General features: G+C 63.0%; 95 protein-coding genes, 3 tRNA genes, 2 rRNA genes, 3 pseudogenes and 1 riboswitch (2 of these 104 running past the window's edge). Of the genes and pseudogenes, 42 read left to right on the top strand and 61 right to left on the bottom strand.

Going from position 1 to position 110,182, the window contains the following annotated elements:
• Positions 1–1,174, top strand: partial view of a phosphatase PAP2 family protein gene (locus EHW12_RS15415; RefSeq protein WP_007729871.1) — the 3' portion only. 245 nt of this gene lie to the left of the window's left edge; only the last 1,174 of its 1,419 coding nucleotides appear in the window; the start codon falls outside the window, past its left edge; its stop codon occupies positions 1,172–1,174.
• Between the two features lie 37 nt (positions 1,175–1,211).
• Here the strand turns inward: EHW12_RS15415 and prcA are convergent, their stop codons facing one another.
• From prcA to dop, 4 genes are all read right to left on the bottom strand, one after another.
• Positions 1,212–1,979 carry a proteasome subunit alpha gene (prcA, locus tag EHW12_RS15420; RefSeq protein WP_003945006.1) on the bottom strand — a complete coding sequence of 256 codons (768 nt, stop codon included), beginning with the start codon at positions 1,977–1,979 and terminating at the stop codon, positions 1,212–1,214.
• Entirely contained in the window at positions 1,976–2,854 is an 879-nt protein-coding gene (gene prcB / locus EHW12_RS15425; protein WP_054187394.1) for a proteasome subunit beta, read from the bottom strand. The genes prcA and prcB overlap by 4 nt, the downstream gene beginning before the upstream one ends.
• Positions 2,851–3,045, bottom strand: coding sequence for a ubiquitin-like protein Pup (locus EHW12_RS15430; RefSeq protein ID WP_003944925.1), 195 nt, complete (start codon positions 3,043–3,045; stop codon positions 2,851–2,853). The genes prcB and EHW12_RS15430 overlap by 4 nt, the downstream gene beginning before the upstream one ends.
• Positions 3,046–3,193: 148 nt before the next feature.
• Positions 3,194–4,693: a depupylase/deamidase Dop gene (dop, locus tag EHW12_RS15435; protein WP_003944852.1), complete on the bottom strand. Its 1,500-nt coding sequence runs from the start codon at positions 4,691–4,693 to the stop codon at positions 3,194–3,196.
• A 58-nt stretch (positions 4,694–4,751) separates the two neighbouring features.
• Between dop and EHW12_RS15440 the strand changes: the two genes are divergently transcribed.
• The gene (locus tag EHW12_RS15440; protein ID WP_007729886.1) at positions 4,752–5,309 is read left to right on the top strand and encodes an NUDIX domain-containing protein; all 558 of its coding nucleotides are present in this window, start codon (positions 4,752–4,754) and stop codon (positions 5,307–5,309) included.
• Positions 5,310–5,360: 51 nt separating this feature from the next.
• On the opposite strand, the gene EHW12_RS15445 is transcribed toward EHW12_RS15440, so the two are convergent.
• Both EHW12_RS15445 and arc read right to left on the bottom strand, forming a co-directional pair.
• Complete coding sequence (locus tag EHW12_RS15445) at positions 5,361–6,038, bottom strand: TIGR00266 family protein (protein ID WP_003944961.1); 678 nt, start codon at positions 6,036–6,038, stop codon at positions 5,361–5,363.
• Positions 6,039–6,156: 118 nt separating this feature from the next.
• Positions 6,157–7,932 (bottom strand): proteasome ATPase, encoded by a 1,776-nt coding sequence (arc, locus tag EHW12_RS15450; RefSeq protein ID WP_003944870.1) that lies wholly within the window; start codon positions 7,930–7,932, stop codon positions 6,157–6,159.
• 195 nt (positions 7,933–8,127) lie between these two features.
• On the opposite strand from arc, the gene EHW12_RS15455 reads away from it, so the two are divergent.
• The gene (locus tag EHW12_RS15455; RefSeq protein ID WP_003944789.1) at positions 8,128–8,652 is read left to right on the top strand and encodes a hypothetical protein; all 525 of its coding nucleotides are present in this window, start codon (positions 8,128–8,130) and stop codon (positions 8,650–8,652) included.
• 64 nt (positions 8,653–8,716) lie between these two features.
• On the opposite strand, the gene EHW12_RS15460 is transcribed toward EHW12_RS15455, so the two are convergent.
• On the bottom strand, positions 8,717–9,640 hold the full coding sequence (locus EHW12_RS15460) for a tRNA (adenine-N1)-methyltransferase (RefSeq protein WP_007729892.1): 924 nt from the start codon (positions 9,638–9,640) through the stop codon (positions 8,717–8,719).
• Between EHW12_RS15460 and EHW12_RS15465 the strand changes: the two genes are divergently transcribed.
• Positions 9,608–10,669, top strand: coding sequence for a RecB family exonuclease (locus EHW12_RS15465; protein WP_003944992.1), 1,062 nt, complete (start codon positions 9,608–9,610; stop codon positions 10,667–10,669). The genes EHW12_RS15460 and EHW12_RS15465 overlap by 33 nt on opposite strands.
• A 1-nt stretch (position 10,670) precedes the next feature.
• Complete coding sequence (locus tag EHW12_RS15470; protein ID WP_003944950.1) at positions 10,671–11,480, top strand: thioesterase family protein; 810 nt, start codon at positions 10,671–10,673, stop codon at positions 11,478–11,480.
• A gap of 46 nt (positions 11,481–11,526) precedes the next feature.
• On the opposite strand, the gene hisG is transcribed toward EHW12_RS15470, so the two are convergent.
• From hisG to metH, 6 genes are all read right to left on the bottom strand, one after another.
• Positions 11,527–12,378 (bottom strand): ATP phosphoribosyltransferase, encoded by an 852-nt coding sequence (gene hisG, locus EHW12_RS15475; protein WP_003944905.1) that lies wholly within the window; start codon positions 12,376–12,378, stop codon positions 11,527–11,529.
• Between the two features lie 97 nt (positions 12,379–12,475).
• Complete coding sequence (locus EHW12_RS15480) at positions 12,476–12,739, bottom strand: phosphoribosyl-ATP diphosphatase (RefSeq protein ID WP_003944933.1); 264 nt, start codon at positions 12,737–12,739, stop codon at positions 12,476–12,478.
• Positions 12,740–12,798: 59 nt separating this feature from the next.
• Entirely contained in the window at positions 12,799–13,713 is a 915-nt protein-coding gene (locus EHW12_RS15485; protein ID WP_007729895.1) for a pseudouridine synthase, read from the bottom strand.
• Between the two features lie 3 nt (positions 13,714–13,716).
• The gene (locus tag EHW12_RS15490; RefSeq protein ID WP_125051094.1) at positions 13,717–14,577 is read right to left on the bottom strand and encodes a rhodanese-related sulfurtransferase; all 861 of its coding nucleotides are present in this window, start codon (positions 14,575–14,577) and stop codon (positions 13,717–13,719) included.
• Positions 14,578–14,589: 12 nt separating this feature from the next.
• Positions 14,590–15,288: an HAD family phosphatase gene (locus EHW12_RS15495; protein ID WP_007729900.1), complete on the bottom strand. Its 699-nt coding sequence runs from the start codon at positions 15,286–15,288 to the stop codon at positions 14,590–14,592.
• On the bottom strand, positions 15,281–18,850 hold the full coding sequence (gene metH / locus EHW12_RS15500; RefSeq protein WP_125051096.1) for a methionine synthase: 3,570 nt from the start codon (positions 18,848–18,850) through the stop codon (positions 15,281–15,283). The genes EHW12_RS15495 and metH overlap by 8 nt, the downstream gene beginning before the upstream one ends.
• 168 nt (positions 18,851–19,018) lie before the next feature.
• Between metH and EHW12_RS15505 the strand changes: the two genes are divergently transcribed.
• The 6 genes from EHW12_RS15505 to EHW12_RS15535 all read left to right on the top strand — a co-directional run bounded on the left by EHW12_RS15505 (position 19,019) and on the right by EHW12_RS15535 (position 29,412).
• Positions 19,019–19,873: a PAC2 family protein gene (locus EHW12_RS15505; protein WP_223257810.1), complete on the top strand. Its 855-nt coding sequence runs from the start codon at positions 19,019–19,021 to the stop codon at positions 19,871–19,873.
• 41 nt (positions 19,874–19,914) lie between these two features.
• Positions 19,915–21,030 carry an MFS transporter gene (locus EHW12_RS15510; protein WP_164490617.1) on the top strand — a complete coding sequence of 372 codons (1,116 nt, stop codon included), beginning with the start codon at positions 19,915–19,917 and terminating at the stop codon, positions 21,028–21,030.
• A gap of 146 nt (positions 21,031–21,176) precedes the next feature.
• The gene (locus EHW12_RS15520) at positions 21,177–22,262 is read left to right on the top strand and encodes a hypothetical protein (RefSeq protein WP_125051098.1); all 1,086 of its coding nucleotides are present in this window, start codon (positions 21,177–21,179) and stop codon (positions 22,260–22,262) included.
• 33 nt (positions 22,263–22,295) lie between these two features.
• A complete protein-coding gene (locus tag EHW12_RS15525) occupies positions 22,296–23,801 on the top strand; it encodes a TIGR02677 family protein (protein WP_019748531.1) in 1,506 nt (501 codons plus the stop codon).
• Positions 23,798–25,240 carry a TIGR02678 family protein gene (locus EHW12_RS15530; RefSeq protein WP_125051100.1) on the top strand — a complete coding sequence of 481 codons (1,443 nt, stop codon included), beginning with the start codon at positions 23,798–23,800 and terminating at the stop codon, positions 25,238–25,240. The genes EHW12_RS15525 and EHW12_RS15530 overlap by 4 nt, the downstream gene beginning before the upstream one ends.
• Complete coding sequence (locus tag EHW12_RS15535) at positions 25,237–29,412, top strand: TIGR02680 family protein (RefSeq protein ID WP_125051102.1); 4,176 nt, start codon at positions 25,237–25,239, stop codon at positions 29,410–29,412. Before EHW12_RS15530 ends, EHW12_RS15535 begins: the two co-directional genes overlap by 4 nt.
• 57 nt (positions 29,413–29,469) lie before the next feature.
• Here the strand turns inward: EHW12_RS15535 and mshC are convergent, their stop codons facing one another.
• Both mshC and EHW12_RS15545 read right to left on the bottom strand, forming a co-directional pair.
• Positions 29,470–30,711, bottom strand: a complete 1,242-nt coding sequence (gene mshC / locus EHW12_RS15540) for a cysteine--1-D-myo-inosityl 2-amino-2-deoxy-alpha-D-glucopyranoside ligase (protein WP_047270508.1) — start codon at positions 30,709–30,711, stop codon at positions 29,470–29,472.
• A 10-nt stretch (positions 30,712–30,721) separates the two neighbouring features.
• Positions 30,722–32,857, bottom strand: a complete 2,136-nt coding sequence (locus EHW12_RS15545; protein WP_125051104.1) for an MMPL family transporter — start codon at positions 32,855–32,857, stop codon at positions 30,722–30,724.
• Positions 32,858–32,939: 82 nt separating this feature from the next.
• Between EHW12_RS15545 and EHW12_RS15550 the strand changes: the two genes are divergently transcribed.
• On the top strand, positions 32,940–33,398 hold the full coding sequence (locus tag EHW12_RS15550; RefSeq protein ID WP_042450996.1) for a MarR family transcriptional regulator: 459 nt from the start codon (positions 32,940–32,942) through the stop codon (positions 33,396–33,398).
• Here the strand turns inward: EHW12_RS15550 and EHW12_RS15555 are convergent.
• The 4 genes from EHW12_RS15555 to EHW12_RS15570 are packed head-to-tail and all read right to left on the bottom strand — an operon-like array spanning position 33,395 to position 36,460.
• Positions 33,395–34,201, bottom strand: coding sequence for an SCO1664 family protein (locus EHW12_RS15555; protein WP_125051106.1), 807 nt, complete (start codon positions 34,199–34,201; stop codon positions 33,395–33,397). The genes EHW12_RS15550 and EHW12_RS15555 overlap by 4 nt on opposite strands.
• 4 nt (positions 34,202–34,205) lie before the next feature.
• The gene (locus EHW12_RS15560; RefSeq protein WP_003946200.1) at positions 34,206–34,805 is read right to left on the bottom strand and encodes a DUF3090 domain-containing protein; all 600 of its coding nucleotides are present in this window, start codon (positions 34,803–34,805) and stop codon (positions 34,206–34,208) included.
• Positions 34,806–34,860: 55 nt separating this feature from the next.
• A complete protein-coding gene (locus tag EHW12_RS15565) occupies positions 34,861–35,556 on the bottom strand; it encodes a histidine phosphatase family protein (RefSeq protein WP_003946173.1) in 696 nt (231 codons plus the stop codon).
• Positions 35,557–35,614: 58 nt separating this feature from the next.
• On the bottom strand, positions 35,615–36,460 hold the full coding sequence (locus EHW12_RS15570) for an undecaprenyl-diphosphate phosphatase (protein ID WP_030537531.1): 846 nt from the start codon (positions 36,458–36,460) through the stop codon (positions 35,615–35,617).
• A gap of 228 nt (positions 36,461–36,688) precedes the next feature.
• Here EHW12_RS15570 and EHW12_RS15575 point away from each other — a divergent pair, with 228 nt between their 5' ends.
• From EHW12_RS15575 to EHW12_RS15595, 5 genes are all read left to right on the top strand, one after another.
• Positions 36,689–37,624, top strand: a complete 936-nt coding sequence (locus EHW12_RS15575; protein ID WP_003946175.1) for an aldo/keto reductase — start codon at positions 36,689–36,691, stop codon at positions 37,622–37,624.
• 92 nt (positions 37,625–37,716) lie between these two features.
• On the top strand, positions 37,717–38,403 hold the full coding sequence (locus tag EHW12_RS15580) for a biliverdin-producing heme oxygenase (protein ID WP_003946162.1): 687 nt from the start codon (positions 37,717–37,719) through the stop codon (positions 38,401–38,403).
• Complete coding sequence (locus EHW12_RS15585) at positions 38,400–39,407, top strand: ABC transporter substrate-binding protein (protein ID WP_125051108.1); 1,008 nt, start codon at positions 38,400–38,402, stop codon at positions 39,405–39,407. The genes EHW12_RS15580 and EHW12_RS15585 overlap by 4 nt, the downstream gene beginning before the upstream one ends.
• Before the next feature lie 63 nt (positions 39,408–39,470).
• Positions 39,471–40,565 carry an iron ABC transporter permease gene (locus EHW12_RS15590; protein WP_125052610.1) on the top strand — a complete coding sequence of 365 codons (1,095 nt, stop codon included), beginning with the start codon at positions 39,471–39,473 and terminating at the stop codon, positions 40,563–40,565.
• The gene (locus tag EHW12_RS15595) at positions 40,562–41,425 is read left to right on the top strand and encodes a heme ABC transporter ATP-binding protein (RefSeq protein WP_125051110.1); all 864 of its coding nucleotides are present in this window, start codon (positions 40,562–40,564) and stop codon (positions 41,423–41,425) included. Before EHW12_RS15590 ends, EHW12_RS15595 begins: the two co-directional genes overlap by 4 nt.
• Here EHW12_RS15595 and EHW12_RS15600 read toward each other — a convergent pair.
• The gene (locus EHW12_RS15600) at positions 41,406–41,828 is read right to left on the bottom strand and encodes a hypothetical protein (RefSeq protein ID WP_007733387.1); all 423 of its coding nucleotides are present in this window, start codon (positions 41,826–41,828) and stop codon (positions 41,406–41,408) included. The genes EHW12_RS15595 and EHW12_RS15600 overlap by 20 nt on opposite strands.
• Positions 41,829–42,011: 183 nt before the next feature.
• Between EHW12_RS15600 and EHW12_RS15605 the strand changes: the two genes are divergently transcribed.
• The 3 genes from EHW12_RS15605 to EHW12_RS15615 all read left to right on the top strand — a co-directional run bounded on the left by EHW12_RS15605 (position 42,012) and on the right by EHW12_RS15615 (position 44,431).
• The gene (locus EHW12_RS15605) at positions 42,012–43,037 is read left to right on the top strand and encodes a hypothetical protein (protein WP_125051112.1); all 1,026 of its coding nucleotides are present in this window, start codon (positions 42,012–42,014) and stop codon (positions 43,035–43,037) included.
• A complete protein-coding gene (locus tag EHW12_RS15610; protein ID WP_003946171.1) occupies positions 43,037–43,285 on the top strand; it encodes a DUF5703 family protein in 249 nt (82 codons plus the stop codon). The genes EHW12_RS15605 and EHW12_RS15610 overlap by 1 nt, the downstream gene beginning before the upstream one ends.
• A 75-nt stretch (positions 43,286–43,360) precedes the next feature.
• Positions 43,361–44,431: a quinone-dependent dihydroorotate dehydrogenase gene (locus EHW12_RS15615; protein WP_125051114.1), complete on the top strand. Its 1,071-nt coding sequence runs from the start codon at positions 43,361–43,363 to the stop codon at positions 44,429–44,431.
• A 58-nt stretch (positions 44,432–44,489) separates the two neighbouring features.
• Here EHW12_RS15615 and EHW12_RS15620 read toward each other — a convergent pair whose 3' ends face one another.
• Together EHW12_RS15620 and EHW12_RS15625 are read right to left on the bottom strand one after the other, a co-directional pair.
• Positions 44,490–45,026, bottom strand: a complete 537-nt coding sequence (locus EHW12_RS15620; protein WP_019748548.1) for a YbhB/YbcL family Raf kinase inhibitor-like protein — start codon at positions 45,024–45,026, stop codon at positions 44,490–44,492.
• A gap of 65 nt (positions 45,027–45,091) precedes the next feature.
• Positions 45,092–46,444 carry a M20/M25/M40 family metallo-hydrolase gene (locus tag EHW12_RS15625; RefSeq protein ID WP_003946170.1) on the bottom strand — a complete coding sequence of 451 codons (1,353 nt, stop codon included), beginning with the start codon at positions 46,442–46,444 and terminating at the stop codon, positions 45,092–45,094.
• A gap of 118 nt (positions 46,445–46,562) precedes the next feature.
• Between EHW12_RS15625 and EHW12_RS15630 the strand changes: the two genes are divergently transcribed.
• The 8 genes from EHW12_RS15630 (at position 46,563) to EHW12_RS15665 (ending at position 55,768) form a co-directional block, all read left to right on the top strand.
• A tRNA-Leu gene (locus tag EHW12_RS15630) sits at positions 46,563–46,648 on the top strand.
• A 162-nt stretch (positions 46,649–46,810) separates the two neighbouring features.
• Positions 46,811–46,895: transfer RNA gene (locus EHW12_RS15635), tRNA-Leu, on the top strand.
• Positions 46,896–47,003: 108 nt separating this feature from the next.
• Positions 47,004–48,545, top strand: coding sequence for an SDR family NAD(P)-dependent oxidoreductase (locus tag EHW12_RS15640; RefSeq protein ID WP_003946151.1), 1,542 nt, complete (start codon positions 47,004–47,006; stop codon positions 48,543–48,545).
• A 158-nt stretch (positions 48,546–48,703) separates the two neighbouring features.
• Complete coding sequence (locus tag EHW12_RS15645; protein WP_003946198.1) at positions 48,704–49,135, top strand: universal stress protein; 432 nt, start codon at positions 48,704–48,706, stop codon at positions 49,133–49,135.
• Between the two features lie 44 nt (positions 49,136–49,179).
• Entirely contained in the window at positions 49,180–50,430 is a 1,251-nt protein-coding gene (locus tag EHW12_RS15650) for a saccharopine dehydrogenase NADP-binding domain-containing protein (protein ID WP_042924714.1), read from the top strand.
• A 152-nt stretch (positions 50,431–50,582) separates the two neighbouring features.
• The gene (locus EHW12_RS15655; protein WP_125051115.1) at positions 50,583–52,766 is read left to right on the top strand and encodes a malate synthase G; all 2,184 of its coding nucleotides are present in this window, start codon (positions 50,583–50,585) and stop codon (positions 52,764–52,766) included.
• A 159-nt stretch (positions 52,767–52,925) separates the two neighbouring features.
• Entirely contained in the window at positions 52,926–54,620 is a 1,695-nt protein-coding gene (locus EHW12_RS15660) for a VWA domain-containing protein (protein ID WP_125051117.1), read from the top strand.
• Positions 54,620–55,768, top strand: coding sequence for a metallophosphoesterase (locus tag EHW12_RS15665; RefSeq protein WP_054187381.1), 1,149 nt, complete (start codon positions 54,620–54,622; stop codon positions 55,766–55,768). The genes EHW12_RS15660 and EHW12_RS15665 overlap by 1 nt, the downstream gene beginning before the upstream one ends.
• A gap of 22 nt (positions 55,769–55,790) precedes the next feature.
• Here EHW12_RS15665 and gcvP read toward each other — a convergent pair whose 3' ends face one another.
• The 11 genes from gcvP to EHW12_RS15720 all read right to left on the bottom strand — a co-directional run bounded on the left by gcvP (position 55,791) and on the right by EHW12_RS15720 (position 65,735).
• Positions 55,791–58,649, bottom strand: coding sequence for an aminomethyl-transferring glycine dehydrogenase (gene gcvP, locus EHW12_RS15670; RefSeq protein ID WP_125051119.1), 2,859 nt, complete (start codon positions 58,647–58,649; stop codon positions 55,791–55,793).
• A gap of 53 nt (positions 58,650–58,702) precedes the next feature.
• A riboswitch (glycine riboswitch) is annotated at positions 58,703–58,831 on the bottom strand.
• A gap of 220 nt (positions 58,832–59,051) precedes the next feature.
• The gene (locus EHW12_RS15675; RefSeq protein WP_021344354.1) at positions 59,052–59,606 is read right to left on the bottom strand and encodes a MerR family transcriptional regulator; all 555 of its coding nucleotides are present in this window, start codon (positions 59,604–59,606) and stop codon (positions 59,052–59,054) included.
• A gap of 332 nt (positions 59,607–59,938) precedes the next feature.
• Positions 59,939–60,412, bottom strand: a complete 474-nt coding sequence (locus EHW12_RS15680) for a bifunctional nuclease family protein (RefSeq protein WP_003946194.1) — start codon at positions 60,410–60,412, stop codon at positions 59,939–59,941.
• Between the two features lie 93 nt (positions 60,413–60,505).
• Positions 60,506–61,243, bottom strand: coding sequence for a MerR family transcriptional regulator (locus EHW12_RS15685; RefSeq protein WP_003946161.1), 738 nt, complete (start codon positions 61,241–61,243; stop codon positions 60,506–60,508).
• Complete coding sequence (gene garA / locus EHW12_RS15690; RefSeq protein WP_003946166.1) at positions 61,243–61,737, bottom strand: glycogen accumulation regulator GarA; 495 nt, start codon at positions 61,735–61,737, stop codon at positions 61,243–61,245. Before garA ends, EHW12_RS15685 begins: the two co-directional genes overlap by 1 nt.
• Positions 61,738–61,948: 211 nt before the next feature.
• Positions 61,949–62,353: a glycine cleavage system protein GcvH gene (gcvH, locus tag EHW12_RS15695; protein WP_003946160.1), complete on the bottom strand. Its 405-nt coding sequence runs from the start codon at positions 62,351–62,353 to the stop codon at positions 61,949–61,951.
• A gap of 45 nt (positions 62,354–62,398) precedes the next feature.
• Positions 62,399–63,181 carry a DUF881 domain-containing protein gene (locus EHW12_RS15700; protein ID WP_047270499.1) on the bottom strand — a complete coding sequence of 261 codons (783 nt, stop codon included), beginning with the start codon at positions 63,179–63,181 and terminating at the stop codon, positions 62,399–62,401.
• A gap of 3 nt (positions 63,182–63,184) precedes the next feature.
• Positions 63,185–63,535 carry a DUF1290 domain-containing protein gene (locus EHW12_RS15705; RefSeq protein WP_003946178.1) on the bottom strand — a complete coding sequence of 117 codons (351 nt, stop codon included), beginning with the start codon at positions 63,533–63,535 and terminating at the stop codon, positions 63,185–63,187.
• A gap of 13 nt (positions 63,536–63,548) precedes the next feature.
• Entirely contained in the window at positions 63,549–64,415 is an 867-nt protein-coding gene (locus tag EHW12_RS15710; RefSeq protein ID WP_003946177.1) for a DUF881 domain-containing protein, read from the bottom strand.
• Complete coding sequence (locus EHW12_RS15715) at positions 64,412–65,011, bottom strand: CDP-alcohol phosphatidyltransferase family protein (RefSeq protein WP_030537518.1); 600 nt, start codon at positions 65,009–65,011, stop codon at positions 64,412–64,414. Before EHW12_RS15715 ends, EHW12_RS15710 begins: the two co-directional genes overlap by 4 nt.
• 109 nt (positions 65,012–65,120) lie before the next feature.
• Positions 65,121–65,735, bottom strand: coding sequence for a CoA pyrophosphatase (locus tag EHW12_RS15720; RefSeq protein ID WP_003946186.1), 615 nt, complete (start codon positions 65,733–65,735; stop codon positions 65,121–65,123).
• A 139-nt stretch (positions 65,736–65,874) separates the two neighbouring features.
• Between EHW12_RS15720 and EHW12_RS15725 the strand changes: the two are divergent.
• Together EHW12_RS15725 and EHW12_RS15730 are read left to right on the top strand one after the other, a co-directional pair.
• Positions 65,875–68,009 (top strand): annotated as a pseudogene (locus tag EHW12_RS15725) (DUF2156 domain-containing protein).
• A 4-nt stretch (positions 68,010–68,013) separates the two neighbouring features.
• Positions 68,014–70,280, top strand: a pseudogene (locus EHW12_RS15730) (DUF2254 family protein).
• Here the strand turns inward: EHW12_RS15730 and EHW12_RS15735 are convergent.
• From EHW12_RS15735 to EHW12_RS15755, 5 genes and pseudogenes are all read right to left on the bottom strand, one after another.
• A complete protein-coding gene (locus tag EHW12_RS15735; RefSeq protein WP_042451019.1) occupies positions 70,242–71,531 on the bottom strand; it encodes an alpha/beta hydrolase-fold protein in 1,290 nt (429 codons plus the stop codon). The pseudogene EHW12_RS15730 and the gene EHW12_RS15735 overlap by 39 nt on opposite strands.
• A 65-nt stretch (positions 71,532–71,596) precedes the next feature.
• Entirely contained in the window at positions 71,597–74,080 is a 2,484-nt protein-coding gene (gene pepN / locus EHW12_RS15740) for an aminopeptidase N (protein ID WP_125051121.1), read from the bottom strand.
• 48 nt (positions 74,081–74,128) lie between these two features.
• Positions 74,129–74,928 (bottom strand): annotated as a pseudogene (gene thiD, locus EHW12_RS15745) (bifunctional hydroxymethylpyrimidine kinase/phosphomethylpyrimidine kinase).
• A 93-nt stretch (positions 74,929–75,021) separates the two neighbouring features.
• Complete coding sequence (locus EHW12_RS15750; RefSeq protein WP_231783390.1) at positions 75,022–75,636, bottom strand: class F sortase; 615 nt, start codon at positions 75,634–75,636, stop codon at positions 75,022–75,024.
• On the bottom strand, positions 75,633–76,364 hold the full coding sequence (locus EHW12_RS15755) for a hypothetical protein (RefSeq protein WP_070161072.1): 732 nt from the start codon (positions 76,362–76,364) through the stop codon (positions 75,633–75,635). Before EHW12_RS15755 ends, EHW12_RS15750 begins: the two co-directional genes overlap by 4 nt.
• Before the next feature lie 343 nt (positions 76,365–76,707).
• Here EHW12_RS15755 and EHW12_RS15760 point away from each other — a divergent pair, with 343 nt between their 5' ends.
• Together EHW12_RS15760 and EHW12_RS15765 are read left to right on the top strand one after the other, a co-directional pair.
• Positions 76,708–77,151, top strand: coding sequence for a hypothetical protein (locus EHW12_RS15760; protein ID WP_030537512.1), 444 nt, complete (start codon positions 76,708–76,710; stop codon positions 77,149–77,151).
• 21 nt (positions 77,152–77,172) lie between these two features.
• Positions 77,173–77,994, top strand: a complete 822-nt coding sequence (locus EHW12_RS15765; RefSeq protein WP_031331541.1) for a class II glutamine amidotransferase — start codon at positions 77,173–77,175, stop codon at positions 77,992–77,994.
• Between the two features lie 85 nt (positions 77,995–78,079).
• Here EHW12_RS15765 and EHW12_RS15770 read toward each other — a convergent pair whose 3' ends face one another.
• Positions 78,080–78,637: a QsdR family transcriptional regulator gene (locus EHW12_RS15770; protein WP_021333511.1), complete on the bottom strand. Its 558-nt coding sequence runs from the start codon at positions 78,635–78,637 to the stop codon at positions 78,080–78,082.
• 275 nt (positions 78,638–78,912) lie between these two features.
• Here EHW12_RS15770 and EHW12_RS15775 point away from each other — a divergent pair, with 275 nt between their 5' ends.
• The 6 genes from EHW12_RS15775 to EHW12_RS15800 all read left to right on the top strand — a co-directional run bounded on the left by EHW12_RS15775 (position 78,913) and on the right by EHW12_RS15800 (position 85,023).
• Positions 78,913–79,824, top strand: a complete 912-nt coding sequence (locus EHW12_RS15775) for an ABC transporter ATP-binding protein (RefSeq protein WP_241198977.1) — start codon at positions 78,913–78,915, stop codon at positions 79,822–79,824.
• Entirely contained in the window at positions 79,824–80,798 is a 975-nt protein-coding gene (locus EHW12_RS15780; protein ID WP_164490579.1) for an ABC transporter ATP-binding protein, read from the top strand. Before EHW12_RS15775 ends, EHW12_RS15780 begins: the two co-directional genes overlap by 1 nt.
• Before the next feature lie 130 nt (positions 80,799–80,928).
• A complete protein-coding gene (locus tag EHW12_RS15785) occupies positions 80,929–82,461 on the top strand; it encodes an ABC transporter substrate-binding protein (RefSeq protein ID WP_064074346.1) in 1,533 nt (510 codons plus the stop codon).
• Between the two features lie 80 nt (positions 82,462–82,541).
• Positions 82,542–83,504: an ABC transporter permease gene (locus EHW12_RS15790; RefSeq protein ID WP_158510646.1), complete on the top strand. Its 963-nt coding sequence runs from the start codon at positions 82,542–82,544 to the stop codon at positions 83,502–83,504.
• Positions 83,501–84,361, top strand: coding sequence for an ABC transporter permease (locus EHW12_RS15795; RefSeq protein WP_020969703.1), 861 nt, complete (start codon positions 83,501–83,503; stop codon positions 84,359–84,361). Before EHW12_RS15790 ends, EHW12_RS15795 begins: the two co-directional genes overlap by 4 nt.
• Before the next feature lie 65 nt (positions 84,362–84,426).
• Positions 84,427–85,023 carry a hypothetical protein gene (locus EHW12_RS15800; RefSeq protein WP_206434744.1) on the top strand — a complete coding sequence of 199 codons (597 nt, stop codon included), beginning with the start codon at positions 84,427–84,429 and terminating at the stop codon, positions 85,021–85,023.
• A gap of 11 nt (positions 85,024–85,034) precedes the next feature.
• Here the strand turns inward: EHW12_RS15800 and EHW12_RS15805 are convergent, their stop codons facing one another.
• The gene (locus EHW12_RS15805; protein WP_075832375.1) at positions 85,035–86,318 is read right to left on the bottom strand and encodes an IS256 family transposase; all 1,284 of its coding nucleotides are present in this window, start codon (positions 86,316–86,318) and stop codon (positions 85,035–85,037) included.
• A gap of 30 nt (positions 86,319–86,348) precedes the next feature.
• On the opposite strand from EHW12_RS15805, the gene EHW12_RS15810 reads away from it, so the two are divergent.
• The 3 genes from EHW12_RS15810 to EHW12_RS15820 all read left to right on the top strand — a co-directional run bounded on the left by EHW12_RS15810 (position 86,349) and on the right by EHW12_RS15820 (position 87,921).
• A complete protein-coding gene (locus tag EHW12_RS15810) occupies positions 86,349–86,687 on the top strand; it encodes a hypothetical protein (RefSeq protein WP_206434745.1) in 339 nt (112 codons plus the stop codon).
• A 350-nt stretch (positions 86,688–87,037) separates the two neighbouring features.
• The gene (locus EHW12_RS15815; RefSeq protein ID WP_125051127.1) at positions 87,038–87,544 is read left to right on the top strand and encodes a hypothetical protein; all 507 of its coding nucleotides are present in this window, start codon (positions 87,038–87,040) and stop codon (positions 87,542–87,544) included.
• 35 nt (positions 87,545–87,579) lie between these two features.
• Complete coding sequence (locus EHW12_RS15820; RefSeq protein WP_021333519.1) at positions 87,580–87,921, top strand: hypothetical protein; 342 nt, start codon at positions 87,580–87,582, stop codon at positions 87,919–87,921.
• Here EHW12_RS15820 and EHW12_RS15825 read toward each other — a convergent pair whose 3' ends face one another.
• On the bottom strand, positions 87,922–88,377 hold the full coding sequence (locus EHW12_RS15825) for a hypothetical protein (protein WP_063316363.1): 456 nt from the start codon (positions 88,375–88,377) through the stop codon (positions 87,922–87,924).
• Between the two features lie 338 nt (positions 88,378–88,715).
• On the opposite strand from EHW12_RS15825, the gene EHW12_RS15830 reads away from it, so the two are divergent.
• Positions 88,716–89,141, top strand: coding sequence for a hypothetical protein (locus tag EHW12_RS15830; protein ID WP_063316362.1), 426 nt, complete (start codon positions 88,716–88,718; stop codon positions 89,139–89,141).
• Between the two features lie 270 nt (positions 89,142–89,411).
• On the opposite strand, the gene EHW12_RS15840 is transcribed toward EHW12_RS15830, so the two are convergent.
• From EHW12_RS15840 to EHW12_RS15935, 20 genes are all read right to left on the bottom strand, one after another.
• Positions 89,412–89,485: transfer RNA gene (locus EHW12_RS15840), tRNA-Pro, on the bottom strand.
• A 102-nt stretch (positions 89,486–89,587) separates the two neighbouring features.
• Positions 89,588–91,015, bottom strand: coding sequence for a ribosome biogenesis GTPase Der (gene der, locus EHW12_RS15845; RefSeq protein ID WP_003946199.1), 1,428 nt, complete (start codon positions 91,013–91,015; stop codon positions 89,588–89,590).
• Positions 91,012–91,692, bottom strand: coding sequence for a (d)CMP kinase (gene cmk, locus EHW12_RS15850; protein ID WP_172827088.1), 681 nt, complete (start codon positions 91,690–91,692; stop codon positions 91,012–91,014). The genes der and cmk overlap by 4 nt, the downstream gene beginning before the upstream one ends.
• A gap of 11 nt (positions 91,693–91,703) precedes the next feature.
• Positions 91,704–93,101 carry a pseudouridine synthase gene (locus tag EHW12_RS15855; RefSeq protein WP_125051129.1) on the bottom strand — a complete coding sequence of 466 codons (1,398 nt, stop codon included), beginning with the start codon at positions 93,099–93,101 and terminating at the stop codon, positions 91,704–91,706.
• Positions 93,102–93,178: 77 nt separating this feature from the next.
• Positions 93,179–93,862 carry an SMC-Scp complex subunit ScpB gene (scpB, locus tag EHW12_RS15860; RefSeq protein WP_037127047.1) on the bottom strand — a complete coding sequence of 228 codons (684 nt, stop codon included), beginning with the start codon at positions 93,860–93,862 and terminating at the stop codon, positions 93,179–93,181.
• Positions 93,863–93,903: 41 nt separating this feature from the next.
• Positions 93,904–94,725, bottom strand: coding sequence for a segregation/condensation protein A (locus tag EHW12_RS15865; RefSeq protein WP_241199175.1), 822 nt, complete (start codon positions 94,723–94,725; stop codon positions 93,904–93,906).
• 50 nt (positions 94,726–94,775) lie between these two features.
• The gene (locus tag EHW12_RS15870) at positions 94,776–95,789 is read right to left on the bottom strand and encodes a ParA family protein (protein WP_125051133.1); all 1,014 of its coding nucleotides are present in this window, start codon (positions 95,787–95,789) and stop codon (positions 94,776–94,778) included.
• A gap of 143 nt (positions 95,790–95,932) precedes the next feature.
• Complete coding sequence (gene xerD / locus EHW12_RS15875) at positions 95,933–96,856, bottom strand: site-specific tyrosine recombinase XerD (RefSeq protein ID WP_125051135.1); 924 nt, start codon at positions 96,854–96,856, stop codon at positions 95,933–95,935.
• Position 96,857: 1 nt separating this feature from the next.
• Positions 96,858–97,490: an NUDIX hydrolase gene (locus tag EHW12_RS15880; RefSeq protein WP_047270484.1), complete on the bottom strand. Its 633-nt coding sequence runs from the start codon at positions 97,488–97,490 to the stop codon at positions 96,858–96,860.
• A 6-nt stretch (positions 97,491–97,496) separates the two neighbouring features.
• Complete coding sequence (locus EHW12_RS15885) at positions 97,497–99,257, bottom strand: CTP synthase (RefSeq protein WP_003946139.1); 1,761 nt, start codon at positions 99,255–99,257, stop codon at positions 97,497–97,499.
• Positions 99,258–99,413: 156 nt separating this feature from the next.
• On the bottom strand, positions 99,414–100,367 hold the full coding sequence (locus EHW12_RS15890; RefSeq protein WP_007731900.1) for a copper transporter: 954 nt from the start codon (positions 100,365–100,367) through the stop codon (positions 99,414–99,416).
• Positions 100,364–101,548 (bottom strand): putative cytokinetic ring protein SteA, encoded by a 1,185-nt coding sequence (gene steA / locus EHW12_RS15895; protein WP_007731902.1) that lies wholly within the window; start codon positions 101,546–101,548, stop codon positions 100,364–100,366. The genes EHW12_RS15890 and steA overlap by 4 nt, the downstream gene beginning before the upstream one ends.
• 86 nt (positions 101,549–101,634) lie before the next feature.
• Entirely contained in the window at positions 101,635–103,413 is a 1,779-nt protein-coding gene (recN, locus tag EHW12_RS15900; protein WP_042446202.1) for a DNA repair protein RecN, read from the bottom strand.
• Between the two features lie 2 nt (positions 103,414–103,415).
• Positions 103,416–104,363 carry an NAD kinase gene (locus EHW12_RS15905; protein WP_003946132.1) on the bottom strand — a complete coding sequence of 316 codons (948 nt, stop codon included), beginning with the start codon at positions 104,361–104,363 and terminating at the stop codon, positions 103,416–103,418.
• On the bottom strand, positions 104,360–105,199 hold the full coding sequence (locus tag EHW12_RS15910; protein ID WP_003946142.1) for a TlyA family RNA methyltransferase: 840 nt from the start codon (positions 105,197–105,199) through the stop codon (positions 104,360–104,362). Before EHW12_RS15910 ends, EHW12_RS15905 begins: the two co-directional genes overlap by 4 nt.
• A gap of 1 nt (position 105,200) precedes the next feature.
• Positions 105,201–105,443 (bottom strand): hypothetical protein, encoded by a 243-nt coding sequence (locus EHW12_RS15915; RefSeq protein ID WP_003946140.1) that lies wholly within the window; start codon positions 105,441–105,443, stop codon positions 105,201–105,203.
• A gap of 76 nt (positions 105,444–105,519) precedes the next feature.
• Positions 105,520–106,503, bottom strand: a complete 984-nt coding sequence (locus EHW12_RS15920) for an HAD-IIA family hydrolase (protein WP_030537495.1) — start codon at positions 106,501–106,503, stop codon at positions 105,520–105,522.
• Positions 106,500–107,441, bottom strand: a complete 942-nt coding sequence (locus tag EHW12_RS15925; protein WP_073513327.1) for a hypothetical protein — start codon at positions 107,439–107,441, stop codon at positions 106,500–106,502. The genes EHW12_RS15920 and EHW12_RS15925 overlap by 4 nt, the downstream gene beginning before the upstream one ends.
• Positions 107,442–107,502: 61 nt before the next feature.
• Positions 107,503–107,619: ribosomal RNA gene (gene rrf, locus EHW12_RS15930) — 5S ribosomal RNA — on the bottom strand.
• A 151-nt stretch (positions 107,620–107,770) separates the two neighbouring features.
• Positions 107,771–110,182 (bottom strand): 23S ribosomal RNA (locus tag EHW12_RS15935); it runs 720 nt beyond the window's last position.

Consider the following 110,182-nt stretch of genomic DNA (forward strand, 5'->3'; position numbering starts at 1 on the left):
GAAGCGAGGCGTCGACATTCCGACGTCGTCCTCGTTCCCCTCCGGACATTCGTCTTCGGCCGCGGCATTCACCGCGGCAGTGGCCATGGAGTCCCCGGTTGCTGGAGCTGCTCTGGCACCACTGGCCGCAGCAGTGGCGTACTCACGCGTTCACAACGGAGTCCACTGGCCGTCCGACGTCTTCGCAGGCCTCGCGGTCGGCGGTGCTATCGCTGCCGGCACACGTCGTTGGTGGGCGGTGCGGGACGAAGAGCCCGCCGAACTCGGACCCGAGTGCGTGGTTCCCGCGCTCCCGCGCGGAGAAGGCTTGTTGGTCTTCACCAATCCTGGTTCAGGCTCCGAGGACGACGGGATCGTGGAATCGATTCGAGAACTACTACCGGAAGCGATCGTCTACGAGTTCGACGCGGACATCGACTTCGACATGCAGATCGATGCCAAGATCCCCGAGCTCTCGCCGAAAGCGTTGGGTGTATGCGGCGGCGACGGAACAGTGGTCACGGTCGCGACCGCGGCGACAAAGCATGAGCTACCACTTGCGGTTTTTCCCGGCGGAACATTGAACCATTTCGCCCGCGACGTCGGGGCGGTGAATGTCGAGGAGACCGCACAGGCAGTCGAGTCCGGTCAGGCGGCATTCGTCGACCACGCGGTGGTGCGCACGGATTCCGGAGTGACTGCACGGTTTCTCAACACAGCCAGCCTCGGTGGATACCCGGATGCTGTGCGCCTGAGGGAAAAATGGGAACCGCGTTTCGGTAAGTGGCCGGCCGCAGGAGCCGCGATGATCCGGGTTCTCGCAGCGGCGGAGCCGATGACGGTGACCATCGACGGGAAGCGGACCACAATCTGGATGCTGTTCGTCGGAAACGGGCGATACTCCCCCGCCGATCAGGTGCCGATGTCGCGTCCGGAGATGAACCGTGGACTACTCGACGTCCGCTATCTGCGCGCGGACAAGAAATTCTCGCGCTCACGTCTGCTGTTTGCGGCTGCCACAGGAACATTGGGCAGCTCGCGGGTCTACGTTCGCGAACTCGTCTCGTCGATGTCGGTCCGAGTCGCCGATTCACCGGTAGCCATCGCCACCGACGGTGAAGTGGTGGCAGACGCGCGCCGGTTCGATTTCGACACCGAACCGGGCGCGGTGGCCGTCTACCGAGTCACTCAGTAACTCCAGACCTGCAGTAACTCCCAGACCTACGGAGTATCTACGAGGGTGCGTCGCCGTTTGCCGGCGGCGCATCCTCGACTGCTGCCGGAGCTGGAAGCATCTCTTCCAAAACCGTTCCAGCGATCCGTTTGAACGCACGGCGTGGACGATTGCTGTCGAGTACGGCAACCTCGAGTGCACTCACATCGAGAGTTCGTGGTTCCGCCTCAGTGGTTCCGGCCGGTGCCGGGCCGCCCTTTTGGAGCGCCCCGACTGCAATCCGCACTGCGGATTCGAGGTCGAGGTCTCGCTGGTACGACTCGCGCATCGCCGTCACGATCGGTTCGGTCGTGCCGCCCATGACCACGAATTCCTGCTCGTCCGCGATGGATCCGTCGTACGTGATCCGGTAGAGCTGAGCCGGCGTACTGCTTCCGAAGCGACCGATCTCGGCAACACAGATCTCGACCTCGTACGGCTTGGGCTGCTCGGTGAAGATCGTTCCCAGGGTTTGTGCGTACGCATTGGCGAGCGAACGCCCGGTGACGTCCCGACGGTCGTACGAGTACCCACGCATGTCTGCGTGGACGATGCCCGCGCGGCGCAGATTCTCGAACTCGTTGTACTTGCCCACTGCCGCGAATCCGAGACGGTCGTACAGTTCGCTGACCTTGTGCAGAGCACGCGACGGGTTCTCGGCGACAAAGAGCACTCCGTCGCGGTAGGTGAGAACGACGACGCTGCGCCCGCGGGCAATTCCCTTGCGCGCCAATTCCGAACGATCGCGCATGATCTGTTCGGCTGATGCGTAGTACGGCATCGTCATAGCGCAGACTCCCCTTCCGGACTCGCGGTCGCCGTGCGAGCCGCGACGATCTCCCTGGCGATCTCGGCAGCCCTGGTGGGCGACAACTCCACAGCGCCGGCCGAGGTGATGGTGACCGCCGTCGGATAGATCCCTCGTGTCAGATCAGGACCACCGGTAGCCGAATCGTCATCTGCCGCGTCGTAGAGCGCCTCGACGGCGAACCGAAGCGCGGTGTCCTCGTCGATTCCCGGTGAATACAGCTTCTTGAGCGCCGATTTCGCGAACAGGGAGCCGGATCCGACTGCGTGATAGCCCGCGCGCTCCTCGTATCGCCCACCGACGACGTCGTAGGAGACGATGCGACCGGCGGTGGACGGATCGACCGCGTCCAGGTCGTAACCCACGAGCAGTGGCACAACCGCCAAACCTTGCATCGCTGCTCCGAGATTTCCTCGAACCATCGACGAAAGTCGATTGGCCTTGCCGTCGAACGTGAGTGGGACGCCTTCGATCTTCTCGTAATGTTCGAGCTCGACCGCGAAGAGCCGGACCAGTTCGATTGCGATCCCGGCCGTACCGGCAATACCCGCAGCCGAGTAGTCGTCCGTGACGTACACCTTCTGCACGTCACGGCTGGCGATGAGATTGCCCATCGTCGCTCGGCGATCACCCGCGAGCAGAACACCACCCGCATAGCTGATCGCGACGATGGTGGTGCCGTGCGGAGCTACGTCTCCCCCGCCCATGACAACACCTCCTGTGTCGGCGAAGCGGTTCTGCGGAAGATGCTCCGGTGCATGCACCCGAAGGTATTCCGAGAATGACGACAGATTCGAGCCGAAGCTCAACCGTGTGTCCCCGTCTGTGATCCGGGGCGCGCGATCCACCGTCACTGGCCGCCCTTCTGGACGTAGGCACGGACGAAGTCCTCGGCGTTCTCTTCCAACACGTCGTCGATCTCGTCGAGCAGGTCGTCGGTTTCTGCAGCGAGCTTCTCGCGACGTTCCTGGCCGGCACTGCCGTCGCCACCAGTGGTTTCGTCGTCTTCGCCGCCACCGGCACGCTGCGTCTGTTCTTGAGCCATCGCCGTCGACCTCCTTGTGTGAAGGGAGCTCTCGCGAGCATCCTGTTCGGCCCAGCAGAGTCGGTAACTGATCCCGCTCGGACCTTCACCCTACCGAGCGGCACCGTCAGGTGTGGAGAGACGCGACGGCGAGCCGCATCGGCTGATTTCAGTGAGTGAGCTGATCAACCAGTTCCGCGGCGCTGTCCACGGAGTCGAGCAACGCTCCGACGTGCGCTTTGGTACCTCGAAGCGGCTCGAGGGTGGGGATACGGATCAACGATTCACCGCCGAGATCGAAGATGACCGAATCCCAGCTCGCGGCCGCGATATCGGCCCCGAATCGGCGTAGGCACTCGCCCCGGAAGTATGCGCGAGTGTCGGTGGGAGGGTTCGTGACCGCGTCGAGAACCTGCTGTTCGGTGACAAGCCGCTCCATGGAGCCGCGAGCAACCAGGCGGTTGTACAGGCCCTTGTCGAGTCGCACGTCGGAGTACTGCAGATCCACCAGATGCAATCGCGGCGCCGACCACGCGAGTCCCTCACGATTGCGGAACCCTTCGAGCAGACGCAGTTTGGCCGGCCAGTCGAGGATGTTCGCGCACTCCATGGGATCGCGCTCGAGGAGATCGAGAACCATCGCCCACTTGGCGACGATATCGTCCGCTCGCGGATCACGATCGGTCTCACGGTCGAGGAACTTCGAGACACGTTCGAGGTAAATGCGTTGCAGCGCAAGCCCTGTCAGTTCACGTCCGTCGGCCAGCGCAACGGTCTTGCGCAGAGTGGGGTCGTGACTGATGTGGTGGACGGCCGTGACCGGACGCGCCAGTTGCAGATCGGTGAGGTCGACACCTGCCTCGATCAGGTCGAGTACCAGCGCCGTTGTTCCAACCTTGAGGTACGTCGACATCTCCGCGAGGTTCGCGTCACCGATGATGACGTGCAGGCGGCGATACTTGTCCGCATCCGCGTGCGGTTCGTCGCGGGTGTTGATGATTCCGCGCTTGAGAGTGGTCTCGAGGCCTACTTCGACCTCGATGTAGTCGGATCGCTGCGAAAGCTGGAATCCGGCCTCGTCGCCGGACTGACCGAGACCCACACGACCGGAACCGCAGATCACCTGCCGGGACGCGAAAAACGGCGTCAATCCGGTCACGATCGAGGCGAACGGGGTCTCACGTGAGCAGAGGTAGTTCTCGTGCGTGCCGTACGAGGCACCCTTGCCGTCGACGTTGTTCTTGTACAGCTGCAGCCGTGGCGCACCCGGCACGCTGGATGCGTGCCGCGCAGCCGCTTCCATGACGCGTTCGCCGGCCTTGTCCCAGATCACGGCGTCGAGCGGGTCGGCGACCTCGGGCGCCGAATACTCCGGATGGGCGTGATCGACGTACAACCGTGCCCCGTTGGTGAGAATCATGTTCGCGGCGCCGATCTCGTCCGCGTCGATCACCGGCGCGGGACCGCTCATTCGCCCCAGATCGAAGCCTCGGGCATCTCGCAGCGGAGATTCGACCTCGTAATCCCAGCGTGTGCGCTTGGCCCGAGGCACGCCCGCTGCGGCGGCGTAGGCAAGCACCGCCTGGGTTGAAGTGAGAATCGGATTCGCCGACGGCTCACTGGGTGAAGATATTCCGTATTCGACCTCGACACCGATGATCCGCTGCATGACACAAGAGCCTATGTGATTGCGGCGCGGCACCCACAGGCGTGGCACAGTTGGAGGAATGCACCAACCTCTCACCGCAGACCTGAATCCCGCGGACGAGGTAGTCGCCGTGTACGACCGGACGGGTAATCCGATCGGCCGAGCACCACGTTCCGTCGTCTACTCGGGTGGGCTCTGGCACGCGAGTGCGGGCGTCCTGGTTCGTACCGGGGACGGCTCCCGCATATACGTCCATCGCCGAACCGACACGAAAGCGGTGTTCGGGGGCTATCACGACTGTCTTGCCGGAGGTGTCGTCGATCCAGGTGAGACGCCGCAGGAAACTGCGATCCGTGAAGTCGGTGAAGAACTCGGAATCTTCGGAACGGCAGACCAGCCACTCCGACTGACGGAGATCGCTCGAAAATCCTGGGACGGCGAGTGGAACAACTCTCCGTTGCGCTGTCACCTGTTTGCGTTCGAACTCAGATACGACGGGCCGATGGCACATCAGCCCAGCGAGATCGCCGAAGGTTGGTGGTGGACGCCGAAAGAACTCGGCGCCCACCTGCAGGACCCGTCGTGGCCGTTCGTTCCGGACTCACGCGCGCTGCTGGCCGACTATTGCTGGAGCTGAACACCGCTGGGACTGAACACCGCTGGGACTGAACACTGGTGGGACCTGTGATCAGCCCGGGGTGATCGCCGAGAGCCAAGCAGCGAACGCGCTGGGGTTGCGGGTCTGCGCGAGAACGCGTCCTGGGCCGGTGAAGTCGAAGACAAATCCTTCACCGGACTTCATCGACTGAATGGTGCGCCCCTGAACGGCGCGCCGCATGTTGAAATTCATGCCGAGGTCGTAGGCGACCACGTGACCGGTATCGATCGTGACTGTCTCGCCTGGCTGCAAGTCGATGACGTCGATCGCGCCGTAGACGGCCAGCACTACTTCACCGTCGCCACTTGCCCGCAGGCCGAAGCCTCCCTCACCGCCGAAGAGGTTGGACATGCCGCCCCACTTGGACTCGACCGTCACACCGTAGGAGTTGGCCAACCAGGTTCCACGGTTGAGGAAGAACGGGCGATCAGAGGTGATGGTCAGCGGGATCAGATCTCCGGGAAGCACACCAGTCACGTCGACCCAACCACCTTGCGGCGGAGCGGTATACGTCGTGACGAAAAATGATTCGCCGCTCAGCATCGACCGCTTGAGTCCCTGCAGGACGCCGCCCTGCGCCTTCGCTTCGAGAACTACGCCGGCAGAATGCGCGAGCATCGCCCCGCTCTCCACGCGCAGCGGTTCGCCGGGCGCGAGGTAGCAGCGAGCGACAGTGGACGACGGATTGTGTCGAAGATGTATCTGCACGGCGGGACTCTAAACCAGCGCGACCGACCGGTCCAATCGCAACGAAGTCAACGGCAGCGACGCAGAGATCGGGCCGACAACTCTCGCGGAGTGGCCGGCCCGATCGATCTTCGTTTCGCTACAGGTACTGGCCCGTGTTCGACTCTGTGTCGATCGCGCGGCTGGCACTGGCGTTCTTGCCGGTGACGAGAGTGCGGATGTAGACGATCCGCTCACCCTTCTTGCCCGAAATACGTGCCCAGTCATCAGGATTGGTGGTGTTGGGCAGATCCTCGTTCTCGGCGAACTCGTCGACGATGGAATCGAAGAGGTGCTGCACACGCAAGCCCGGAGCACCGGTGTCGAGTACCGACTTGATCGCGTACTTCTTGGCGCGGTCGACGATGTTCTGGATCATCGCACCCGAGTTGAAGTCCTTGAAGAACAGAACTTCCTTGTCGCCGTTGGCGTAGGTGACCTCGAGAAAACGATTCTCTTCGCTCTCCGCGTACATGCGATCGACGACGCGAACGATCATCGCCTTCAAGCAGGCGGTGCGATCGCCACCGAACTCGGCGAGGTCGTCCGCATTGATCGGCAGACCGTCCACCAGGTACTTCGAGAAGATGTCCTGAGCGGATTCCGCGTCGGGGCGCTCGATCTTGATCTTCACATCCAGTCGGCCGGGACGCAGGATGGCCGGGTCGATCATGTCCTCACGGTTGGACGCGCCGATGACGATGACGTTCTCGAGCCCTTCCACGCCGTCGATCTCGCTGAGCAGCTGCGGAACAACCGTTGTCTCGACGTCGGAGGAGACTCCCGAACCACGGGTACGGAAGATCGAGTCCATCTCGTCGAAGAAGACGATCACCGGAGTGCCCTCGGACGCCTTCTCACGAGCACGCTGGAAGATCATCCGAATGTGACGCTCGGTTTCGCCGACGAACTTGTTCAGAAGTTCCGGGCCCTTGATGTTCAGGAAGTAGGACTTGGCGTCCTTGCTGTCCTGACCGCGGGCTTCTGCGATCTTCTTGGCCAACGAGTTGGCGACGGCCTTGGCGATGAGCGTCTTGCCGCAACCAGGCGGACCGTAGAGCAGTACACCCTTCGGCGGCCTCAGCGAGTACTCGTGGAACAGATCCTTGTGGAGGAACGGGAGTTCGACGGCATCACGGATCTGCTCGATCTGACGCCCGAGACCACCGATGTCGTCGTAGTGAACGTCCGGAACTTCCTCGAGAACCAGATCTTCGACCTCGGCCTTCGGGATGCGCTCGAAGGCGTACCCGGCCTTGGTGTCGACGAGCAACGAGTCGCCCGGACGCAGTTTCCTGGTCGGAGAATCGGCGTCGTACGCGATGATGTCGGCTTCGGGGTCGGCGAAGACGGCTGCCAACGGCGCTGCGAGCCAGACGATGCGCTCTTCGTCGGCATGACCGACCACCAGTGCGCGCAAGCCGTCGTCGAGTACCTCACGGAGCGTGCTGATCTCACCGACCTGCTCGTAGGTGCCGGCCTCGACGATGGTGAGTGCCTCGTTGAGGCGAACCGTCTGCCCGAGGGCGAGGGTGTCCGTGTCGATGTTCGGTGAGCACGTCAACCGCATCTTGCGACCCGACGTGAACACGTCGACGGTCTTGTCCTCGTGTACCGAGAGAAGGACTCCGTAACCGCTCGGCGGTTGACCGAGTCTGTCGACTTCTTCACGAAGCGCGATGAGCTGCTGACGGGCCTCTTTGAGGGTGTCCATCAACTTGCTGTTTCGGATGGACAACGAGTCCACCTTCGACTCCAGCTCACGCACCTGCTCCGGCGATTGTGCAAGTTGTCGGCGCAATACTTGTGCTTCCACTCGTAGCGCGTGGAGTTCTTCTGCTGCCGCAACCGAATCCGGGTTCTCTGTCGAGCTCATGTGCGTCTCCTCCCAGTGCGATCCATCAACGCTACCGGCATAAGGCCCCAACTGTCGCCAGACACGGTGCGCGAGTGCGAATTCACACCTGCGCGCGGACCGTGCCGACTGGTCTCGAGCCAGAATTTGGTCATGTTAGCCTTGCCTACAAGATGGAGACAGCGCCTGTCTCTCTTTACAACGAAAGGTAACGCTGTGATCATCCGCAAGACTCTCATCAGCGCTTGTGCTGTCGCTGCCGTCCTGACCATGGGTGCATGCAGCTCGGACGACAACAAGGATTCGACGGCTGCAAGTTCGACTTCCGCCGCCGCCTCGAGCACCACAGCCAAGGCCTCGGCTTCCGCCACGACGTCAGCTGCCGCTGCCGCAGCGGCTCCGACGGCCGAGGAGCTCAACGCTTCGCTCGTCGCTCTCATCGATCCGGCCAAGCCGATCGAGGAGAAGACCGCTCTGGTGGTCGACGGAACCAAGCGTCAGGCCAACATCGAGACGATGAGTGCTGCACTGGGCGGTAACCCGGCCTACGCGATCACGTTCAACGTGGACAACGTCAAGGTCGACGGTCAGACCGCAACTGCAGACGTCGCCGTCGTCAGCCCGCACGGCGCCGCCCCGGCCACCCCGTGGACCTGGGAGCTCGAAGACGGCTCCTGGAAGCTGTCCGACACCTCGGCTTGCGTGCTCCTGGAAATGGGCCGCGCGTCCTGCACCGCATAATTTCCAGCTACGACAAGAGCGGCGATCCGGATACCGGATCGCCGCTCTTGTTGTTTTCGTGTGACTACTTGGCCGCGGTGTTCGAGCCCTTGCCCGCACGCCGCTGCGGCTTCGGGGTGACAGTTCCTTCGGCGAGACGACGAGCGCTCACGAGGAACGCGGTGTGGCCTTGCATCCGATGTTCGGGGCGCACCGCCAATCCGACGACGTGCCAACCGCGCACGATCGATTCCCACGAGCGTGGCTCGGTCCAGCATTCCTGCTCGCGCATCGCCTCGACGACCTTCGAGAGCTGAGTAACGGTCGCGACGTAGACGATCAACACGCCGCCCGGCACGAGTGCCTTCGAGACGGCGGGCAGGACGTCCCACGGGGCCAGCATGTCGAGGACGACGCGATCGACCTTGCCTCCGTGCGCTTCCGGATCGAACTCGGCGAGATCGGCGATGGTCAGTTCCCAGTTCGGCGGACGTTCCCCGAAGAAGGTCTCGACGTTGCGAACCGCATGTTCGGCATGATCGTCGCGGACCTCGTAGGAGATGACCTTGCCCTCGGGTCCGACGGCACGCAGCAGCGAACATGTCAGTGCGCCGGAGCCGGCTCCGGCCTCGAGCACGCGTGCTCCTGGGAACACGTCGCCTTCGTGGACGATCTGAGCTGCGTCCTTCGGGTAGATGACCTGGGCACCGCGCGGCATGGACAGCACGTAGTCCACCAGCAGGGGGCGCAGTGCGAGATAGGGCGTGCCGTTGACCGACTTGACGACGCTGCCCTCGTCGGCACCGATCAGATCGTTGTGAACGATTCCGCCCTTGTGGGTGTGGTATTCGCGGTTCGCCTCGAGAACGATCGTGTAGTGGCGTCCCTTGCCGTCGGTCAGCTGTACTCGGTCGCCGACGCGGAACGGGCCTGACGGCCGCTTGCCCGGCGCAGTGAGATCAGCTTCTGGAAGCTCTTGTTCGGGAATCTCGGCGACAGCGGACTGCACAACCTCATCCACTTCGGTCGTGCCTTCTTCTGGTTGCAGCTCGTTCGCCATGCGCAGATGATCCCTGTTCGCTTGTTTCCGGTGTCCTCGCCACCGGCTCCGACGGAGTTGTCGGACCAACCGCATAGCCTGCCAGGTGTGAGCTCTGTCGAATTGCCAACCCCCACTCCAACGGGTGCAACATCACACGAGCGCCCGCGTAGTCGGCCGGCGCTCTCTCCGTCTCGGGCGGGTGACTACAAACAATGCCCCCTGCTCTATCGCTTCCGAGCAGTCGACAGAATTCCGGAAACGCCAACCAGAGCCCAGGTCAGAGGCACCGTCGTACACGCGGCACTGGAAGCACTGTTTGCACTCCCGACCGGTCACCGGGTTCCGGATCGCGCAGCCGAACTCGTCCGTCCCGCGTGGGAACGTGTCAGTGCCGAGTCTCCCGAGGCCGCTGACCTTGTTCCGGAGGGCGAGCTGGATTCGTTCCTCGACGAAGTCGGCAAGCTCGTCGCGACGTACTACACGCTCGAAGATCCCACTCGATTCGATGCCGAGGCGTGCGAGGTCTACGTCGAGACCGAATTGGAGAACGGCGTTCGACTCCGCGGCTTCGTCGACCGGATAGACGTTGCACCGACGGGTGAGGTGCGGGTGGTCGACTACAAGACCGGAAAAGCGCCTCGCGAGTTCACCGAATCCAAGGCGCTCTTCCAGATGAAGTTCTACGCGCTCGTACTGCTGCGCACTCGCGGAATCGTTCCCGCACAACTGCGCCTGATCTATCTGGCCTCCGGCTCGATTCTCACGTACGCCCCGGATCACGACGAGCTCATCCGATTCGAGCGAACCCTCTCCGCCATCTGGAAAGCGATCCTCGCAGCAGGTGCGACCGGAGACTTCAGACCCAAGCCTGGCAAACTGTGCGACTGGTGCGATCACAAGTCACTGTGCCCCTCGTTCGGCGGAACACCTCCGCCCTATCCAGGTTGGCCGGACCTGCTGAGCACCGAACCTGTTGCCGCAAAGGAGAATTCATAACATGACGGACAGTTCGTACTACCGCTACCTCGGAACGACGGAGGAAGGGCACGAGCGGTTCGCGAGCACGCAGGCAACTGTCAGCATCTGGGGCCCGACACTGCAGCACGGCGCTCCCCCGTCGGCGCTGTTGGTACGAGCCCTCGAGCGGTGCGGTGCGCGCGACGAAACCCGTCTGACGCGCGTCGTCGTCGAGATTCTCGGACCGATTCCGATTGCCGACCTCGAAGTCCGGTCCTGGATCGAACGACCCGGTCGCCGAATCGAATTGATCGTCGCCGAACTGTGGGCAACCACCGCCGACGGATCTGCACGCGCGGTTGCGCGCGGTACGGCGTGGCGGATGGAGACGGTGGATACCGGCGACGTCGTCCACGTAGTCGATCCCCCGCTCGAACCCCGCGACAGCGGCACCCCGGGCGTTCTCGAGGGTCTGTGGAGCGTCGGCTATCTCAAGACCCTCGACTGGTCCTGGATTGCTCCGATCGGGTGCGTGGGAACCGGGAAGGTATGGGCGCGCCCCAAGCCAGAGCTGGTCGAGGGTGAGAAGATGTCTGCTCTCGAGCGTTTGTTCGCGGTGGCCGACATCTCAAACGGGGTCGGCGCCAAGCTCGACCCGGAGCACTGGACGTTCCTCAACACAGATCTCACGGTGCATATCTTCCGTGTGCCCGAGGGAGAGTGGGTCGGTGTCGCCGCCGAAACCACAACGGGTCCGGACGGCGTCGGCATGTGTGCGGGCGTGCTCTACGACGAGCAGGGTGCCGTGGGCCGTATCGCCCAGACTTTGCAGATTCGCGCCCGTTCCTGATTTCCAGGAACGGGCGCGAATGCGCGTAAATCTATTCAGGCAGTGATCAGAAAGCGCGTACCGAGCGGATGTTCGACGCGAGGATGGCCTTGGCACCGAGTTCGGCCAAGGCATCCATCACCTGGTTGTGTCCCTTGATCGGGACCATCGCGCGAACCGCGACCCAGTCGGGATCGGCCAACGGCGAGAGGGTCGGCGATTCCATACCCGGAGTCATCTTGATGGCGTCGTCGAGGATGGTGCGCGGGCAGTCGTAGTCGATCATCAGATTCTGCTGCGCGAAGACAATTCCGCGTACGCGTTCGATGAGCTGGTTGCGTGCGGGATCGTCCTGCGGAGCGCCGGTGCGCTCGATCAGGACACCTTCGGAATCGCAGAGCGATTCACCGAAAGCCACGAGGTTGTGTTGGCGGAGAGTACGGCCCGACCCGACCACGTCGGCGATCGCGTCGGCGACGCCGAGCTGAATCGAGATTTCCACTGCTCCGTCGAGACGGATGACGGTGGCGTCGAGTCCGCGATCTGTGAGGTCCTTACGGACCAGGTTCGGGTACGACGTTGCAATGCGCAGGCCGGACAGATCCTCGACGGCCCAGTCCTTGCCGGCCGGTGCTGCGTAACGGAACGACGAACGGCCGAAGCCCAGTGACAGACGCTCGGATACGGGAGCACCCGAGTCGCCGGCGAGATCACGACCGGTGATGCCGAGATCCAGCTCACCGGAGCCGACGTAGATCGCAATGTCCTTGGGGCGCAAGAAGAAAAACTCGACCTGATTGGCCGGATCGAGGACTGTCAGATCACGGGAATCGGTGCGTCGACGGTAACCGGCCTCGCTGAGAATTTCGGCGGCGGACTCGGACAGTGAGCCTTTGTTGGGAACTGCTACGCGCAGCATGGTGGATGTCCTTTCGGAAGGTGTGGGTGACGTGAGACGACATGAATCGGAAGCCCTGGACGAGCGAGACGGAGTACATCTCGCTGGTCAGCTCCGATCACAGATGTCGGTACACGTCCTCGAGGGTCAGTCCGCGACCGACCATCAACACCTGCGTCCAGTACAGCAGCTGGGAAATTTCCTCGGCTAGCTGCTCATCGCTCTGGTATTCCGCAGCGATCCACACTTCACCGGCTTCCTCGATGACCTTTTTGCCCTGAGCATGCACACCGGCGTCGAGGGCGGCGACAGTGCCGGACCCCTCGGGGCGAGTAGCAGCGCGCTCGGTCAATTCGGCGAACAAGGATTCGAAGGTCTTCACGGGTAGCTATTCTTTCACGAGGACGGAAGCGGTTTTCACACGCCCACGAACAGCGGTGTTCACAGGCCTGCGTCGAGGCTGCGCGAACTCACGAACCTGCGGGTCTGCCCGGTGATCGGATCCGGGTACTCCAACGCTCGCGCCAACAATCGCAACGGAGTCGAGAAGTCACCGGGCACTGCGGGCAGATACTCCGGATAGTAGTTGTCACCGACGATCGGGACGCCCAGCGAGTTGAGGTGCAGCCGAAGCTGATGGGTCCGGCCGGTCCGTGGGAGCAACCTGTATCGCCCGAGCGTCCGGCCGGCCGAGTCGGTGATCACCTCGATCAGTTCGATCGAGGTCTCACTGTTCGGCTCGCCCGCGATTTCGGTAGCCGTCATCTCGCCGTGAACTTTGTTGATGCGGCTGCGCACCGTGCGAGGGAAAGTCAGTTCCGGATCGAAGCCCGCAATCGCCTCGTACTCCTTGACGATCCGCTGCTCGGCAAAAAGTTCCTGGTACGGCCGTCGTAGGTCCGGTGTCACGGTGAACACGATGACACCCGCCGTCATCCGGTCGAGGCGGTGAACTGGCGCAAGATCCGGAAGGTCCAGGTCACGACGCAGGCGCACGACTGCGCTTTCGACGATGTGCGCTCCCCGTGGAATGGTCGCCAGGAAGTGCGGTTTGTCGATCACGAGAATCGAGTCGTCGCGGTACAAGATCTCGATCTCGTGCGGAACCGGAATCTCGGGGGCCGGCTCGCGGTAGAAGTACACGAACCGGGTCGGCTGATAGGGCGTTCGGCTCGTGATCTTCCGCCCGTGCTCGTCGACGACGTCCCCGGCGCTGACGAGGTCCGCCCACAGGTCCCGCTCCCCGGGATGCTCGCCGACCAGGTGCTCGAGGACGGTCCGCGCCGACGACTCCGCCGGCATCCGCAGCCGGTCAGGTCCGAGACCGTTTCGGATCGGCAACGGAGCCTTGGGCACAGCTCAGTCCTGCTCGAGGTCTGGTGAACAACTCTCGCAGAGCAATTCGAGGGTTCGGCCGTCGCCGTCGATCCGGTTGCGGTACCGCGGGGTCGGAGTACCACAATCGACACACACGCCGAGTGTCTTGGCTTCGGATGAAAACTCGATGTTCATCCGCTTGTCGAACACGTACAGGGAACCGTCCCAGAGGCCGCGGTCGCCGAAAGTCTCGCCGTAACGGACGATTCCGCCGTCCAACTGATAGACCTCGTCGAAGCCACGTGAGCGCATCAGCGAAGACAACACCTCACAGCGCACTCCGCCGGTGCAGTACGTGACCACGGCTTTGCCCTTGAGATGGTCGTATTTGCCACTGTCGAGTTCGTTGACGAAATCCCGAGTGGTGGCGACGTCCGGAACTATCGCATCTCGGAAACGGCCGATCTCGGCTTCGAAGGCATTGCGCCCGTCGAAGAACACGACGTCGTCACCGCGAGTGTCGACGAGTTCGTGTAGTTCCTTGGGCACCAGGTGAACTCCTCCGCCGACCACACCGTTCTCGTCGACTTTCAGCTCGTCGGGGGCACCGAACGTCACGATCTCCGAGCGTGCCTTGACACTCAGACGAGGGAAATCGTTCCCGAGGCCGTCCGACCACTTGATGTCAGCGGTACGGAAGGGTTCGTAACCACGCGTACCACGGACATATCGCTTGACATCCTCGATGTCTCCGCCGACCGTCGCGTTGATCCCGTGCGGCGAGACGATGATCCGGCCCGTCAGGTTGTTGGACTCGGCCAGGCTGTGCTGCCACAGCTTGATCGATTCCGGGTCCGCCAACGGCGTGAACTGGTAGAAGAGAACAATTTTCGGAATAGCCACAGCAAATCCAGCCTAACGTGCCGCGCTCGAGTGAACGTCGTGAAGATCGTGAATGGACAAGTCCAACAGGGACTCTCGAAACACGCGTCCAGGGCCGGCGGGGACGTCGACCTCACACGGAACGACGAGCACCGCGCAACCCGCAGCGCTGGCCGACGCCGTGCCGGTCGGCGAGTCCTCGATCGCGAGGCACTGCGCCGGCTCGAGTCCGAGCAGATGCGCGCCGCGCAGGTACGGATCCGCTGCCGGTTTCCCGTTGGGGACCTCGTCGCCACACACCGAATGGTCGAAGAACTCACGGCCGAGCATGCCGAGTGCCCGATCGACCAGAACTCGCTCGGTGTTGGTGACCAGTGCAGAACGCAGACCACCGTCACGCACGGTCGACAGTGCGTCGCGAGCACCCGGCCGCCAGGTCACGCCGTCCTCGAAAAGATCGCCGACGCGGGTGTACATCCAGTCCTTCGCCTCGGCGATGGCATCGGGATGCTTCTCCAGGCCGAGAGCGTCGAACACCGTCGCAAGGGCGAAGGGGCTCGACGCACCGATGACGGCAACGCGTGTCGCTTCCGTCATCGGTCCGCCCAGGCGTAGGGACAGCTCACGAAGCGCGATGTCCCACAGCTTCTCCGAATCGAGCAGGGTGCCGTCCATGTCCCACAGGACACCACCGAGCGTTGATTCGGATACTTCGGTCAACAACTCAGACATTGAAATACTTTGCTTCCGGGTGGTGCAGGACAAAAGCGTCCGTGGACTGCTCGGGATGCAGCTGCAGCTCCTCGGACAATTCGACGCCGATTCGTTCGGGTTCGAGCAACGCAACCAACTTGGCTCGATCCTCGAGATCCGGGCACGCGCCGTATCCGAACGAATAACGAGCGCCGCGGTACTCGAGATCGAAGTAACCGGCAACCTCGGTGGGATCCTGCTCCGCGACGGTGTGACCCTCGGGAAGCACTAGCTCTTCACGGACGCGTCGATGCCAGTACTCGGCCAGAGACTCCGTGAGCTGGACACCGATTCCGTGAACCTCGAGGTAATCGCGGTACGAGTTCGATGCGAACAACTCGTTGGCGAAGTCCGCGATCGGCTGACCCATCGTCACCAACTGGAACGGAAGAACGTCGACCTGCCCGGCGGCCTCGGCGTCCTTGCGCGAGCGAACGAAGTCCGCGATGCACAGGAAGCGGTCGCGGTGCTGGCGCGGGTAGGTGAACCGGAACCTTTCGGGTGCATCCGGTTTCGGCTCGGTGAGCACGATGACGTCGTCGCCCTCCGAGATCGCCGGGAAGTACCCGTACACGACCGCGGCATGCGCGAGGATGCCCTCGGACGTCAACCGATCGAGCCAGTACCGAAGTCGCGGACGGCCTTCCGACTCGACCAGTTCCTCGTACGTCGGACCGTCGCCCTTGCGCTGACCGCGAAGGCCCCACTGGCCGAGGAAAAGAGCGCGCTCGTCGAGCAGCCCCGAGTACTCGGACAGCGAGATTCCCTTGACGATGCGCGAGCCCCAGAAGGGAGGTGTCGGCACCGCGATGTCGGTTGCGACATCGGAACGCTCCGGCAGGACCACGGGAACCGCTGCAGCCTTACGCTTTTCGGCGATGCGCTTGGAACGCTCGTGACGTGCCTTACGCTCGGCAGCCTTCTCGCGAGCAGCGATGGCCTCCGGGCTGTCCGGCGCCGGGCCGCCACCACGCTTGGTCGTCATGATCTGGTCCATCAAGTTCAGACCCTCGAAGGCGTCGCGGGCATAGCTGACGTCGCCCTCGTACACCTCCTGCAGGTCGTTCTCGACGTAGGAGCGCGTGAGCGCCGCACCACCGAGCAGAACCGGGAACTTCTCGGCGACTCCGCGTGCGTTGAGTTCCTGGAGGTTTTCCTTCATCACGACAGTGGACTTCACGAGCAGTCCGGACATGCCGATCACGTCGGCTTTCTTGTCCAACGCGACGTCGAGGATGGTCGCGATCGGCTGCTTGATACCGATGTTGACGACCTCGTAGCCGTTGTTGCTCAAGATGATGTCGACCAGGTTCTTGCCGATGTCGTGAACGTCGCCCTTGACGGTCGCGATCACGATGCGACCCTTGCCGTCCTCGTCGCTCGCTTCCATGTGCGGTTCGAGGAATGCCACGGCAGCCTTCATGACCTCGGCCGACTGCAACACGAACGGCAACTGCATCTGTCCGGAGCCGAACAGCTCGCCGACGGTCTTCATGCCCGAGAGCAAGGTCTCGTTGATGATGGCCAGCGGAGGCTTGATCGTCATCGCCTCGGTGAGGTCGTCGTCAAGGCCGTTGCGCTCGCCGTCGACGATGCGGCGTTCGAGCCGGTCGAACAACGGAAGTCCCGCCAGTTCCTGCGCACGGGACTCGCGCGCCGACGCAGCCGAGACACCCTCGAACAGAGCCATCAGCTTCTGCAGCGGGTCGTACCCCTCGCTACGACGGTCGTAGACGAGGTCGAGTGCGGTTTCACGCTGCTCGTCAGGAATTCGGGCCATCGGCAGAATCTTGGACGCATGAACGATCGCCGTGTCCAGACCTGCCTCGGTGCACTCGTGCAGGAACACCGAGTTGAGGACCTGCCGTGCGGCCGGGTTCAAACCGAACGAGATGTTCGAGATACCCAGGGTGAAGTGGAGTTCCGGGTACGCAGCCTTGAGCTGACGGATGGCTTCGATGGTCTCGATGCCGTCGCGTCGCACCTCTTCCTGACCGGTGGAGATGGGGAAGGTCAAGGCGTCGACGATGATGTCGGACTCGGCGAGTCCCCAGTTTCCCTTGATGTCCTCGATCAGACGCTTGGCGATGGCGACCTTCGTCTCGGCGGTGCGAGCCTGGCCCTCTTCGTCGATGGTCAGGGCGACGACCGCCGCGCCGTGCTCCTTGACCAGAGTCATGATCTTGTGGAAACGCGATTCGGGGCCGGCGCCGTCTTCGTAGTTGACGGAGTTGACGGCGCAGCGGCCACCGAGGTGCTCGAGGCCGGCTTGCAGCACGGCAGGCTCGGTGGAGTCGAGCATGATCGGCAGCGTCGAGGACGTCGCCAGGCGGCTGGCAAGTTCCGACATGTCGGCGGCACCGTCGCGGCCCACGTAGTCGACGTTGAGGTCGAGCATGTGTGCGCCGTCGCGGGTCTGGTCCTTGGCGATGTCCAGGCACTTCTGGTAGTCCGCGGAGAGCATCGCCTCGCGGAAAGCCTTGGAGCCGTTGGAGTTCGTGCGTTCGCCGATCATCAGGATGCTGGCGTCCTGCTCGAACGGCACCGCCGAGTACAGCGAAGAGGTGCTCGGCTCGTGGATCGGCGTGCGCTGGGCCTTCTCGACCTGACGAACCGCGTCGGCGACCGCGCTGATGTGCTCGGGCGTCGTACCGCAGCAGCCACCGACGAGGCCGAGTCCGAACTCGGAGACGAAACCACTGAGGGCTTCGGCCAATTCGTCGGCAGTCAGCGGATACTCGGCACCCTTGGGGCCGAGCTGCGGCAGGCCGGCATTGGGCATGACCGACACCGGCAGCGTGGAGTACTTGGACAGATGACGGAGATGTTCACTCATCTCGGCCGGCCCGGTGGCACAGTTCAGACCGATCATGTCGATACCGAGTGGCTCGAGTGCCGTCAGCGCCGCACCGATCTCACTGCCCAGGAGCATCGTTCCGGTTGTCTCGACCGTCACGTGCGTGATGATCGGCAACCGCAGTCCGAGTTGCTCCATCGCACGCTGGCTGCCGAGGATTGCGGCTTTCACCTGAAGCAGGTCCTGGCAGGTTTCGACGAGGATGGCGTCGGCGCCACCGTCGATCATGCCGAGCGCAGCTTCGGTGTACGCGTCACGCAGGACTGCGTACGGTGCGTGTCCCAGGCTGGGGAGCTTGGTTCCCGGTCCCATCGAGCCGAGTACGAATCGGGCCATGCCGTCGCGGCCTGGTCCCATCTCGTCCGCTACTTCACGGGCGAGAGCAGTGCCTTTTTCCGCGAGTTCGCGGATCCGGTGAGAGATGTCGTAGTCGGCGAGGTTGGGCAGGTTGCAACCGAAGGTGTTGGTCTCGACGGCATCGGCACCAGCGGCGAAGTACGCACGGTGGATGTCTTTGAGCACGTCGGGACGGGTGTCGTTGAGGATCTCATTGCACCCCTCGAGGCCGAGGAAGTCGTCCAGGGTGAGGTCCGCGGCCTGCAACATGGTGCCCATCGCTCCGTCGCCGATGACAACGCGCTGTTTCAGCGCATCAAGCAGGGCAGAGTTAAATGGGGCAGACATGCCGTCCAGAGTAGTGGGCGCACCGACAAGCTCTGGCCGTAGGCTGGGTGGGTGAGTCCAAGTGAGTTCCCCGTCACTCCCGACGGCCCGGTCGATTTCGATGATTCCGCGGCCTTCGAGAGCCCTGACGGCTTTGCCGTCGACAGCAGCGACCGCCTCGAGGGCGACATCCCTGTCCTACGTGATCCCATCCTCGTTGCAGCTTTCGAGGGCTGGAACGACGCCGGTGACGCAGCCAGCGGTGCGGTCGAACATCTCGAGCTGATCTGGGATGCCCAGCCGCTCGCCGAACTCGATTCAGAGGACTACTACGACTATCAGGTCAACCGCCCCACAGTCCGGCAGGTCGACGGTGTCACTCGCGAAATCGTTTGGCCGGCAACACGTTTGTCGGTCTGTTCGCCTCCTGGCAGCGAGAGCGACATCGTCCTGCTTCGCGGGATCGAGCCCAACATGCGGTGGCGCAGTTTCTGCGAGGATCTGCTCGAGCTGATCGACCAACTGAACGTCAAGACGGTCGTCATCCTCGGCGCCCTGCTCGCCGATACTCCGCACACCCGACCGGTCCCGGTGACGGGCACGGCCTACAGCAGTGAATCCGCCGCCCGATTCAACCTGGAACAGACGCGGTACGAAGGCCCGACGGGCATCACCGGGGTTCTTCAGGACGAGTGCGTTCGTGCTGGTGTACCCGCTATTTCGTTCTGGGCGGCGGTTCCGCACTACGTCTCGCAGCCACCCAACCCGAAGGCCACAGTGGCCCTCCTTCAACGAGTCGAGGATGTTCTCGACATCGAGGTCCCACTCGGGGAGCTCCCGGCTCAGTCGGAGGATTGGGAGGAAGCGGTCAACGAAATGACCGCGGACGACGAGGAAATCGGCGAATACGTGCGCACCCTGGAAGAACGGGGAGACGCCGAAACCGACATCAGCGAAGCAATCTCCAAGATCGACGGCGACGCCATCGCCGCGGAATTCGAGCGCTACCTCAGACGGCGAGGCCCCGGCAGCTTCGGACTGTGAGCAAGAACACTCCAGAAGAAGGCGGAAGTACACAGCGCCCACTGCGCCTCCGGCTTCAGCTGATCGCGCTGTACGCCGGCGGGTTCCTCGGCCCGTTCGGCGGCGGCGTGGTTGCTTCGATCCTTCCCGAGATCGGTGACGATCTAGGGGTCGGTCCGTCGGCGGCCGCCTCTTCCCTCACCGCGTACCTGCTCCCCTTCGCCGCTCTGATGTTGGTGTCGGGGACACTCGGGACGCGGTGGGGCAAGGTTCGGACGGTGCGCATCGCTTACGGCGTCTACGTCCTCGCGTCGTTGGCATGCTTCCTCGCCCCGACACTCGAGATCTTCCTTGCCGCCCGGGTACTGCAGGGCTCCGCGAACGCATTCACCACGCCGCTACTGCTTGCCTCGTTGGCGGCCGCAACACCGCAGGCACGGCTGGGTCGAGCCCTCGGAGCCTTCGGCGCTTTCCAGGCCGCAGGGCAGTCGTCGGCTCCGTTGATCGGCGGACTGGCGGCCGAATTCGACTGGCGTCTGGCCTTTCTCGTCATCGCAGTGGTCGCGGGCATTCTGGGAGCCGTCGGACTTCCGAAGTCCGAAGCACCGGCAGCGACCACTCCCGCCCGTCTCCGCGATGCATTACGCCCCGAAGTGCTCCGCATCGGTATCGCTGCATTGCTCGGCTGGGGCGCCCTCGGTGGACTGAGCTTCCTGCTCGCCTTCCGCTTCGAAGACGAGTTCGGGCTGTCCCCCACCGTCCGCGGCCTACTGCTCACCGTCTTCGGCGTGGCCGGCATCCTCTCGGCCCGGCGCATCGGAATCCTCATCGATCGCATCGGCGCACGCTCCTCCGTGATGATCGGCGCCCTGGGCGGAGCAGTTCTGGTCTCCGTAGTCGGCCTTGCCGGCTTGGTGCCGGTGATCGCGATCGCATGGTTTGTCGCAGGCGTCGCGAGCCAGTTCGTGCTGGTCGGCGTCAACGCGGCGGTCCTCGGATCCGCGGGGCCGAACCGTGGCGGCGCCGTGTCCGTCGTCCAAGCGATGCGCTTCGGCGGCGCCGCTCTTGCTCCCCTGGCCCTGACACCGATTTACGACTCTTCGCCTGCCGCGAGCTTCCTGATCCCCGCACTACTGCTCGCCGTCGTCGCTCCCCTGATCATGCCGAAGCAACGCTGATCGGTCTCGGCAATTTCGAATTTGAAGTTGTGTAGGTAGTGAGTTTCTCGGCGAAAGCGACCACCGTTGTCGCGAGGCTGTCAGGGCGAACATTATTCGGAAAATCTTGTGTTTCCGTCGTCGACAGATATTGATACCATTGGAACATGAGCGATTCTGAGTCGGAACCGGAACGGCCGATCGACATTTTTCGGCGATCGGTTGCCGTCATCGAAGAAAATTTGCCTCCTACCTGGTCTTTGTCGACACAGCGCTCCCCCGACCTGTCCGAGGCGCCACTCCGACTCGACCTCCGCTCCCCTGACGGCTCGGTGGCCAAATTCGGCGTGTACGCCGCTCACGGTGTCCTGAGCAGCGACGTTCCCGGTATCGCCGATCGCTTCCCCACCGGTCAATCGGGCTTCGTGTGCGCAAAATATCTGTCCGAGCCGGTTCGCCGGCAGCTCGATTCCCACGCGATCTCGTACGCAGACGCCACGGGCAACGTGTCGTTGACCGCTGATCGACCCGCCGTCTGGGTGCGTGGACGCGGAGCCGACGCCGATCCGTGGCGGGGGCCCGGACGTCCTTCCGGACAGCTGACGGGCGATCCGTCAGCTCGCGTCGTGCGTGCGCTTGCCGATTTCGCGGCGCCACTGGCGATCACTGCCTTGGTGCGCCTGGCCGGTGCGTCGACGGGAGCAACCTATCGGGTGGTTCAGACACTGTCGGATCGTGAACTGGTGACCAGGCTCCCCCGCGGTGGGATCGGTGACGTCCGCTGGCCGAAGATGCTTCGTGAATGGGCGGCTGAGGCCGGGGCCAAAGCGCCGACGCCTCACGGCTTTCACGCGCCGGACGGGTTGGAAGCACTCTTCGATCAACTGCGTCAGCTCAGCGGTCACATCTACGCCGGTACCGCCTCGGTGGCCGCCGCACCCTTTGCTCGGTACGCGCCCACTCGACGTGCCCACTTCCATGCCGACAACGTCGATCAGTTCGCCGACGCTCTCGGACTACGGCGGGTGGAATCCGGCGGTGACGTGTGGATCACCGCTCCCCTCTCACCGTCTGCCTTCGACCGATTGCTCACCCGCGACGGCATCCGCATCGTCGCCCCCAGCCAAGCGCTCGCCGATCTGCTGGTCGGCCCGGACTCCGACGAGGCGGCGGCCGAGCACCTGCTCACATGGATGATCGAGAACGAATCGCAGTGGCGACGCGCCGCATCCCCTGCTACGGATCGCCCGTAGGAAAAAGAGGGGGCGTCTCTCGCCTACCCTGTCATGGTGGAAGAAACGAGTGCGCCCGATTACGCCGCGTACGCCGACACCAATCGACTGAAGCTGTTTTCGTTCACGATCGCGGAAAAACGGGCCGAGTACCTCTGGGTACTTCGTGCCTTCGACCATGCTCGCGCCAACTACACCGTCCTGCTGCATGCCGGAGCCGTCGCGCAAATCCTCGAGAAGATCGGTGGATCGGATCCGGCGGCCGATCTGTCGGCAGCAGAGGTCACTCCCCTGTTGGATCAGCTCCACGTGTGGGAGATCCTCGAGCGCAGCTACGACGGCACCCGCGCGGCCACGCTGGCCGAGTACCGCAATCGCCACTTCGTCTACCAGTTCGGTCAGGCCGGATACCAGGTCTATCGATCGGTCGAAGACGTTCTCGCCGCACGCCTGGACTCGGCGTCGCTCTCGCGTCTCGCTCTGCCGGACCTGCTCGCAGACATGTCCGAACTCGCCGAGGCCAACCGAAGCTCCGACGGCGATCTGATCTTCCGCAAGCTCAAGCGCCTCGACTCGACACTCTCCGACATGGCTGATCGAGCCGCGCACTTCTATCTGACCCTCGGGGACCTCGTACGGACCACGGAGATCACTCCGCAGGCTTTCCTCACGCACAAGGACGCTCTGCTCACGCACATGCGGGAGTTCAGCTCCGATCTGGCTCGCTACGCCCCCAAGCTCAAGGAAGCGATCGAGCACGTCGAATCCACCGGGGTCGATCGCATGATCCGCCTCGCCGCCGCCAGTGACGAACGGGTGTTCGTCCCGATCACCGAACGCGAAGACGACTGGGCTGCGCGTTGGCGAGGATTGACCGCCTGGTTCGTCTCCGCGGAATCGGGGATCAGCGAGTCCGAGCGTCTACGTGAGGGCACGATGAGCGCGATCGCCGCGGTTCTGGCGCTCCTTCGCCGCGTCACGGAAACCCGTCGCGGCGGCGTCAGCCGTGAGAGCCAGCTCCGGCACCTCGCCGGCTGGTTCGCCGCCACGCCGTCCGAAGACGCAGCTCATGCTCTGTTCCAGGCAGTGTTCGACCTCGGTCGTCCACGCCATCTCTCGATGGTGCATCCGGACGCCGACATCATTTCGCACTCACGCTCGTGGTGGGAGGCACCGCCGGTCGAGATCGCGCGAACACTCGCCGAAACCGGCCGCCCGCCCTCACCCGGCTTGCCGAGCAAAGTCGCCCGCAACGACGGCAGCATCCGCCGCCTGCGCGAAGAGCAGTTGGCGGCGCAACGTACGCGCAGCGCCGCGGCGCAATCACTCGCGTCGAACGGCGTCTATCAGCGTGAACTCAACGAGCAGGAGACCGAAGTTTTGCTGAGTCTGCTCAATGCAGCACTGACCGCGCGCGTTCCGGTGGTGGGACGCGTCAAGAGCTCCACCGGTAGCGAGAACGGGGTGAAGCTGACACTCAGTCCCTCGGACGGTTCGACCACCATCAAGACCGCCCGCGGGCGTATGCATCTCGACGGCATCGAGGTCAGTGTTCGATGAGAGCTCGCGAGATCACGCCCCTTGCCCTCGATTCGTATCAACGCGCGGCGCGAGTGATCCTGTCCAACCACCTGATCACCTCGACGTACCCGGATCGAATTGCGTTGCCGCTCTTGCGCCGTTGGGCCACCGAGCTGCGTGACGACCTACTCGAACTGTTCGGCTACCGCCTCGAGGTGACGGAGACCACCGCGCGCCTGTTCACGGTGTCGGATCGACTCAACCCGTCGGCACCGGCCAGAACTGCCTCCGAGCGAACCTTCGATCGCACGCGCTACGCCTACCTGGCGTTGTGCCTGGCCGCATTGGGCCGCGCCGGAAACCAGATCACGTTGTCGGAGTTGGCCGATCACGTCGCGGCCGACGCCGCGCAGGTCGACGGCGTCGAACTCTCCACCGATCGTGCGTCCGACCGCGACGCCTTCGTCGACGCAGTGGGCTGGCTCGGAGTCAGAGGCGCCATCGCCCTCGCCGACGGTGACGCAAACGGCTGGGCGTCCAATCCCGAAGCGGGAGAAGCACTCTACGACATCGACCGTTCCGTCGTCGTGGCCCTGTTCCGTCCGCCGCGCGCCCTGCAGCACCTGCACTCCATCCGAGGGCTGCTGGCGGCGGAGACCTCGAGCGCCTCCGAGGACGACGGAATTCCCTTGGACGCGAAAGAGATCGGACGCCGAGTACGTCGGGCACTCGTCGAGCGCCCGGTCGTACTGGCCGGTGAACTCGATCAGCACGAATTGATCGCGTTGGCGCAGCCCAAGACCGCGTCGGAAGTCGAACTACTGACGGGGTTGGTGGCCGAGCGCCGCGCCGAGGGAATCGCGATGATCGATCCCACCGGCCGACTCTCCGACGTCCGCTTCCCGAGCACCGGAACGATCGCTCAGGTGGCACTTCTCCTGGCCGGCGAGATTGCCGACCGCGTACTCGACGTCGACGCTCCTGAACTGCCGAAACTTCCGATCCCGCACGTGTCGGACGATCACCTGATCGAACAACTCGATGCCGCCATCCCCGAGGCCGGGATCTTCGAGGACCTCGCCGACGAGGACGACGACTTCGTGCTGCCCGCCGGCGAACCGGCCGAGCCACCGCCACCCGTCACGTACCCGAAAATCGACGACGACTGGCTCGCTGACAAGGTCACCGAGTTGGTGGACCAGTTCGGGCGAACTTTCGCGGCGCAGTGGCAGGCCGATCACAACGGGCTACGCAAGCAGGCGCTCGGGTTGCTGCAACGTCTGCGCCTGACGCATGCGGTCGACGGCGGCGTACTGGTGTTGCCCGTCCTTGCCCGGTACCGCGACGTCGTGGTCTCCGTGCGCGAACGCGATCCTCAGATCGACTTCGCGGTGGACAACTCCGCACCGGATCCGGTCGACGAATTCGGCCCCGAACCTTCCCCCAACGGCGAACTATCAGAGGTAGAGAACGTATGAGCAACGCCCGCTTCCGACCTACTCGGGCTGGAATCATCAACCTCTGGGATTACCGAGACCAAGAGTTCTCGTTCGCCGACGGTCGACTGGTTCTGCGGGGACCCAACGGATCCGGCAAGACCAAGGCCCTCGAGGTCCTGTTCCCGTTCGTCTTCGACGGCCGCATCGAACCGCGGCGCCTCAACCCGTTCGCCGGTGAAGAGCGCACGATGAAGTCCAACCTGCTCTACCGGGGCCAGGACAGCGCGCACTCCTACGTGTGGATGGAGTTCTGCCGCGGCTCCCTCGAAGATCCCGAGTCGGTGACCGTGGGCATCGGCATGCGCGCAACCCGCACCAACGACAAGGTCACCCGCTGGTACTTCGTCGCCGACGGCCGCGTCGGGGTCGACTTCTCGCTGATCGGCAACGACGATCGCCCCCTGACCAAGAAGCAGCTTGCCGAACAACTCGGCAGCGATGCCATCACCGACCGTCCCCTCGACTACCGCACAGCCATCGACGCGCGGATGTTCGGTCTCGGTGTGCAGCGATACGACCAGCTGATCAACCTCATTCTCACGCTTCGCCGCCCCCAGCTCGCGAAGAACCTCGACCCGAAGGGCCTTTCGCAGGCACTCACCGACGGTCTCCGTCCACTCGACGATCAGTTGGTCCTCGAAGCTGCGCGTTCGTTCAGCGACATGGAGGAAGTCGGCCGCGCGCTCGAGGGGCTCGCGGCCGCCGATCAGGCAGCCCAGAGTTTCATCGGGGTCTACACCAAGTACCTGCGTCAGCAGTCTCGCGGTGAGATCGAACAGGTCAGCACCCGTCTCGCAGCGGTCACCAGAGGTGTTGCCGCCATGGACGAGTCGTCGCTCGCCCAGACCCGCAGCCGTGAGGCGCGGGCAGCAGCCGAGGAGCGCTTCAACCAGGCCGAGCAGGCACTCGAGAACGCGCGCGCCAATGTCGAAGCACTGCAACGCTCGAGCGCGTACGAAGGCAAACAGCAACTCGACGACCTCGCCCAGGCCGTCGCGACGCTCAAGCTCTCGACCGAGCAGCAGGCAGACAAGTCCCGGAAAGCGCAGGCCGCACTCGCTCAACGCGGCGACGAAGCCGACAAGGCTGCATCGTCGGTCAAGCGTGCGGCCGAAGCACTCTCGCGCGCCGAGGACGAACTTCAGGCAGCAGCCGAGGACGCCGGCATCGTCTGGACTCCCCTGCCCGACGGCTCACGCAGTGACCAGATCACGGCAGCCGTCCGTGGCCATGCCGAGGAGCGTGACGGTGACGTACGCGTCGTCCGCACCGCACTGGCGACCGTCGAGAAGGCGGCGACCGAACGAACCCGGGCCGAAAACAGCTCTCGCCGTGGACAAGAGCTGCTCGAAGCGTCCAAGGCCGCGGTACTCGAGGGCGAAGCTGCCGTGGAACTCGCACGCAGTCAGTGCGCCAGCGGGCTGCGCGCGTGGTGGACCGATCACTCCTCCCTGTTTTCGGCTGTCGGCGCCGACACGTCGCTGTTCGAAGCTCTCGACGCGGCGCTCGCCGAGGTCGGCGACGAAGACGCTCCGGCGCTGTCCGCAGTTCTCGCCGAGCACACCGAGGCCGGCACCGAGACGCTGCGCGAGCGTCGACGTGAGGCCGAAGCTGAAATATCTGCATCACACGCCTCCATCGCGGCTCTCAAATCCGAGCGCAAGGCCGTCTCCGCGGAACACGACGACGCTCCGCCTGCCTTCCACGCACGCTCCGACAACCGCAGTGAACTGGGTGGTGCACCGCTGTGGCAGTTGGTGCGCTTCGCCGATTCCGTCGAACCAGACGTGGCCACGGGAATCGAATCCGCACTCCAGGCGGCAAATCTGCTCGACGGCTGGGTCTGCCCGGACGAGAAGATTCCCGAGCACGTCAGCGAGCAGTTCCTGACGGCTCTGACCGTCAAGCAGCGTCCGAAGGGACGAACGCTGGCCGACGTCCTCGAGGTCGAAGGCAATGCCGACGTACCCGACGCTCGGGTACAGGACATTCTCGCGTCGATCAGTCTCGTCGAGGCGCCGGGCGACTCCGACGCAAGCGTCGCGATCGGCGTCGACGGCCGCTTCTGGCAGGGCGTCGCGCGTGGCCGGCACGTCAAGGCCGACGCCGAGTACATCGGCACCACAGCACGGGCGCGTCGACGCGAGGCTCGGATCACCGAGATCGACGCGGCTCTGGAAGAACTTGCCGCGGCAGTCGATACGGCCAAGGCACTGGTGGCGCAGACCAACGAGCAACTGAGCCGGATCAACTCTGCGGCAAAGGAATTGCCGAAGACAGGTTCGATCCTGCGCGCACTCAAGACGGTCACCGAATCCGCCGGCGCACTCCGTACTCGCTCGGAGGCCACGGAAACGGCACAACGCGAACTCGATGCGGCGATCGCTGATCTCGCGGCGAAGGAAAAGCAACTCCGAGCGACGGCGTCGCAGCACCGGACGCCGCATATCGGCCGTGAACTCGACTCCCTCGCGGCGGCGATCCGTCATTTCGAGAAGCAGGGCGAACTGGCGCTGCGCTGCCGGCGGGAGCATGCCAAGGAAGTCGAACTCGAACGCGAGTCTCGCGACCGTCTCGACGAATCACGCGCCAATGCGGAGGAATTCGCCGAGGAAGCCGCCATCGCCGAGGAGAGTCTGCTCCAGCAGGTGCAGCGTCTCGAGACGCTGCGCGACACCCTCGGTGCCAGCGCCGAGCAGATCGACCTGGACCTGGCAAAAGCCCGCGCGAAGATCGAAGAATGCAAGGTCGAACAGCGTGCGGCGCGAAAGGCGTACGACGCCGCCGTCCTCCAGATCGGCACGGCGGAGGGTGCGTACAACACCGCCGTGGAGACCTTGCGTCACACCCTGACCGAAACCCGCAGTGATGCAGAGCGACTCGCACCCTATGCTCGCCCCGACTTGCTGGAATTGTTGGGCGTCAAGGATCACCTGAGCTGGCCGGCCAGTTCAGCGGCGTGGATGAGCCCCGATCAGTTGGTCTACCGCATCCAGAACGAAGATCGCAGCGAGGACGCAGCCCACCCGCCTGTCCTCCCCGAAGACGTCGACAGGTTGTACCGAGCGCTCGAGGCTGCGACCTCGGCAGTCCGAGTCACCGACGGCGCCCGCAAGGCAACCCGCACGGCACTGACCTCGGCGCTGCAGGACTTCGACGCGCAACTCGCCGCCGCCGGACAGGACTACCGTCTGCAGTGGGATGCACCGGATGGGCTGACCGTCGTACGAGTCCAGGACGATCAGGGCTATTCGTCGATCGGCGAGTTCGCAACGCGGATCCACGACGCTCGCGGCGATCAGGAGCAGTTGCTCACCGAATCCGAGCGTCGCATTCTCGAAGATGCCCTGTTGACGGGATTGGCTCAGCAGATCCACGAGCGCACGGTCGACGCACGCGAGTTGATCGCACAGATGGGCACCGAGATGCGTGAGCGTCGGATGTCCTCAGGCAATACCATCGGCGTTCACTGGGTGCTCGCCGACAACCTCGACGACAGCTCTCGGGCGATCTCCAAGCTGCTGGATCGAGACGCGTCGGCCCTCGGCGTCGATGAACTGGCAACTCTGCGAGCACATTTCGCGACGCAGATCCGTACCGCCCGCGCGGCGCACCCCGAACGTTCGTACCCGGAGATTCTGTCCTCGGCGCTCGACTACCGTCAATGGCGCGTGTTCTCGTTCACCCTCATCAGCGGTGAGGGCAAGGAAGACCGTCTTACCGTCGCGCGGCACAGCGCGCTGTCCGGTGGCGAGCAGTCCGTCTCGCTGCACCTTCCTTTGTTCGCCGCGGCGCACGTCATGTTGGACTCGGCCGACCCGCACGCCCCGCGTCTGCTGGCACTCGACGAGGCCTTCGCCGGTGTCGACGACAACGGTCGCAGCGAGCTTCTCGGCTTGAGCGTTCAGTTCGACCTGGACCTCTTCATGACCGGCTACGACCTGTGGATCACATACGCAGACGTCCCCGGCTGTGCGCACTACGACCTCGCGCACTCCACGGCCGAGCAGGCTGTCAGCGCCGCGCTGCTGGTCTGGTCGAACGGTGAGCTGCTTGCCGAGCACGACGGAACGGATCTGGCGAGGGCATTGGGCTCGCCGCTACGGCGCCGGGTGCCGACACCCGCCGAAGGTGCGTTGGACTACGCCTAGAAACTGCTGTGCGCCTTTATTAACCGCGGGCGGTTAATAAAGGCGCACAGCAGGGGTTCAGCGAAGCGAAATACCCAGTAGGGCGTCGACGGCATCGGCGAAATCGCCGGGTGCCTGCGTGTCGGATCCGCCGCCCTCGATGGCGCGGCGGGCCCAACCGTCGAGCGCGTCGAGCGCCTTCGGAGTGTCGAGATCGTCGGCCAGGTGCTGACGCAAACGCGCAACAGTGTCAGTGGCTGACGGCGCAGAACCGAGAGCCGCGGCCTCGCGCCACACCTTCAGCCGCGACTGAGCATCCGCGAGGACCTGATCGGTCCACGCGCGATCCTGGCGGTAGTGGCCGGACAGAAGTCCGAGACGGATTGCCGCTGGGTCCACCCCCTCGCCGCGCAGCTTGGAGACGAAGACCAGGTTTCCGCGACTCTTCGACATCTTCTCGCCGTCGAGACCGATCATGCCGGTGTGCACATAGTGCCGCGCGAATCGGCGGTCACCCGTTGCCGATTCGGCATGCGCGGCCGAGAACTCGTGGTGCGGGAAGATCAGATCGCTGCCACCGCCCTGGACGTCGAAGCCGGAGCCGATGCGGTTGAGTGCAATGGCCGCGCATTCGATGTGCCAGCCGGGGCGACCCGGCCCGAAGGGTGAGGGCCACGAGGGCTCGCCCGGACGCTCCGCACGCCAGACAAGTGCGTCGAGCGGATTGCGCTTTCCGACGCGATCGGGATCTCCGCCGCGTTCGGCAAAGAACTTCTCCATCGTCGCGCGGTCGTAGCCCGACTCGTAGCCGAACTGCTCGGTCGCGTCGGCACGGAAGTAGACGTCGGGGAACTCCGCGTCGTCGACGATGTACGCGGCGCCGGACGCCACGAACTTCTCCACCAACTCGACTACTTCGTTCACCGATTCGACGGCGCCGATGTAGTCCTTCGGCGGAAGCACACGCAGCGCTTCCATGTCCTCGCGGAAGAGTGCCGTCTCACGCATGCCGAGGACGATCCAGTCCTCGCCGTCGCGATTGGCTCGCTCGAACAGCGGGTCGTCCACGTCGGTCACGTTCTGGACGTAGTGGACATCGTGTCCGGCGTCGCGCCAGATGCGGTTCACGAGGTCGAACGTGAGGTACGTGGCCGCGTGGCCGAGGTGGGTGGCGTCGTACGGGGTGATGCCGCAGACGTACATCGTCGCCTTCTCGCCCGGGGTGACGGGGCGAACCTGACGGTCGGCTGTGTCGTACAGCCGCAACGGCGGCCCCTGACCGGGAACGGACGGGAGTGCGGTATCGGACCAAGACTGCATGCTGCCGAGCCTAGTGGAGACTGCTCTGAGGCTGGGAAGGTGCTGGCTGATCCTGCTCTGGTTCGGGCGTCGACGCGAGCTTGCTCGGCCACCAGATCTTCTGACCGATGTCGTAGGTCAAGGCCGGGACCAGCAAGGATCGGACGATCAGAGCGTCGAGCAGGACACCGAACGCCACGATGAACGCGATCTGGGCGAGGAACAACAGCGGGATCACCGCCAACGCCGAGAAGGTTGCTGCCAGAACAACTCCGGCAGATGTGATCACCCCGCCGGTCACCGTGAGTCCCCGCAGAGCGCCCGCCCTGGTGCCGATCTTCAGCGCTTCCTCACGCACCCTCGTCATGAGGAAGATGTTGTAGTCGATTCCCAGAGCCACGAGGAACACGAACGCAAAGAGCGGGACCACCGGATCCGCGCCGGGGAAACCGAAGATGTGGTCGAACACCAGCGACGAAATGCCCAGTGTCGCAGCAAACGAGAGCACAACGGTGCCCATGAGAAGCAGCGGTGCGAGAAGCGAACGCAGCAAGAGCGAGAGAATCACGAACACCACGATGATCACCACGGGAATGATGAGTGTCCGGTCCCGTGTCGAGGTGGTCTTCGTGTCGAGGTCGGTCGCAGTGACGCCACCGACCAATGCGTCGGCGCCCTCCACTGAGTGAACTGCATCACGCAGTCGCACGATGGTGTCTTCGGCCTCGAGCGAGTCGGCAGCGTCAGTCAACGTCGCCTGCAGGGAGACTCGCCCGTCGACAACCAGAGGCGCTCCCCCGTTCTGCACGACGCTTACGTCGCTGACACCCTCCACGCGACTGACTGCCGCAACGGCATCCACTTGGTCTGCATTCGCGATGACCACGGCCGGTGAACCCGAACCCGCGTCGAAGTGCTCGCCGAGAATCTCCTGGCCTGCAACCGAATCGACATCGAGCAAGAAGATGTCGGACGACGAGACACCGCTGGCTTTGAACTGCGGCATCATCATCGCGAAGATAACCAGCACCAGCGTCGACGCCACCCAGAAGCGGCGCGGATGCCTACCGATTCGAGCAGCGAGCCCGGCCCAGAACCGGTGATCGTTCGCCTCGTCGTGGTGCTCGCGGTCGGCATCGAACTTCGGCTTGGTCGGCCAGTACGCCGTCCTCCCGAACAGAACCAGGACAGCAGGTAGGAAGGTCATCGATGCGAGGAAGGACGCGGCGATACCGATGGCGGCCACCGGACCGAGTCCGCGGTTCGAGTTCAGGTCGGAGAGCAACAGGCACAGAACGCCCGCGATGACCGTTCCTGCAGACGCTGCGACAGGTTCGAGCGTCGCGCGCCACGCAGTGCGCATTGCTGCGTACTTGTCCTTCTCGATCCGCAATTCTTCCCGGTAGCGAGAGACCAGCAGTAGCGCGTAGTCGGTGGCGGCACCGAACACGAGGATGAACAGGATGCCCTGGCTCTGACCGTTCAGTGCGATGACGTCCGCGTCCGCGAGCAGATACACGAGCAAGCTCGACAATCCGAGTGCGAAGATCGCCGAGAAGATCACCACGAACGGCAGGATCGGGCTTCGGTAGACGATGATCAGGATCACGATCACGACGGATCCGGCTACCAACAACAGCAATCCGTCGATACCGGCGAATGCTGCCGACAGATCCGCAACCTGCCCAGCGGGGCCGGTGACCTTGACTGTCAGTCCGTCAGGGCTCGACTCCAGCGCCGCGCGCAGCGCTTTCACGCTGTCCTTGACTTCGAGGGTGCTGTCGACCGGCAGGAACATCTGGAGTGCCTGGCCGTCGGCCGACGGGATCGGCGGCGATGAGGCGTCGCCGAATCCTTCGGTACCGACAAACGAATCGACGGTCTGGGAAAGGAAGGTGGAGTCGGCGGGCTCGAGGCCACCCGGTCGTTCCGCCACGATGATGGCCGGCACGAAGCGCGTGTCCGTGAAGCTCTCCTGAAGCTTTGCCACCTCGGTCGCTTCGGCCGACGCGGGCAGGAACGACGTGTTGTCGTTCTGCTGCACCGTGCTGAGCTTTCCGGCGAACGGACCGCCGAATCCTCCGATTGCCAGCCAGCCGATCACGAGGAGAGCTGGCACAATCCATCGAAGGCGACGAACAGGACGATTTTGTACTGGTGTGCTCACTGGGTCTCCAGGGATCGGCAGCAGAGGACTTGCCGACTATTTTGTTCAGCATGCTGAGTAATTGCAAACGGAAGGCAGAAAAATGAGCAGCGACGGCCTGGACGACTGGCCCACCGGCCGGCTGTTGTCCACCGCTGCACGCCTGGTGGAGCACTCGTGGGAGAAGGTCTTGCGGTCTCAGGACATGACGCACGCGGGCCTGATCGTGCTCCACTCGATCGCCGGTGGGGCGGCGTCTCAACGCGACATCGCGAAGAACGCCCGCGTCACCGATCAGACGATGAGCCGCACGATCGACCGTCTCGAACGAGCGGGTTACGTCACTCGTGACACCGATCCGAGGGACGAGCGTCGGCGCGTGATCGCGATAACCGACGCCGGAAGACTGACGTACGAGCGACTACTGACGCTCGAGAAGGAAGATGCGGCGTTGACCGTCGGCGTCGGGGATGTCGCCGCGCTGCGCGAACAACTACTGCGATTGGTTCGCTCACCCGGATTGACGGCAACTCGCGAACAGCAGGAAACGTCTCGCGACTAGAAGGCCGGCCAGGGAATCGTTCGATGGCCGTTCGGCTCAGGCATCACCGCGGACTCGGCGAACTGCATCGCCCGCACCGCCAAGGCCACGATTTCCTCTTCGGTGATCAGTTCGGACAACTCGTCGCCGAGATCCCCGTCGAGAGTTGTCGCGAATTCGGCGACGTCGGCGATCAAAGCACCGGGTACGGGCTGCCCGGCCCACCCCCACAACACGGTCCGCAGCTTGTTCTCCGAGTGAAGACAGATTCCGTGATCAACGCCGTACACCGAGCCGTCGACGCCCTCGAGGGCGTGACCACCTTTACGGTCGGCATTGTTGATGAGGACGTCCAGAACGGCCATTCGCTGCAGCCGTGGATCGTCCGCATGGATCAGAGAGACTGGTTCACCCTCCGAGTCGAAGGCCTGCAGGACCTCGAACCACCCCGGCGGAACTTTGCCGGGACTGCACAGGTCCACCATCTCGAGTCCACCAGATCCATCCGCGCGGCGATCGACGGTGTCGATCCATCGCTGCACCATGCCTGGACCGAAAGGGCCGTCCCGCAACACTGTTCGCGGAATCACTCCCCAACCCAGCGCCTCGGACACGCGGTACGACGCGACCTCACGCCCCGCCAGAGTGCCGTCCGGGAAATCCCACAGTGGGCGTTCACCCCGGACCGGCTTGTAGACCACGCGGGTGGACTTCTCCCCCAGAGTTGACTCACATACCAGCGTGGCGTTGCTCGCCGTGGTGATCTGACCGATCAGAGTCAGATCACCCTCGAGCAGCACGTCCGGCACACCAGGTTCGGACACGACGTCAGACCTCGTCGTCGTCTGCGTCGTCGATCGCGAAACCGAAGGACTCGCCGCGTCGGTACCCATTGGTGCGGATGCAGACGTGCCCCTCGGGCGCCAACGGTTCACCACACAGCGGGCACGGCGCGCGTCCCGCCGCGATGACGCGTTCGGACCGCAGCGAAAACTCGCGCGCTTGCTCCGGAGTCAGGAACACACGGACCGCGTCCGGACCGTCGTCGGCGTCGTCGAGGACAACCGATTCGTCGAACTCCGTCTCGCTGACGGCAAGCAGCTCCACGACGACCGCGCCGGCATCGGCGTCCCAACCGAGCCCCATCGTGCCGACCCGGAACTCCGCGTCGAGCGGTGTGACCAGCGGGCTGAGGTCGGAGACGTCGTCGGCTTGTGGCGGAACCTCGGTTCCGAAGCGTCGATGTACCTCTTCGAGGAGTAAGCCCATGCGATCGGCGAGGACCTGAACCTGCTGCTTCTCGAGCAGCACACTCACCACCCGTGATTCGTGCACGGCCTGGAGATAGAAAGACCTGTCACCGGGTTCGCCCACCGTTCCTGCGACAAATCGGTCAGGAGTGCGAAATACGTGAATCGCGCGCGACATTGCACCTCCTCGAGTTCGAGCAGAACATCACTGAATACCCATTATCCGTCACAGCTCACGCACCGACCTCTCCGCCGGGGACGGACTCCTGCGCGGGAGCCGAACCGTTGGTCGCGGCCTTCGCCGCACCGATCGCGGCGAGCACGTCTCCGGTGTCGTTGACGCGAAGAACGAACGGCAGTGTCGCCGTGTAGCGAATCACACTGACCGAGGCGGGCTCGGCGACGATGCGCTGGAACGAATCGAGATGCATCGCAAACGCGTCGGCGAGAACCGATTTGATGACGTCACCGTGCGTGCACGCAATCCAGACGACGTCCTTGCCGTGTTCTTCGGCCAGCCGTGCGTCGTGCTCTCGGATCGCGGCAACGGCTCGCGCCTGTACCTGGGCCAGCCCTTCACCGCCGGGAAACACTGCACCGGAAGCGTGGCGCTGCACCACTTTCCAGAGCGGTTCTTCCAAGAGTTCCTTGAGCGGGCGACCCGTCCAGTCGCCGTAATCGACCTCGATGAGGCGATCCTCGACCACCGGCGTCAGACCACGGTCGACGGCAATGGGGCCGACCGTCTGCTCACACCGCAACAGCGGCGAGCGGACGATCTCCGCGATGTCCAGACCGACCAGCCGATCGACGACGCCTTCGGCCTGTTTCCGGCCGTGGTCGTCGAGTTCCACACCCGGCGTTCGACCGGCCAGGGTATGGGCAGTGTTGGACGTCGACCGCCCGTGCCGCAGTAGGACAACTGTCATTCCACAACCCTAATGGGGCGGTGGCCGCACGGACGGGTGGTCGACGTCGAAACGGGCCCTATGTCGCGGACACGACCCCTGTGGCCAGCAACGCAAGGACGACTACGCCGAGAGCGATTCTGTATCCGACGAACCAGTACATGGAGTGATCGACAACAAATCGAAGCAGCCAGGCGATCGCTGCGTAACCGACCGCGAAGGCGATGACGGTTGCCACCAGCAACTGCGGACCGCTCGCGTTCAGACCCTCACCAGCCGGCTCGAAGGCATCCGGGAGGCTGAACAAACCGGAGGCGAGAACTGCCGGAATCGCCAACAGGAACGAGTAACGGGCTGCGGCCTCACGGGTGAGTCCGAGGAAAAGGCCGGCACTGATCGTGCCACCCGAACGTGAGACACCCGGGATGAGCGCGAGCGCCTGAGCCGAACCCATGATGATGCCGTCGCGTGCTGTGAGCGATTCGATCGGGCGCGTCTTGCGTCCGTAGTACTCGGCAGCAGCGATGACGAGCGCGAACACGATCAACATCGTGGCAATCAGCCACAGATTGCGTGCGCCGGTACGGATCTGGTCTTTGAAGAAGAACCCGAGGATGCCGACCGGGATGGTGCCGATGATGACGTACCAGCCCATCCGGTAATCGAGATCGCCCCGGTGCTCGGCATTGAACACACCTCGGAACCAGGCAGTGATGATCCTCACGATGTCGCGTGCGAAGTAGATCAGGACCGCCAACTCGGTGCCGAGCTGCGTCACGGCGGTGAACGACGCGCCGGCGTCACTGCCGAAGAATATCTCCGACACGATTCGCAAATGTCCGGAAGACGAGATGGGCAGGAACTCGGTCAAGCCCTGCACGAGGCCCAGGATCACGGCCTGGAGCCAGGTCATCGCTTCGCCCATCACTCACCGATCCCGGCTGATTCGAATGGGGTTACTGCACACAGGTTTCGTGTGTCGGGTTCACGTTTCACCGGCGCCACGCTACCGGGGCCCACGGCGCCGCGCCGCGCCCGGCACGTCCGTGTCCGAATACCCCGACTCGAGGCGAGCGCCTACTAGTCTGCACGTGGTGAGATCTCTCGGGTGCCGCACTTGCGCACACGAGTCGGGCGCGAGATGCAGGCGGTTATGAAGCACAGATCTGTCGGAACGAGCGGACTTCGGGTCTCGCGACTTGGGCTCGGCACACTGACATGGGGACGCGACACGGACGGCGACGAGGCTGCTGCACAGCTACTTGCGTTCGCCGAGGCCGGCGGAACCCTGGTCGACACCTCGCCCGCCTACGGCGCCGGTGCGGCGCAACGGATCCTCGCCGAGTTGCTCGACGACGTCGTTCCACGTGACGAACTCATCATCAGCTCGAGCGCCGGCATCGACCCCACACCGATCGGCACCGACCGCGTCGACTGCTCGCGGCGCGGATTGCTCCGCCAGCTCGACGCGACTCTTCGTGAACTCGGAACCGACTTCCTCGACATGTGGCAGGTCGCAACCTGGGATCCGCTCACGCCCGTCGACGAGGTTGCAGCAACCCTCGACTACGCCGTCTCGAGCGGCAAGGTGCGGTACGTCGGAGTTCGCGGCTACCTCGGCTGGCAGCTCGCGACGGCCGTAGGAGCCGGTGGCGCAACAACACTCGCCGCGACGCAGGCCGAGTACTCGTTGCTCGCACGCGGCGTCGAGGAAGAATTGTTCGCAGCGGCGGCCCATCACGGCGTCGGAGTGTTCGCCGCAGTACCCCTCGCGGGCGGTGTGCTGACCGGCAAGTACCGCGACGGCATTCCCGTCGATTCCCGCGGCGCCGACGAAGCACATTCGCAGGATGTGCAGAGCTATCTGACCGATTCCTCGATCCGGGTGGTCGACGCAGTCGTTACCGCTGCCGACGGTCTGGGTACTTCCCCACTGGCGGTGGCACTGGCCTGGGCGCGCGATCGCGCCGGAGTGGCCAGCGCCGTCGTCGGCACGCGTGATCTCGCCCAGTTGACAGGAGTACTGGCAACCGAAGAATTGGAACTTCCGAAAGCGATTGCCGCGGCTCTCGACGATGTGAGCGCTTGATCTGTCCCGCTGATCGAAATACCGGAGGTATCGTGTTGGCGAGGGCAGGCTAACCTAGTAGGCAACGCTTGACTACAGCCTCAGGAGAATCAATGACCACGCTCGACGTAGACAGCCTTTCCGCAGACGCAGGCCCAGCCTTCTCCGAACGAATCAAGACCGAGACGGACGCAGCACACCGCGAGACGGAGCAGTCGCGATTCGTAGGCGCACTACTCGGCGGTGAGCTGACCACGGCTGGCTACGCCGCACTTCTGGGACAGACGTACCTCGTCTACACGAGCCTCGAAGAGGCCGGCCGCACACACGCCGACAACGAGTTGGTCGCCCCGTTCCTGTCCGAGGATCTGTTGCGCGTGGCTTCACTCGAAGCCGATCTCGAGTTCCTCGGCGGACCGAACTGGCGCGACGAACTCGTGGCCCTGCCGGCAACCGAGCGTTACATCGCCCGCCTGAAGGAGGTGGCGTTCGATTGGCCTGCCGGCTTCGTCGCACATCACTACCTTCGGTACATGGGCGATCTCTCGGGCGGACAGATCATCCGCCGGATGCTCGAACGCGCCTACGGATTCGAGACCGACGGACTTCGCTTCTACATCTTCGAAGGCATCCCCAAGCCGAAGCCTTTCAAGGACGACTACCGCTCGAATCTGGATGCACTGCAGATTCCTGCCGAGGAACAGCAGCGTTTCATCGACGAGGTGAATCTGGCATACCGCCTCAACGGCGACCTGTTCGCCGACCTCGAAGGCGACATCGAGAGCTACCTCGTCAAATGATGAAGCGCTTGGCCGCGGCGACTCTGGTCGCAGCAGCCGGTTTCGGTCTGGTGGCTTGCGGTCCCAGCGACAATTCCACGACATCTCAGGGCGCCAGGACCGCGGTACTCGAAGATTCCAGCCCGGTTCCCGTGTCCGACAACCCGACCGCGACACTGCCCGTGACGGTGAAGAGCTTCGACGGCGTCGACGTGACCATCACCGACAACAGCCGGATCGTTGCGGCCGACCGCTACGGGACGCTCGCGACGACGACGGTGGCGCTCGGCCTCGGTGACAATCTCGTCGGCCGCGACACCGCAGCCAAGTTCCCCGCAGTCGCGGACGTGCCGGTTGTCACGGTCGGCGGCCAATCGCTCAATACCGAGGCAATTCTCGACCTCAATCCCACCGTTGTTCTCACCGACACGAGTATCGGGCCCAAGAGCGTCCAGGATCAGTTGCGCGCCGCCGGTGTTCCCGTCGTCTTCTTCGATCCGACCCGAACACTCGAGGGTGTGCCAGGACAACTCCAGGCCGTCGCCGACGCGCTCGGCGTACCCGCCCAGGGCGCAGCGCTGGTCGATCGGACCGAATCGGAAATCGCTGGAGCTCGCGATCTGGTCCCCACCGAGGGCGATCCACTGAAAATCGCATTCCTCTACATGCGCGGATCGGCCATCACCATGATCGGCGGTGAAGGGTCCGGAGCAGATTCCTTGATCGAGGCACTCGGCGCCACCGATGCAGGAACCGCCTCGGGCATCACACAACAGTTCGTGCCCATCACCAGCGAAGCGCTCATCGCCGCAGCGCCTGACGCCCTGCTGATGATGACGGACGGATTGGCATCGATCGGCGGAATCGACGGCCTCGAAAAGGTCCCTGGCATCGCTCAGACGCCGGCTGGAAAGAACAAACGAGTAGTCGACATGGCGGACGGAGTACTGCTCAGCTTCGGGCCGAACACCGGACGCGTCATGGCGGCACTCGCCGAAGCGATCTACGAGCCCGGTGGATCGTGAGCAAAGATTCGTGAGTGCTGATTCGTGAGTACAGAGACAGGTAGTTCCGAAGCAGGTAAGACTGTGTCGGCCGAGGATTCACACGAAGTCGGGGGCGCCGACAAGTCGGCGTCTGGCCCCGCGTCGCGGTCGCGGGTGAGTGCGGTTCTGGTCAGTTTGACTCTCGCCCTCGTGATCGTCGCGGTGCTGTCGGCGTGCATCGGTCAAGTTCCGACGTCGCCTCTCGAGGTTTTGGGCAGCATCCTGCATCGCATCGGGCTCGACCTCGGTCCGATGCCCGCCCATCCCAGCGGTGAAGTGACTTTGTGGGAGGTTCGATTCCCCCGCGTCGTGCTCGCCATCTGTGTCGGCGCGGCGCTGGGATGTTCCGGTGCGCTCCTGCAGGGTGTGTTCTCCAATCCGCTCGCAGAACCCGGAGTGATCGGAGTGTCTGCGGGCGCGGCAGTTGGCGCGAGTGCTGTCATCGTCGTCGGGGGAACGTTCGTGGCCGGCTGGGCCGTTGCTGCGGCTGCGTTCGTCGCCGGGCTGGTCACCACCGCGGCGGTCTACCTGCTGGCTCGGCACGAAGGCCGAACCGAAGTGGTGACGTTGGTGCTGACGGGCGTCGCGATCAACGCGTTCGCCGGCGGGCTCATCGCGTTCTTCACCTTCGTCGCCAGCCCGTCCGCTCGCGATCAGATCGTGTTCTGGCAACTCGGCTCACTCAACGGCGCTTCCTGGAACGCAGTCCTGATCGTGGCGCCGATGACCGTCGTCGGGATCGCCGCGACCATGATGATCGCCCCACGTCTGGACCTGCTGGCGCTCGGTGAACACGCGGCCCGTCATCTGGGCGTCAACGTCGAACGGCTTCGCCAGTTCGCGGTACTGATCGTCGCTCTCCTGGTCTCGGCGAGTGTTGCCTTCACCGGCATCATCCTCTTCGTCGGTCTGGTCGTTCCGCACCTGATGCGCATTCTCGTCGGACCTGGCCACCGCGCGCTGATTCCGGCGAGCGCCCTCGCCGGCGCACTGGTTCTGCTTGTCGCAGATCTCGGCTCGCGGTCGCTGATCGACAACGCAGACCTGCCCCTCGGAATGCTGACCGCTCTGGTGGGCGGCCCCTTCTTCTTCTGGCTTCTCCGACGCACGCGCGCGCAACAGGGCGGGTGGGCATGAGCAGCCTCGTAAGAAACTGGCGCGAACTGTTCGGCCGCGTCACCCCCGAACCGGAAAGCCCTGGCGTCGGTGATGTCACCCTCGAGGCGCGCGACATCACCGTTGAACGCGGTGGTCGGCAGATTCTGGAAGGCGTGTCCATCGAAGTCCGGGCAGGCGAGCTAGTCGTTCTCGTCGGACCGAACGGCGCCGGTAAGTCGACTCTTCTTGCGGCGTTGGCCGGTGATCAGCCCGTCATCGCTGGGCGGGTGGACGTTGACGGCACCGACCTCAATCAGTGGTCGCCGATCGACATGGCGCGCCGACGCGCGGTGCTCCCCCAGAAACACACCATCGGATTTTCGTTCAGCGCTCGCCAGGTGGTTCGTATGGGACGTGCGCCATGGACCGGAACTCGCCGAGAAGACCGCGACGGCGCTGCTATCACCGCGGCGATGAAGACCTGCGATGTCGAGGGGTTCGCCAATCGGCCGTTCGCCGTGCTGTCCGGCGGCGAGCAGGCGCGGGTCGCGCTGGCCCGGGTACTGGCACAGGAAACGTCGACCATCCTGCTGGACGAGCCGACTGCAGCACTCGATCTCGGACACCAGGAAGCGGTGATGTCCGTGGCGCGCGCTCGCGCTGCGGACGGCGATGCCGTCGTCGTCGTTTTGCACGACCTCGCGTTGGCAGCGGCGTACGCGGATCGGATCGTCGTGCTCGAAAACGGCCGCATCGCCGCTGACGGTCCCCCGGAATCGGTGTTGCACGAAGAGCTTCTGACCCGCGTCTACGGTTATCCGGTCGAGGTGTTCCCGCATCCGACAACCGGAGCGACCCTGGTCATCCCGCGCCGAGAATTCACCGAACAGAATCGATGATCGATCCCAGCCTGTTAAGGACGGCTCTCACCGTCGGCAGGCTGCGACCGTCGCCCTCACGAACTCCGTCACCGGGACCGGGCTGTGACCAATCAGCCTCCGTGGACAGAACTGCGTCGCGGACCACACCGGCGATGCTTCGCTCGTCGGTCAGATCGATGTCGGTCACCGATCGCTCCGCGGTGGCGACAACGTCTGCAGGGGTCGGCACACTGTGCTCGCAGTATTCGCCGTATACCTCGACGAACAGCATGCTCTTTCGTACGCGGAACGCGAAAGTTCGACCGTCGGACCTGCCGAAACCGTGTGCGTGAGCGCCGACGGTGAGGTCCTCGATCTCGAAGCCCGGCCGCGCCGGTTCGGGCGACTGCGCGCCGGAATCGGTGGGTTCTGTGGGAATCACAATGATCTCCTCGGTGATTGCAGCGTCAACCGCAACCGCTGTTCGTACGGTATCGCGTCAGGGGTGTGAGCGGAATGGTCGGTAGTTCCTCGACGCGATGAACGGCGCCCGACTGCGATCAGGGATGATCGATGACAGTCGCACTGCGTGAAGAACAGATGACAAGAAAAAGAGGAACTACACATGGCTCGCCTAGGGATCCGCACCACTGCAGCAGCAATGGGGGCGGCGGTTCTGCTGGTCACAGGATGTTCTTCCGGAGATGGCGGAGACGACCTCATCACGATCGATCCCGCAACGGCAGCGGTCTCACCGGCCACCACCAGTACCCCGGACGGCGTGGTTCACCCGTATTCAGGTCTGATCGATTCCATCACATTCGATCCGATCACGCGCAGCGCTGTAGTGGTTGCCAACGACCCCCGTTCGGTGCTGGTCGTTCCTACGGACAGTTTGGCCGGCGCCGACCCCGCCTCCGCAGGTCGTCCGATAGCTCTGGATTCAGACGTACGCGACGTTTCGATCGGCTCTGACGGTAGCGCTCTTCTGTCGATGGATCGCCAGGTAGTGAAGCTGAATCTGACTTCGGGCGAACAGATGTCCATCCCGGTCGACGGGCAGGCGAATTCAGCGGTCGAACTCAACGACGGCCGCATCGCGATCGGCACGGACAATGGTTCAGTTCACATCGTCGACCCGAAGACCGATCAGTCACAGACGGTTTCGGGATTCGCATCCGTCGACGAACTCGCGGTCACCGGCGACAACCTGAGCGCCCTCGATCACCGTCAGACCTCGCTGACGGCGATCAATCTCGAAGACGGCAAACTCGGCGTCGCTCTTCGCGCCGGTGAGGGCGCAACTCATCTGGCCACCGATCGCTTCGGACGCATCCTTGTCACCGACACCACCGGGAACGAACTGCTCGTCTTCACTGCCGATCCGCTCCTGATGCACCAGCGCTACCCCGTCGGCGAGTCGCCATACGCCGTCGCCTACGACGAGGCCGCGGATCGGGTGTGGGTGACACTGACCGCGACCAATGAAGTGGTCGGCTTCGATCTGTCGTCCGGCATCCCCGTGGAGACCGGACGGTTCAAGACGGTGCGACAGCCGAATTCGTTGGCCGTAGACTCTTCCAACGGCAATCTGATCGTCGGATCGGCAACCGGTGACGGGCTGCAGGTCATCCCGTCACGGGAGAACTGATGGAAAAGCGTACGCGCGGGATCCCCGCGCAGTGGGAGACGTCGGACGACAAGTTCGACTACGTGCCGCTCCGGCTACCGCCGAACGTTTCGCGGGTCACGGCGTCGATGCGTCTGGCGATCTCCGCCGAGTTCGGCGGATGGGAACTCTCCCGAGTCCGTCTCTACCCCGACGGCAGTCGTCGCGTGCTCCTCAAGCGAAAGAAGACGCCGCTGCACGTGACCGATCCGGACGGCATTCAGCACTGATCGTCCAACAGACGACCAGGGCCCGCCGCTGTCGAAACCGCTGACAAAATCACACCATCGAAGAGCTGGAGAATCGTGTACCAACTGCTGCTGAGCCTGATGTTCCGGGTCCCACCGGAACGCATCCACCACATTGCCTTCACCGCGATGAAACTGGTGACACGGTTCGCTCCCCTTCGCTGGCTGGTCGCAAAAGTCCTTGTCGTCGACGACCCGGTTCTGCGGAGTCAGGCATTCGGTCTGACGTTCCCGGCACCTCTCGGCCTCGCCGCAGGATTCGACAAGGACGCCACCGGCGTCGACGCCTGGGGCCCGTTGGGATTCGGTTTCGCCGAGGTCGGAACAGTGACGGCCCAGGCTCAGCCCGGTAACCCCGCGCCGCGTCTCTTCCGTCTTCCGGCCGACCGCGCTCTGATCAACCGGATGGGCTTCAACAACCACGGCGCTGGTCACGCGGCGAATTTCCTGCGACAGCGCCGCGTCACGGTGCCGGTCGGTGCCAACATCGGCAAGACCAAGATCGTCGAAGCCGCCGACGCCGCTGCCGACTACACCGCCAGCGCGCAGCTTCTGGGTCCGCTGGCCGACTTCATGGTCGTGAATGTCAGCTCGCCGAACACACCCGGACTCCGTGATCTGCAGGCCGTCGAATCACTGCGCCCGATCCTGCAGGCCGTGCTCGACACCGTCAGCGTGCCGGTACTGGTGAAGATCGCGCCCGACCTCTCGGACGAGGACGTCGACGCGGTCGCCGATCTGGCAATCGAACTCGGACTTGCCGGAATCGTCGCGACCAACACCACGATCCGTCGCGACGGTTTGAAGACCCCGGACGCCGAGGTAGCTGCACTCGGCGCAGGCGGGCTGTCCGGTGCACCGGTCGCCGAGCGCTCACTCGAAGTACTTCGGCGCCTGTACGCCCGAGTGGGCGACAAGATGACCATCATCTCGGTCGGCGGTATCGAGACGGCCGATCAGGCGTGGGAACGGATCCTCGCCGGCGCGACACTGGTGCAGGGATACACCGGCTTCATCTACGGCGGACCGTTCTGGGCTCGCAGCATCCACAAGGGGATAGCCAAGCGGGTCCGCGCAGCGGGTTTCTCGTCGATCGCCCAGGCTGTGGGAGCTGAGAACCCTCGCTAGAGAGTGCTGTGCGCCTTTATTAACCGCCCGCGGTTAATAAAGGCGCACAGCAAAGTGACTATTCGACCTCGAACGTCCCGGTCAGCGTTGCACGCGCAATCGCGTGATGGAACACGTTGAAACCGAGGAACGCCGGCGACGAATCAGGGGTGACTCCGTCGAGCGTCTCCACGTCGAGGGCATGCACCGCGACGATGTAGCGATGCGGACCGTGCCCGGGAGGCGGGCCTGCACCGATGAAACCGAACCCACCACCGTCGTGGCGGAGGGTGACGGTTCCGGCGGGCAGGACATCGCTGTCCGCCGCGCCGGCACCGGCGGGGAGCTCGGTGACGGAAGCGGGGATGTTCGCCACGGCCCAGTGCCAGAACCCCGACGCAGTCGGTGCGTCCGGATCGAACACCGTCACGACGAAGCTCTTCGTCTCGGCCGGAAAGCCGGACCACGAGAGCTGCGGTGAGATGTCTTCGCCACCGGGGACACCGAAGGCTCCACTGGCCTGAGCAAGCTTCAGCGGCCGGCCCGCAGTGATGTCGTCACTGGTCAGCTCGAAACTCGGCAACTTCGGCAATGGTTCGTACGGATCGTGCGCCATGCGAATCCTTTCTGTGACAAGAGAGCTCGATGTGCGTAGAGCTCACGGATCTATCTACGTGCTCGTCAGGAATTGAGCAGGAAATGTTCCAGAACACGTGTCCCGAACAGTAGTGCGTCCACCGGAACTCGCTCGTCGACGCCGTGGAACAGCGCGCTGAAATCCAGCTCGGGCGGCAACTGCAACGGCGCGAAGCCGAAGCAGCGAATGCCCAGTTTCGCGAATGCCTTCGCGTCGGTTCCGCCGGAGAGCATGTACGGAACTGTGCGAGCCTCCGGATCGTGGGCGAGGATCGCCTCGTTCATGGCGTCTACGAGGTGGCCGTCGAACGTTGTTTCGTACGAATCCAGCTTGGTGATCCACTCGCGGGTCACGTCGGGACCGATCAGTTGGTCCACCGTGCGCTCGAATTCGGCCTGCCGTCCCGGCAGCACGCGGCAGTCGAAGACCGCCTCGGCAGTCTGCGGAATGACGTTCGCCTTGTATCCGGCCTTGAGCATCGTCGGGTTCGCCGTGTCACGGAACGTCGCCCCGATGATGTTGGCGATCGTCCCCAACTTCGCGAGAGTCCCGTCGATGTCGGGTGATCCCGGATCGAAGTCCAATCCGGTCTCTTCGCCGACGGCGGTCAGGAACTCCGCGACCGAATCCGAGATCACGATCGGGAACTGGTGGGCAGCAAGCCTCGAGACCGCGCCGGCGAGTGTCGCGACCGCGTTGTCGTCGTGGAGGAAGGAGCCGTGTCCGGCGCGTCCCTTGGCAGTCAGACGCATCCAACCGAGGCCCTTTTCCGCAGTCTCCACGAGGTAGAGCCGGCGGTCGGTTCCGTCAGGCCGCGGAACCGTCAGCGAGAAACCGCCGACCTCACCCACGGCCTCGGTCACTCCCTCGAACAGATCCGGGCGGTGCTCGACCAGCCACTGGCATCCGTACTTTCCGCCAGCTTCCTCGTCCGCCACGAAGGCGAACACCAGATCACGCGGCGGTACGACGCCTTCCGCCTTGAACTGTCTGGCGAGGGCCAGGATCATCCCGACCATGTCCTTCATGTCCACGGCGCCGCGCCCCCAGACGTAACCGTCCTGGACGGTGCCGGCAAAGGGATGGACGCTCCAGTCGGCGGGCTCGGCCGGAACTACGTCGAGGTGACCGTGAAGCATCAACGCACCACGACCAGACTCGGCTCCCTTCAAACGAGCAAAGACATTTCCTCGGCCGGGTGCTCCGGACTCGACGTATTCCGTCTCGTAACCGACTTCTTGAAGCTGCGCGGCAACCCACTCCGCGCACGCACGCTCGCCTTTGGTGGTTTCGAGTTCTCCCGTGTTCGAGGTGTCGAAGCGGATGAGGGAACTGACCAGTTCGACTACTTCTGCTTCGGCTCTGCTCGGATTCGGATTATTCGGGGTTGTGGTCATTCCACTTTCCTACCATCGAATCAAACGACGCGGGCGACCGGAATGCCCCGCAACCTGGCGATTTGGGGCAGCTCACCTAATCGGATACTCTTTCCCAGCACCGAGAAATCGGGGCCGAGTCCGAGTGGCGGAATGGCAGACGCGCTAGCTTGAGGTGCTAGTGTCCTATTAACGGACGTGGGGGTTCAAGTCCCCCCTCGGACACTCGAATACAGCAGAAAGACCCCAGCCTGATCAGGTTGGGGTCTTTTTGCTGTGCGCCTTTATTAACCCCCGGCGGTTAATAAAGGCGCACAGCAGTGGGGCGATTTGGGACCTGGGGATGGCATCGGATACTCTTTCCCAGCACCGAGAAATCGGGGCCGAGTCCGAGTGGCGGAATGGCAGACGCGCTAGCTTGAGGTGCTAGTGTCCTATTAACGGACGTGGGGGTTCAAGTCCCCCTCGGACACTCTGTGTTGAGACAGACAGGAAAAGCTCCGGTTCATGGAACCGGAGCTTTTCTCGTAATTGGCGAAGTTCCCGCACCAGGGAACAGTCCGCGCGAGCGGCGATCGAGATGGAACAGAAGTTCGAAGTGGATACAGACACCAAGAAGTCGGATGCACTGCAGGCAGATTCGCTGGAAACAGCCGATTCAGAATCTGCTCGAGCCGAACTCACCGGACTCGACCCCGCAGAACTCGAAATCTGCCTGAAGGTCCTTTCCGAAGCCGCCGAACTCGACGACGAGCATCCCGATTCGATCACCATGCAGCGCGCTGTCGGCCATCTGTTCAAGCGACTCAAGAAGAAGCGTCGCCTCGCCTCGCGCGCAGCCGTCAACGAAGCCGACCGCCAAGTGGTCGCTGCGACTGCCACCGGTTCACCCGATCGCATCGACGACGAGACCGCAGGCATTCCGATCAAGTCGAACACCGCCGGCGCCTCCGCCGGCACGCTCATCAAGGCGCGGCCGTGCTACATCTGCAAGCAGCGCTACACCGCAGTCGACGCCTTCTACCACCAACTGTGCCCCGAATGCGCTGCCACCAGCCGCAGCAAACGTGATGCCAGCACTGATCTCACCGGCCGACGCGCACTTCTGACCGGCGGCCGCGCGAAGATCGGCATGTACATCGCGCTGCGCCTGCTGCGTGACGGCGCACATCTGACCATCACGACACGATTCCCCAACGACGCGATCCGCCGATTCAAAGCGATGGAAGACAGCAACGACTGGATTCACCGTCTGCGCATCGTCGGCATCGACCTCCGCGACCCCGCCCAAGTTGTTGCACTCGCGGATTCCGTTGCCGCACAGGGTCCGCTCGACATCCTCATCAACAACGCCGCGCAAACCGTCCGACGCTCCCCCGGTGCTTACGGCGCCTTGGTCGACGCCGAGTCCGGTGCGCTTCCCGCCGGTGAACTGCCTGATGTCCTGACCTTCGGCAAGACGAGCGACGCTCACCCCGCTGCTCTGGCCGGATCGCTGTCGGACGTCGCAAGCATCACCTCCGGAAATCTGTCCGCCGACGCGGTCAGTTCACTCGCCCTCGTCGCCAAGTCGGCGTCACCCGATCGCATCGAGCAGGGCATCGCCATCGACGCGGGCGGGCTGCTGCCCGACCTCGCGCACACCAACAGCTGGGTTCAGACCGTCGAAGAGGTCGATCCGATCGAGCTTCTCGAAGTCCAGCTCTGCAACTCGGTCGCGCCCTTCATCCTCGTTTCACGCTTGCGCCCGTCGATGGCCGCGGCAGCTGCGCGACGCAAGTACGTCGTGAATGTCTCCGCCATGGAAGGCCAGTTCAGCCGCGCATACAAGGGCCCTGGCCACCCGCACACCAACATGGCCAAGGCAGCACTGAACATGCTGACCCGCACCAGCTCCAAGGAAATGCTCGACGACGGCATCCTCATGACCGCCGTCGACACCGGTTGGATCACCGACGAACGCCCGCACTTCACCAAGATGCGGTTGGCCGACGAAGGTTTTCACGCACCACTCGACCTCGTCGACGGTGCCGCCCGCGTCTACGACCCCATCGTTCAGGGTGAACTGGGCGTCGACCTGCACGGCTGCTTCCTCAAGGACTACAAACCCTCGCCGTGGTGATGGGCGGCACCGCCGCGGTGGTGACAGGCAGCACCTAGCCGCCCCGATGTGGCGATCTCGTCACCCCCGAACCCCCGTGTCGAGTAGCTCATTTCAGGTAGAGCACAGCATTGCAGGCGATAATGGAGTGCGTACCTGCTCACCGACTCGGAGGAACCATGACGATCGCCGTCGTACACAAGGACAGCCCGGAAGGCCGCGCCGCAATCGTGGCCGCCGCACGGGAATCCGTGGGTCGAAGCGAGGAACTGCTGGTTCTGCACGTCCTGGACGACGTCAACATCGGAGGCACGGTCAACCTCGGAGACACCGAGGACGATCGGGCCGCTCTTCGCGGCGAGATCCAGTCAGCGCTCGACGCCGGTGGATTCTCGGAGACGAAGTGGGATCTGCGCACCACCGAGCACGACGGCGATCCGGTTACCGCGCTCGTCGACCTGGTCCACGACGCGGGTGTCGATCTCCTGATCGTTGGAACACGCCGGATGTCCCCCATCGGCAAGTTCCTCCTCGAACGCCCGCTGCAGCGTCTCCTACTCGAAGTGGAGGCTCCGATCCTCGTCGTCAAGGAACCCCTCCCCGCCGAGTGACCTCGGTCACATCACTTTCGGGTGCTCGTTTGTAGGCTGGCTCCATGACTGGAACCTCGCCCGCCCGAGAACTCGACATCATCGTCTACGGAGCGAGCGGCTTCGTCGGTAAGCTACTCGCCGACTACCTCGTCAAACATGCTCCCGAAGGCACGAAGATCGGCCTCGGTGGCCGTTCCCTCGAGAAGTTGGCAGCCACTCGCGCCGATCTGGGTACCGCCGCTGCCGATCTCCCCCTGATCATCGCCGACGCCGACGACGCCACCGCACTGAAGGCACTCGCCCAGCGAACCCGGGTCGTCGCCACCACGGTCGGCCCGTATGCCAAGTACGGCCACGCCCTTGTTCACGAATGCGCCTCCGCCGGAACTCATTACGTCGACCTCACCGGCGAGGTGCTGTTCCACCGCGAGAGCATCGACGACAACCATGAGCTGGCGGTCTCGACCGGTGCCAAGATCGTCCATTCCTGCGGATTCGATTCCATCCCTTCCGATCTCGGAGTTCACGTCCTGCACGAGAAGGTCGCCGCCGACGGCGCCGGCGAGCTCACCGACACCACCCTGGTGGTCACGGCCCTGCGCGGCGGCGTGAGCGGTGGCACCATCGATTCGCTTCGCAACCAAATCGACGTGTCGAAAGACGATGCGCGCCTGCGGAAACTTGCTGCCTCGCCGTACTCGCTGAGCCCCGATCGTGATCGGGAGCCCGAACTCGGACGCCAGAGCGACGTGAGCGTGGTCGACGGCAAGAAGATCGATCCGTCGTTGAAGGGGTGGAAAGCGCCGTTCGTGATGGCGTCGTACAACACACGAGTCGTCCGTCGCAGCAATGCGCTCCGAGAGTGGGCGTACGGCAAGAAGTTCAAGTACAGCGAGGTGATGAGCGTCGGCTCATCGGTGGTGTCACCGGTGATTGCGGGCGGCGTGGCGGTCGGCCTCGGCGCGCTGGTCGCCGGACTCGCTCTACCTCCGACACGTTTCCTTCTCGACAAGGTATTGCCGGCTCCCGGTGAAGGTCCGAGCGAGAGCACCCAAAAGAAGGGCCACTTCACGCTCGACGTGTTCACCACGACCACGACCGGCGCCCGATACACATCACGAGTGAAGGCGAAGGGCGACCCGGGATACAGCGCGACGGCGGTAATGCTCGGCGAATCTGCGTTGTCGTTGGCGAAGGACCAAAAGGCTCTTCCCCCGGCCACCGGCGTTTTGACTCCAGCGACAGCGCTCGGCGACGTCCTGGTCGAGCGTCTACGCGCGGCTGGTTTCGAGATTTCCGCGCGCAAACTCTAGACAGAACGAATTTCACTTGATCGTTTCAGCTCTTCGCGCCCGATTATCGCAGCTCAGGGCGCGGACAGCGGTGGGAATACTCCCAGGTAACATTGATGTTGGTTCATGGCATCCATATGTGATGCTCCGCTTTCGGAAAAGTGAGGCTATTCATGACTGAGCGCGTTCAGGTCGGCAGTCTTCAGGTTGCCAAGGTTCTCTACGACTTCGTGGTCGAGGAGGCTCTTCCCGGCACCGGTGTAGACGCCGAAACGTTCTGGGCCGGCGCCGACAAGGTCATCACCGAGCTCGCACCGAAGAACCGCGACTTGCTTGCCAAGCGTGACGATCTGCAGGCTCAGATCGATCAGTGGCATCGCGATCACGCCGGCGCTCCCATCGACGCCGCCGCGTACAAGGCGTTCCTGCAGGAAATCGGCTACCTCCTGCCGACGCCTGCCGAGTTCTCGGTCACCACCGCGAACGTCGACACCGAGATCACCTCGACGGCCGGCCCGCAGTTGGTCGTGCCGATCCTCAACGCGCGCTTCGCTCTCAACGCGTCCAACGCCCGCTGGGGTTCGTTGTACGACGCGCTGTACGGCACCAACGCCATCTCCGAGGAGAACGGCGCCGAGAAGGGTTCCGGCTACAACAAGGTCCGCGGCGACAAGGTCATCGCCTGGGCGCGTGAATTCCTCGATGCGGCAGCACCTCTCGCGTCGGGATCGCATGCAGATTCAACCAAGTACGTTGTCGACGGCAGTGAACTGAAGATCACGTTGGCAGACGGTACGGTCACCACGCTCGCCCAGCCGGAGAAGTTCGTCGGCTACCTCGGCGAGAAGGACGCACCGACGAGCATCCTGCTGCTCAACAACGGATTGCACGCCGAGATCCAGATCGACGCCTCGTCCCCGATCGGCAGCACCGACGCCGCCGGCGTCAAGGACGTCGTTCTCGAATCCGCCGTCACCACGATCATGGACTTCGAGGACTCTGTCGCCGCTGTCGACGCCGACGACAAGGTTGTCGGCTACCGAAACTGGTTGGGTCTCAACCGTGGTGACCTGTCCGAGGAGATCAAGAAGGGCGCCAAGTCCTTCACCCGCACGCTCAACGGCGACCGTAAGTACACCGCAGTCGACGGCAGCGAACTCAGCCTGCACGGTCGTTCGCTCCTGTTCGTCCGCAACGTCGGTCACCTCATGACCAACCCCGCGATCCTCGACGCCGACGGCAACGAGGTCCCCGAGGGCATCCTCGACGCCTTGATCACCAGTGCCTGTGCAGTGCACGGCCTCTCGATCAGTGACGCCAACGGACCGCTCGACAACAGCCGCACCGGCTCGATCTACATCGTCAAGCCCAAGCAGCACGGTCCCGAGGAAGTTGCCTTCACCACCGAACTGTTCGGCCGTGTCGAGCAGGTCCTCGGGCTTCCCGAGAACACGCTCAAGGTCGGCATCATGGACGAGGAGCGTCGCACGACAGTCAACCTCGCTGCCTGCATCAAGGAAGCCGTCGACCGCGTCGTGTTCATCAACACCGGCTTCCTCGACCGCACCGGCGACGAGATCCACACCTCCATGGAAGCCGGCGCGATGGTCCGCAAGGCCGAGATGAAGAAGCAGAAGTGGATCGGTGCGTACGAGGACTGGAACGTCGACACCGGTCTGGCCTGCGGTCTGCAGGGCAAGGCTCAGATCGGCAAGGGCATGTGGGCCATGACCGAGTTGATGGCAGACATGCTCGAGCAGAAGATCGGTCACCCCAAGGCCGGCGCCAACACCGCATGGGTACCTTCGCCGACCGGCGCAACGCTGCACGCGACGCACTACCACCGCGTCGACGTATTCGCAGTTCAGGACAGCCTGAAGGGCAAGCCTCGCGCGAGCGTCGACGACATCCTGACCATCCCGCTCGCTCCCAGCACCGACTGGACCGACGCGGAGAAGAAGGAAGAGCTCGACAACAACTGCCAGTCCATCCTCGGCTACGTGGTCCGTTGGATCGACGCGGGCGTCGGCTGCTCCAAGGTTCCCGACATCCACGATGTCGCGCTCATGGAGGATCGCGCCACGCTGCGCATCTCGAGCCAGCTGCTCGCCAACTGGCTGCGTCACGGCATCGTCAGCGAGGGCGACGTTGTCAGTGCACTCGAGCGCATGGCCCCGGTTGTCGACCGTCAGAACGAGGGCGACGCCGAGTACCGCAACATGGCACCTGATTTCGATTCCAACATCGCGTTCCAGGCTGCCAAGGAACTCATCCTCGAAGGCGCGAAGCAGCCCAGCGGATACACGGAGCCGATCCTGCATCGCCGCCGCCGCGAGTACAAGGCCGCCAACGCCTGATTTCACCTTCTTCGAACTCGAAGCTGAACCCGAACAGCCTCGGCACCGCTCCCGGTGTCGAGGCTGTTCGCGTAGGCCCCGAAGTTTCGTCACTAGACTGGCCGAGGACACAGTCCGTTCAACAGACATTCTTCGAGTGACCAAGGTAGGGCAAGGTACGTGGGCGAACATCGCGGCGGGTCAGGCGCCAGAGGTATCAGTAAGGGGCCGATTCTCGTCGTCGTGCTGATCGTCTTGATCGTGGCAGCCTTCTTCGGATGGAAGGCCCTCAGCAACCGGATCGACGATCAGGGACAGCAGGCAGCCGGTACGTGCGTCGAGGGCAACAAGACACTCGACGTCACCGCGGATCCGTCCATAGCCCCACAGGTCGAGGAACTGGCGAAGCGGTACACCCAGACCTCGCCGGTGGTGCGTGATCACTGCATCGCCGTCGTGGTGCACGGTGCGCCGTCCGCGTCGGTCTCGACGGCACTCGAAGCCGGTCCGGCGGCCCCCTGGGATGACGCAGCATTGGGACCACGTCCCTCCCTGTGGATCCCGGCGAGTTCGTTCGAACTCGCGCCACTGTCGGGCAAGGCCGTGATCAACGGTGATCCTCGCTCGCTCGCGAGTTCCCCGATCGTTCTGGCAGCCGGTCCCGAGACCGCGGCAGCATTGGCCGGCGCAGCATCGAGTTGGAAGTCTTTGCCTTCCGATCTGACGGTCGCCCTGCCGGTCGGAAGTACCGAAACCTCGATGGCTGCACAGGCGATCGCTGCCGACGTCGCCGATGCGGGTGCCGGACCGGTCACGACGGATCAGGCGAAGTCCGCTCAGGTCAACGCTGCGCTCAGTGCACGGGCGTTGCAGTTCCAATCCTTGCCGACTCCCCCCTCGTCCACCGCCGAAGCCCTCGGAGCACTGAGCGCCGGAACACCGGATTCGGTGAAAGCCGTTCCGGCCACGGAACAGTCGATAGCGCAGAGCGCGAACGCGGCGATGACGACGTACTCCCCCGCCGGCGCAACGCCAGTCGCGGACTATCCGGCGGTCATCGTCTCGGGCAGCGGGATCGACGAAACCGCGTCGCGCGCAGCGGCACAGTTTGCCGATTTCATGCGTGAGCCGAATCAGTCACAGTTGTTCGTCGGCGCCGGTTTCCGGGTCGAGGGCCAAGACCTTCCCGATCTCGGGGCGGTGTCCCCGGCCAAGATCTCGTCCACTTTGAAACCGGCTTCGGCGGAGACCGCAGCGGCGCTCGGTGACATAGTCGCCAACCCGGTCTCGCCGCGTAGTGCCACCATCCTGATGGACACGTCGGCGTCGATGGGTACCGACGACGGTGGCACTACCCGCTTGGCGAACATTGCCTCGGCGGTGAATACCCAATTGGGTCGCAGCCCTGACGCTTCGGACATCGGCCTACGCGAGTTCAGCACGGGCACCGACGGAAAACCGTCCGAGCGCATCCTGGTTCCGGGCGGTTCACTGTCCGAGCCGAATCGGCGTGCCACGATCACCGATTTCCTCAACGGGCTTCGGGCCGGCGGAAAGACCTCCAAATACCCGGCGCTTGCCAGCTCCTACAAAGCCGCCGTGGACGGTTTCGACGCGGGGCGAGTCAACTCGGTGCTGCTGATCACCTCGAGTACGCCTGACGAATCCACCACGACGCGAGCCGAACTGCTCAGCGCGATCGCCGCTGCGGGCAATCCGTCGCGTCCGGTACAGGTCGACGTGATCGTCGTCGGTGCGGGCGACGACGTCTCCACACTCCAAGACGTCTCGGATCGGACGGGCGGAACATTGGTTCGGGTCGATTCGACGTCCGACCCCGCTCTCGCGGCCGCAGTGACCAAGATGCTGTCCTGATGGGGCGCGTCGCGGTTTTTGCAGTCCTTCTCGCCCTTCTGACCTGGTTCCTGCATCGCCGACTCGTTCGCGCCACCGGCATCCCGAGGCGATGGGCTCGTCTCGCCGACACTGCGCTTGTCGTCTTGGCGGTCTCGACGCTCATCGGGGTCGGCAGCGGCGAAGTCTTTCCGACATCGTGGGCGCGACCGATCGGATTTGTCGGATGGGTCTGGCTGGCTTCGTGGCTGTATCTGATTCCCGGACTGCTCGTGATCGGCCTGTTCGCCGGGATCGGTCGACTACGTGCACGCCACACGGATACCACGACCGAAGTCGACCCAGCCAAGCGTCGTACGTTGCAGTTGGCTACGGCAGCAGTCACTCTCGCGGCGATCGGCACCGCCGGCTACGGCGTCTACGAGGCGTCGGGCCCCAAGATTTCCCGCGTCCGCGTGCCGCTCGCTCGCCTACCTGAGGGCTTCAACGGATACCGGATCGCCTTGATCACCGACCTGCACGTGGGACCGGCCCGCGGGGTCGACTTCACCCGCAAGGTGGTCGATATCGTGAACTCGCAGAATGTCGATCTGATCGCGATCGGCGGCGACCTCGTGGACGGAACCGTCGCGAAAGTTGCTCCCGATCTTGCTCCGCTCGCCGATCTTCGGGCGCCCGACGGAATCTTCGGAGTCAGCGGAAACCACGAGTTCTACGCCGACGACGGCGGCAAATGGCTCGACGTGTGGGAGACATTGGGGATCACCACACTTCGCAACAGCCGCACCTCGATCCAGCATGGCGGCGATACCATCGACATCGTGGGCATCCACGACTACACGTCGCCGGCCCCGTACGAGCCGAACCTGACTGCCGCGCTCGCAGGTCGCGATCCGAATACTTTCGCCTTGCTTCTCGCGCACGAACCGCGTCAAGCGATCGAGGCATCCGAGATGGGTATCGATCTGCAACTGTCCGGGCACACTCACGGCGGTCAGATGTGGCCGCTGCGGTATCTCGTTCCGCTGCAGCAGCCTTCGGTGCAAGGCTTGGACAGGGTCGGAAACACAGTGCTGTACACGACGCGTGGCGCCGGGGCTTGGGGTCCGCCGGTACGCGTCGGCGCCCCGCCGGAGATCACTGTTCTCGAACTCGTACACGAGAGGTGATGATCTCCGGCGGGCACACGCCTTAGTTGCCTGCGAACGCTTCGATCGGCGGGCAGGAGCAGACCAGGTTGCGGTCGCCATGTGCACCGTCGATACGACGCACGGACGGCCACACCTTCGGGCGAGCCTTGCCACGCGGGAAGACGGCGATCTCACGCGAGTACGGGTGATCCCACTGCGCTGCAATGCTTCCCGCAGTGTGGGGGGCACCGCGTAGCGGGTTGTCCTCCACCGTCCACTCGCCCGCTCCGACGCGATCGATTTCGCCGCGAATGGCGATCATCGCCTCGCAGAACTCGTCGATCTCTTCGAGGTTCTCGCTCTCGGTGGGCTCGACCATCAGCGTGCCGACCACGGGGAAGCTCATGGTCGGAGCATGGAAACCGTAGTCGGCCAGACGCTTTGCGACGTCGTCGACGGTGACGCCGGTGTCCTTGGTCAACCCCCGGAGGTCGAGGATGCACTCGTGCGCGACCATGCCGTTCTCGCCGGTGTAGAGAACCGGGAAGTACTCGTCGAGTCGACGCGCGATGTAGTTGGCCGACGCGATGGCGGTCAGGCTGGCGCGGCGCAGGCCCGCAGCACCCATCATCCGGATGTAGGTCCAGGTGATGGGCAGAATGGACGCACTGCCGTACGGCGCTGCCGAGATCGTTCCTCCACCACCGAGTTCGGGGGCCATCGGGTGTCCGGGTAAAAACGGCGTCAAGTGTGAGCGCACACCGATCGGGCCGACGCCGGGTCCGCCGCCGCCGTGCGGGATGCAGAAGGTCTTGTGCAGATTCAGGTGGCTGACGTCGCCGCCGAATCGGCCCGGACGGGCAAGGCCGACAAGCGCATTGAGGTTGGCGCCGTCGACGTACACCTGGCCACCGGCGTCGTGTACCGCTGCGCAGATGTCGGCGATCTCGTGCTCGTAGACACCGTGCGTTGAAGGGTAGGTGATCATGATCGCGGCGAGACGCTCGGCGTGATCGGCGATCTTCGCGCGCAGATCGTCGACGTCGACGTCACCGTTGGGACGGCAGGCGACAACCTCGACGCGCATCCCGGCCATGACGGCAGAAGCCGCATTGGTGCCGTGAGCACTCGACGGAATGAGGCAGGTGTCGCGGTGGTCGTCGCCCCGGCTGAGGTGGTAGTTGCGGATCGCGAGCAGGCCCGCGTATTCCCCCTGGCTGCCGGCGTTGGGTTGCAGGCTGACGTTGTCGTAGCCGGTGACCGCGACCAGCCAGTCTTCGAGATCCTTGATGATCTTCAGCAGACCGGGCGCATCCGATGTCGGCGCGAACGGATGGATCGCGTTGAACGCGGGCCAGGTGATGGATTCCATCTCGGCGGTCGCATTGAGCTTCATGGTGCACGAACCCAGCGGGATCATGCTGCGATCGAGGGCGATGTCCTTGTCGGACAGCGCGCGCAGGTAGCGAAGCATTGCCGTTTCCGTACGGTAACGGGTGAAGGCTTCGTGCTGCAGGTAGTCGGAGGTGCGCTCCTGAGCAGCCGGAACCGAATTGCCCTCGGCTTCGATGGCGACAACAGCATCCTCGATCCCGAACGCGTCGAGCACGGCAAGGACGTGGTCGGCGGTCGTGGCCTCGTCGCAGGAGATACCGACATGATCGGCGTCGACCAGACGCAGGTTGATCCCGGATTCCTTGGCCGCAGCGACGACGTCGGCCGCCTTGCCCGGAACCTGAGCGAGCACGGTGTCGAAGAACGAATCGTGGACAACGGTCACGCCGCCTTCGCGCAGGCCGTTTGCCAACGCGTGTGCGCGGGCAGCGACGCGCAACGCAATCGCCTTGAGTCCCTCGGCGCCGTGGTAGCTCGCGTACATCGCAGCGAGGATGGCGAGGAGCACCTGAGCGGTACAGATGTTGGACGTCGCCTTCTCGCGGCGAATGTGCTGCTCACGTGTCTGCAGCGCCAGGCGGTATGCCTTGTCTCCGTCGGCGTCGATGGAGACGCCGACCAAGCGGCCGGGCAGCTGACGCGCATGCTTGGAGTGCACGGCCAGGTAACCGGCGTGCGGTCCGCCGTACCCCATGGGGACACCGAAACGCTGGGTGGTTCCGAAGCACGCATCCGCGCCGAGCTCACCGGGTGAGGTGATGAGCGTCATCGCGAGGAGGTCTGCGCCGACGGCAACCAGTGCGCCGCGCTCGTGAGCTTCCGCGATGATCGAGGTGTAATCGACGACTCGTCCCGAGGCACCTGGGATCTGGGCGATGACGCCGAAGAAGTCACCTTCCGGAAGACCAGCGGTGAGGTCCGCAGAGACGATCTCGATGCCGAGCGGCTCGGCGCGAGTCTCGATGACGGCGAGGGTCTGCGGGTAGAGATCGGCGTCGACGACAAATCGTGGGGACTTGCTGCGGTTCGCGCGGCGCAGGAGCGTCATGGCTTCGGCAGCGGCGGTGGCCTCGTCGAGCATCGACGAGTTTGCCAGTTCCATGCCGGAGAGATCGGCGACCATGGTCTGGAAGTTGAGGAGGGCTTCGAGACGGCCCTGGCTGATCTCCGGCTGATACGGGGTGTACGCGGTGTACCAGGCCGGGTTCTCGATGATGTTGCGCAACAACACCGGCGGCGTCAACGTGTCGAAGTAGCCGAGGCCGATCATCGACGTCGCGACGGTGTTCTGGGCTGCGAGTGCAGTCAGTTCGGCAAGTGCCTCGTGCTCTCCGACCGGAAGCGGCAGAGCGTCGAGTCCGGCAGCGATGCCGTTCGGGGCAGCGTCGAGGATGACGGAGGGAACGGCCTTGGTTGCCAGTTCGTCGAGTGAATCGACCCCGACGAGTTCGAGGATGCGCGTGAGTTCCGCGGCGTTCGGACCGACATGGCGGTCGGCAAATATACGGCTTGCAGCGTCGATCACGACAACTCCCAGACAGATCGGAGGATCAGGACACACACCGAACTGCGGTGTGTTCCTCCCCCTCTGTCGCATGCTCGATTCCCGAGCGCCTGAGAGATTCGGTAGTGATCCGCCGAAGGCGGAAGCCACAGCCTTTCCCCGTCGGCGGGTGGGTTGTCCCACCGCTTTCCAGAGGCGTCGGAGCCCGTACGGTCCTTGGTGCCTGAGAGATTGACGGGGAGGTATTGCTCCTTCGGCGCCCTGATCCCGCTCACGACTGACCTTTGAGACAAAGACTGAAACAAAGACAAGTTCGGTGAATCGGTATCCGAGGCTCTCCCGTACGCCGGCGACGCAGGCCCAGTCTAGTTGACCGAAACGCCTACCTGCACCGTGGCATCCTCCAAAGAGATGTGACGTACGTTATCCGGTTTTGCGGCTGGCGCGATTCTTGCGTCGCGAAGCCAACTCGTCTTCCGGGTTGGGATCACTTTCGCCGCCGTCGGCCCGCTCGGCGGGGAAGTCGGCGATCGTTCCGGTGAGTTCACGCATCGCGCCACTGACTGCGATGCCGAATACGCCCTGCCCACCCTGGAGGAGGTCGACGACCTCTTCGGGGGACGTGCATTCGTACACGGTGGTGCCGTCGGAGAACAGAGTGATGTTGGCAAGATCGCGGACGCCACGCTTACGGAGGTGATCGACGGCAACGCGGATGTTCTGCAGTGAGATGCCGGTATCGAGCAGACGCTTCACGATCTTCAGAACGAGAATGTCCTTGAAGGAGTACAGACGTTGGCTTCCGGATCCGGCAGCGCCACGGATCGACGGAACAACCAACGACGTCCGTGCCCAGTAGTCGAGTTGGCGGTACGTGATCCCGGCGATCTGGCAGGCACTGGGTACTCGATATCCGACGAGGTCGTCGGGGATGGAATCGTCCGGGAACAGGCCCGGCTGCAGCTCTTCGGAAGACATTTCTGCAGTCGCGGCACTACCGGCTATGCCCGTCCCGCGCTCATTCGACTGTTCTTCCACTGCCGTCTCCCTCTCGCTTCGCCATCATGCAACCAACCTGTGCTATCAGCAGTCACGAGAATCCCGTGCCGACCGAACTTTCAGATGTGAATCCAAGGCAGGTAATTCCATGAGTGGACTTACCCAGAGTACGCCTCGATCGACAAGGCGAGAAGATCTCCACCGCACGCAACGGTAAGTCCAGGAGGGTGCATGGTCAACGCAACACGCCGACCGAGACTCAACCTCTACTTGAGAGTTGAAGACTAAAGTCCGCAACCAGTCAATTCAGGCTAACCATCAGTGGCTTTGAAATCGTCCGGCGAGATGGTGTCGAGGAATTCCTTGAACTTCTCGACCTCGTCTTCGCGCTCGTCGGGAATGACCAGACCGGCCTCGGCGAGAACAGCCTCCGACGCGAAGATCGGAACGCCGATGCGCAGGGCCAATGCAATCGAGTCCGACGGACGTGCCGAGACAGTGGTCTGCTCGTCGAAGACGAGATCCGCGTAGAAAGTGCCCTCTTGCAGGTCCACGATCCGAACTTCCTTGAGGCTCCGACCGAAAGATTCGATCAAGATCTTGATCAGGTCGTGAGTCAGCGGCCGCGCCGGCTCGACTCCCTGTTGTTCGAGAACAATCGCGGTAGCTTCGGTTTGCCCGATCCAGATCGGCAGGTACCGATCGCCGTCGGACTCTCGCAGCAACAGGACCGGCTGATTCTGAGGCTGCTCGACACGAACTCCGATCACACGCATTTCGCCCATCGAGCTTGCCTCCAACCTGACGTGATCCAGCCGACCGACTCCGATGCGGTCGTACTGAAATTCTATTCGAGTGTGCCCCGCTGATCGAGGAACTCAGCGATCGAGACTTCCCCGAACTGCCGATTTGACCAGACACGTGTGCAAAGTCAGTGACAGAGCGGCCAGCTCCCGCACCATTTCCTCGGCACGATCACGTGCTCCGGCGTCACGACCCTTGGCAACCGGTCCGGCGATCTGAGTCACCAGCCCCGCTTCGCGATCAGCAGCCAACTTGAACGCCCGCAGATGGCGAACCTCCAAGCCGTACTCGGACATCGCCTTAGCGGTGCGCGCCAACGTCACGGCATCCTCGTCGAAGAATCCCGCCGCGCCGGGAACGACCAAACCGGTGCGGATCAGATCGGTCAGAAACCGATCGTCGATGTCAGCGCGCGCGAGAAGATCCTGACGACCGACTCGAACTTCGCGATCGACCCGGAACGCCTCGGGTGAGACATCGCCCGTAGCGATCGACAGGACGCGAGCACGACGAGGCGCAGGAACTTCTGCACTCACCGTCGCTGCGCCACTGTCGATCGCTTCGAGTTGTTCTTTGATCACTTTGAGCGGCAGGTACTGATCGCGTTGAGCGGTCAGCACGAAGCGAAGACGCTCGCAGTCCTCGACAGAGAATCTGCGGTATCCCGACGGTGTCCGTTGCGGGCTGATCAAGCCCTCGGACTCGAGGAAACGGATCTTCGAAATCGTCACGTCGGGAAAATCTGGACGCAACCGATCCAGCACGGAACCAATCGACATTCCGGGCTGGCTCTGCTGCCGCACTGCCGTCATTAGCTACCCGCACCTGCTGACGACTCGCCGACCTGCGAACCGCCGGCACGAGGGCCGGTGAGGAACACCAGACGGAACTTGCCGATCTGAACCTCGTCACCATTCGCGAGAACTGCCGAATCGACAGGCTCACGGTTGACGTAGGTGCCGTTGAGGCTTCCGACGTCGACGACGTGGAAATCTGCATCTTCCTGACGGAACTCGGCGTGACGACGGCTGACGGTCACGTCGTCCAGGAAGATGTCGCTGTCCGGGTGCCGACCTGCCGACGTCGTCGGCTGATCGAGCAAGAAGCGGGATCCTGCATTCGGTCCCCGCTTGACCACCAGAAGTGCGGCTCCGGCGGGAAGGCCTTCCACGCCCGAAACCGGCTGCTCGGCGGCCGGTGCTGCAGAGGAGGTGTTGTCGAGCTCATTGAGGAAGTCCGCGCGGAAAACCGAAGTGGTCTCCGCCGGCGACTCCCCATAGCCCGCGTCGTTACCGTTCTCGCTCACTGTTTCTCCTCCTGGGTCAATCATCCAGATCATGAATCACTGGACTACGCAGTGCACTTTCTTCACGAGCATCTTTCACAGTCACGTTCGATACGGCCCTGCGCCCCGACTCGGCACATGCGTACCTAACGACCGTACCCTGCGCAGACCGCCGTGCGCAGCGAGACAGGCCGCGACACAACACGAGTTGGCCGGTCCACGCGCAGGTTTTCTACTCGGACGTGAGTCCCTTGTATGCCTCCGCGTCCAGAGTTGCCGCGAGTGCGGCGTCGAGTGTGGCCTCGTCGGCAACCTCGAGTTCGACCAACCAACCCGTGTCGTACGGGTCGGTGTTGACGAGGTCGGGCTGTCCGTCCAATTCACCGTTCGCTGCAAGAACTTTCGCAGTGAACGGAGCAAAGATGTCGGAGACGCTCTTGGTCGACTCGACCTCACCGAGCGATTCACCGGCGGTCACGTCTTCGTCGACAGCGGGAAGCTGGACGAACACGACGTCACCGAGCTGCGACTGAGCAAAGTCGGTGATACCGACTCGAACTGAGGTCGGGCCGGTTCGCTTCACCCACTCGTGCTCCGCGGTGTAGCGCAGATCGGTAGGTGTATCGAGCTCACTCACAGTGGCTTCCTTTCACAGGCCGTCCGAAAGTCGGACGCAAAAAGATCAATTTCCGGGTTGAGCGTATTGGCGCGGATTCAATTGTCGCAAGACGGAGATCGTGACCTGCTGCGATTGCTCGACGGACGACGTTCCGCCATTGCGTGCGACATTGTCGAAGACGCCTCCGGGAATGTTCAACGCTGCCGCCAATGTCGGCGGATCTCCGATCGCGGTCACAGTGTACGGCTGCTCGATCCGGGTTCCGTCCAATTCGATCTCGCCGCCGCGCCCACTCACCCACGAGTTCACGCCGATACGAATGGGTTCGCCGTTCGCACCTGCGATCGAGATGGCTTCGGCACCGGCAGCACGCAGTTCCTGGATGAGATCGAGAATCACTTCCGATCCGACGCCGCCCGCCGGATCTGTCAGGGTCATCGTCACACCCGGTCCAGTGGCCGGAGCGGTCCCCACTTGAATGGAGAGTGAGGTCAGCCGCGCCCGCGCCTCGTCCAGCGCTGCTCCCGTGTTGCCACCGGCTTCCAAAGTGGCAAGCGATTCCTGAAGATTCGCGACTTCCTGCCTCAGCGCGGCTTCGCGCCGATTCAAATTGTCGAGAACCACCAGGAGGTCGGCAGGGCGCGCGGCGTCGAGTGAATCTCCGGCCACTGTGCTGCGTACCTGTGTGGCAATCGCAACGCCGAGCACGCTCAACAGCACAGCAGCGAGGATTGCGAAGACGACGTTGGTGCGGTGTTTGGACGGTGAACGCAACTCGTGACGACCTTCACCCGCAGTGGTGACGGGAGGTTCTTCTTCCGGTTCGGTCGTGGAATGTTCCGCCATGACTCACGCTCCGAACAGTCGGCGTCGCAATGCCGCTGCGTTGCCGAAGATCCGGATACCCAACACGACGACGATCGCCGTCGAGAGTTGAGTACCGACACCCAACTGATCACCGAGCCAGACGATCAACGACGCGACAAGCACGTTGAAGACGAAGGAAACCACGAACACCTTCGCGTCGAAGATTTCGTCCAGATACGCGCGTAGTCCACCGAAGACGGCGTCGAGCGCCGCAACGACAGCGATCGGAAGATAGGGCTGGATCACGTCGGGCACCTGCGGGCTGAAAACTACGCCCAGGACGATGCCGACGACCAGTGCTGCGAGTCCGTACAGGGCGGAACCGGCCTTCATCGAACTCCTTCTGTCACTTGGGTTCTGTGGGTTCTGTTGCCACTCGGACGGCGCGAGGCGCCGCAGGCGGCAGAGTCAACGAATCGTCTTCGGCCACCGCGAAACCGACTCCGTACAGTTGCGAGACGCTAGACATTCTCACGTAGGCGTCGCTGACGACGAATTTCCGCTGCAGTGCTCGCGTGTCTCCGATCGCCTCGACGAGGTACGGGGAGAAAACAGGTTGGTTGTCGACGAGCATCGCGCCGCCCGCCTGACGAATGGTCACCGTCGGCCCGATTCGCACGCCGCCGACGGCGATCGCCTCCGCTCCCCCAGCCCACAGGGCGTTTACGACGGTCTGCAGATCGCGATCGAGGACAACTGTCTTACCGCCGACACTCCGTTGCGACGCATCCGAGAGGTTCGGGCGTCCGGCCGGGTCCGTCAACGTCACCACCAGTCCCTCCCCGTGAACAGCTTCGGCTCCTGCGCCGGATTCGACCGCTCGCAGTTGGTCGAGGACGGCGCTGCCGCGTGCATCGCCTTCGAGCGCCACGCCGCGCGCTGCGTCGACGGCGCCGCCGAGTGAATCGCGGGACGCGGCCAGTGAATCGATTCGATCCTCCGCATCACGGACCTTCGCCACCAACTCGCTTCGAACCTCTTCGGTGCCGGTCACCTGCTTCGTCGCCTGAACAGCCGAGACCGTGACGATGAACCCGATCAACAGTGCGCCGAGGGCCAGCCACGGCCCCGTCTTCGAGGATCTGTTCTTGGTGTGCTCGTGCTGGCGTTCGAATGCAGTTGCCTCGTAGCCCGGGTCGAGATGTTCGGTCATGAGTGACCGAAGCAGCGACGGTACCGGGTTACGACGGACGTCCTCCCCGGTCGACTTCATCGGGGCACGACCTCGTGGGTTCGCGCAACGTCAACGGCCTTGAGCACGTAGATCGCGGCAGTCCACACGTACAGGACGGTTCCCCAGATCAGGAAAGCGAAACCGAAGGCATGGGTGAACGGTCCGATGGCCCAGTCTCCGTGCCCGGCAAGAATCAACGGCAGCGCGAACATCAGTAGGAAGGTCGCAGCCTTGCCGAGATAAACCACCTCGGGCGGTGGCAGGCCACGCCTGCGGTAGATCGGCAGCGTCAACGCAAGCAGAAGATCACGGCCGATGAGTATCGCTGCGACCCACCAGGGAATGAAATCGCGGGCGACGAAGGTGACCAGTGTCGTCACGACGTACAGACGATCGACCAGCGGGTCGAGAAGCGCTCCCAGACGCGAGGTCTGTCCGAGCACTCTGGCCAGCTTGCCGTCGAGCCAGTCGGTGAACCCGCTGAGCATCAGCAGCGCCAATGCCCAGCCGTCCGAGTGCGTGACGAGCAGCAGGTAGGCGAACAGTGGCAGAGCGAGTAGACGCACGATACTGAGCACGTTGGGAACAGTGAGAATCCGATCCGTGGGGATCGGTTCTTGTTCGCCAGAGTTCACTGCACACACCTCGCGTCGTTCGATTGCCGTGCGGCCAGCTTTCCACAGCACGACGGACTATTCGCCGAGGCGCCGTAGCCTGAACTGTCCCGAGCGTGTCGAGCTGCCCCTATCTCCAGGCGAACACCGGCTGCTCGAGCTTGTCGATGCGCGTGTGCCGTCCGTTCAGCACTTCGCGGAACTGATAGATGACGGCTCCGGTCGGCGCATGGATCAGGCTCGTTCGGAACGGCCATTGGATCACCGGGTTCGGTGACTCCTCGATGGTGACGAAGCGCGAGTCCACGTCGAGCTCCTCCGACGTGACGGCATACACCTGGGCCACCTCGTCGGGATTGGGTACCAGTCCCCCGATGTCCTCGCCCGACCACATGACGAACGGCCGGATCACGAATCCCGAACGAGTGACGTAGTCGTCGAGCCGGCCGATGATCTTCGACTCGGGAACGTCGACACCCAGCTCCTCGGAAAGTTCCCGAACCGCTGCCTGTTCGGACGACTCGCCCGGGTCGACGCTTCCGCCCGGCAACGCGAATTGACCGGGGTGGGCGCGCATCTTGCTCGGCCGCTTCGTCACCGGGAACACTGGTGTTCCGTCCGCAGTCCGCATGACGACGATGACCACCGACGCCGAGCGCCTTCCGTCCAATTCGACCGACCGAGGTTCGAAAGCGGCAAGTGAGGCGACCACGTGGTCCCGATTCAGTAAATCTCCGTTCACCATGGCTCGACAGTAGCGCCACGAGACTGAGACCCTCAGCCAGTCTGGTCCATTTTGGCCGCTTCGCCTGATTATCGGTCTGTATTCCTGTCATGCTGAACAGGCAGAATCCACCGTGCGGCATGGCGAGAAGAGAACCTCGATGGCTGAGCAGTCCCAGACCCCCACCCCGCAGACCGACCAGAGCGCGCCGGGCGCGTCGAATCGGGCCTCTCGCTTTGCCTCCGACACGCTGAGCGTCCTGCGGCGTGTGCCGTTCACCGCGAGCGTCGTGCTCACCATCACCGTCGTCGGGATCGCGACCGGCGCCCTGTGGAATCACGTCCGTACCTACTCGTGGTTCAACGACATCGCCTACGGAGTTCCTGCCTTGCAGGAAGGCAAGTGGTGGACTCTCGTCACGGGGTGGTTCTTCGGATTGACGCCGGGTCAGTATGTTTCGATCATCGTCGTTTTTGCCTTCGCGGTCGGCTGGTGCGAATGGCGCCTGGGAACCAAGAACGCGGCCATCGTCACGATCAGCGGTCAGTTGGCGGGCGAACTCGGTGCATCGCTCCTCCTCTGGGCGGGCAGCCACACCGACTGGGATTGGGCTCGCAACCTCGCCACCCACCGCGACGTCGGCGTGACCACCGCAATCATCGCCGCACTCGCCGCGACCACAGCAACACTCCGCTCGCCCTGGCGAATGCGAGTCCGCGCCATTCTGTGTGCGTACATTGCGATCGCGTTCCTCTTCGAAGGCCGCCTCGCCGACGTGCAGCACCTCATCGCGGTCGCGATATTCCTGCCGGTGGGCGAGAAGTTCTTCGGCGACGGAGAGCGCGGGTTCATCCCCCGAACGCGACGCGAGATCCGCCTGCTCGGATTCATCGGCCTGCTCCTGATCGGCGTGGTCGAGATCGCCGTCTGGCTGTTCCCCGGAAGCGGACCGTTCGGGCCGACGGAAGCCGAAACCGGTTCGGGCTGGACGGCATTGATCGACGTGGTCATGGTTGCCCTGATCGCGGACCAGTTGCGACGAGGTCGCCGCTGGGCCTGGTGGGTTGCCGTGGTGTTCGGTTCACTGACGGTCTTGGCCACCGCCCTCGTCCTCGTCTCGGTCATCTTCTTCGACTACGAGAGCGCCGGCGCCGTCACGTTCGGTACCGCGCTGCTCTGGCTTCTCGAACTCATCTTGTTGATCAAGGGCCGCCACGCTTTTCACGTACCGATGCGGCGCAAGATTCGAGGCGGGCCGTTGTCCGGGAACGATCCGCGCGCCGCCGCTCGGGAACTGCTCAAACGACACGGCGGCGGAACCATGTCGTGGATGACGACGTGGGACGGCAACAGTTACTACTTCGGCGAGTCGGGTGAGAGCGTCGTTGCATTCCAACGGCATGTCGGTGTCGTCGTGGTCCTGGCGGATCCGATAGCGAACCCCGACCGACTTGCCGCAGCGGTCGACGAATTCACGACGATGTCCGAAGCCAACGGCCTCACTCCCTGCTTGTTCTCCGTGGGGAAGGAGACAGCCGACGCCGCCACCCGGCGTGGCTGGCGCACCGTTCAGGTCGCCGAAGACACGATCGTCGACCTACCAGAACTGCAGTTCACCGGTAAATCCTGGCAGGACATCCGCTCGGCGCTCAACAAGGCCAAGAAGGACGACATCACCTTCCGGATGACAACATTGGCCGACGAGCCGTTCTCCGTATTGGCTCAGGTGCGCGCCATCTCCGAGGAATGGGTGGGCGACAAGGGGCTACCCGAGATGGGTTCACCCTCGGAAGCGTCGAGGAGGCGCTCGATCGCGACGTCCGTGTCGGCTTGGCCGTCGACCCGACCGGAAGCATTCACGGCGTCACCTCGTGGTTGCCGGTGTACGGCGAAGGCGGCGTGGTTCAGGGTTGGACACTCGACGTCATGCGTCGACGTCCCGACGGGTTCCGTCCGGTGGTCGAGTTCCTCATCGCATCGTCGGCCCTCGAGTTCAAAGAACAAGGTGCCCAATTCGTCTCACTGTCCGGAGCACCGCTCGCCCGCAGCGACGACGGCGCCGACGCCGCATCGATGGACCGCCTGCTGGACGTGCTCGGAGCCGCGATGGAACCGCTGTACGGCTTCCGGTCTCTTCACGCGTTCAAGAAGAAGTTCAAGCCGAGGTACGAACCCGTTTTCCTGTGTTTCCGCGACGAGGCCGACCTGCCTCGGATCGGAATCGCACTGACGCGTGCATACCTGCCCGACGCAACGGCTCCTCAGCTGATCAAGCTCGCCACCAGCAAGAGTTGACGCCGTGCGGTCCTGGTTCGAGCACACGGTCGTCGACACCGGCAGGCTCCCGCTGTTCTTCCTCCTAGTCGCCTTTGTCCTGACGTTCCTGTTCATCCGCTTCAGCGTCCGGATGATCCGGGCCGAGGTCTCGTGGTGGCCAGGCAATGTCACGCCCGGTGGAATGCACATCCACCACATGGTTTTCGGTTTGATGATGATGCTCGTGTCCGGCTTCGCCTTCATCGCTCTGGCCGACTATCACACCCCGATCGCCAATTGTGTTCTCGCGTCGGTGTTCGGTATCGGCAGCGCGTTGGTCCTCGACGAGTACGCGCTCGTGTTGCATCTGCGCGATGTCTACTGGGCCGAGGAAGGTCGCTCGTCCATCGACGCGGTGTTCGTTGCCATCGCGATCTCGTTCCTTTTCCTTCTCGGGGTCCACCCGATCGGGTTCGCGGGAGAGTTCGACCCGTACGAGCAGGACCGGAGCCTGGCGACGTTGATCGGCGTTGTCGTCGCGATCGTGATCCAACTCGGACTAGCCGTGATCACGTTGATGAAGGGCAAACTCTGGACCGGCTTGATCGGGCTGTTCTTCACCCCACTTCTGTTGATCGGAGCAATTCGGTTGAGTCGCCCGGGTGCGCCGTGGGCGCGCTCGCGTTACCGCGACAAGCCGGCGAAGATGAGCCGGGCAGTGGCCCGTGAACAGCGTTATCGCGAGCCGATGATCCACGCGAAGATCTACGTTCAGGAAACGGTGTCGGGAAGTTTCGGTTCCACTCCCCGCCCCCACCACCGCTCCCCGTCGTCGACACCACAACCCCCACGACGAAAGTCGGACTATCACGGCGGCTTTCGGACAGAATTCGCTGGCGCCGAACTCGCCGACGATTACGAACAGTCCCGGTCTGGCGCCTCCCCGTGATCCTCGTCGTGCTGTCCGTCGTCACCGCGAACATCCTCGTCGGGATCGACGGAGATCTCGTCAGCGACGGCGACGTCGGTACCATTTCCGAGGGCGTGGACGCCGGGGCCACCGCGACGCTGCTCAGCGTCATCGCCGGCGGGATGATCACTCTCACCGGTCTGGTGTTCACCGCCATCACCCTCGCAATGCAGTTCGGCGCATCGCAGATTTCGGTGCGGGTGGTCCCGATGCTTGCGCAGCAGCGGGTGATGCGGTGGTCGATCGGCATGTTTCTGGCCACGTTCGTCTTCTCCTTGATCATTGCGCTCGATCTGGCGCTCGATTCGGAGAATTCCTCACCGACCATCTCCACGGCGATCGCACTGCTTCTGGCATTGGCCAGTGCGATCCTGTTCATCGCGTTGGTGGCGAAGGTCGGGTCGATTCTCAATTCCAGTCGGTTGCTGCGTTGGATAGCGGCCCAGGGCCGGAGCGCGACGATTCGTGCCTATCCGCTGTACGAGGACCTGCCCTCTGGCGCACCGAAACCCAGTCAGCCGCTCCCCCTACCCCAACCGCGCGAGTCCGAGAACTCCGAGAGCGCCGACGCACTGGTGATTCGCCTGCGCCACCTCTCACCCGACGGCCGGATTCTGCTGGCGATCGATCTCGCACGACTGCAGCGGTTGGCCGGCCGCTGGGACGTCTCGGTCGAAGTCGTCCCCAGCATCGGCGAGTTCGTCGCCCAGAACGCGCCCCTCTTCGAGGTACGCGGACCCTCGCTGAAGGTACGCCCGGACACCTTGATGTCGTGCTTGATCTTCGGTGACACGCACAGCCCGGTCGTCAGCCCCGGTGCAGCGCTGCAGTCGATCGTGGACATCGCGCTCAAGGCACTGTCACCCGCCATCAACGACCCGGGCCGAGCCGTCCAGGCTCTCGACCACATCGAAGATCTTCTGGTACTTCTCGCCCCGCGGGTCCGCTTCGACACGTCAACCTCGGATCTCACGCTGATCAGAGGGCAGCAACGCACCTGGACCGATTACGTGTCCGTCGCCACCGACGAGATCCGGCACTTCAGTACCAATTCCGCACAGGTCCAGCGTCGTCTACGCGCGGTATTCGCGACCTTGCTCGAAGCCTGCCCGCCGGACCAGCACCCTCCGCTACTCGAGCGCGTCGACGCACTCGATGCGCAATTGACCCGAGAATGGACCGGCGCACTCGACCTTCGGCTCGCGAGTGTGGCGGATCCGCAGGGATTGGGCTCCGAAGCCGGGGCGACCGGAAGAATTCACCCGCTGATCATCGGGTCTTCGGAACTTCCGGACGATCGTTCATCCGGGCAGGCCGAGTCGCGTTCCCAGCCAACCTAATTGACTCGCCAATCCAGCCGACCACACCTGGAAGCTGTGTCCTCCGTCGACCTCGGCGTATTGGACGTCCATCCCTGCGGCTTTTGCGGCTTCGTAGAGCGTTTGAAGACCTGGGCGGTAGTCGTTGTCCTGCTTGCCGACCACGAACACCCCGGCGCTGTCGGGGAACTTCTTCTCCCGGAGCAGATCCTGCGGATTCACTGCCACGAACGCGGCTTCATTGCCGCCGAACGCTGCATCGACCGTCTGCTTGCGATCGCCGAGTGTGGGTTCGATCTGACCGGACAGATCCAGGAACGTCGGATAGACCGCGGGGAAGTTCGTTGCCATCTGGAACGCGCAGGTGCCGCCGTAGGAAAGTCCCCCGATCGCCCACTTCCTCGGGTCGGGATCCACCTGGAGGTTCCCGCGCACCCAGTCGGGAACATCGCGCGAAAGGTACGTCGCGACGTTCCCGAGTTGGGAATCGACGCAGAGCGGATTCGCCAGTTCCGACCCGGTCCCGTCAGCAACGACGACAACGGGAGCCAAGCCCGAATGCGCAGCGGCGTAGGTGTCCATGGTCTGGACGAGACGTCCGCCCTGTAGCCAGTCCTCGGGCGCGCCTGGTTGGCCGGCTAGCAGGACCAACACGGGCAACTCCGGTCGCGGGTTGGTGAAATACGCGGGCGGTAGGTAGATCTCGGCGTCGCGGGCGCTGAATCCGGAGACCGTCCCCGCAATCGTGACCGTGCTGACCTTGCCCGCCGACGGCATGTCCGTGGGAGCCTTCCATTGCGAAACCGGTACCGCCCCGTCCTTGCCGTCGTCCAGGTCTGCGAGTGAAACCTTCTCCGCGTCCGAGAGTCCCAGCGCTGTTCCCAACGTCGGATACGACTGGAACTGCAGATTCACGTGAGCCGCGCTCGACACGACCACCAGGAGCACGGAGACCACGGTGAGCACGCGACCGTCGATCCGCGTCGCCGCAAATACCCGCGAAACACCCAGCAGCACGCCGAGAATGCCCAACCCGATCCACACGTAGACCGGACGGGCAATCGGATCGGGGAACGGGTGCCACACCTTCTCGATCAGCCAGTACAGCACGAGAGTGATCGCGATTGCCGCGACGATGCAGACCGGAATCGAGATCAGGACGTGACGCCTCGATCTCGAGAAGATCAGCCACAGAAGTGCCAGAATTCCGAGCACCGTCACCACGGGCGGAACCGGGCCCGTGACCAGCGACAGATCCGTGATCGTGTGCACGTCGTCTCCCGTCGCAGCCCTGTTTAGACAATATCCAAGAACAGGACATTTCGGAGCTGATGGCGTCAGATCACCGCGTTCGACGCCTGGGCACGTAGGTCTCGGGCCAGGTGATCCCGACGCTCGAGAACAAGCCTCCGCAGCGACGCGGGCGCCTCCGCATTGGCCTGGATCCAGGAATCGACAGCAGAGGTGTCTTCAGCTGCCGGGAAGAGTCCGTTCACCAACCGTCGGGCGATCTCGATGCTGCGTTCGGACCACCACTTCCCCAGGGACGAGAAGTACTCTGCCGCATATCCCTCGATCAACGACGGGTCCGTGCCCGAACGGAATCCGGCGATCGTCGCATCCAGGCGGTCGTTCGAGAGTGAGCCGTCAGTGGTCGCCGACGCCCAGGCAGCCGCCTTGGTCTCGGCATCGGGAATCGACGCCGCGGCGCGGACGTACGCCGTTCGACCCGCTGACGTGCTGTCCTTGCTCAGCTCACCATCGAAGTCGCTCACACTCGCATGGCCGGTCGCCGACAGGGCGATCCACAATGCCCACCGCAGATCAGGATCGAGAGCCAGTCCGACCGGCCCCGGGCAGGTGCCGTCGAGTATCGACCGCACCTCGTCGGCGCGAGCATCGTTGACCGCTGCAGCGGCCGACAGAGCCCGTGCCCATGCCAGCTGTCTTCCGGACTCCGGTTCGGCTTCGAACACCGCCTTCCAGGTCGTTTCCAACCAGCCTGCACTTACATTGGGCCGCAAGCTTTTCGGAACGTAGTGAAGAACCGCGTATTGGGCATCGGTCAGGATCGAGCTGAGAATCGCAAGATCTGTCTCCGCGGGAGCGAATCGTTCCACCATGTCGAGGTACCGGAACACCGAGAGCTGCGCATCACGCACCGAGTTCCACAGCGACGACCAGATCACCCCGCGCGCAAGCGGATCGCTCACGCGGTCCAGGGATGCCTCGACAGTGGACAGAGATTCCGCGTCCAATCGCACCTTGGCGTAGGTGAGGTCTTCGTCGTTGAGCAGTGTGAGTGCTCCGGGCGGAAGGTCGACCGACGTGCGTGATTCGGTGATGTCGAGTTCGACGCGTTCGGTGCGAACAAGGTCTCCGGACTCGTTGTAGTCGTAGATTCCGACTGCGAGCCGATGCGGCCTCGGGTCCGTCTGGACCAGGTGTGTTCCGTCGAGCGACAGCGTGGACACCCCGGTGGTCTGCAACCAGATTCGGGCCCATTCGCGCACGTCGCGCCCGGAAGTCTCCGTGAGCACGTCGAGCAGATCGACCAGCGTGGTGTTTCCGTACGCGTGAGTCTTGAAGTACCGGCGTGCCGCTTCGAAGAACGCGTCACGCCCGACGAACGCCACAAGTTGTTTGAGGACACTGGCGCCCTTGGCGTAGGTGATTCCGTCGAAGTTAAGCTTCGCAGCTTCGAGATCGACGATGTCGGCGACGATGGGATGAGTCGTCGGCAGCTGATCTTGGAGGTACGCCCACGCTTTTCGCTTGATGGCGAATGCCACCCAGGCATCGGTGAAGCGGGTGGCTTCGGCGCTGACCAGCGATCCCATGAAATCGGCAAAAGATTCCTTGAGCCACAGGTCGTCCCACCAGACCATGGTCACGAGATCGCCGAACCACATGTGCGCCATTTCGTGCAGGATCGTGTTGGCGCGGCGCTGATGCTGCTCGTCGGTTGCGGAGCCGCGGAACACGTATGCCTCGGTGAAGGTCACCAGTCCCGGGTTCTCCATGGCGCCGAGGTTGTACTCGGGGACAAAGATCTGGTCGTACTTGCCGAACGGATACGGATAGTCGAAGTACTCGGCGTAGAAGTCCAACCCCTGACGGGTGATGTCGAAAACGTTGTCCGCATCGAGGTACGGAGCCAACGACGCCCGGCACAGCGCACCCAACTCGACAGTGAGTTCGCCGCGACTCCACGACGACGCCACGCGGTGATACGGCCCGGCCGCGATCGCGGTGATGTAGGTCGAGATCGGCAGCGTCGGGGCGAAAGTGACGCGTTGTGCACCGTCCACGGAGAGAGTCTGGGTCGCGGGCTGATTCGACAGGACTTCCCAGCCGTCAGGTGCTGTCACCTCGAATGTGAAGGGCGCCTTGAGGTCCGGCTGCTCGAAGCAGGCGAAAACACGCCTGGCATCGGCAGGCTCGTATTGCGTGTACAGATACGTCTGATCGTCAGCGTCGTCGACAAATCGGTGCAGCCCTTCACCGGAACGGCTGTAGTTGCCGTGAGCTGCCACCCGAACGACGTTCGATCCGCCGAGTCCGCGCAGCACGATCCGGGATCCGTCGTACTCCACCGGAATCGACGCACCGTCGACGTCCACGGAATCGACTGCAGCACCGATGAAATCGAGCCACGTGGACTCCACCGAGGACGTCAGATCAATTGTCGTGACCGTCGAAAAGGTCTTCACGGCGGAGTCGACCGCCGATCGCAGATCCAACTCCACCCGGTAACCGGCGACGGAGATGGCTCGAGATCGTTCGGCGACTTCGCTTCGATTCAGGTTCGCAGTACTCACGCACTCGATCCTGCCAGGCCGCGCGCGGCGATGTGAGCCGCCGTGCGCCTATCCCTTGAACGCGCCCTGCCAGACGGTGTCGAACGGCGTGTGTGCCGAGACGCGGCCTTCGATGCCCGCCGTGACGAACTTCTTGGCCAGAGCGACGGCTTCTCCCACGTCGGCGCCCTTTGCCAGCTCCGCGGTCACTGCGGCGGCCAGCGTGCAACCGGCACCCGAGACGCGCTCTTCGCCGACCTTGGGGCGGAGAGAACAGTCACGTCGGTCCCGTCGAACAACACGTCGACGGCGTCGCCACCGGCGAGTTCGACACCGCCCTTCGCGAGCACGTACTTGGGTCCGAGGTCATGGATACGACGTGCGGCCTCGATGAGGTCGTCGACGCTTTCGATGCTGTCCATTCCGGCGAGGGTGCGTGCCTCGAACAGGTTGGGTGTGACGACGGTGGCGAGCGGAAGAATCGAATCACGAAGTGCTGTATCGGTATCGAGAGCCGCGCCGGGCTCCTGGCCCTTGCAGATCAGGACCGGGTCGAGGACGACGTGGCGCCAGGACTGCCGACGCAGACCCTCTGCCACAACCTCGATCGTGGCAGGAGTTCCCAACATTCCGATCTTGACGACGTCCAGATCGTGAGCTGCCGTGGCAGCCTCGATCTGATCAGCGATCACGTCAGGAGCGATCGGTACGAAGCGATGACCCCAGTTGTTCTTGGGATCGAACGAGACGATACATGTGGTGGTCGCTACGCCGTAGACGTCCAATGCCTGGAACGTCTTCAGATCGACCTGCAGGCCGGCACCGCCAGTCGCTTCGGACCCAGCGATGACATAGGCGAGGTCAACCATAGCACAATCTCCTTCTTCGGACTTTCGAAACGTGCGTGGATGGCCACGAACGCGGGACCCAGTTTATCAACCGTTCCGACGTCTGGTTTTCGGCTATGCGGGCACCGGAGTTCCCCACGCGACGTCGTTGTCCTCGTATCCGAACGGCGGACCGACGAACTCGCCGCCGCAGGTGATCAGCGCGAGGGTTTCGGGTCCGTCGAGGCTGTTCAATCGCTCGACCGGCAGCTCGCCGTCCTTGCTGTAGTGATCGACCGCATCGATACGGTAGTTCCAGGTCTGTCCCCCGGCGCCCGCCACGGTCACGACCGAGCCGATTTCCAGTGTCGAGAACTTCTTTCCGAAACCGTCACCCTGATAGATGTCGTTGATGTGTCCGGTGATCACCACGGTGCCCGCGCCGGAGCCGGGAAATGCCGAATCTGCCCACCATCCGATCTCACTGACATCCTCGGGCGGAATGAGCGAGCCGTCCGTCGTCGTCTTGATCGGCAGGATGTCAGCGGTGCTGTTGCCTGTGCGCAGCGTGGTCGGGACATCCGGACCGTCGACCACCGCGCGAATCTCTGGCGGCAAATCTTGTTGGCCGGTCGCGAGGACGCGGGTCGGCGAGTCACCGTCGTCGGAACATCCGCCGATCAAGAGCATTGTCGCCACTACTGCAGCGGCCCACGTTCGGCTGGCCGTGGATCCAGGTGCCGCTGTCACGGACGAGAAGTCGGGCCGGACGGAATCTGGGCAATTGGTACTCGGTTTCCTACGTTACGACCGGGAAGTGCGTCACCGGAATCCCCACCGTTCCCACCGGAACCGTCACCACCGCCGTTCCCGCCACCGCTTCCATTCCCGCCGCCGCCGGGGCCCGGGCCGGGGCCGGGGCATTCACCTCCCGGATCGGTGGTGTCTCCTGCCAAGACAATCTTGACTGCCGAGAGGTTGACCGTCTGGTTCTGTGCCACTTGTCCAGGAGTTGTGACGTCGAATGCGAGCTTGGCACGTACGGGGATGACCGAACCGTCGTCAGCGTCGGTGACCGTTGACCCTGACCGGCCGAGATCTTGGGTCAACGTCATTCTGGAGATCAAATCCTGATCTCCGGTCAAGCCGGCGCCGTCGATCCGAAGGGTCCCTCGGACGGGACTTCCGTGGGCTCTGATCGTCACCGATGCGCGAAACTCGAGGATGTCTCCCGGCACTGTCCGCCACGCCTCGATCGAGTTGATTTTCGTTCCAGGCGATCCAGTCGAGATGTCGTACCAACCGTCGATCACGGCCGGATCGAGTGACATCGAATTTTCGTTGATTTCCGAGTTGCACGCGCGGGTGAGCGAAACGGGGGCAGCCGATCCCACTGCGGGGAGTGCTGTCGACACAACGGTCGCCAAGACGAAGGCCGTCGCGGTGATGCCCGCGGTACGCCTGCCGAAGATCGTCATTCTCTCGCTACCTTTTTCCGCGGACCGTAGCTTCCGGTCAATTCAGTCAAAATACCAGTACAGCTGGACAAATAGGTCGAATTCCGTGCCGAATTCCTCTTGTTTTCTGTGAACTTCGGTTACGAGCAATTTCTCCGCACACGCGTTCCGGCAAGGGGTACATCGGATCAACAGGGGTCAGAAGTTACATTTCGCCCGCACATCGGAGCAGATCGCACTGATTTCTCACCGCATTGGACAGGTATTTCCGTTTCATAGCGGTCAGCCGGTGGAACAACGATCACTACAACGAGCGTGCCGGGCACGTGTCCGGTCGCCCCCCACCGAATCAAGGGAAACCGTCATGTCGGATACAACATCAGTCAAGCAGGGTTTCGCGGTAGGAACATCGATCGGGGCAGCCGTCATCTTGGTGACGGTCGGCATCGTGCAGTTCTTCCAAGGACTCGCTGCCGTCGCCGAAAACGAAGTGTTCGTAGTCGGGATCGACTACGTCTATCAGTTCGACCTGACGACGTGGGGTTGGATCCATCTCGTGCTGGGCGCGCTCGTCGCTCTCGTCGGGCTCGCACTGTTCACCGGAGCGGCCTGGGCGCGGGTGTCGGCAGTGGTGATCTGCGCGATCTCGATCATCGCGAACTTCTTGTGGCTGCCGTACTACCCCTGGTGGTCGACTCTCATCATCGCGCTGAACATCGTCGTGATCTGGGCTGTGTCGACATGGAAGCCCACCCAGACGACGCACGCCGCTGCGCATGCACCGTCAACGCCGACTCGATCTGCTTGAGTTGAAAGTATGTGTAGGTGGATGGCGTATTCCGGAGAGCCGATACTGGCCCATGACTTGCTGTTCAGGCCACAGCACTCGCTGATCGACCAGAGCCTGCATTCTCAACTCGGGGCCACGACGACAAATGGCGACGGCTTCGGAATCGGCTGGTACGGGGAAGGCCCCCAACCGGCAGTTTTCAAGAGCATCGAACCCGCGTGGAACGACTCGAACCTGCGCGAAGTCACCTCCCAATTGCGCACCCCTCTGCTGTTCGCTCACATCCGCGCCTCGACGGGAACTGCAGTGCAGCGCAGCAACTGTCACCCGTTCCGGCACCGGCAATGGTTGTGGATGCACAACGGTTCACTACACGGATTCCACGACATGAAACGGGAATTGGTGACTGCCATTGATCCGTCGCTCTTTCCGGATCTCGAAGGATCGACGGACTCGGAAACCTTGTTCTTCCTCGCGCTGACGTTCGGCCTGACCGACGATCCGTTCGAAGGTGTCGCGAGGGCCGTCGGATTCGTCGAGCACACGGCCCGCTCGCAGGGAATCGACAATCCGGTTCAGATGACCGTCGCCACGTCGGATGGCATCTCCACCTGGATCTTTCGCTATTCCAGCGAGCACCAGTCGAGGTCGTTGTTCTTCTCCACCGAGATTTCCACGTTGCGCAAGCTCCATCCTGAGGTGGATGCCCTGCACCATCTGAGTGAGGAGACCCGAATCGTCGTCTCCGAGCCTCTACGTGACCTTCCCGGCGCCTGGAACGAGGTTCCCGAATCCGCCGCAGGCGTCATCCGGCCCGGACGGGACGAGATGCGGAGCTTTGTGCCGATCCCACCAGCCTGATTGGGTCATACAACCAGGCATAGCTATGAAATAGCTTGCATTCGAAGCGCTTTCACGAAAACTGAGACAACGGAAACTCGGCACACTAGTCACGCGAGAGGATGAGCCGGAACGCCAAGCGAGCCTTCTCCGTATCCGGAGTGCCACCAGTGAGCAAATCGTTGTAGATGAACGACTCACCCACGCGAACCAGCAGATATGCCATGTCCTCGACGGGCAGGTCTGGCCGAATCTGCTCCGGTATTTCAGCTTCGATCAGCCTTCGCACGGATTCGACCATCGTGCCCTGAATCGGCCCCAGTCCAGTTGTGAGTATGCACAACGCCTTTTGCGGTTCCCGAGTCAAATACGTCCGGAAGAATTCGGTCTCGATTGTCGCCCGTGCATGGTAAGTGAGGACGTCGACAACCCTTGACGCTCCGCTTCCACCGCACTCCTCGAGGCCCATTCGCCACGTTCGGCGCGCCAGTGAATCGAGCACGTCACCGGTAATTGTGTCGCGATTCCCTGCACGCCGGAACAAGGTGGTCCGATCCACCCCCAACTCGGTGGCCAAAGCGTTCACATCGAGCGGTTTTCCGGCTGCGAACTGTCGTCGGGCGGCACTCAACGCTTCCGCGCGGATGTCACGTGTCTCGGCCATGGAGTGAATGTATCGCTGACGACGTGCTGGTCGGTAGCCGGAGGCGATCAGACGGCGCCATCGACGGCAATCGTTGCAACATTCATTGACTTTGTTGCAGGTGAGTGTTTATTGTTCCCCGGTACGTGATTCCAGTCACAACAATTCAGTTGTTTACGGAGGAATGCGATGAACGATCACACGTGGACGACCCGACGATGAGCCCACTTCTGCAAGTACGAGACCTCACGGTTGACATTGGGACAGAATCGATTTCGAACAGACTCCTCGACCGCGTGAGCTTCGAGTTGGGGTCGGGCGAAATCACCGGCCTCGTAGGAGAGAGCGGGAGCGGAAAGACACTGACCGGACTCGCTCTGCTCGGTCTCTTGCCCCGTACGGCAACAACCAGCGGAAGCATCCGTTTGGAAGGACAGGAACTTGTGGGTCTGCCCGCCGCCGAGTTGAGGAAAATACGCGGTCGCGACGTCAGTATGGTCTTCCAGGACCCGAGTTCGGCTCTCAACCCCTCCGTCAGCATCGGTCGCCAGATCGTCGATGTGTTGAAGGCCCACCGCGACATCACGAAAGTCGATGCGGAGGACGTGGCTACAGATCTTCTCCACCAGGTCGGTCTGGCCGACCCGAGCAGAACCTTGAAGTCGTTCGGGTACGAGCTTTCCGGCGGGATGTGTCAGCGGGTGATGATCGCGATGGCCCTGGCATGCGGTCCGAAGTTGCTGATCGCGGACGAACCGACAACAGCGCTCGACGTCACCATCCAAGCTCAGATTGTCGATCTCCTTCGAGAACTGGCCGAACAGCGCGATCTTGCCGTGTTGTTGATCAGTCACGACCTCGCGGTTGTCGCCGAGGTCGCGGATCGAGTCATCACCATGTTTCGCGGCGAGATCGTCGACGTAGCGCCACGAGACGTGCTGCTTCGGCGGCCCGCGCATCCCTACACGTTCAGCCTTCTCGAGGCGGCACGCTCGACATTCGAAGAAGTCTCCTCCCAATCGCCCAAGGCGCGAGGCAATTTCACCACCAAAGCCCATGCTGACGGCGTGGGTTGCCGATACGTCGCCCGGTGCAACTACTCCGAGGAGCTCTGCATATCCGATCATCCACTTCTGATCGGATCACCGGAATCGGCAACAAGATGTCACCGCAGCGACGAACTCGAGTTGCTCGGACTGGTGAGCTGATGAGCAACACCGACGTCATCGTCGACGTTAGGAATCTGGCAGTCGAGTACGGACGCGGACGCAAAGCTCTTCGCGCGGTCGACGACGTCAGCTTCTCCGTACAGAGGGGCGAAACCCTTGCGATAATCGGTGAATCAGGATCGGGAAAATCCTCGACGGCTCACGCTCTCGCGGGTCTGGTGGCTACGGCCGCAGGCTCCATCACTATGAATCTCGACGACCCGGCGTTCGGCAAGGGTGGATCTTCCCATCTCATTTTTCAAAACCCTACGTCGGCCTTGAACAATCGGATGGCCTCATGGGCTTGCGTAGCCGAGCCGATGGCGCCAGGGCGTCTGCGCATCCCACAGTCCTTGCGGCCGAAAGCCGTCGAGCTGTTGCGTCGGGTCGGTCTCGGCGCTGAGCTTGCCGACCGCCTCCCGACCCAGCTCTCCGGTGGCCAACGCCAACGCGTGACCATCGCTCGTGCACTTGCCTCCAAGGCGCCACTGATTCTCTGCGACGAACCTGTTGCCTCCCTGGATGTTTCGCTTCAGGAAGAGGTGTTGCAACTTCTTGCCGATCTCCGAGAAGAACATGACCTCACGTACATCTTCATTTCGCACGATTTGGGTTCGGTGGCACGGATCGCCGATCGCGTCGCGGTGATGTACCTCGGCCGAATCGTCGAGATCGGACCGGTTGCCACGGTCCTGAGGACTCCATCGCACCCCTACACGCAGGCGCTTCTCGCCGCGGCCCCGCACATCGAACTCGAGCGGCGCAGTCGTCGGAAAGCATTGGTGCGGGGCGAGTTACCCGACCCACGGAATCCACCCTCGGGCTGTCGATTCCGCAACCGCTGCCCGTTTGCGATGGATCGCTGTGCGTCGGAAGCGCCGTCACTTCGCGCGGCCTCGAATTCCGCACACAGCTCCGCCTGCCATCTATCGTCCCCGGCCACATCGATCGGAATCTCCAACCCGCCGCAGTAAATGCGTGCCGCGTCAGTCTCCCCCTTCCGAGAAGACCAAAGCGAAAGTCCACCATATGAATCCGCGTCTGTCTTTGCGATCCCGATATCCGATCACACGCTTCCAGAATCATGGGAAAAGTGGCCCACGTGTGCTGGTAGCTGCGTTTGCACTTTCTGCTCTTGTGCTCAGCGGCTGTTCGAGCAGCGCCACCGGTACCGCCGGCGATACCGGACCTGCCGATCCGAACGCCGAACTCAAGGTCGCGACATCGCACGTGCCCGCCTCGCTCGACCCGTGTGCGGGAAACATCGGATACGACATCGACTACTTACAGTTGATGTATGCACCACTGATCGATGCGGAACCTGCCACCCAGAAGTTGCGGCCCGGAATCGCCAGCGAGTGGGGCTTCTCCGGACCGGACAACCTGACGTTCGAGATGACGTTGCAGAACGGCTTGACCTTCCACGACGGTACAGCTGTCGATGCAGCAGCCGTCAAGGCAAGCATGGAACACTGCTTGAGTCTCGGAATCGTTTCCGTCCCGACGATCAAGAGCATCGAAGCAACGTCCCCAGATCACGTCACGATCTCGTTGAGTTCACCTACCTCCGGTTTACCAGGCTGGCTCAACGGCAGATTGGGAATGGTGGTCTCCCCCACTGCGCTGGCAGCAGCAGGGGCAGACTTCGCCAACAAGCCTGTAGGCGCAGGGCCGTACACATTCACCAGCGCAGTCCCGAACAGTTCATACACATTCAGTCGATTCGACGATTACAAACCGGCAGGTCCACCCAGCCCCCAGCTCGCCAAGATCCAGATCCAGGTGATCTCCAATCCCACAGCGCTGACAAATGCCCTGACATCGAACGCTGCGGATTTTGCATACGGGCTCACACCGTCGAGTGCTCCGATCCTCGAACGGAATCCCAACCTGAACGTCAGTCACGACCCGAGACTCGGAGTTGCGCTCGTCGTGATCAACAACAAGAACCCTGTGGTTAACGACGTCCGGGTTCGTCTGGCGATGCAGTATGCGCTCGACCGCAAGGCAATTGCGCGAGCCGCGCTGGACAGCTCGGAAGGAACTGCGGCGTTCGGTCAATATCCTCCCGGTTCGCAGTTCTACGACGAGGAAACCGAAGATGCATGGCCGTACGACCCGGAGAAGGCCAAATCGCTGCTAGCGGAGGCGGGGTATCCGAATGGGGTCACCGTGCGCGGACTAGCAGGCAACCTACCGCCGTACTCGACCAACGCGGTCCTTGTCGGAGAACAATGGGAGAAAGTCGGCATCAAGGTCGACTTCGTCGAAATGAGTGGACCTCAGGCGATTACGGAGTTCGTCGCACACAACAGCGCGGACGTCTTCAGCGTGGGATGGCCCACGCGAGCATCCGCACCGCTCAATTTCGAAGCCTCTCTGGGTTCGCGATCGTACTTCCGGCAGAATTCCGTCCCCAACGAGGAGTTGGAGAAGCTGATCGCACTGCTGAACAACACGTATGACGAAACCGCTCAGCTCGACATCGTCAAACAGATCAATCAAGTCGTGATCAAGTCCGCTGAGTACGTACCGTTGTACTTCACTCCCGACGTGGTCGCCTACACGAAGAACGTCCACGGGGCCGTTCCCGCACTGAACGGCTCCCCCAATCTGACGTACCTCTCGAAGTCATGACGACGACCGTTGTATCGCAAGAGAATTCGTTGGCCCCCGAGCCTGAGAGCGTTCCGACCCGAAACCCTCACCGATCGCCGGTGAATCCTTACATACGGATGATCGGCGTCCGGTTCGCACAGATAATTCCTACCGCGATTATCGCTAGTTTCATAACCTTTGCCCTTATCCGGATAATCCCCGGTGGACCAGCCGAGGCACTTCTCGGTCCGAACGGCAGCGATGAAGCCATCGCGGCACTCAACGAGCGCCTCGGATTGAATCAACCTCTGCTGGTCCAGTACTGGAACTGGGTGGTGTCGGCTCTGCACGGAGATCTGGGAACGTCGCTACAGAACAGCGCCCCCGTCGGCCCACAGATCCTTGCGCGCCTGCCCGCGAGCGCCGAGCTCGTTGTACTCGCACTGTTACTGTCCGCCGTCGTCGCCATACCGCTCGGTGTGTGGACCGCGACGCGGCAGGGACGACGCAGCGATGGTCTGACCCGCACGGTTTCGGGGATCGGACTCGCGGTACCGGACTTCTTCCTCGCTATCGTGCTGGTCGATGTCTTCGCCCTCGGTTTGGGAGTTCTACCGGTGCTCGGCTGGGTTCCTCTCGAGAACAGTGTGATCGACAACCTGAGCCATTTGGTCCTACCAGCAACGGCGCTCGCTGCCGGCGCAGCATCGATTGCGGTTCGGCAGACCAGGGCTGCGATGATCGAGACACTGTCAAGTGACTACGTACGAACTGCGCGTGCGATGGGTATCGACGAGCGGAAGATCGTGTGGCGCTACGCGCTACGAAACATCGTTCCCACGATTGTCACTGTCTATGGATTGCTCGCCGTGGCGATGCTGGGTGCGACGGTCATTCTCGAGCAGATCTTCGTGCTGCCGGGCCTCGGGAGCGCTCTCGTCATTGCGATCGACACGCGAGATTATCCGATGCTTCAAGGCATTGTGTTGCTGTTCGTCGTGATCGTGCTTCTCGTGAACATCCTGGTCGACGTCGTCAACAACATGATCAGCCCACAATTGAGGAAGGGAACGATCTCGTGAGCCAACTCGCGCTGACCACCGCAGGCGAGACCCGCTCCAAGTGGGCTCTCCCTCGACTGCACCCCGGATTATGGCTCAGCTACTGCTTTCTCGGAACGCTGATAGCGGCGTCCGTCTTGGCCTCGTTCGTGGCTCCGCACAGTCCGACCGATCAGAACCTGACCAACACGTTCGCCGGTCCGAGTGCACAGCACCTGCTTGGCACTGACGGCTTCGGTCGTGACGTGCTCAGTCGATTGATCTGGGGAGGACGCTCCGCCTTCTTCGGCGTCGCGATCGCTGTCGCTGTCAGTCTGCTGTTGGGAATTCCGTGGGGGTTGATCGCCGGATATTGGCCACGCTGGATCGGCGCGTCACTCCTCCGGGTGGCGGACGCATTGCTGGCATTCCCAGGTTTGGTTCTCGCAGTGGCTATTACCGGTGTTCTGGGGCCGAGCCTGATCACGTCGATGTCAGCGCTCGGAGTCGTCTATGCACCCACAATTGCAAGAATTCTGGCTGCCGGGGTCAGCGAAACGAGGAACCGAGACTTCGTTCTGAGCGCGCGACTCTCAGGATGCCCGCCGCACGTAGTGCTCCTGCGTCATCTTCTTCCGCACGCAATCGGGCCGGTTGTCGTTCAGGTGACCGTGCTCACCGGCCTGACTTTTCTCGCGCAGGCGGCACTCTCGTTCCTCGGGTTGGGTATACAGCCGCCCACTCCGAGTTGGGGCGGTGACTTATCCGATGCGTACCTGCACATCTTGAGTGCACCACAACAGATTCTCCCCTCCGGCATTCTGATTTCATTGGTCGTCCTGGCCGTCTACCGAGTGGGTGATGCCGTCCGGGACCGCATGTATGTCAGAGGGAGATAGCCGGCGTAGAACAACCATCCGACTCGACTGTTCGAAGACCACACCACCAGCATGAAGGACTATCGATGACCTCGATCGCACCAGAAACCGCGCGCCGCGTCTTCCGTGGAGCCGAACCAATACACGGCATGATCTACTTCACCCCTTTCGGCGCGGAAGCATATGCCGCACTGGGCTTTACACACCCTCGAATGGGCTACTTCGCTTCGCGGTCTGCGCCCATGGGCGCAGTAGCGGCTGAAGTCACCATCGCTACGTTCTTCAACTTCAACCCCGAACTGGTACACGCGGTGCTGCCGGAAGCCTGGACAATCGCCACCCCCGAACAGATCCTCACCGCTCGACTCGACGCTGTCGACCGTTCGCTGCGCAAGGCCTGGGGAGAACATGTCGACGGCACCGAAGTTCGCGAAGCTGCCGAACTCGCACGTCGAGCCGCGGAACGCGCCTGCAACAGACCACAAGGGCGACCCCTGTTCGGTGGGCACGCATCATTGCCGTGGCCTGAGGAGCCTCATCTCGTGTTGTGGCATGCCCAATCCTTGCTCCGGGAGTTTCGCGGAGATTCTCATGTCGCACTTCTTCACGCCGAGGGACTCAACGGTGTCGAAGCGTTGGTAGTCCACGCCGCAACGGGTCTGTCCAGAAAACGGTGTAATTGATTGGTTTCTAACTACTTTCGTCCGGCAGACAGCCGTCCGTCGAACGTTATCTCGAAGGCATTCAGTGCTGCCTTCCATCGGTTGGACCAGCGCCTGCGGGCGGTGCCTTTGGGATCGAGGCTCATGATGGCCAGATACACGCATTTCAAGGCCGCGGCCTCGGTCGGAAAGTGTCCACGGGCCTTGACAGCCCTGCGGATTCGAGCGTTGACACTCTCGATGGCGTTGGTCGTGTAAATGACCTGCCGGATGGCGTTGTCGAATTGTAGGAACGGCACGAACTCAGCCCAGGCGTTAGTCCAGAGCCTGATGATCGCGGGATAGCGTTTCTCCCATTTGTCACTGAACTCTGCGAATCGGTCGAGCGCGGCCTGCTCCGACGGAGCCGTGTAGACGGGTTTGAGGTCCTTGGCGATCTCGGACCAGTCCTTGCGGGAGGCATAGGCGTAGGTGTTACGGAGAAGATGGACCACACAAGTCTGCACGATGGTCTGTGGCCACACTTGCTCGATCGAGTCGGGTAGATGCTTGAGACCATCGCACACGACGATCAGAACATCTTGCACACCACGGTTTTTCAGCTCGGACAACACCCGAAGCCAGTACTTCGCTCCCTCCCCGTCGCCGTGCTCACCGACCCACAGTCCGAGGATGTCGCGGGTGCCGTCGACAGTCACCCCCATCGCGACGTAGATCGGCCGGTTAGCGACGTTGCCCTCGCGGATCTTGACGTGGATGCAGTCGATGAACAACACCGGGTACACAGGATCCAACGGCCGGTTCTGCCACTCGGCCATGCCTTCCATCACCCGCTCGGTGATCGTCGAGATCGTCTGCTTGGACACATCAGCTCCGTACACCTCGGCCAGGTGTGCAGCGATCTCACCGGTCGTCAAACCCTTGGCCGACAATGAGATCACCATGTCCTCCACGCCTGAGAGCCGACGCTGCCGCTTGGCCACGATCTTCGGCTCGAAGGAGGAATCCCGGTCACGGGGCACCTCGAGTTCGACCGGGCCGGCCTCGGTCAACACGTTCTTGGCTCGTCTGCCGTTGCGGGAGTTGCCGCTGCCCCTCCCTGCCGGGTCGCTCTTGCCGTATCCGAGGTGGTCGTCCATCTCGCCTTCGAGCGCGGACTCCACGACTAGCTTGGTCAGCTTCGACAGCAATCCACCATCTCCGGTCAACTGCAGCCCTTCGGCTCGCGCCTGCTCGACCAGCTCTTTGAGCCGCGCATCGCTGATACCCGGCTGAGCCGAGTTCGTCTCTGTCTCACGTTCAATCACGTCAGTCATAGTGGCGTATCTCCTTTCAGAGTTACACCGTTGTTCTTACAGTCCCCCGCAACCGGTGATGTTCCTGCTGCTGCTCTGCAAATGAGCCGGGCATGGGACAACGATCAGTGGGCGGAAGGCGTCGAAGGTGTGCGGGCGCGTGGATGGCTCGAAGACGGCCCCGAGCTTCACCTGAACGAGGTGGGTCGCGATCGCCGGAAGCGGGTTGAGCATCAGACCGATGTGCTGGGGTCGTACCCGTACGAGGCGATCGGAGAGACCGGATGCAGTCGACTGATCGAAATCTCGGAACGTCTCTCCGGTGAAGTGATCGATGCAGATCTCGGATTTCCGGCAGCACTGGCAGCACGTCGCCGATTGCGTGCGTGACAGCAGGTCGTGAGTGTCGAACGTGGCTGGTGGTGATACGACGAGGGTGTCACCACCAGCCCCTTCACACAATTATCGCCGAAGTCGGCTGCGCCCCCCAATCTGCACAGTGAGAAGGCATCCGGACGAGACTGCCGTTGTGCCGAATTCTCCCGCGGGATGGGTCAAGATGGCTAGATGTGGAAACAGGCACTCGGGTTTGCTTTGTTCGGTGCGACCGTTGCCATCGTCACGGCGGCGCTGACACAGGGATCGGCACAGGCGTCCGCCACGATCACCCTCTTTCGGGTGGCACCACAATCTCGGGCTTCGCGGGTGAATCGCAATGGACCTGGCCCATCGAGGCTGCGGTGATCGGCGCCCTTCTGGGCGCGCTGACCGGGTTCGTGCTCCGCCTCGCGGGCGTGCGAATCTCCGGAAGCCAAGACAATCGACTGGTTCGAACTGTGGTGGCAGGCATCGCAGGCGTCACGCTTGGGCTGACGCCCCTGTTGGTCTTGATCGGCATGGCATTCATCGGGTCGGTTGATATGGGATGGTCCCCGCTCCTGGTCTACGCCGTCAGCGGTCTTCTGGCCTATGGCCTTTCGGTCGCCGCCGTGTTCGGAGTTCTTCGCGCTGCCGGGGATCGACTTACTGTTCGCACGACGCGAGCGGTCGCGGCGATGCTTCCGGTCGGGGCGTTGGCGGCGACGACTGTAGGTGTCGGTACTGCGTGGAGGCTGGGCTTTTCCACCACCACTCCCACCTGGATCGCGGTCGTACTGCTGGTCGTTCTCGTATTGGCCATGACGTTCGTTGCGGCCCGGGCGTGGGCTCTACGGATTCAGCCTCGTGACTTACCAGAAGTCGCATAGGCAGTGGGACGATTGATTCGGACAGGTGCGTTGAGATGAGGGGCGAACGAATCTTCGCGGGACTCGTCGTCGGCCTCCTACTGGGACTGTTCGGCTACCTGCCATTGGTACTCCTGTGGCAACACTTCGCCGATGTCCCGCAGCCGCAGCTGTATCCGAACCGTTCGTTCACGTCGTTCGGGCCCAACCCACCACCACTCACCTACTGGATAAGTTGGGCGGCGCCTGCCGCCGTGTTCGTCTTGCTCGGACTTATGACTGTTCCCAGTCGTACCGGCCGGCAATTTACATTGCCATTAGTGCTCGCGTTCCTGCCGGTCGCGGCAATGGTGGCGTGGTTCTGGATCTCGATGGAACTGTTCTTCAGCCCCGACTGATCACTCACTCGGCTGCGTATCGCGAACCCCACTGCGCGCACGCGCAATGGCGCCCTTGTTGCGCAATGCGATCCCCTGATGCACCGCAGCAAGTACCAATGCCAGCACTGCAGCAGGGAGGCTCCCCACCATCGACAGCAGAGAAGGCATATCAGAGCTGAAAGCTGCAAAGAAACCCAATACTGCAGCGCAAAGCATTGTCGCCGAGACGATCCAGGAAACTAATGGTCGTGGGATCACGGCTGGAATAACGCACAGAGCCACCGGCAACGCCAGCACCAAGAAGAGCTCCCGCCCGAAATAGTCGTGAATCGAGCGGTAACAATCGGCAGAACTGAGCGGGCCGAGGCCTATTTCGCAATCGGTGATCTCGTACAGCGGCCACTGTGCCGTCGCGGATCCCAGAATCCCGGTGGCGACCGCCAATACAACCCACGCGATCCGAATCCCAATCATACGAAGAGATCATGCCAGTAGGCGAAATTGCGCTCCGGAGAAGAAAGCAATTACGACTCGAAAGGGGCGGAGGTTACCTCTCTCGGTAGGACCGACCTCCTCGCGAGCGGCACAACATGTCCGACGTGCTCAACTCACGGGCTGGGTATCGAGCTTGATCGGAGCATCTGCCATCGTCGACAACTCTTGGGAGACAGCACCTCTCTTGAGTGCGGGTATCGCAGTCGCTGTACTCGGAGTAGTTAACGGCCTACCGAGTTTGATTGTCACCCTGATGCACAATCGACGGCCGCAACAGGGTTGAAGTTTTCGATTATGTTTTGTGGAAGGGTGCTTGGATGGCAACACAACCGCATGGCCAGTCCATAACCCCGGCGTGGAAAGTATTCACGGCCATCGGTTTTGCAGGTGTTGTGGGCGCTGCCGTGACGTACTTCCGAGACGGGTGCACTTTGGCGATCATTGGCGGGATGGTCATCCTCGCGATTGGTCTGCCGCTTACTGTCTGGTCCATCCTGCGAATGCTGCGTGAGAATCGAGGACATCGCCTTCATTGGTGGAGAACACCGCCGGTCAATCCGAGGAACGTCGACCTGTCTCGTGCTGTCGGCATTCCGACTACAATTTTCGGTGCACTGACCATCTGGCTGAATACAGCAGGTTCGGCGCCGTGGTGGTTGGCAGCAATCTTTACCGCCATTCTGATCGCGCTCTTCGAAGTAACCGTTGCCGTTCACAATATTCGCCTCAGTCAGCGAACCTGAGCTAGCCTTCCGCGCATGCCGGTTTCCGCGAGCGTCCGTGCGCGCCTTCGCTCCCACTTGCATCCAGACGACGAGATCCACTACGCGTTTCCAGCAGACGTTCTGATGAGCGCGAAACCGACGAAGAATATGTTGCAGTCGTGAACGCTGCCGACGCGGAGATCACGTCACCGCAGGACTTCCCGCATGATCCGTTGCCGAACCTTTGAAGGCACAAACAAAAAGGCAGTTTCTCATTTCTGAGAAACTGCCTTTTTGATCTAACTTCGGTCGGGCTGACAGGATTTGAACCTGCGACCACTTGACCCCCAGTCAAGTGCGCTACCAAGCTGCGCCACAGCCCGTCCCAAGCCCTTGTTTCGGGCGCTTGGAAAGATTACATCAGGGACGGGCCGAAGTACCAATCGGCTGGTCAGAGCCGTTTCAGTACCGAATTGGACGCAGAATCAGCGGCCCTTACGGTCACGCTTCTCGCGCACTCGGACGGATACGCGGATCGGGCTGCCGTCGAAGTTGAACTCTTCACGCAGACGCCGCTCGATGAAGCGGCGGTAGCCGGCCTCAAGGAAGCCCGTGGTGAAGAGAACGAATGTCGGCGGGCGCGTGCTTGCCTGCGTCGCGAACATGATGCGCGGAAGGCGACCACCACGCATCGGAGGCGGCGTTGCTGCCACAACTTCCTTGAGCCAGGTGTTCAGGCGACCCGTGGGGATGCGCTTGTCCCAGGACTCCAGAGCCGTGTCGAGAGCCGGCACGAGCTTCGCCACGGCGCGACCGGTGTGGGCGGAGATGTTGACTCGCTGAGCCCACGGAACGCGGACCAGATCGCGGTCCACTTCCTTGTCCAGCATGAGTCGACGGTCCTCGTCCACGAGGTCCCACTTGTTGAATGCGATCACCAATGCACGACCCGTGTCGGCCACCATGCTCAGAACACGCAAGTCCTGCTCGGTGATCGGCTCGTGCGCGTCGATCAGCAGGATCGCAACCTCAGCGGCCTCGATCGCGCTCTTCGTACGCAGCGACGCATAGAACTCCGCCCCGCTGGCATGGCTGACGCGCTTGCGCAGACCAGCCGTGTCGACGAAACGCCAAGGGCGCCCGCCGAGTTCGACAATGGAGTCGACGGGGTCGACGGTGGTGCCGGCAACATTGTGCACGACGGACCGCTCGTCACCGGACAGCTTGTTGAGCAAGCTGGACTTTCCGACATTCGGCTTTCCGACGAGAGCAACACGACGCGGACCGCCGCCGGGGATACCTTCACGCGGGGTTTCCGGCAGCTTCTCGAGAACCTCGTCGAGCAGGTCTCCGGTACCGCGGCCGTGCGTCGCACTCACGGAGTACGGCTGACCGAGGCCCAAGGACCACAGCGCTGCAACCTCGGACTCGGTGCGTCCGTCGTCCACCTTGTTGGCAACGAGGATGACCGGAGTCTTCGAGCGGCGAAGCACGCGAGCAACAGCTTCGTCCGTCGCGGTAGCGCCGACAACAGCGTCGACGACCAGGAGAATGGCGTCAGCCGTTCCCATGGCCAACTCCGCCTGACGTGCGACCGCCTGCTGAAGACCCTTTGCGTCGGGCTCCCATCCGCCGGTGTCCTGGACTAGGAAGCGTCGTCCGGCCCAGTTCGCCTCGTACGAGACGCGGTCACGGGTAACGCCGGGGATGTCTTCGACTACCGCTTCACGACGGCCGATGATGCGGTTGACGAGCGTCGACTTGCCGACGTTCGGTCGACCGACAACAGCCAAGGTCGGGACGGCAATGTGCGCTTCGCCTTCGCCGTCCGCTTCGAGATCGGCGTAGTCCCACTCCGATTCCTCGGACCAAGTTCCGTCACCGGCATATTCGGTTACCAGATCGTCGCTCACTGCACTGCTCCAGTTCTGTCGCTGACCACCAACAGCAACTTGGCGATCACATCTTCAATTCCCAATTCGCTCGTATCCACCAGAATGGAATCCTCGGCAGGGCGCAACGGCGACACTGCCCGAGTCGAATCGAGATGGTCACGGCGCTGCACATCAGCCAGCACCGCTTCGTAATTGTCTTCACGGCCTTGGCCGATATTCTGCGTATTGCGCCGTGCCGCACGGGTTTCCGCCGATGCGGTCAAGAAGATCTTGACGTCTGCATCGGGGAGTACGACGGTTCCGATGTCGCGACCTTCCACGACGATCCGCTCCGCACCGGCCGCCAACTCACGCTGAGTGGCGACCAGCAGGTCGCGAACCTCGGGTACGGCCGACACTGCGGAGACAGCCTTGGTGACCGCGTCGCCGCGGATCTCCTCGCTGACGTCCGCGCCGTCGAGATGCACCTGCTCGCTGCTCGGATCGGTACCGATGGACCACGGCAACGCCGCAACGGCGGCCGTGATCGCGGCGGAATCCGCCAGATCGATTCCCTGACGCAGCACGTGCAGGGTCGCGATCCGGTAGATGGCTCCGGTGTCGAGGTAGCGAGCACCCAAACGCTGCGCCAACGCGCGAGAGACGCTGGACTTGCCGGTTCCGGACGGTCCGTCCATAGCGACTACCAGCGGCATGGACGAATCGGTCACAGGCCGACCGCCTCGTACAGTCCACCGACCTCGCTACGTCCGAGGACGCGCTGCGTTCCCGGACGCTGATCGCCGAGGGCGACAACTCCGACGTTGGTGCGAACCAGACGGACAACGGGGTGACCGACGGCATCGAGGAGGCGACGCACGATGTGCTTACGACCCTCGTGCAGAACCAGCTTGACGAGCGTCTTGCCCTCGTTGATCTCGAGCACGGTGAACGCGTCCACCTTGGCCGGACCGTCGTCGAGGGTGACACCGTCGCGCAACTGCTTGCCGGTGCTGCGCTCGACAACGCCGTGAACCGTGGCGAGGTACGTCTTCGGAACCTCGAACGACGGGTGCATCAGGCGGTGAGCCAGATCGCCGTCGTTGGTGAAGAGGAGCAAGCCTTCGGTGTCGGCGTCGAGACGGCCGACGTGGAAGAGCCGCTGACCCGACTGAACGCGCTCGGAGACGATGTCACCGACGCACGGACGACCGAGATCGTCGGACATGGTGCACTGCCAGCCACGCGGCTTGTTCATCGCGAGGTAGACGAGGTCCTTCTGCACGACGACGCGGACGCCGTCGACACGAACCACTGCGTTCTCGGGGTCGACACGCAGACCCTGTTCGACCACGATGCGGCCGTCGACCTCGACGCGACCCTGATCGATCAGTTCTTCAGCAGCGCGGCGTGATGCGACGCCGGCCTGAGCCAGTACCTTCTGCAAGCGGACGCCGTCGCCCTTCGGCGGGCCGTCGTGCTTGGTGATCTCGGCATGCTGATGACGCGCCGGCTTGGCGTTGGAGACCAACGGGTTCTGAGAGACGACGCGCTGCGGCTTCTCGGTCTTCGGCTTGCCACGCTTGTTGGTCGCCGGCGGTGTCGGGGCTGCCGGGCGCTTGCGCGGAGGTCCGTCGAACTTGGACCCACGAGGTGCGTTCGACCATGCGCCGCCGCGAGGAGCGTCGGGGCGTGCGCCGCGCTGATCGTCACTACGACGGTCAGCGCCGCCACGCGGTGCGCGACGGGCGTCGACGTGGGGGGTACGGCGGTCATCGCTGCGGGGTCCGCGGCGATCGTCCGTGCGCGGGCCGCGCCGATCGTCGTTGTAGCCACTACGACGGTCGTCCGTACGTGCGGGGCGACGGTCGTCGCTGCGCGGCGGGCGACGGTCATCACTGCGCGGCGGGCGACGGTCATCATTGAATCCACCGCGACGGTCGTCCGTGCGGGGACGGTCGGATCCGGCGTTGCGGTCGTATCCAGAGGTACTGCGGGAAGTGTTGCTGCGTCCACCACGGGGCGCTTCGCTACGTGCGCCGCGGGGGGCATCGCTGCGTGCGCCGCGGCTGTCGCGGGAGTTGTTACGGTCCGGTGTGCCATCTCGGCGAGCGGGATTGTTCACTTTTTTCCTGTCAGTTTTCTACTGTTTCCCGAGCGTGGTCGGGTCTTTCTCGGTGCTGACGAGCGCCGGAATTCCGGTCAGTCGTCGACTTCGGTGTCCACTACGTCAGCGGGCACGTCTGCCTTGTTCATTCTCGCAAATCGCGGATCGGATTCCAGGCTTTCGCTGATGTCGTCGATGAGATCGACATCAGGCAAGAGCGGGGCCAACTCCGGGAGCTCGCTGAGCGAGGCCAGGCCGAGCCGTTCGAGGAACAGTTCGGTCGTGGAGTACCGTGTCGCGTTAGTGTCCGGGTCAGGCCCGGCTTCCGCGATCAGTCCGCGGGCAAGGAGGGTGCGTACCACCCCGTCCACGTTGACGCCTCGTACCGCACTGATCCGCGCACGAGTCAACGGTTGACGGTATGCGACTACGGCCAAAGTTTCCAATGCCGCCCTGGTCAATTTGGTGCGTGCGCCGTCCAATAGCAGCTTTTCCACGTACGGGGCAAACTCTTGTCGCGTGTACAGGCGCCATCCGTCGCCCGCGTAGCGAAGGTCCATTCCGCTGCCGCGAGCGGTCAATGCGGCCGACATCGACGTCAGGCGTTCTTCGACTCGTTCCGGCGCGGTTCCGGTGACAGATGCGAGTTGGTTCACTTCGGCCGGCGAATCCACGACAAGCAGAAGCGACTCCAGCACTGCGTCGAGTTGATCGTCGTCGAGTTCGAAATCGGGGGCGGAATCTTCGGACTCCGAGGCGTGTTCGGTAGGCTCGATCATCTCGTCTAGCTGCGAAGACTCTGATTCCGTCGGCTCGGCGTTCATCCGTAGTCCTCCTCTGTGACCGGCGCGGCCGGGTCGTCTCCGGTCCAACTCACCATCAGCGGTCCGAGTGCTTCGGGTTGCTCGAACACGATGACCTGCCGGCGGTACAACTCGAGCAACGCGAGAAATCTTGCGACTATCTCGACGGTGATCTCACACTCCGCAACGAGGTCCCCGAAGGGTGTCCACTCCCCTATGCCTCGCTCGCGCAGCAACTCGAGAATTCGCTCGGCCTGCTCGGGTATCGAGATATTGGACACATGGAGGTGATCGAGGCCCACCGTCGGCACCGGACGTGGTGTGAACACAGTCGCCGCGATCTCCGCAAAACGGTGAGGGTCGACGCCCAACAACACCTCGGGCAGGAGTTCGGTGAACTGATCCTCGACGGCAACAGAGCGCGGATAGCGCCGCAGCGCTGCTTCCTCCAACTCACCGAACAGCGCCGCAACTTGTTTGTACGCCCGGTACTGCAGCAGTCGCGCGAAGAGAAGGTCGCGGGCTTCGAGAAGCGCCAGATCCTCCGCGTCCTCGACCTGCCCGGCGGGCAACAGCCTGGCCGCTTTCAGGTCCAGAAGCGTAGCTGCGACGACCAGAAACTCCGTTGTCTGATCGAGGCCCATCGCACTGCCGAGTTCCTTGGTGTATGCGATGAAATCGTCAGTGACGGTGTGCAGGGCGACTTCGGTGACATCGAGCTGTCGTTGATTGATCAGGTTCAACAGCAGATCGAACGGGCCTTCGAAGTTCCGGAGAGTGACTCGGAAACCGGCAGCCTTGGCTGCGGTCTGAGCGTCGGTCGGCACGTTCGGGTCGATCGAATCCGGCTCGACTTCGACCGAATCTTCTTGCGATGCAATCAGTTCCACTAACGACCAGACCGGTGAATGACCTCGCGGGCCAATGCTCGATATGCCTCGGCCCCAGCCGATTTCGGCGCCCACGTCGTGATCGGCTCACCGGCGACGCTGGTTTCGGGGAATCGGACGGTGCGGTTGATCACCGTGTCGTAGACGACGTCGCCGAACACCTCGACGACTCGCGCCATCACCTCACGGGCGTGCAGAGTCCGGGCGTCGAACATCGTGACGACGATACCGGCCAACTCGAGCTTGGGATTGAGACGATCGTGCACCTTTTCGACGGTGTCGTTGAGCAGTGCCAGGCCGCGCAGGCTGAAGTACTCGCATTCCATCGGAATGATGACCGAATCGGCGCAGGCCAGTGCATTCACCGTGAGCAGGCCAAGCGACGGCTGGCAGTCGATGAGCACGTAGTCGTACCGATCGAGAACAGGGTGCAACACGCGTCCCAAGGTCTGCTCACGTCCGACCTCGGTGACCAATTGGATCTCGGCGGCCGAAAGGTCGATGTTGCTGGGCAGCAGGTCGAGGCCGTCGACCCGAGTTCGCATCAACACATCGTCGATGGACACACGCGGTTCGACCAGAAGGTTATGGACGGTCAGTTCCAGGTCGTGATGCTGGACGCCCAGTCCAGCAGACAACGCGCCTTGGGGATCGAGATCCACCAGGAGCACTCGGCGACCGTATTCGGCCAACGACGCACCCAGGTTGATGGTCGACGTCGTCTTGCCGACGCCGCCCTTCTGGTTGCACATCGCGATGATCATCGCGGGTCCGTGGTGCGCCAACGGTGTCGGTTGGGGTACCTCGCGGACCGGTCGACCTGTCGGGCCGAGTTCTTCCGCGGAAACGGTGAGGGTTTCCGCAGGTGGAGAGGCTACTGGCGTCGTATCTATTTCGAACATCGCCTCTGGTTCGGAGGGTACAGCTGGTGCTGATTCGTTCACGCGCTGGAAGAGTTGGGCATTGACATGCGGCGGCGCGGACTCCGCCGCTGGTGGCTGCGATGTCGACACGGTCCGATGCTCCCCTACTCTTTCGGCGGTTGCTCTCGGCGCCGGCAAACCCCCGAAACTGCGGTGGAGGCCGCTCGCGCTCCTTGAACGCTACCGCTTACATCACCGAATGGTCTCGCAGACACGCATGAGCCAACCAACGCCTAACGGGCGCGTGGGTGTGCCTGAGCCCACACTTCGCGCAGCGCTGTGACGGTGACCAGTGTGTAGATCTGCGTCGTGGTTACCGAAGCGTGACCGAGAAGTTCCTGCACGACGCGTACGTCCGCGCCGCCGTCGAGCAGGTGGGTGGCAAACGAGTGCCTGAGCGTATGGGGTGAGACGTCCGCCTTGATCCCGGCCGACGCGGCCGCGTCCTGAAGAATCTGCCATGCACTCTGACGCGAGAGGCGTCCCCCGCGCGCGTTGAGAAAGAGGGCAGGAACACCACGCGTCGCCAGGCTGGGGCGCCCACGGACGAGATACGCGTCCACCGCGGCGATCGCCGGCCTGCCGACGGGGACGATCCGCTGCTTGCCGCCCTTGCCCTTGAGCAGCACGGAACGGGTTTCGGTGTCGATGTCGTCGACGTCCAGATCGATCGCCTCGGTGATGCGTGCTCCGGTCGAGTACAGGAGCTCGAGCAGAGCGCGATCCCTCAGGTCGCGGGGCCCGTCACCGGCCGCACCGCCACCCGAAGCGTCGAGTAGGGCGATCACGTCGTCGAGAGGCAGGGCCTTGGGCAGCTTGCGTCCAGGCGTCGGCGGCTTGACCATTCGGGCCACGTCGACACCGACCAGGCCCTCGGCGGCGGAGAACTTGTGGAATCCGCGGACCGCGATCAGGGTGCGTGCTGCCGAACTGGCCGCCAATGGTACGACGCCGGCATCTTTGTCACCCAGGCGCAGATGTGTCACGAATTCGGTGACGTCGTTCTCCGTCACGCCCGCGACGTCGTCGATGCCGCGTCCGTGCAGGTACTCCGCGTACCGATTCAGGTCGCGGCGATAGGAAAGTAGCGTATTGCGCGCAGATCCTCGCTCGACCGCTAGATGGTCGAGATACGAGTCCACCTGTCGGGCAAGCACTTCAGGCTCGCGACTTGCGTTCTCCGAATGCGCGAGGACGATCGGGCCACGGTGCGTCGGCGGGGCGCAGCGGCTTTCCCGTCGCGCGTGCGGTGGCGATCGCGAGAATGCCCGATACCGCTGTGGCATTGACGATGTCGCCGCGTAGCGCCATGTCGACGGCGTCGGCGAGCGGAACCCGCGAAATCTCGAGATCGGCTTCTTCGTGTTCGGGATCGTCGCGCTCCACCTCGTGCAGCCCCTCGGCGAGGAAGACGCGAACCGCCTCGTCCGTGAACCCGGGTGAGAGAGCGACATCGACCAGCACCGACCATCGATCGGCGCCGAGTCCGGTTTCTTCGCCCAGCTCGCGCGCTGCAGCCTCGACCGGGCTCTCCCCCGGAGCGTCGAGCAGACCGGCAGGAATTTCCCACAACCGGTGCCCGAGCGGGTGACGGTACTGGTGAATCAGCACCAGGTTGTCGTGCTCGTCCAGTGCCACGACGGCAACGGCGCCGTGATGCTCGACGACTTCCCGATCGGCACGCTGACCACCAGGCATCGCAACGGTGTCGACGCGCAACGCGATGATCGCGCCGGTGTAGACCGTCTTGGAGCCGAGGGTGTCGAATTCGTGCCGACCGGGATCGCTCATGTGTGGCTAGACCTTTTCCACGTTCTCGACTGCAGCGTCGAGCGCTGTCTCGGTGGCAGCGGTGTCGATCTTCTCGTCACCGTGGACGTCGACGGGCAGGCGCTCTTCGAGCTTGTACGTCAACGCTGCTTCGACGAAGGCCGCGAACAGCGGGTGCGGGCGCGTCGGACGGCTCTTGAGCTCCGGGTGTGCCTGGGTGGCAACGAAGAACGGATGCTGCTCACGCGGGTACTCGACGAACTCGACCAGGTGGCCGTCCGGTGAGGTTCCGCTGAACTGCAAGCCGGACTTGGCAATCCGATCGCGGTAGGTGTTGTTGACCTCGTAGCGGTGACGGTGACGCTCGGAAACGTCCTCGGTTCCGTAGGCCTGAGCGACGACGGAACCCTTGGTCAGCACGGCCGGGTAAGCACCCAGACGCATGGTGCCACCGAGGTCGGCGTCACCGGCGATGACGTCTTCCTGATCAGCCATCGTCGAGATGACCGGATGCTTGGTGTCCGGCTCGAACTCGGCCGAGTTGGCATCGTCGAGGCCGACGCTACGAGCAGCTTCGATGACGACGCACTGCAGACCCAGGCACAGACCCAGCAGCGGCAGCTTGCGCGAACGTGCGAAACGGATCGCGCCGAGCTTGCCTTCGATGCCGCGGATGCCGAAGCCACCGGGGATCAGAACACCGTCGACGTCACCGAGAGCGGCCTGCGCTCCGGCTTCGGTCTCACAGGCGTCCGACGGTACCCAGGAGATCTCGACCTTGGACCGGTTCGCGAATCCACCGGCGCGCAGTGCCTCGGTGACGGAGAGGTATGCGTCGGGCAGGTCGACGTACTTGCCGACCAATGCGACGCGCACCGTCTCACGCGGCTGGTGAACACGATCGAGGAGGTTGCCCCACACGGTCCAGTCGACGTCGCGGAACGGGAGTCCGAGCTGGCGAACGACGTAAGCGTCGAGGCCCTCACGGTGCAGAACCTTCGGGATGTCGTAGATCGAGGGAGCGTCGGGCGTCGAGATGCAGGCGTCGACGTCCACGTCGCACATCAGGGCGATCTTGTTCTTGAGGCCCTGCGGAACGTCACGATCGCAACGAAGGATCAGCGCGTCGGGCTGAATGCCGATGCTGCGCAACGACGCAACCGAGTGCTGCGTGGGCTTGGTCTTGAGCTCTCCGGAGGGGCCGAGGTACGGCACGAGGGAGACGTGCAGGAAGAAGACGTTGTCGCGGCCGACGTCGTGGCGGACCTGGCGAGCGGCTTCGAGGAAGGGCTGCGATTCGATGTCGCCGACGGTGCCACCGATTTCGGTGATCACGACGTCCGGGCGGTGTCCCTGCAGATCCGGACCGCTCATCTCGAGGATGCGACGCTTGATCTCGTCGGTGATGTGCGGGATGACCTGAACGGTGTCGCCGAGGTACTCGCCGCGGCGTTCCTTGGCGATGACCGTCGAGTAAACCTGGCCGGTGGTGACGTTCGCCTGGCCGGAGAGGTCACGGTCGAGGAACCGCTCGTAGTGTCCGACGTCGAGGTCGGTCTCGGCACCGTCTTCGGTAACGAAGACCTCGCCGTGCTGGAAGGGGTTCATGGTGCCCGGATCCACATTGAGATAGGGATCGAGCTTCTGCATGGTCACGCGCATTCCCCGCGCGGTCAACAACTGTCCCAGGCTCGAGGCGGTCAAACCTTTGCCGAGCGAGGAAGCTACACCTCCGCTGACGAAGATGTGCTTGGTGGCGGTACGCGTGTTAGTGCGTGACTGTGGCAAAGGGGCTCCCGTGACGACTGTGCAGGGCTTGGTCTGATGAAGCATGCTGGGGCCTGCCGACCCACGGGATTTCACGGTAACACCTATCGGGGGTCGGCGCCTACAACGCGCCGACTTTCCGCCCCCGATGTGACCGGCGTATCAATACCGGGGTGTTCAGTTGGTGGGTGCGCCGACGGTGACCGCCGCCGCTCCCGGTCCCGTGCCGTAGCGGCCGGCGCCGCCGTTCAACTGTTCCTGCAGCGCCAACGGCGTTGTGATCTTGCCCGACTCCCGATCGATGTTGTCGATGGTCGTCAAGCCCGCTGAGAGCGCCGCGTCCGCACGAGCGACGGCAACCGGACCACTGCCCTCGGCCGAGCCAGGCCGGCCCGCGAGAATCGTTCCTGCGCCGCGTCCGTCGAGAGCACCGGCGAACCGGGCGATGACGGCGCCGCGGTTACCCGTGGCTGCGTCGGATTCACTCTTGTTGTCGCCGGTGAGAACCACGGCGAGTTGAGCCGGCTTGACCGCTCCGTCGTCGTAGCTGATGAAACCGGCGCTACGCAGCGAGTCGAGCGCGAGATTCATCTCGTCCGGAGTGCTCTGCGGTTCGCTGTTCTGCCCGTTGAGAAGCAGAACCGAACCGAGCAGATCACCCGCGAGACTGCCCTGATCGACCGCACCGGTCTTGAGGGTGATCCCCGCAGGGATGACATTGGTGACGACGGTCCGCAAGCGGTCACCACCGGTGGCGTCGACAAACGAATCGGTGAGCGAGACGCGTCCGGTCACGGCACCGCCGGCGGCAGTGACGAGTCGGTTGACACCGTCGAGATCACCGGGATCGGCGTCCGGTGCCGTGATGACGACGACGGTGCGACCAGCGAGACTGTCACGCACGACGCGACCGCCGACAGCGGCATCGAAGCCGTCCGCGGAATTGAGTTGCTGCTGAAGCTGATTGGACTGTTGATTGAGGTCTTCGATCTCGTTCTGCAGGTCCGCCTTGTCGTCGCGCAGACCCGAAAGCAATCCACTGGACAGCATTCCGGAACCGAGCACCACGCCGATCGCGAGTGCCAGGAAGATTGCCGCTATGGAAATTGCATGTTGACGCATCGAAATCACTTGAAGAGCCCCTGAACCCACAGCGCGAAGCTGTTCCACGTTGCGATTGCCCAGTCGAGAACTTCACTACCGGCATTGGACACGACCAGGGCGACGATCACTGCCACCAGGGCGGCGAGCACCAGGAGCGCGATCGCGCCGCCGGACACTCGACTTCGATACAGCGTTGCCACAGCCTTGGCGTCGACCAGTTTCGGCCCAACCTTGAGCCGTGTCATGAACGCCGACGGATTGCTTTCACGACGCCCACGGTCGAAGAACTCGTCCAAGGACACCACGTTGCCGACCGTCACGATCAGTGAAGCGCCGTGGTGATCGGCGAGCAGCAACGCAAGGTCGGTCGGTGAGCAGGTCGCCGGGAACGTCATCGCCCCGATGCCGAGATCCTGGATTCGGGAAAGCCCCGCCGCATGACCGTCCTGGTCTGCGGGCAGAACAACTTCCGCGCCGGACTTGAGGGTGGAACTGGTGATCTCTTCCGGGTCGCCCACGATCAGATCGGGGCGGTATCCGGCCTTGCTCAACACGTCCGCACCTGCGCCGACACCGATCAGGATCGGCGAATACTCCTTGATGAAGGGCTTGAGGTTCTTCAGATCGGCCTCGTGTTCGGGTCCGTCGGAGACGACCACGACGTGGCGATCCTTCAAGTCGATGTCGATGTCCGGAACACCGATTCCGTCGATCAGCAAAGGACTTTCGGTGCGGATGAACTCGATGGTGTTACCCGAGAACGCTTCCAGGTGATCGACCAGGCCGGTCTTGGCCTCGATCATCCGATCGGAGATCTCGGCCTCGGTCTGCTCTTCGCCCTTGACGAGGCTCTTCTCGCCGTTGAAGATCTCGCCCTCGTGCAGGCGGATCTTGCTGCCGTCCTTGACGTTCTTGAAGACGTCACCGTCTACGGCATCGATCAGAACGATGTCGTTGGCGACGATCACTTCCGGTCCGAGGTTGGGGTACCGCCCCGAAATCGACGGCGACGCGTTGACCACGGCCATGACTCCGGCTTTCACCAGAGCATCGGCGGTCCGGCGATCGATGTCGACTTCGTCGAGGATCACGATGTCTCCAGGACCGACGCGGCGTAGAAGCTTCGCCGTGTTCCGATCGGCCCTGGCGATGCCACTGATCCCAGGCAAGGATTCGGTGTTACGTGAGAGCAATCCGGGCATCTTCATGGCTTCGATGATGAACCTGAAACCGCGTTGACCGGTGGAGGCGCGCCGACAACTACCACATCAGTCACACCAACACCACAGAACCTTCAATCTGTGACGCGGGCCGCATTCGCGATCTCGAGCAGTTCTTCGGCGTGCGCACGACCGGTCTCGGTGTCGTCCAGCCCTGCCAACATACGGGCCAATTCGACCACCCGATCCGAATCCGACAAGGTCCGCACGCCACTGCTCACCACTCCGCCTTTGTCGTCGACCTTGTCCACCACGAGGTGGGTGTCGGCAAACGCAGCAACCTGCGGAAGGTGGGTGACGACGATAACCTGATGCGTACGAGCAAGTTTCGCCAATCGGCGGCCGATCTCGACAGCAGCGCGACCACCGACCCCCGCGTCCACTTCGTCGAAAACCATCGTCGCGCCGGTGTCGCTACCAGCGAGAACAACCTCGAGCGCCAGCATGACGCGTGACAGCTCGCCACCGGAAGCGCTCTTGCTGATCGGAAGTGACGGTGCCCCGCTGTGCGCAGACAGACGGAATTCCACCTCGTCGACGCCGGCAGACCCGGCATGAAGGTCTACTCCCCCGACACTGAGCGGCGCCGAGTCCTGCGGGCCCGCAGGCTGAGAACGGACGGTCACCTCGAGGCCCGCACGTCCCATCGCCAGACCGGCGAGTTCCGCGCTGACGGCTTTGGCGAGCTTTGCCGCTGCCTTGACTCTGGCGGCGCTCAGCTTTGTGGCGGCTTCCGCGGTGAGGCCAGCCGTCTCCTCGACCTGCTTGGCCAACAGCGACAACGCATCCGACGACACGTCGAGTTTGGACAGACGAGCGCGAGCGGTATCTGCCCATTCGAGAACACCGTCGACATCGGCGGCGTACTTGCGAGTCAGAGTCTTCAGTTCCGATTGCCGCGACAGCAGCGAGTCCAGAGCACCCGGGTCTGCGGGCAGCCCGGACAGATAGGTGTTCAGGTCACCGGCAACATCGGTGACGACGGCAATAGCGTCGGCCAACCGGGAACCGAGGCCGTCCAGATCTGCGTCGGTGACCGACTCGATACGCGCCCGCGCTTCGGACATCAGGTCTAGCGCCGGCATGACCCCGACGTCGCCGTTGGCCATGTCGTCACTACCGGCGAGCGCAGCGTGCGCCTCTTCCGCAGCCGAGCGGAGCGAATCGAGTTCACTGAGTCGACGAACTTCGGCAACGATTGCCGTGTCCTCGCCTGGCTCGGGTGCCACGCCGTCGATTTCGTTGAGCGCGAAGGTCAACTGATCTGCTTCTTGCGCCAGTTCACGAGCCTTCGACGTGCGTTCGATCAACTCCGAACGAGCATCTAGCCATTCACGACGGTGTTTGCGGTACCTCGTCAGCAGCGTTCCGATTGCCTTGTCCCCGAAGCGGTCCAGCGCATTGCGTTGCTGGTCGGGACGAAGCAATCGCAGCTGATCGTTCTGTCCGTGGACAGTCAGAAGTGGATCCGTGAATTCGGAGAGAACTCCCGCCGGCACGCTTCGTCCGCCGAGATGAGCCCGTGAGCGGCCGTCGCTGCCGACTGTCCGGACGGCGATGATGGTCCCGTCCTCGTCGCGCTCGGCGCCGGACGATTCCAGGATTCGGACGATCTCACGCTCGGTGGCCGGTGAGACGTCGTCGGCGATGAATCGTCCTTCGACGACGGCTCGCGACGCGCCCAACCGCACCCGCCCGGCATCGGCTCGCGCTCCGCTGAGGAGGTGCAAGCTGGTGACGACCATCGTTTTACCTGCGCCGGTTTCACCGGTCAGGACGGTCAGGCCCTCGTGGAACTGGGCGCTGGCCTCGGAGATCACACCAAGACTGTCGATACGGATCTCTGCGAGCACGATTAAGGCTTCCTTCCTCGCCATCCGGTAACCGGAAGCTCGAACTTGCGAACCATCCGATCAGCGAAGGGCGCAGAGTCCAACCGGACCCACTTGACGGGAGTGGCGCCGCGAACGATCTCGACGCGAGCGCCGGCAGGCAGTTCCAACGTACGACGACCGTCGCAGAAGACCAGGCCGTCGTGGCTACCGGCGACGGTCTCCACCGCGATGATCGAATTCGGGCTGGTGACCAACGGCCGCGCGAACAGCGCATGCGCGTTGCTGGGTACGACGAGCAAAGCTTCGAGTTCGGGCCACACGACAGGGCCGCCTGCGGAAAATGCGTAAGCGGTCGAGCCTGTAGGAGTGGACACGAGAACACCGTCGCAACCGAAGGCAGACACCGGTCGGCCGTCGACTTCGAGGACAACTTCGAGAACTCCCAGACGCGAACGATTCTCGATACTGGCCTCGTTGAGCGCCCACCCGCGATCGATGATCTCGTCGTCCACCCGAATCACGACGTCGAGTGTCATACGGGACTCGACGCGATATTCCTTGCGAACTACCTGTGCGAGCGCCTCGTCGAGATGCTCGGCCTCGGTCTCTGCCAGAAATCCGATCCGTCCGAGGTTGATGCCCAGTACCGGAATGGACGCTTCTTGAGCGAGTTCGGCGGCGCGCAGAAATGTGCCGTCACCACCGAGAACCAGAACTAACTCGCATCCGACGGCAGCATCAGGGCCGGGATGAACAACCGTGACGTCGAGACCCGGCGCAGAGAAGCCCGCGGGTTCCGTCATTGCTTCGATGCGCGAGCTGTCTGCTTCGTCGACGAGGACTCGCAGCCCGATTCCCGCCCGTTCGAAAATCTTCCCGACTCGTTTGGCGGTTTCCGTGATGTCACGTCGACCAGGGTGTGCGACAAGAAGGATCTCGCGCGACTCGCCGTTCGTGACCGCGTTCACTGGGGCCCTTCCTCTACAGCCTTGCGAATCATGTCCTCCACCGAAGGAATTCCCTCGGTGTCCGGCTCGTGATCACCGGGCGAACCTGTCTTTCGAAGCCACAGGAAATACTCGACATTTCCCGACGGACCGGGCAATGGGCTGGCCACAACACCTAACGTCCGCAGACCTACCTTTGCAGCAGCCTCCGACACGTCGAGCACAGCCGAGATTCGCAATTCCGGATCTCGTACGACGCCACCGGCACCGACGCGGTCCTTGCCCACCTCGAACTGAGGCTTGACCATCGGAACCAGGTCCGCGCCGTCAGCAGTACAGGCGACAAACGCCCCGAGTACAAGTTTGAGAGAAATGAACGACAAGTCCGCGACAACGAGATCGACAGTTCCGCCGATGGTCTCTGCATCAATTGCACGAACATTGGTTCGGTCGATGACGTGCACCCGGTCATCGGACTGCAGGCGCCACACCAGTTGTCCGTAGCCGACGTCGACTGCGACAACTTCCTTCGCACCACGCGTCAGCAGAACATCGGTGAACCCACCGGTGGATGCGCCGGCGTCGAGGCAACGGCGACCTTCGACCGTCAATCCTTCGGCACCGAAGGCGTCGAGTGCGCCGATCAGTTTGTGAGCACCTCGCGACGCCCACGAAACTTCCTGCTCCACCTCGACGACCCGAAGTGGCGTTCCGGCTTCGATCGCCGTCGCAGGCTTGGTCGCAACGGCTCCCGAGATGAGAACTCGCCCGGCGGAAATCAGTTCTTGCGCATGATCTCGTGACCGTGCGAGTCCGCGACGGACAAGTTCGGCGTCCACCCGTGCTCTACGTGCCACGTCAAGCCCTGTCCACAGAGGCGAGTGCCTGGACGAGCACCTCGTGTGCCTGTTCCAAAATATGTGCCTTCTGCGGAATCACACCTGCTCCGTGCTGATCGTTCGGATCCTGTTCGATGCCACCGAGGCGCGCCAGCAAACCGTCGACGTCAGAACGTATGCGTTCCGGATCGACGGAAGGGCGTGGCCCGGGCAACGGAGATCCGTTACTCGTGTTTCCGGGGTGCGGTGTCGGCGTGCTCATCGGGCACAACGTTAGTGCATGACTCTCGGTTACGCATACACCCGCACCCCCGCGAGTCGAACACATTTGCGAGAGATCAGACGAGCCAGGATGCAAACAGATCCGCCACGCCGGCATCCGACGCTTCCAGGGTCCGGAACGACGGATTAGCCCATGCGACAGGCGCAACCGCGCGTAGAAGCGACATCTCGTCCCCGACAACCGGGCCGTCGACAACCAGCGCCGACCCGTTCACGGAGACAGACCACTTGGAGTCCGCACCGACCAGCGATTCGACGGCCGGCTGATTGAGCGAATCCAGAGTTGCTGCAATGTAGGTGGGGCGCTGCTCAACCGGAGCCCGCAGTACGTCACCCGGCGTGCTCACACCGGTGAGAACCAACAACGAGTCGATCGAAACAGCGTGTGCGCCTTCGATATCGGTGTCCAAACGATCACCGACCACCAGTGGACGCGAGCACCCGCTGCGAGCGAGCGCGTCCTCCATCAGCGGTGCAGCAGGCTTACCTGCCACCAACGGTTCCTGCTTGGTCGCAGCGCGTAGAGCTGCCACCATCGAGCCGTTGCCCAGCACCAAACCCCGCTCCGACGGCAGTGTTGTGTCCAGGTTTGCCGCTACCCACAGCGCACCGGCCCGGATCGCCAAGCACGCCTCGGCAAGGATCGACCAGTTGGTCTCCGTCGAATGTCCTTGAACGACAGCAACCGGAGAATCCGCGAATTCGCGCACCGGAAGCAACCCGACGCGCGTCACCTCGTCGGCCAATGCGTCGGTACCGACGACGAGCACAGCGGCACCGGGTTCGAGACGCTCCGACAGCAGACGCACTGCCGTCTGGGAACTGGTGACGACACGATCGTCTTCGGAATCGAAACCGAGTTCGGTCAGATGCGCCGACACTGCCGAAGGCGAGCGACTCGCATTGTTGGTCACGTAGTACAAGGCCTGCGTGCCCTGACCGAGAGCGGCCTGGGTGCCGGGAATCGCATGAGCTCCGGCGTACAGAGTGCCATCGAGATCGAGCAAAAGTACGTCGTACTGAGTACGAAGCACGGTCACTGATCTTCTCCGGTCAACTCGGCCACCCGTTCTTCAGCATCCGTGTCACCCTCGAGGTCAGCAGCTGCAGCGTTGAGGAACCATTTCAGTCCGTCTTCGACACGACCAGCTGCAACGAGGGCATCGGCGTAGGCGTAGAACAGCCGAGCCGCAGCTTCACCGGTACGCGCTGCGTCCAGATCCTTGGTCTGCAGTGTGACAACTGCCTGGTCGAACTGACCGAGATCCATGCGGGCGCCCGCGACGACGATCCTCAACTCAGACGCCTCGTCGCCCGAAAGCAGGGCAGCCTCGTCGCTACGGCCGAGTTCGATCGCGCGTTCGGGTCGACCCAAACCGCGTTCGCAGTCGGCCATGACAGCGATCAGACCCGGTCCGCCAGCCATTCGACGGGCAGCACGAAGCTCGGAGAGAGCTTCAGCCCATTCACCGGCGTGGTACGCGGTGATTCCGGCAGCTTCACGAACGACCGCAATTCGGCCGGCGCGCTGACGGGCAGCGCGAGCGTGGAGCAGTGCGAGTTCCGGATCTTCGTCGACGAGCTTGCCCGCCATGACGAGGTGACGCGCAACCGTGTTGGCGTTGTCCTTGTCGAGGCTGAGCAGATCCCGACGAACGGCCGGGTCCAACTCCGTGGGCTCTACGTTGTCGGGCAAATCCGGTTCGTCAGGTCGTGCTTGCTGACGGTTGCGGTCGCCATCGCGTCCACGAGGGGTGAACCCACCCTCGCCGCCGCGACGCTGTCCGCCGTTGAATCCGCCGCCGCGGTTACTGTTTCCAGCACCGCCACGGTTGTTGTCTCCGGCACCACCGCGGCGGTCTCCGCCTGCAGCGCCGCGTGATCCACGCCCGTCGTTGTCACGACGGGGGCCACCTGATCGAGGCGCTCCTCCCCCACGGAAGGACCGACGCTCGTCGCCATTCTCCGACACAGTCATTCCTCTCATACAACGCACGAAAGGGGACCCAATATGTTGGGTCCCCTTTCGGTTAACGGGTGTTCGGCGGTGTCCTACTCTCCCACACCCTGTCGAGTGCAGTACCATCGGCGCTGAAGGGCTTAGCTTCCGGGTTCGGAATGGGACCGGGCGTTTCCCCTTCGCTATGACCGCCGTAACTCTATGAAACTGTCACAGTAACCTTCTTCTGATCACCTGGTTTCACCACCCGTCAACACCAGTTTCTGGTGTTGGGGGATGGAGAAAACATGTTCTCATCAGTATCTGTGTGTTGTTTCAGATACCGCACAGTGGACGCGTAGCTTCTTTGTGGTAAGTCCTCGGCCTATTAGTACCAGTCACCTGCATGCATTACTGCACTTCCAGTTCTGGCCTATCAACCCGGTGGTCTGCCGGGGGCCTTACCCCCTCGAGGGGGTGAGAAACCTCATCTTGGAACAGGCTTCCCGCTTAGATGCTTTCAGCGGTTATCCCTTCCGAACGTAGCTAACCAGCGGTGCTCCTGGCGGAACAACTGGCACACCAGAGGTTCGTCCGTCCCGGTCCTCTCGTACTAGGGACAGCCTTCCTCAAGTTTCTAACGCGCGCGGCGGATAGAGACCGAACTGTCTCACGACGTTCTAAACCCAGCTCGCGTGCCGCTTTAATGGGCGAACAGCCCAACCCTTGGGACCTACTCCAGCCCCAGGATGCGACGAGCCGACATCGAGGTGCCAAACCATCCCGTCGATATGGACTCTTGGGGAAGATCAGCCTGTTATCCCCGGGGTACCTTTTATCCGTTGAGCGACACCGCTTCCACTTGCCGGTGCCGGATCACTAGTCCCGACTTTCGTCCCTGCTCGACCTGTCAGTCTCACAGTCAAGCTCCCTTGTGCACTTGCACTCGACACCTGATTGCCAACCAGGCTGAGGGAACCTTTGGGCGCCTCCGTTACATTTTGGGAGGCAACCGCCCCAGTTAAACTACCCACCAGGCACTGTCCCTGAACCAGATCATGGTCCGAGGTTAGAGGTCCAATTCGATCAGAGTGGTATTTCAACAACGACTCCACGATAACTGGCGTCACCGCTTCACAGTCTCCCACCTATCCTACACAAACCGAACCGAACACCAATACCAAGCTGTAGTGAAGGTCCCGGGGTCTTTTCGTCCTGCCGCGCGTAACGAGCATCTTTACTCGTAATGCAATTTCGCCGAGTCTACGGTTGAGACAGCTGAGAAGTCGTTACGCCATTCGTGCAGGTCGGAACTTACCCGACAAGGAATTTCGCTACCTTAGGATGGTTATAGTTACCACCGCCGTTTACTGGGGCTTAAATTCTCAGCTTCGCTCCCGAAGGAACTAACCGGTCCTCTTAACCTTCCAGCACCGGGCAGGCGTCAGTCCGTATACATCGTCTTACGACTTCGCACGGACCTGTGTTTTTAGTAAACAGTCGCTTCTCACTGGTCTCTGCGGCCCCACCCAGCTCAGACAGTAAATGTCGTCACCAGACAGGGCCCCCTTCTCCCGAAGTTACGGGGCATTTTGCCGAGTTCCTTAACCATAGTTATCTCGATCGCCTTAGTATTCTCTACCTGACCACCTGTGTCGGTTTGGGGTACGGGCCGTGTGAAAGCTCGCTAGAGGCTTTTCTCGGCAGCATAGGATCACTGAATTCGCCTCAATCGGCTACGCATCACGTCTCAGGCTATGTGCGACCCGGATTTGCCTAGGTCACGCCCTACACGCTTACACCAGTATTACCACTGACTGGCTCAGCTACCTTCCTGCGTCACCCCATCGCTTGGCTACTACCAGATCAGGTCCCATGCATCCACCAACTCGAGACCCGAAGGTCTTCTCGTGGCTTCAGGATGGTTAGTATCACTGATTCACCATGGGCGCGTTCACACGGGTACGGGAATATCAACCCGTTGTCCATCGGCTACGCCTGTCGGCCTCGTCTTAGGTCCCGACTCACCCTGGGCGGATTAACCTGGCCCAGGAACCCTTGGTCATTCGGCGGACGAGTTTCTCACTCGTCTTTCGCTACTCATGCCTGCATTCTCACTCGTGTGGCCTCCACGGCTAGGTCACCCTGCCGCTTCCATGGCCACACGACGCTCCCCTACCCATCCACACACCTGCCAGAAAATCCTTGGATCAACTGGGGGCTATTGCGTGAATGCCGCAGCTTCGGTGGTGTACTTGAGCCCCGCTACATTGTCGGCGCAGGATCACTTGACCAGTGAGCTATTACGCACTCTTTCAAGGGTGGCTGCTTCTAAGCCAACCTCCTGGTTGTCTTCGCGACCCCACATCCTTTTCCACTTAGTACACGCTTAGGGACCTTAGCTGGCGATCTGGGCTGTTTCCCTCTCGACTACGAACCTTATCGCCCGCAGTCTCACTGCCGCGCTCTCACTCACCGGCATTCGGAGTTTGGCTGATTTCGGTAAGCTTGTGGGCCCCCTAGACCATCCAGTAGCTCTACCTCCGGTGAGAAACACGCGACGCTGCACCTAAATGCATTTCGGGGAGAACCAGCTATCACGGAGTTTGATTGGCCTTTCACCCCTACCCACAACTCATCCCCTCAGTTTTCAACCTAAGTGGGTTCGGTCCTCCACGACGTCTTACCGTCGCTTCAACCTGGCCATGGGTAGATCACTCCGCTTCGGGTCTAGAGCATGCCACTGACTCGCCCTATTCGGACTCGCTTTCGCTACGGCT

Source organism: Rhodococcus sp. NJ-530 (assembly GCF_003860625.1).
Taxonomy (GTDB): domain Bacteria; phylum Actinomycetota; class Actinomycetes; order Mycobacteriales; family Mycobacteriaceae; genus Rhodococcus_F; species Rhodococcus_F qingshengii.

What these genes read in the sequence shown, in the direction of transcription:
- prcA (WP_003945006.1), bottom strand. Translation starts at nt 1,979, where the DNA reads ATGACGATGCCGTACTACGCATCAGCCGAACAGATCATGCGCGATCGT.
- EHW12_RS15430 (WP_003944925.1), bottom strand. Translation starts at nt 3,045, where the DNA reads ATGGCTCAAGAACAGACGCAGCGTGCCGGTGGCGGCGAAGACGACGAA.
- dop (WP_003944852.1), bottom strand. Translation starts at nt 4,693, where the DNA reads ATGCAGCGGATCATCGGTGTCGAGGTCGAATACGGAATATCTTCACCC.
- EHW12_RS15440 (WP_007729886.1), top strand. Translation starts at nt 4,752, where the DNA reads ATGCACCAACCTCTCACCGCAGACCTGAATCCCGCGGACGAGGTAGTC.
- arc (WP_003944870.1), bottom strand. Translation starts at nt 7,932, where the DNA reads ATGAGCTCGACAGAGAACCCGGATTCGGTTGCGGCAGCAGAAGAACTC.
- EHW12_RS15470 (WP_003944950.1), top strand. Translation starts at nt 10,671, where the DNA reads ATGACGGACAGTTCGTACTACCGCTACCTCGGAACGACGGAGGAAGGG.
- hisG (WP_003944905.1), bottom strand. Translation starts at nt 12,378, where the DNA reads ATGCTGCGCGTAGCAGTTCCCAACAAAGGCTCACTGTCCGAGTCCGCC.
- EHW12_RS15495 (WP_007729900.1), bottom strand. Translation starts at nt 15,288, where the DNA reads ATGTCTGAGTTGTTGACCGAAGTATCCGAATCAACGCTCGGTGGTGTC.
- metH (WP_125051096.1), bottom strand. Translation starts at nt 18,850, where the DNA reads ATGTCTGCCCCATTTAACTCTGCCCTGCTTGATGCGCTGAAACAGCGC.
- EHW12_RS15520 (WP_125051098.1), top strand. Translation starts at nt 21,177, where the DNA reads ATGAGCGATTCTGAGTCGGAACCGGAACGGCCGATCGACATTTTTCGG.
- EHW12_RS15525 (WP_019748531.1), top strand. Translation starts at nt 22,296, where the DNA reads ATGGTGGAAGAAACGAGTGCGCCCGATTACGCCGCGTACGCCGACACC.
- EHW12_RS15530 (WP_125051100.1), top strand. Translation starts at nt 23,798, where the DNA reads ATGAGAGCTCGCGAGATCACGCCCCTTGCCCTCGATTCGTATCAACGC.
- EHW12_RS15535 (WP_125051102.1), top strand. Translation starts at nt 25,237, where the DNA reads ATGAGCAACGCCCGCTTCCGACCTACTCGGGCTGGAATCATCAACCTC.
- mshC (WP_047270508.1), bottom strand. Translation starts at nt 30,711, where the DNA reads ATGCAGTCTTGGTCCGATACCGCACTCCCGTCCGTTCCCGGTCAGGGG.
- EHW12_RS15550 (WP_042450996.1), top strand. Translation starts at nt 32,940, where the DNA reads ATGAGCAGCGACGGCCTGGACGACTGGCCCACCGGCCGGCTGTTGTCC.
- EHW12_RS15560 (WP_003946200.1), bottom strand. Translation starts at nt 34,805, where the DNA reads ATGTCGCGCGCGATTCACGTATTTCGCACTCCTGACCGATTTGTCGCA.
- EHW12_RS15565 (WP_003946173.1), bottom strand. Translation starts at nt 35,556, where the DNA reads ATGACAGTTGTCCTACTGCGGCACGGGCGGTCGACGTCCAACACTGCC.
- EHW12_RS15570 (WP_030537531.1), bottom strand. Translation starts at nt 36,460, where the DNA reads ATGGGCGAAGCGATGACCTGGCTCCAGGCCGTGATCCTGGGCCTCGTG.
- EHW12_RS15575 (WP_003946175.1), top strand. Translation starts at nt 36,689, where the DNA reads ATGAAGCACAGATCTGTCGGAACGAGCGGACTTCGGGTCTCGCGACTT.
- EHW12_RS15580 (WP_003946162.1), top strand. Translation starts at nt 37,717, where the DNA reads ATGACCACGCTCGACGTAGACAGCCTTTCCGCAGACGCAGGCCCAGCC.
- EHW12_RS15585 (WP_125051108.1), top strand. Translation starts at nt 38,400, where the DNA reads ATGATGAAGCGCTTGGCCGCGGCGACTCTGGTCGCAGCAGCCGGTTTC.
- EHW12_RS15595 (WP_125051110.1), top strand. Translation starts at nt 40,562, where the DNA reads ATGAGCAGCCTCGTAAGAAACTGGCGCGAACTGTTCGGCCGCGTCACC.
- EHW12_RS15605 (WP_125051112.1), top strand. Translation starts at nt 42,012, where the DNA reads ATGGCTCGCCTAGGGATCCGCACCACTGCAGCAGCAATGGGGGCGGCG.
- EHW12_RS15610 (WP_003946171.1), top strand. Translation starts at nt 43,037, where the DNA reads ATGGAAAAGCGTACGCGCGGGATCCCCGCGCAGTGGGAGACGTCGGAC.
- EHW12_RS15620 (WP_019748548.1), bottom strand. Translation starts at nt 45,026, where the DNA reads ATGGCGCACGATCCGTACGAACCATTGCCGAAGTTGCCGAGTTTCGAG.
- EHW12_RS15625 (WP_003946170.1), bottom strand. Translation starts at nt 46,444, where the DNA reads ATGACCACAACCCCGAATAATCCGAATCCGAGCAGAGCCGAAGCAGAA.
- EHW12_RS15640 (WP_003946151.1), top strand. Translation starts at nt 47,004, where the DNA reads ATGGAACAGAAGTTCGAAGTGGATACAGACACCAAGAAGTCGGATGCA.
- EHW12_RS15645 (WP_003946198.1), top strand. Translation starts at nt 48,704, where the DNA reads ATGACGATCGCCGTCGTACACAAGGACAGCCCGGAAGGCCGCGCCGCA.
- EHW12_RS15650 (WP_042924714.1), top strand. Translation starts at nt 49,180, where the DNA reads ATGACTGGAACCTCGCCCGCCCGAGAACTCGACATCATCGTCTACGGA.
- EHW12_RS15655 (WP_125051115.1), top strand. Translation starts at nt 50,583, where the DNA reads ATGACTGAGCGCGTTCAGGTCGGCAGTCTTCAGGTTGCCAAGGTTCTC.
- EHW12_RS15665 (WP_054187381.1), top strand. Translation starts at nt 54,620, where the DNA reads ATGGGGCGCGTCGCGGTTTTTGCAGTCCTTCTCGCCCTTCTGACCTGG.
- EHW12_RS15675 (WP_021344354.1), bottom strand. Translation starts at nt 59,606, where the DNA reads ATGTCTTCCGAAGAGCTGCAGCCGGGCCTGTTCCCGGACGATTCCATC.
- EHW12_RS15680 (WP_003946194.1), bottom strand. Translation starts at nt 60,412, where the DNA reads ATGGGCGAAATGCGTGTGATCGGAGTTCGTGTCGAGCAGCCTCAGAAT.
- EHW12_RS15685 (WP_003946161.1), bottom strand. Translation starts at nt 61,243, where the DNA reads ATGACGGCAGTGCGGCAGCAGAGCCAGCCCGGAATGTCGATTGGTTCC.
- EHW12_RS15700 (WP_047270499.1), bottom strand. Translation starts at nt 63,181, where the DNA reads ATGGCGGAACATTCCACGACCGAACCGGAAGAAGAACCTCCCGTCACC.
- EHW12_RS15705 (WP_003946178.1), bottom strand. Translation starts at nt 63,535, where the DNA reads ATGAAGGCCGGTTCCGCCCTGTACGGACTCGCAGCACTGGTCGTCGGC.
- EHW12_RS15710 (WP_003946177.1), bottom strand. Translation starts at nt 64,415, where the DNA reads ATGAAGTCGACCGGGGAGGACGTCCGTCGTAACCCGGTACCGTCGCTG.
- EHW12_RS15720 (WP_003946186.1), bottom strand. Translation starts at nt 65,735, where the DNA reads ATGGTGAACGGAGATTTACTGAATCGGGACCACGTGGTCGCCTCACTT.
- EHW12_RS15755 (WP_070161072.1), bottom strand. Translation starts at nt 76,364, where the DNA reads ATGACGATCTTCGGCAGGCGTACCGCGGGCATCACCGCGACGGCCTTC.
- EHW12_RS15760 (WP_030537512.1), top strand. Translation starts at nt 76,708, where the DNA reads ATGTCGGATACAACATCAGTCAAGCAGGGTTTCGCGGTAGGAACATCG.
- EHW12_RS15765 (WP_031331541.1), top strand. Translation starts at nt 77,173, where the DNA reads ATGGCGTATTCCGGAGAGCCGATACTGGCCCATGACTTGCTGTTCAGG.
- EHW12_RS15770 (WP_021333511.1), bottom strand. Translation starts at nt 78,637, where the DNA reads ATGGCCGAGACACGTGACATCCGCGCGGAAGCGTTGAGTGCCGCCCGA.
- EHW12_RS15780 (WP_164490579.1), top strand. Translation starts at nt 79,824, where the DNA reads ATGAGCAACACCGACGTCATCGTCGACGTTAGGAATCTGGCAGTCGAG.
- EHW12_RS15800 (WP_206434744.1), top strand. Translation starts at nt 84,427, where the DNA reads ATGACCTCGATCGCACCAGAAACCGCGCGCCGCGTCTTCCGTGGAGCC.
- EHW12_RS15805 (WP_075832375.1), bottom strand. Translation starts at nt 86,318, where the DNA reads ATGACTGACGTGATTGAACGTGAGACAGAGACGAACTCGGCTCAGCCG.
- EHW12_RS15820 (WP_021333519.1), top strand. Translation starts at nt 87,580, where the DNA reads ATGAGGGGCGAACGAATCTTCGCGGGACTCGTCGTCGGCCTCCTACTG.
- EHW12_RS15825 (WP_063316363.1), bottom strand. Translation starts at nt 88,377, where the DNA reads ATGATTGGGATTCGGATCGCGTGGGTTGTATTGGCGGTCGCCACCGGG.
- EHW12_RS15830 (WP_063316362.1), top strand. Translation starts at nt 88,716, where the DNA reads ATGGCAACACAACCGCATGGCCAGTCCATAACCCCGGCGTGGAAAGTA.
- cmk (WP_172827088.1), bottom strand. Translation starts at nt 91,692, where the DNA reads ATGCCGCTGGTAGTCGCTATGGACGGACCGTCCGGAACCGGCAAGTCC.
- scpB (WP_037127047.1), bottom strand. Translation starts at nt 93,862, where the DNA reads ATGATCGAGCCTACCGAACACGCCTCGGAGTCCGAAGATTCCGCCCCC.
- EHW12_RS15880 (WP_047270484.1), bottom strand. Translation starts at nt 97,490, where the DNA reads ATGAGCGATCCCGGTCGGCACGAATTCGACACCCTCGGCTCCAAGACG.
- steA (WP_007731902.1), bottom strand. Translation starts at nt 101,548, where the DNA reads ATGAAGATGCCCGGATTGCTCTCACGTAACACCGAATCCTTGCCTGGG.
- EHW12_RS15915 (WP_003946140.1), bottom strand. Translation starts at nt 105,443, where the DNA reads ATGAGCACGCCGACACCGCACCCCGGAAACACGAGTAACGGATCTCCG.
- EHW12_RS15925 (WP_073513327.1), bottom strand. Translation starts at nt 107,441, where the DNA reads ATGACTGTGTCGGAGAATGGCGACGAGCGTCGGTCCTTCCGTGGGGGA.